Here is a 115,343-nt window from a genome sequence, read left to right as displayed (position 1 = left end):
ACTCTTTTACAGATTGTGCGATATTGTAGTGATTTGACATTAATGTTGTCACTTCTTTACCAAACAAATCATCCAGCTGGCGAAGGCGATCAGCGTTTAAATCAATTATTGTGACATCAGCCCCTAATCCGACCGCAATTTTAGCAGCGTTGGTTCCCGCTACTCCTCCTCCAATAATTGTTACTTTTCCTCTTTGTACGCCTGGCACTCCACTTAACAAAATCCCTTTGCCACCTTTGGTTTTTTCTAAAAATTGAGCTCCAATTTGAGAAGACATTCTTCCTGCAACTTCGCTCATCGGCGTTAACAGAGGCAAGCTTTTATTTGGAAGCTGTACCGTTTCATAAGCGATACCCACTACCTTTTTATCAATCAATGCTTTCGTTAACGCTTCTTCAGCTGCCAAATGTAAATACGTAAACAAAATAAGTCCTTCACGAAAATATCCGTATTCTTCTGAAATCGGTTCTTTTACTTTCATAACCATTTCAGCATCCCATGCTTCTTTTGCAGTATTTACAATAGAAGCTCCTGCATTTGTGTAATCTTCATCATGGAATCCAGAGCCTTCTCCTGCCTGTGTTTCAATATATACATCATGCCCACCGTTAACTAAAGCTGTAACACCAGCTGGAGTAATAGCCACGCGATTTTCATTATTTTTTACTTCTTTCGGCACTCCAATTTTCACCTTTATCCCTCTTTTCTTATATCAGTGATTAACTGAAAAAAGAACGCCACACCAAATCCTTTAGAAAACCGGATTTACTATGACGTTACCTTTCGATAGAGCTCAGCATAATCCTGCTTTTCTTAGTCTATATACAGTATATGCATGTAGTTATTCATATAGTTCGTTATCACTCTGTGCTTCTGGATTTTCAACTACAGAAGCCATAGCATCGCCAATAACGCCGCTTGAATAAGAATCCATTAGCTGTCTTGATGTCTCTTTTTCTCCTTCAAAATCATATTCATATACATGCTGCGGATGTTTTTTGTCTTTCATATGTCACTTCTCCTTTTTCACTCTATTTTCTTTACGAATGTGAACTTTATTTCATAATCCCTTACATGATCTTTTCTATTTTCTTCTTAATTGCTCTAGTTATACCATTTATCTCACATCAAAAAACGCCCGCAGAATTTTCTGCGGACGTTTTGAAAACTGTTTTATATTGAAGCTTTTTCATGCAATTCATCTTTAGCTAGCTGAATTGCTTTTTTCACTTGTTCAAACCCTGTTCCTCCCGCGCTATTGCGGCGATTAACAGCTGTTTTTGGACTTAATACATGGTAGATGTCTTCCTCAAATAAATCTGACGCTTCTTTATATTGCTCGAGCGGCAAATCCATTAGGTAGATATTTTTCTGAATACAAACGAGAACTAGTTTCCCAACCACTTCATGTGCTTCACGAAACGGCATACCTTTTGCAGCAAGATAGTCAGCTAACTCCGTTGCATTTGAAAAATCTTGTTTCGTAGCTTTTTCCATAACATTTGTTTTTACTGTCATTGTTTCAATCATGCCAGCAAAGATTGTTAAGCAGCCTTCAATCGTTGTAACCGTATCGAACATGCCTTCTTTATCTTCTTGCAAGTCTTTATTGTATGTTAAAGGCGTGCCTTTTAACACAGTCAACAAGCTAAATAAATGACCATATACTCGTCCTGTTTTACCACGAATTAACTCTGCCATATCAGGATTTTTCTTTTGAGGCATAATACTGCTGCCAGTTGCATACGTATCATCCATTTCAATAAATTGAAACTCTTGACTAGACCATAAAATTAACTCTTCACAAAAACGAGATAAATGCATCATTAAAATAGAACTGTTGCTTAAAAACTCTAAAATAAAGTCACGGTCGCTGACAGCATCCATACTGTTTTGATAAATTCCATTAAAGCCTAGAAGCTCCGCGCTGTAATGACGATCAATTGGAAATGTCGTACCAGCTAAAGCTCCTGCTCCTAAAGGAGATAAATCAATACGCTTTAGTGATTCCGCATAACGCTCAGCATCACGCTTAAACATTGAAACATAAGCCATTAGATGATGAGCAAAAGAAACCGGCTGCGCGCGCTGTAAATGTGTGTAGCCTGGAAAAATAGTTTCGACATGCTGATCTGCTTTTGTAAGCAGCACATCTTCTAGATTTTCGATCAGTCCTACAATTTGCTGAACATGCTTTTTTAAATATAAGTGCATATCTGTAGCAACTTGATCATTACGGCTTCGACCCGTATGAAGCTTACCTCCAACCGGACCAATTTCATCAATTAATAGCTTTTCTAAATTCAAATGAATATCTTCATATTGAGCAGAAAATGTTAATTCTTTCTTCTTAGCTTTTTCAAGCAGTGTTTGAAGGCCTTTTTTAATTTGTGACGCTTCATCTCCAGAAAGAATGCTGCATTTCTCAAGCATTGTTACATGTGCTAAACTGCCTTCAATATCTTCTTCTACAAGATACTGATCAAATGAAATGGACGCACCGAACTCGTCAATCCATTGTTCAGGGCGTTTCGTAAAACGCCCTCCCCAAAGTTTGGTCATACCGTTGTCACCTTCTTTTGATTTACCATGCTACTCACTTGTGTTGGAAGACCCCATAATGAGATAAAACCAACTGCTGCATTGTGATCAAATTCATCTTCTTTTGTATATGTTGCAAGTTTTTCATTGTATAAAGAATTAGGAGATTTACGTCCCTCTACGATAGCATGCCCTTTAAATAGTTTTACTCTCACTGTTCCGTTCACATATTGCTGCGTATCCTTTAGGAATGCAAGCAGGGAATTTGTTAATGGAGAGAACCATAAACCCTCATAGATAACTTCTGTTAATTTTTTCTCAATCACTGGTTTGAAGTGCGCGACTTCTTTCACTAATGTTAAATCTTCAAGCTCTTTGTGTGCTTTGATTAATGTCATAGCAGCTGGACACTCATATACTTCACGTGATTTGATTCCCACAAGACGGTTTTCTACATGATCAATACGTCCCACTCCGTGCTTACCTGCAATTTCATTCAATTCTAGAATTAACTGAGCTAGCGTATAAGATTGACCATTCAATGCTACTGGAACACCTTCAACGAATTCAATTTCTACTACATCGGCTGTGTCCGGAGTATTTTCAAGAGAAGCCGTTAGGTCATATGCTTCTTCAGGTGGAGCTGCCCAAGGATCTTCAAGAACGCCGCACTCGTTACTTCTTCCCCATAAGTTTTGGTCAATTGAAAATGGGCTGTCTAAGTTAATTGGAATTGGAATATTCTTTTCTTTTGCATACTCGATTTCTTCTTCACGAGACCATTTCCAGTCACGAACAGGAGCTAAAACTTCTAAGTGTGGATTTAATGCTTTAATTGATACTTCGAAACGCACTTGGTCATTTCCTTTTCCCGTACATCCATGTGCGACAGCTACTGCATTTTCTTGTTCTGCTACTTCTACAAGCTTTTTAGCGATTAGCGGTCTAGATAGTGCAGATACTAATGGATATTTTCCTTCATATAACGTGTGTGCTTGAAGTGCTGCTAATGCAAATGTATTAGCATATTCTTCTTTTGCATCAATCACATATGACGATACCGCTCCAACTGTTAAGGCTTTTTCTTTAACGAATTTTAAATCTTTTCCTTCGCCTACGTCTAAACAGCAAGCTACCACATCGTACCCTTTTTCTTGTAACCATTTAATTGCAACTGATGTATCTAAACCTCCGGAATATGCTAAAACAACTTTTGGATTACTCATCATCTATTCCTCCTACAAATTATATATATATTAATACAACCGTTTTAATTTTTATTCATTTAATCTACTATTACTTTAACAACTTTTTAATCTACTTTCAATAGTTATTCAAAAAAAAGTATATAAATTCACGTTTTTTTTAATTTAATAGGATAAAATCTTTTAAAATACTGTAAAAATAGACGTGAATGAATATTCCTGCCTTAAATGCATTGTATATTTATATGCATAAATCAAGTATAAATGATTTATTTTTCACTTAAAGTAGCTCTGGCTTTTGTCATTGTATAAAATGGAAGGGAAGAGGTGAAAAAATGGAGCGCTTTTTTACTTATGACAACAGACTCGGTATAAAAATTCCTGCTCTTGAAAGAGAATGGACATTCTATTCTGAAAAAGTTCAGCAGGATATCCTCCTAACATGGGAATCCATTCGAGGGCAAATTCCAGACAAAATTCAATCTGTAGAAAAGAGGATTAATCAAAAACAAGCGGCGTTAGAAGATGAGACTAATTTTATCCGCTCCTGTGAATTAAATAGCGAGATAGGAGAACTTGCTTCTATTATTAATGATTTGTGGATTTGGTATCGAACAAATGAGGAAATATCAAAAAAAGTTCACGGATAGACAAAAAAACGAGTCTCATGAAAAATTAATGAGACTCGTTTTTCTTATCCAGCAAATAACGGTATTGGTAAAAGCGCTTCGCATAATCTGTCACTTGTTTGGCCATTCGATAATTCATCCCTCCGCCAACCATCATACTCACAATTGGCAAACGATTATAAACTTTTCGCTTCGCAGCAAATATAGCTAGCGTTTTTCCAATTTGCACAACGATTTTTTGCAGCCACGTCTTATCTACAATTTGATCAACACCTTCATAAAAATACGGGTCAAATTCTTGGCTTAGCTCACTCTTTAATTGATGCCACCCCTCAGCCTGAAGGTGTCTAGGTAACGTTGCTGCATGAAAAACTTTTAGCGTTAGCATAAGCTCTGAAGGAGTCTGGATATGATAGCCGTAGCTCATTGCTGCCTGTTGCACCGCTTGAATATTCATGCATAAAACAGCGGGTATATCAATACCGACTAGCAGCGATTGGCCGGTTCCTGAAAGTGCTCCTTGACTCAGCGCATACAACCGCAGCTTGGCCATTTGCTGTTCGCATATATAAGAAAGCTGATCTACTTGAAGGGAATTCATTTCTGACAGATCTGTGATATCTTCTTTGAATACACGGGCGGTTTCAATAATTCGTTTTGTCGCTTGAGTTTGCATTTCCGTACCTTGAATTAATGCAGTTAACTGAAAGAGTCCCTCATCAATTTTATGTAAATAGGTCTCACGAACAGAAGCAGGAATTAAGTTAAGCCCTTTTTCTAACCATTCTTCGTACAATAACTCCATCTCAGTTGCTTCTACGCTCTGTAAGCTCTCTTCCCATTTATAGATTTCTTCTAAAAGCTGTTCTTCGCGATTCGTTAATATCATCATGTCACCCTTTCAAGAAATAAGTAGTTTTATTTTTATTATAACAAATAATGCATCCGTTACATTTTGCTTCCTATATTATTTCTTTCTTCTATACGTTGTAAACCTTCTTTCAACCGTCAGCTCCTTACGCTATATAAAAAAGCTGATTTCCTAACAAGGAAATCAGCTTTTCGTTAGTTTGCCTGACAATTTATGAGAATTCATGCATTGAAGAGGCACTTTATGAACTTAAATATTCGCTAAACGAGTAACGTCACGTGCAATCATAACTTCTTCGTCTGTAGGAATAACCATAACTTTAACTGGAGAATGAGGGTAGCTAATAAATGCTTCTTCTCCTTGTACACTATTTAAAGCTGGATCCCAATAAACGCCCATGAACTCTAAACCACGAAGAACGCGAGCACGTACAACATCACTGTTTTCTCCAATACCTGCTGTGAAGATGATTGCATCTACACCAGACATACGAGCAGCATAAGAACCGATATATTTATGAATACGGCTAGCAAATACTTCAAGTGCTGTTTCAGCGCGTTCATTGCCTTCAGCGCTTGCTTTGATTAGATCGCGTAGGTCACTAGAAATACCAGATACACCTAAAAGACCACTTTCTTTATTTAATACATTTAATACTTCGTCAGCAGTTTTTCCTGTTTTCTCCATAATAAATGGAATTAATGCAGGGTCAATGTTACCTGAACGAGTTCCCATTGCTACACCAGCTAATGGTGTGAAGCCCATTGATGTATCAATTGACTTTCCGCCTTCAATTGCAGCGATACTTGCACCGTTACCTAAGTGACAAGAGATTAAGCGTAATTGTTCAATTGGGCGTCCAAGAAGCTCAGCTGCACGCTCAGAAACATATTTATGAGATGTGCCGTGGAAACCGTATTTACGAACGCCATACTTTTCATAGTACTCGTACGGTAAGCTGTACAAGAATGATTTTTCTGGCATTGTTTGATGGAATGCTGTATCGAAGACTGCTACAGCTGGAACATTTGGAAGAATATCTTGGAACGCTTTAATTCCCACAATGTTTGCTGGGTTGTGAAGCGGTGCTAAATCAGATAAAGCTTCAATTTCCGCTAGTGTTTCATCTGTGATTAAAACAGAGTCAGCAAATTTCTCTCCGCCGTGTACGACACGGTGACCTACACCAGTGATTTCATCGTATGATTGAATGATGTTTTGAGAAAGTAACTTTTCAACTAAAATTTTAACTGCAACAGCATGGTCAGGGATTTCTGTAATATCCGTTTGTTTTTCACCATTTACCGAGATCGTGAAAACAGCGTTATCTAAACCAATTCGTTCTACTAAACCTTTTGTTAATACCGTCTCACTTGGCATTTCAAATAATTGAAACTTAAGTGAAGAACTGCCGGCGTTGATTGCCATGATTTTTGACATAAAAAAACAGCTCCTTCTTTATTATACGTGCATCATAAACATAACGAACAGAACATAAAAGTGTAATCTCTACAATATTCTATGCATTTCGACACGATTTCTATCCTTATTCATTTAATCATTCACGACAATAGATTTCAAGAGCTATACATCATGAAAACGCTACCGGCAAATATTCATTATTTTCGAAAAAGACTTACTTTTTATTAACGCGAAACCATTGGTCCATTTGAGCCATAATATCACTCATTGCTTCTCGATTACTGAACTTCGGCAAATTCACAAGCAGCGCGTTCTCAGGTGCCGTTACCCCTTCTCCTTGCTTTTGAAGAATGATAATACTCTTAGCAGCCTGCTCTTGTTTGAACATTGAAAGCGGCAGCTGAACGATTCCTTGAACGATTGCTTCCTCTTTTAGCAGCGGCTGTAATAAATGAGACTGTTCAGATTCGAACAAGTTATTTGGAATAAGAGCTACTACGTATCCTCCGTCTTTTACATGGCGCAAGCTTTGTTCAATGAATAAGTGATGAGCATAGGTATGACCTTCTTCAGCTCTTACTTTATAGTCTTTTGCCCCTTCATCGTTTGGATAATAACCAACCGGCAGGTCACAGACAACTAAATCAACAGGATCAATAAAAAGCGGCTGTAAGCTGTCTTGATTAAATAATTGAACGCCGTGCTTCTGTAAGTTTGCATTTACATATGTCAATTGAAGTAATAAATCATCCACATCTACACCGTATACATGTTCAATTGACGCAGCGTGTGTATTTAAAATGGTTGTTAATAAGTTTCCAGCTCCTACTGCTGGATCTAAAAGCGTATACTTATCTTTTCCTGCCATGAATTTTCCAACTAAGTAGCTAACAAATAGTCCTACAGCATCAGGGGTCATTTGGTGGTTAGGCTGAACTGCTTCTTTCATCCCTTTTAAAATAGCTAGCTGATATGCTTTTCGAATCGTTTCTTTTTCAAAATGATCAAGCGTGATTGAATCGTATTCTTTTTTTAAACGTTTTTTGGTTACCTCATCTAGCTCTTCTTGCAAAATAGTTCCTTGAAACAAGTTTTCTCCCGTTTCAGCTACTGCTTCTAAATATACGCAGTTTAGTTCTTTTCTTAAAATAATAGCTGTTTGATCAATTACACCAAATAGCTTTTCCATACTAGCTAATTGACTCATATTCTGCCTCCTGTGTAATGAAATGATATCTATATAAATGAGTAAACGTCCTATTTGGAACATCATATTTTATCATAAAAGCTTCTTAAAACACAAAGAAGGCGAAAAACATTGTTTTCCGCCTTCTGCCGAACGCCATAGACAATCTTACTTAGCTGCTTTAGCTGCTTCGATTGCTGCTTCGTAGTTCGGATGCTCAGTTACTTCTGGTAAGTACTCAACATACGTTACGTTGTCATTTGAGTCTACTACAAAGATTGAACGAGCCAATAAGCGTAATTCTTGAATAGCTACACCATATGCTTCGCCGAAAGATAAGTCGCGGTGGTCAGATAATGTTTGAACATTATCAATGCCATTAGCACCACACCAGCGCTTTTGAGCAAACGGTAAATCTACGCTCACTGTTAATACTTTTACGTTATCTAATTTAGCTGCTTCTTCGTTGAAGCGGCGAGTTTGCGCATCACAAACTCCAGTATCAATAGAAGGAACTACACTGATTAGGCGAACAGAACCCTTTGTACTGTCAAGCGTTACTTCTGATAAATCATTTGCTAAAACGGTAAAGTTTGGCGCCTTGTCTCCAACCTTTACTTGATTTCCTAATAATGTTACATCGTTACCTTTAAATTTAGTCACGAATAATTCCTCCTTTAAATAAGTATGTACACTGTTCATATTAGCTTGTCTGTCTCTATATTGCAATTAAATGACATACATACTATAACGCTATATGCTAGAAAACATGCCCAATAAAAAAAGGCTTTGCTTGCTTCTTTTATCGTTCAAAGAAGCAAGCAAAGCTTTATTTTATCCCTACAAATTAAAATCATTTGCACCGTCATGATGCTGATTTTGTTGATTATGATGATCCTGCTGATGGTTATTTCGCTTGAACATTTGCTGCACGCGTTCAATTGCTTGAGGTGCTGTATCTAAAATCTTTTCATATAAATGTGTACTTTCATTAAGGTGAAGCATTTTAATTCCGCTTCCACTCACAATTAAAAAGGCAATTGGCGTAATTGATACACCGCCACCGCTACCTCCGCCAAATGGATGACCTGATTCTTGCTGATGCTGCCCTGGAGAAGATGGCGCATGCCCTTCTACTCCAAACTCGCTTCCGCCCGCTGCAAAGCCAAAACCTACTTTTGAGACAGTTAAAATAACGCTGCCATCAGGTGTTTCTACGGGATCACCAATGATTGTATTAACATCAATCATTTCCTTTAAATTTTCCATAGCTGTCGACATTAAACTTTTAATTGGATGTTCTGCCATTAAGATAACCTCCTTATGTTTTCACAGAGTGTGTCTTGTTCTTATTTGACGACTTCCATCTTTTGCGACGCTTTTTGGACGTATGCCGCCAGTATCTCAAGGTCCGTAAACCTACTAGAATAGCTTGACCAACTCGAAAAGAAATTATGCACTCAAATACCGTTTCTGACCAAAGATGTTGAAATACAGGGGTAACGCTCATTACAGGCATATCTTTTAGTTTCATATAACGGCTGATTATACCAACTATGCCCCCCTTTGCAGACCATACAGCCCCGGTAAGTACGCCTGTTAACGCAGCATCACCTAAGCCGAAACGGCTGTGCCATTTAATATCCCTTACCGTCACTTTCTGTAAGAAACGACGAAAAATTTTATGAAAACCGACTACCTGTTCAAGGAATTGCTTCGCATTTTCTAACATGCTTAATCCGTCTTCTACAGAATAATCACTCCATGAATTCTCGTCTTCTTTTCCTTGATCACCCATTCCTTTCTTCTTTTCAACAAGCAAACGAGGAGAATCTTTTTTTACTTTCACTACCGGAATTTCATATGTATAGCGAATAAGACCAAACCAAGCCCTGAGTCTCACTCTGTAATAATCGTTATCTCGGACATGATGAAGCTCTACAAATAGCGTGATTTTTGTCCATACAATAAGTACAATAACAATTAAAAGTGCTAGCAATATCCATAAAAGCCATAGCACATCCTTCACTCCTTCTTAGCTTCACATTATCTCCAACACACAGAATATTAAACCTTATGAAAACAATAAAAAGAGGTTGAGACATAACGAAATGAATCCAATTTAAAGACGAACAAATAGTATACATGAGCTTAACCGCTTGCGACACCGCAGTTGATTTCCGTGCAAGGCTTCGCTTTCCCTCCAATCAACTGCAAGAAAGACCTACACACATGAAACCTACGTTTACCATAACCAAAAAAACGAACCACTAATCAAACACCTTGATCAATGGTTCGTTTTTCAATTTGTCTAAATACTTTTGCCCCAGCCTCTTTTTATTATCTGCTTATTGTACCTTCATGTATAACGGTTGTATCTGCATAGTAATCATGCGCTCCTTGCTTTTTAGGTAAAAAAGCAACTAACAAATAGCCAAGTAAAAAAACTGTTTTAGAAATATAACGTCCAATTCCTTCACGAAACAGCACAACAGGCCAAGTTAAAGTGGAGTCTTTCAGTGATACTACTTTAAGCCCAAACACCATCTTTCCAAGCGTTTGTCCAAAATACTTGGTCATTAAAACAAAATAACCATAAAAGATAATCACCGTCACAATCGTATAGGGAGAAAAAAATCCATCCCCTTGAGGAATATCTGCTAAATGGAAAATGGGTTTGATCAGCAGGGAGTTCAAGCTAGCTACTACAGCTAGATCCAAAAGATATGCCCAAAAGCGCATCCAAAAGCCTGCATAATGGAATTCACTACCTATTGGAGCACTTACCGCTGGCTCATGTTTTATAGTGTCGTTTGATTCGGTTGAATGAGATTGATTTTCCATGTTCCCACCTCTATTCTGCATATAAATACATCAAGCGCGGAGAGCTTGGCTGCGCAAATGTTTTTAACATTGCGGTAACTTGTTCATCTCCACCAATTACTTTTTGCATGCTCATTGAAAGCCAAGAAGGCAGTCCGAATCCTTGATTGTATTGAATTACTTGTGCACCTTTTAACTTGTAATCTTTCTCCATTCCTTTTACCGTATCTTCAAAATAGCCTAGTTGATCGACCAGCTTCAGCTCTTTAGCCTGACGTCCATCGTACACTCGTCCATCTGCAATAGAACGCACTTTTTCTTTAGAAAGGTGACGTCCTTCAGAGATAACATTGACGAAACCATCATACGAGTTGTCTACAAGTGTTTGCATAATTTCTTTTTCTTCTCCGGTCATTTCTCTTGTTGGAGACATAATATCTTTATGAGCCCCGCTTTTAATAACAACAGATTCTACTCCTAGTTTATCCGCCAGCTTGCCATAGTTAACGTTTTGCATAATTACACCTAGTGAACCTGTTAAAGTGTCAGGGATTGCATAGATTTTAGTAGCAGCTGTTGAAATGTAATAGCCTCCTGAAGCAGCCATTGATCCCATTGAAATATAAACTGGCTTTTTCGTGTCTTTCTTCAGCTCTTCAATTTTTTTATGTATTTCAGCACTTTCAACGACGCCCCCGCCCGGTGAATTCACCTTAATAATGACTCCTTTAACTGCCTTATCATTTTTTGCAGCCTCTAGCTGCTTTAAAAATGCTTGGTGGTTATAACCATTTTGAGACATAAGCGGAGAGGAACCGCTTCCTGTATCTTGAATCGTTCCATTGACCTCTAGTACTGCAATTTTCTTAGCTGCATTCCCTTTTTCGATAACTGTTTCTGATAGTTCACTGTCGTCTCCTCCAAATATGCCTGCCAGACCGTCATCTTTTTCTTCTTTGACTGAAAAACCAACATTAACAATCGCAGAGAAAATGAATAAGCAGGCCGCAATCAAAAGAGCAATCCACCTTTTTTTGTTCATGAAAATCCTCCTTTTTAGGTGTCAGAATTAAAAGATTATTCTTTTAATTTTTAAAGCAATAATGCTATAATTATTGTAACAAACTTTTTTTAAAAAGTTTACTTTATCGCTAATATTTTACATATCAGACAAACAAGGGGGAACTATCTATGCCAAATCGTCGCAACGTTTATTTCTTTCATCCAAAAAACCAGGAAACAAAGGCGCTCGTAAGTCCACTTATTGAACTTGCAAAACAATATGATTTTCATGTAGTAGACCATTTCGACAGCGCTAACATCATTGTAAGTATTGGCGGTGACGGAGCTTTCTTGCAGGCTGTCCGTCAATCTGGCTTTCGAGATGACTGCTTATATGCTGGTGTCACAACTTCAGATCAGCTAAGCTTTTACTGCGATTTTCATATTGATGAAACGGATAAAATGATTGAAGCTATTACAACAGAAAATATAGAAGTACGTCGATTTCCCGTTTTACAAACTCAAATTGATCAAGGAACTTCTTTTTATTGCTTAAATGAATGTTCCATTCGATCAGGTGTTATAAAAACATTCAGTCTAGATGTTTTTATTAACGAAAATCACTTTGAAACATTCCGTGGGGATGGGATGATTATTTCAACACCAACAGGCAGTACGGCTTATAATAAATCAGTAAATGGAGCCGTAGTTGATCCGTTAATTCCTTGTATGCAAGTCAGCGAATTGGCATCGTTAAATAATAATAACTATCGTACATTAGGATCTTCATTCATCCTAAGCGCTGAGCATACGCTCACTTTAAAACTATCCAATGACAACAACCACAATCCAATTATTGGAATAGATAACGAAGCATTAAATGCACGTCAAGTTGATCAAGTTCAAATTCGTTTAAGCGACCGTCAAATTAAAACGGTTAAGCTGAAAGATAACTCTTTCTGGCAACGAGTTAAGCGTACATTTCTATAACAAAAAGCGCCCTTGGGCGCTTTTTATTTTTGATATACAATTTCTCCATCAATAGCAGTCATCTGCACCCGTACCCCTGGAATATCATCTGCAGGTATCTCAAACAGATCTCTTTCTAATACGGTAAAATCAGCTACATAACCCTTTTGAACGTATCCTTTTTTATGCTCTTGATGAATGGCCTGCGCGCTTCCTAACGTAAACAGCTGAACAGCTTCAAATACAGTCAGTCGCTCAGAAGGTATGTAAACGACCGAGCTGTTTGGAGAAGTTTTTCTTGAAACCGCTGCATGAATCGTTAACATTGGATTGATAGGTTCAATAGGCGCATCCGATCCCCCTGCACACATAACGCCCTCGTCCAATAACGTTTTCCACGCATAGCAATAATCCAAATGCTCTTCTCCAATTTTTTCAATGACCCATGGAAAATCACTGGCTAAAAATCGAGGCTGAATATCCAATACAACAGGAAGATTTTTTACAAGATCAACTAAATCTTTTCGTAAAATCTGCGCATGGATGATACGATCTCTTTGCCCTGTTTGAGGAGGATATTGTTCGATGCTTTCCACTACGTATTGAAACGCTAAATCCCCAATCGCATGAATTGCAACGGTCATGCCCAATTCTCTCGCTTTCCTCACTAGCTGCTTTAATTCATCTAGTGATTGAATAGCTACACCTCTTGTAGAAGGGTCGCTTTTGTAAGGAAAGCTTAAAAGCGCAGATTGACTGCCGAGCGAACCATCAGCAAAAATCTTCATTGGCCCTATTTCAATAAAATCGGATGTGTCTTTCTTTTCTTCACAGTATGTATACATATCATCTACAGCTTCATGATGAACAAGTAAATGAGCACGAAACAGCTGCTTTTCTTTATGAATAACGTCTTGGAATGCTTGATATGTACGCAAAAAGCCTCCATAATAATTTAAATCTTCCGTATGTCCACCCGTTAATCCGTGCTGAACACAATCTTTAATGGCTACTGAAAGCGCTTGTCGAATGTATGCTTCTGATACTTTAGGAATATGAGCCGTTACTAATTCTTGCGCTTGATCAGCAAAAAAACCGGTAGGATTTCCAGCTTCATCCCTCTGGATAATACCTCCTTCCGGGTCACGTGTTTCAGCTGTAATCCCGGCTATTTTAAGAGCAGTCCCGTTTACTACTAATCCGTGACGACAGACTCGCTTCAACATAATAGGATGTTCAGTTGACAGCTGATCAAGATCTTGATACTGAATCAAAGAGGAATCTTCCCACTGATTTTCATCCCACCCTTCTCCAATTACCCATTCTCCTTTTGGCGTACTCTCTACTTTTTTCCGAACGAGCCTTAACACCTCTTCCCGAGAAGTAGCTTGAGACAAATCAAGCCGAAGAAGCTTTTCACCGTGACCAATTAAGTGAAGGTGGCTATCGACAAAGCCCGGATACATTGGGTGTCCTTTGAGGTGTACTTCTTTGTCAATCTCAGCACCCCATTTGATTCTTAGATCTTCTTCTGCGCCTATATCTTCAATGAATCCTTTTTCAACATATACGCTTTCTACATGCTCACCTTCTTTTAGCATCGTATATATTTTGCCGCCGTAAAATAAAGTCCCCATCGCCAACATCTCCTTTACTTTATAAAGCTTGATCTTGTCTCTATTATACGTGACAAAACAAACAAGACAAAAGAGTGAGGTTTCCCCCACTCTTTTTAGCCATCATTATTTAATTAATATGACTTATTTACCACCAAGTTGTTGCTCAGCCATTTGAACTAAGCGTTTAGTGATTTCTCCACCAACAGATCCGTTAGCGCGAGCTGTTGCTTCTGGTCCAAGATTTACACCGAATTCAGAAGCGATTTCGTATTTCATTTGGTCGATAGCAGCTGCTGAACCAGGAGCTACTAATTTGTTTGTGTTTGCCATGTGTTTTCACCTCCTTGTTGAATATAGATTGTGTCAAAACACATGGCTTCATACATGATCTCTTTTGGTAATTTTATGAAATTTTACTTTTAAAACAAATCTTCGACGTTCTCTGCCGTATTTGTAGCCGAAGAAGCAGTCATTTCAAGCGTTTCTACATTATTTACCGCTTCTTGAATTAATGTTTCAAAATCATAAAATTGTTCGTATCGATTGATTTTTTCACGCTTTGGCTTCGTTTTAGGTGAGCTTGGCGTAAAAATGGTACAGCAGTCTTCATACGGACGATTCGAAATTTCATGCGTATCAATCTTACGGGCAATTTCAACAATCTCCGTTTTATCCATTGTCACAAGCGGACGCAAAATTGGCGTATTCGTCACTTCATTAATCGCATACATGCTCTCAACAGTTTGGCTAGCTACTTGCCCTAAGCTGTCTCCAGTTACGATAGCTAACGATTCATTTTTTTCACGAATGAGGTCCGTAATTCGAAGCATCATACGACGTGTAGAAGTCATCGTATAATTCTCTGGAATTTGTTTTTGAATCGCTTGCTGCACAGCTGTAAACGGTACAATGTGCAGCTTTACTTTTTCGTGATAAGCCGTTAATTTTTGCGTTAAATCAATTACTTTTTGCTTAGAACGTTCACTTGTAAAAGGCGGACTATAAAAATGAACCGCTTCTATTTCTAAACCGCGCTTCATAGCTAAGTATCCTGCAACCGGGCTGTCGATTCCTCCAGAAAGCATGAGCATCGCTTTTCCACTCGTACCAACTGGAAGACCCCCTGCTCCGCGATAATCAAAACATGTAATATACGTTGCTTCACTTCTCACTTCTACTCGTACATTTACGCTTGGCTCTTTTACATTTACTTGTAGATGCTCTGTATTTCGTAGAATATGACTTCCTACTGCATAATTTAATTCGTTTGTATCAAGAGGAAATTGTTTGTACGCTCTTCGAGTAGATACTTTGAACGTTTTTCCTTCTATATCAAATTCTTTCATTGCTTCTAGCGCTGCTTCTTGAATGGCTTCAAGTTCATTTTCAACTTTTAATGCTAAACTAAAACTTTGAATACCAAAGATTTGCTGAAGACGTTCAATGATAGGCTCGTGATTTTCACCATTTAAGTGAATATACATGCGGTCTCTTGTGTATTTTACGTGAATGTTTTGGAATGCACTAAGAGCCGTTACAATATTTTTTCTTAGCTGCGCAACAAATTTTTTTCTATTTTGTCCTTTAGTGGAAATTTCTCCGTATCGAATTAAAATATGGTTATATATCATAGTTATTTACCTCATTACTTTCTTTAGATCTTCAATTACTGTGAAAATAGCATTTATAATGGGCGTTACTTCATTATAGTCATTTAATCCTGACAAGCTCAAACGAATGGACTGATCGGCTTCTTCGTAATTTTTACCGATAGCTAAAAGCGTTTTACTTGGCTTTTTTCGTTTTGATGAGCAGGCAGATGTAGTTGATACAAACACTCCTTTTTCTTCAAGAGCGTGAACAAAAACCTCACCTTTAATACCTTGCGCTGTAAAATTTATAATATGGGGAGCTGAATGCTCATTCGGCGTATTAATCGTGATTCTTTCGTGAGCAGAAAGTTTGTCCATCAGTTCTGCTTTTATTTTCTGCAATTTTTGCTGATTCTGAGCTGCATGTTCAAGTGTTAAACGAAGTGCTTTAGCAAATGCTACGATTCCCGGAACATTTTCCGTGCCTGATCGATGCTGCATTTCCTGAGAGCCTCCGCTAAGCAACGGATGAAGCTGAACTCCATTCCGTTTATATAAAATCCCCGTTCCTTTTAAGCCGTGAATTTTGTGTCCTGATAATGTGCATAAATCAATTTTATGATTTGCTAAAGAAAGCGGAACTTTTCCAATCCCCTGCACATGATCGACATGAAAAAGCACCTTCGAATAGTTCGTGAGCATCTGTCCAATTTCTTCAATTGGCTGAATGGTGCCAATTTCATTATTTACATGCATAACGGATACTAAAATGGTTTCATCCGTAATAGCTGATTCAATAGCCGCAGGTGACACAAATCCATTTGAATCTACCGGAACATACGTCACATGAAACCCTAGTGCTTCTAACTGCTTAAATGGTTCATGAACAGAATCATGTTCAATATTTGTCGTAATAATATGCTGACCTCGGCTTTTATATTGCATCGCTACGCCTTTAATAGCTAAATTATTCCCTTCCGTTCCTCCTGATGTAAAGATAATTTCATTTGACGATACGTGCAGCAATTCTGCTACTTGCTCACGTGAACGGCTCAACAAATTCTCCGCCTGTACGCCAAATTGATGGAGGGACGATGGATTGCCATAATAAGTTGTAGCTACTTTGGTAAAAGATTTTATGACTTCATTATAGGGTTTTGTTGTAGCGCTATTATCTAAATAAATCAAGGATGCGCGCCCCCTTCTTCATTTTTTCGGAACAACGTATTATCATACCACACCTTGGTATTTTTTTAAATTAGGCGTTCCTTTTATTATTGATAAAATATTTAGATTTTTTCAAAAAAACCTATATATGATTCCATAAATGTGGTAGTATGTATCACGTACTTTTAGTTTTTAAAAAGTCAGAAAATTTAATCATCAACATAAGAAACACTAGGAGGCATTATGAAAACCAAAGCACTCACTAACAAAGAAATACTCGCCATCGGTCTTATGCTGTTTGCTCTCTTTTTCGGAGCGGGAAATATGATTTTCCCTCCTTTGCTCGGACAGCAAGCCGGAACACACACTTGGAGTTCCATTATCGGTTTTCTCATTACAGGGGTAGGACTTCCGCTTATGGGGATAATCGCTGTTTCTAAAAGCAATGGAAACTTTACCGAAGTAGCTAAAAAAGTTCACCCTATTTTCGGGATTTCTTTTACTATATTGCTTTACTTAGCAATTGGCCCTTTTTTTGGTATACCCAGAACGGATACAGTAGCGTTTGAAATCGGTGTGACCCCATTTTTATCAGAAAATGCGGTTGCAAGCAAGATTCCTTTAATGGTCTATACCGTTATTTTCTTTGGACTAACACTTTATTTATCATTGAATCCAACTAAAATTGTTGATCGCATAGGAAAAATTCTAACTCCTTTACTGCTCGCAGTATTAGCTCTTTTAGCTATCAAAAGTTTAATGACACCTATGGGTTCTTTTCAAGAACCTCACGCCAAATATATAGCCTCTCCATTTACGGGCGGCTTTATTGATGGATATTTGACAATGGATACAATTGCAGCTCTCGTATTTGGCATCGTTGTTATCAACAGTATTAAGGAAAAAGGCGTAACGGACGAACGAACACTCGCTTCGGTATGTATCAAAGCCGGGTTGATTGCTGCTGCTGGGTTAGCTATCGTTTATCTTTCTCTCGCGTATGTCGGCGCTTCAAGCGTAGAAGCAATTGGTATGAAAGAAAATGGAGGAGCTATTTTAACAGCTGTAGCTACAACATTATTCGGTTCGTTTGGTACCATTATTTTAGGACTTGCTATTACATTTGCTTGTCTAACGACAGCCATCGGATTAACTTCTGCTTGCGCACGATTTTTCACGCAGCTGGTGCCAAGCATGTCATATAAAACATTTGTTGTCATTTTAATGCTGTTTAGTGCTGTTATCTCAAATGTAGGGCTTACTCAATTAATTTCTATTTCCATACCTATTTTGACCTTTGTATACCCTATTGCCATTACGCTAATTGCTTTATCATTAATTGAAAGAGCCATTTCGTTCGGTCGAGAAGTATATGTGACAGCCGTAATCATTAGCTCGATTCTGAGCATTTTTGACGGGTTAAAAGCAGCAGGAATTATCTTAACAAGCATAGACGATTTTTTCAAAAACTATTTGCCCCTTTATAGCCAAGGCCTTGGCTGGCTTATTCCAACAGTTGCTGCTGCCTTCATAGGCTATATTATTAGCATTGCAAGAGGTACACATCACACGGATAGTATACAAAGAAAAGCATCATAAAAAAGCTCGTGTCCAAAGGACACGAGCTTTTTAACTCTGTGAAGATACAATACGCTGTATACGATCAAGCGCACCAGGGTCCACTTGCTCAATAGCTGCAGATGCCTGTTTTAACGCTTCTTTGTATTCATAATGACGAAATGCTTCTTCTGCTTCTTCTAAAGACTGTGCAATCGAGTGATGAGTACTTCTATAACGGTTCCCGTATTGAATCACTCTTTCAACGAGTCGCGCTTCCTCTAACATTGCCTCTGTTTCATCAAATGTATCTTGAACAAAACCAACAGCATCTTCAAGTAAAGATTGAACAGCTTGAATATTAAGCGGTTTTTCTTTCAGCTTAGCGGTTACTTCATTTAAGATATGAACCGTTTTTTCAAGCTGCACTTTATATTCTTCAGGAACACCGGGAAGGTTGCTTTTTTGAATAAGGCGTCGTGCTTCAATCAACTGAGACTTCAGTTCTTCTATTTTGTCCTTAGCTGAGAGCTCATCTTTGCGAAGAGCTTGTAGCATATCGCTATAGGATTCCTGAGATTCTTTTAATTGATTAAGCTGTTTGGAAACGTCTTCGAGTTCTTCTTGGATCACACTGTAGGCTAAATTGTGCTCCGCTACCTTGTCCGAAATATTATAGTACAAGTTAGTTAATCGTTTTAGTTCGCGATCCATTTTGTAATATACGTCTAAATCGCGCTCTTTAAAATGATAGCTCTGCTGTACAAATAGCGTTTCTTCACGAAGTTCACGGTTTCGTTCTTGAAGCATACGAAGGAAGTTAGATACCGTATGAGATTCACGGTTCATTTTATGATAGGAGAAAACCTCATGCTCAAGTGAGTCATATAACTGCTCTAAGCGTTCGTTAACATCATCTAGTTTTGTAATCGCTTCTTCCACATATAATTCTTCAATATCTGCAATAATTTCAGCAGTTTCTTGTTTTAAAAGCTCTACCGTTTCTTCTACTTGCAGATGATCTAACACATATCCCTGCTCACTCATTTCGCGGAACCCGTCAAGCAGCTCATTGAATTGAACAGGAAGAGTGGTCTGACACTCAACTAACACTTTCGGAATTTGTTCTAAATACGAATCAATAGCTGTTAAATCAGTTTTTAATTGAAGAACAATCTCACGTGCTTGAAGATAGTTTCCGTTAATCGTCTCTTCCTCGTATTTTTTAAACTGCTCTTTAGATGTATTAATTGCGTATTCTAACGTTTTTTCAGCATTTCCATAGGAATACCGATGTGCGAGCAATTTTTTCTTCACATGGCGGTGAAGCTGATTTAATTCCTCAATATCATATCGATTATCTTGTTCGCTACCAATTAAATTTTGAAGTTCAGTAAGTATGTTTTCAATATCTATCTTGGTTTGTTCTAAGGCTTGATCAATATGTATAGATAACTGCTTCGCTTTTTTAAATCGGTATTTATCTGCTGCTTCTTCCGTTTCAAACAGTTCTTTATCAATTTTGGGGAGATTAGTTGATATAATTTCATCCCACTGCTCACGCCAACGTTCAAATAGCTCTTCAGTTTGACCTGTCATGTTCAATTCTTTTACTTTTGAAATTTCCTCTGCAACTGGCGTATTTGCTAATTCGACTTTGATCGTTTCCAGGCGATCAATTTCTTGATAAATCTTTTTACGTGAAAACATTCCGTACACAACTAATCCGATAATGAGTATGATTAGTGCTATAATGAATTCCATACTAAGCCCCCTTACAGTGCGTTCTACATGACAAGTTTCTTATTTATAAAAAGGGTGAATTTAATCCTTTAAATTTTTTTGCGTCAATGTTTTTATGATACCATGTAAAGCCCAACTTTTGAGCAAAAAATTAAATTTTTTTATACAAAATATTGGCATGGAGTCACTTTGTGTCGTTACAATGGAAAAAGAAGAAAAAAGGAGGCATTTTTTATGAAAGTTGACAAACATATTCATACTCCATTTTGCCCACACGGTTCGCCTGATTCATTGCAACAATATGTTGAACAGGCGATTTCCCTGAACTTTGGCGAGATTTCGTTTACAGAGCATGCTCCGTTACCAAAAAGCTTCATTGATCCGACGCCTGATCGAGACAGCGGAATGGCTCCTGACAAACTTGATCGCTACATTCAAAACGTACAGCAAGTAAAAAAAGAATTTGAGCGCGATATTCGTATTAATATCGGGTTGGAAGTTGACTTTATTGAAGGATTTGAACACGAAACAACAGAGTTCTTAAACGAATATGGTCCTTATCTCGATGACAGCATCCTTTCGGTTCACTTCTTAAAATATGAAGAAGAATATGACTGCCTGGATTTTAGCGCTGACGTATTTGCACATATTGTACAGAAATTCGGCAGCGTAAGCAAAGTATATGATAAGTATTACAACACGGTATTACGTTCTGTACAGGCCAATTTAGGCGTTTATAAGCCCAAGCGCATTGGTCATATGACACTCGTACATAAATTTCAAACTCGCTTTCCATATGAAGACACACTTTCCCCTATTATTTTATCAATACTCGATGAAATAAAAATGAAAGATCTGGCGTTGGATTATAATGGTGCAGGGTTGTTTAAACCTTTGTGCAAGGAAGCGTATCCATCTCCCTTTGTCGTAAAAGCAGCCCAACAGAAAAAAATCCCTCTCGTATATGGGTCAGACGCCCACTGTGCGAAGGATTTAGGCCAAGGCTATGGAGAGCTCCATTTAGGATAATTGAACGCGCAGTTTGTTTGTCCGTTCATATGGCAAACATACCGTTGTGTGCACCCATTGCTCAAGCTCAATCGCATATTGCTGAACAAAATACGGTTCGTGAGGCAATATATGAAGAACTTCACTTAGATACTGAGGATGAAGATAAGGCATAGAGAGCATTCCCTTAAGCTCAATAATTGTAAAGGAAACGTGCAGCTTTCGAAACTCCTTTTCTTTCATCCCTCTTTCAAGAATTGTTTTTAAGTAGTATTTTTCCTTGGTTAAATACGTAGTCATAACTTCTCGAATTAAAATCGTGTCAAGAGAGATTTCTCTATATACAAGACGGGCAATATGCCTATTTTCGTGCTGGTAATGTAAGATAGCTCGAATCATTACGATCATACTTTCTGTTGAAGACAGCTTTTTCATTTCTTGGAATGCTTGCTCCAGCACCCCAATATAACCTTCAAAATAAGAAATCACTAAACTTTCAAGTAATCCTTCTTTGCTATGAAAATAATATGAAATATTCGCTACGTTCACTTTCGCTTTTCCTGCAATCTCCCGCACCGACGTACCATCAAAACCTTTTACGTTAAAAAGAGAAACAGCCGCATCAATAATTTTCTCTTTCGTTTTTGACTGTACAGCCATCTATCTACACCTCATTTCGATTTATTTTTACAAAACACATATGATTGCAAAATTGTGTAGAAATCGTTACAGTATTTAAAAAGGATTTTAGTAGCCTCTCTACATAATTCGTGATAGGCTTTTTAGTTCCTGTAATCTTTTATCGACAAAGTAGCGTTAAAACTGACGTTTCCTGATAAAAATTCATTAAATCTTATGTTGAATGGAGGAGAATACATTGTTTAATGTCGAAAACTACAGCGGCTCAAAACAAAAAGATTATGAGTTAGTAATTAAGCAATTACGCGCCTTATTAGAAGGAGAAAGCAATACGATTGCTAATCTAGCAAATGCTTCAGCTCTGCTAAATCAATTTTTAAATGAAGTAAACTGGGTAGGTTTTTATTTAATGGAAGACGAGGAGTTAGTGCTTGGACCTTTCCAGGGACTGCCGGCTTGCGTTCGTATTCCACTTGGAAAAGGCGTATGCGGTACAGCAGCTCAAAATCAAAAAACAGAGCGAATTGAAGATGTTCACGCCTTCCCTGGCCACATTGCATGTGATGCCGCTTCTCAATCTGAAATCGTTGTACCAATTGTAAAAGACGGTCAGCTTTTAGGTGTTCTTGATATTGACAGTCCAATCAAAAATCGCTTTGATGAAATCGATCAACAGTATCTTGAAGAATTCGTCAAAGAACTCACTTCTTTTCTTTAAATATGAATAAGCAAAAAAAAACCGCTGCAAATCAGCGGTTTTTGCTTATTAAACAAACGTTTGATTAGCCATCACCACCATTTTCTTAGGTTCTTTCTTCTCTTTTCATACTTCAAATGAATATATCCTTTCTTTTACATTCTTTTAATCTTCAATCTTCCTTGACTTTATACGAGGAAACACCTATAATAATCGTTGTGTGAAATATTGCAGCTTATACAATCTTCTTTATGTTTTTTCATTTTGTTCCTCATTAAAAGGTTGTTTTACAGAAGTAGCAATTCTTTTAAAAAGATGGTGTATCGTGTAACTCTCTGCTGCTAGAGCGATGGTACATGAAAACAAAATGAGCATATCGCTAGAATGTGTCTGTTTTTGTTTTGCATAAAATAAAAACACAAACAAGGAGGAGTCATCATGGCTCGTTATACAGGTCCAAGTTGGAAAATCTCTCGTCGCTTAGGTCTTTCTCTAAGTGGTACAGGTAAAGAATTAGAAAAACGCCCTTACGCTCCAGGTCCACACGGCCCAGGTCAACGTAAGAAAATTTCTGAGTACGGTTTACAATTACAAGAAAAGCAAAAATTACGCCACATGTATGGTGTAACTGAGCGTCAATTCCGTAACTTATTCGTTGCTGCTGGTAAATTAACTGGTAAGCACGGTGAGAACTTCATGATTCTTTTAGAAGCTCGTCTTGATAACTTAGTATACCGTATGGGTCTTGCACGCACTCGTCGTCAAGCTCGTCAATTAGTTAACCACGGTCACGTTTTAGTTGACGGTAAACGCGTTGACATCCCATCTTACCGTGTACAACCTGGTCAAGTGATCGGTGTTCGCGAAAAATCTCGCAACCTTTCAATCGTGAAAGAAGCGCTTGAAGTTAACAACTTCGTACCAGACTACTTAACAGTAGACGCTGAGAAATTAGAAGGTACATTCACTCGCTTACCTGAGCGTTCTGAATTATCTGCTGAAATCAACGAAGCACTAATCGTAGAGTTCTACTCTCGTTAATAGTAAAAAGCCGTTCCCTATGGAGCGGCTTTTTTACTGTCTTTATACAAAAAAAGGCCTTTCGGCCTTTTTTTATGCGTATTGAATAAGCGTATATTTTTTCTTGCCTCGACGAATTACTGTAAATTGACCTTCAATACGGTCTTCTGCTCCTACTGTTTTTTGCAAATCTTGCTCACGCTCACCGTTTAAGTAAATCGCACCGTTTGAAATATCTTCACGCGCTTGACGTTTAGAAGGAGAGATTTTACTTTCTACAAGTAAATCGATTAAACCAATATCTTCACCTGTATGCGTGTAAGAAGGAACATCCTTGAATCCTTGCTTAATTTCTTCTGCTGTTAACTCTGAAATACTTCCGTTAAATAAAGCTTGCGAAATACGAATGGCTTGCTCAAGAGCTTCTTCACCGTGTACAAGCGTAGTCATCGCCGCTGCTAGTGCTTTTTGTGCTTCGCGTTTTTCAGGCGCTTCTTTTGCAGATGCTGCTAATTCATTAATTTCTTCATGTGATAAGAATGTAAAGTATTTTAAATATTTTATAACATCACGATCATCTGTATTAATCCAGAACTGGTAGAATTCATACGGACTTGTTTTTTCAGCGTCTAACCAAATTGCTCCGCCTTCTGTTTTACCGAACTTCGTGCCGTCTGCTTTTGTTACAAGCGGAACTGTTAATCCAAATGCTTTTGCATCTTCTTCTGATTTACGAATTAATTCTAAGCCAGCTGTAATATTTCCCCATTGGTCGCTGCCGCCAATTTGAAGCTTACAGTTATACGTTTGGTATAAGTTCAAGAAATCATATGATTGTAAAATCATGTAGCTGAATTCCGTAAATGAGATGCCTGATTCGATACGAGATTGAACAGAATCCTTTGCCATCATGTAGTTAATACCAAAGTTTTTACCGATATCTCGTAGGAATGTAATAACATCTAACGTGCCAATCCAGTCATAGTTATTCGCAATAACCGCTGCATTTTCACCTTCTTCAAAATCTAAGAAGCGTGAAAGCTGACCTTTAATACGCTCACTAAACATAGCAACCGTTTCTTTTTCATTTAACGTACGCTCTGCTTTTTTACCGCTTGGATCTCCAATAAGACCCGTACCTCCACCAACTAATGCAATCGGTTGGTGTCCAGCTTGTTGAAAGCGACGCAAAATTAAAACAGGAAGCATGTGGCCGATGTGAAGGCTGTCGGCTGTTGGATCGAATCCACAGTACAAACGAACAGACTCTTTACTCAAAAGTTCATTTAAACCTTTTTCATCCGTTTGTTGATTAATGAGCCCTCGAAACTCAAGATCTTGTAAAATATCCATGTTATATTCTCTCCTTTATCTAATTGCTCGTTACAATTTGTTGAACAACATAAAAAACGCCCCTTCTTAAAAAAGAAGGGACGAAAATATCGCGGTACCACCCTATTTGGAAATAAATTATTTCCCACTTAAATGATGTAACGGTCTACCCGTCTTTTGCTACTGTAAGTTCACAAAAGATGCTCAAGGACGTATTTCATATTTGTCTATGTACTGATTTTCAGCAACCATCAGCTCTCTTAAACAGGGAGACAAGTATTACTTCTTCCTATCACTGCAGTTTATTTTATTTAAAAGTTTACACCCCACAATTATGAATGATTTCATTTTAAAATTCAAGTCCAAAAAAAAGTTCAAACAGCTGGCTGTTTGAACTTTATAAAAATCACTTATTTTCCCTACAAAGATTGAAACGTTTACTCCTTAGTCTTCCATCGTCGACAAATCGCCCGTTGGCAAATCTAATTCCCACGCTTTTAAAACGCGACGCATAATTTTACCGCTTCGTGTTTTAGGTAGCTTATCTTTAAACTCGATTTCACGTGGAGCTGCATGAGCAGCTAACCCTTTTTTCACAAATTGACGAATATCTTCAATCAGTTCATCTGAAGATTCATACCCATCTCTAAGTGCGATAAACGCTTTAATAATTTCCCCACGCACAGGATCAGGCTTACCAATGACACCCGCTTCTGCTACAGCAGGGTGTTCAACAAGCTTACTTTCTACTTCAAATGGACCAACTCGTTCTCCTGCGGTCATAATAACGTCATCAATTCGGCCTTGGAACCAAAAATAACCGTCTTCATCCATATACGCGGAATCACCTGATACGTACCAGTCGCCTGGCATAAAGTATGACTCATACTTTTCCTTGTTGTTCCAAATTGCATGCATCATAGATGGCCAGCCTTTTTTAATTGCTAAGTTACCCATTCGATAAGGTGGAAGCTCTTGTCCTTGATCGTCAACGATTGCTGCTTGTACACCCGGAATAGGTTTTCCCATAGATCCTGGTTTAATTTTCATAGACGGGTAATTACAAATCGTCTGACCTCCAGTTTCAGTCATCCACCACGTGTCATGAATACGTTTTTGGAAAACCTTCATTCCCCAGCGTACCACTTCAGGATTTAATGGTTCTCCCACGCTTAATACATGTCTGAGGCTGCTTAAATCATAGCGTTTAACTAAGTCATCGCCAGCACCCATTAGCATACGAAATGCTGTAGGCGCACTGTACCAAACCGTTACGCCAAAATCTTCAAGTGCTTGATACCATGCATCTGGACTAAAGCGTCCTCCTACAATCACATTTGTTGCTCCAGCAAGCCAAGGACCAAAAATTCCGTAGGAAGTTCCCGTTACCCAACCCGGATCTGCTGTACACCAATACACATCGTCATCTTTTAAGTCGAGCACCCACTTAGCAGTTTGATAATGCTGAAGCATTGCATTATGAACGTGAAGCACCCCTTTTGGTTTTCCAGTTGAACCTGATGTATAATGAAGCAGCATACCATCTGTTCTATCTACCCACTCAATCTCCACCTCTTTATTCGCCGCTTCTAATCGCTTCAGAAAATCTAGTTGAATGCCTTCTTCTGCTACATTTTCCCCTACAAGGAGAATGTGTTTTAAAGCTGGCAAATCCTTCACCGGAACGCGGCTCAGCAGTTCAGGCGTTGTAATTAACACTTTTGCATCACTGTCTTGCAAACGATCTTTTACTGCACCTTCCATGAATGCTTCAAACAAAGGACCAACAATAGCGCCAAGCTTCACCGCGCCTAACAATGCAAAATAAAGTTCCGGAGAGCGAGGCATAAAGATAAACACACGATCTCCCTTCTCTACGTCTGCTTGTTTTAGCACGTTTGCGGCTTTGTTTGACCATTCTTTCATTTCTTTGAATGTATATTTTTCATTGCGCTGCGCATCTCGATAATAAAGCGCAACTTTATTTTTACGCGTAGAGTTTGCGTGCTTATCAATTGCTTCATAAGCTGCATTTAATTTACCTGTTTCATGCCATGAAAATTCCTTCTCCACTTGTGACCAGTCAAAGGTTTGATACGTTTTATCGTAGTCCTGTAAGTTGTATACCCCTTCAATTACAGGAAGCGCTTCCACCTTCATCACAAACTCCCCCTTATGTATAAAATTTACAAACCTATTATATAACAAAAATAGACTTTTCACAATTTTATAAAAATTATTTGTCGGAATTGGGATAATAGTCTCCCTTGTTATATGACAACCTTTGTTATATAAGTGTCGAATTAACAAGAATCTCTTTTAATTTCCTATTCTATGTTTTTGAAAAAACTCCTTTTCTTTTATTTAATTTTTTGAAAACGCTTTAATGTAGAGTTTTTTTTGTATTATAATACAGATAAGACTGCTTGAAGGTGGTGATTCATGTGAAACATTCCCAAACATACAATATGAAAGAACTAAAAACAGCGGTTGGAGCAATTGTTATTGAAGGACCTGTCTCCTCACAAACCTTGCAACAACTTGATTTTCATGAGCAACTAACGGCCTTTCGTCCACCTGAACAGCAAAAAGAAGCATTGATCGAGATTGCCAACTTGCCTGAAGGTAGAATCATTATTGCTCGTCATCATCATACAATCATTGGTTATGTCACCTTTTTATATCCCGATCCTCTAGAACGATGGTCGGAAGGAAATATGGAGAATTTAATCGAATTAGGAGCTATAGAGGTAGCTGCCCCGTTTCGCAGCTACGCTGTTGGCAAAAACTTGCTTATCGTATCTATGATGGATGATGCAATGGAAGATTATATTGTCATTACGACAGAATACTACTGGCATTGGGATTTAAAAGGAACAGGGCTAAATGTGTGGGATTACCGCAAAATTATGGAGAAAATGATGAATAAAGGCGGACTGACGTGGTTTGCCACAGATGATCCGGAGATTAGCTCCCACCCTGCTAATTGTTTGATGGTAAGAATCGGGAGCAGAGTCCCTCAAGAAAGCATACAAGAATTTGATAGCCTGCGCTTTCGAAATCGCTTTATGTATTGAGCTGACCTTTAAGAAAAGGAGCTGTGTCTGATGATTGTTGAAGAGATGATGAAAACCGATCTCGTTACCTTAACCCCCGACCATACGATTGCTGAAGCTATGAAACTTTTAGATACACATAAGATTAGACATATTCCTATCGTTAATGACCTTCATCACGTAGTTGGCATCATTTCTGATCGAGACGTAAGAGATGCAAGTCCATCTATTTTAGATAATACTTATACATCTGCTCTTCTATCCGAACCCGTGCGGATGATTATGAAAACAGAAGTCATTACAGCTCACCCTCTTGATTTTGTTGAAGAAATTGCAAGCATTTTTTATGAACACCAAATCGGTTGTATTCCCGTCACAAAAAACAAGCGGTTAGTAGGAGTTGTTACCGAAAGAGATCTACTACATACGTTTATTCAGCTTACCGGCACTAATAAGCCAGGTTCACAAATTGAAATAAAAGTAGAAAATAAGGCTGGCGTGCTCGCTGAAGTTACATCCCTCTTTGGTTCAAAGAGAACAAACATCTTAAGCGTACTTGTCTACCCTGATGTAGATGAACGATATAAAATCCTTGTGCTTCGCATTCAAGCTATTAATCCATTGATTAGTATAAATACATTAAAAGAAAACGGCTATGAGGTGCTATGGCCTAAATTACCGGAGATGACGTAATGACTAGTAATGCTGTATTTATTTATTCAGATGATATTCTTTCGTACAAATTCAGCAATAATCATCCGTTTAACCAGCTTCGTGTTCAACTAACATATGAACTGTTACGGGAATTTGGCGCTTTAGGCAATCAAGATATTGTATTACCGCGGATGGCATCTGATGAAGAACTTCAGCTTGTCCATGATACTAGCTATATTCAAGCGGTAAAATTAGCAGGAAGCGGCGAGCTTTCTGTTGAAAAAGCAGCAGATTTTGGTCTTGGAACAGAAGATACACCTATGTTTCCCAACATGCATGAAGCCAGTGCGTTTTTAGTTGGGGGTACACTTACGGCTGTAGATTATGTGATGACTGGAAAAGCTAAGCATGCTCTAAATTTAGGAGGAGGATTGCACCACGGCTTTCGAGGAAAAGCTTCCGGCTTCTGTATTTATAACGATAGCGCGGTAGCCATCAAATATATGCAGCAAAAGTACAACGCGCGCGTCCTCTATGTCGATACAGATGCTCACCATGGTGACGGCGTGCAATGGACATTTTATGACGATCCTTCCGTTTGTACTCTTTCCATTCATGAAACGGGACGCTACTTGTTTCCAGGCACGGGAAACGTTAACGAACGCGGGCACAGTGAAGGCTATGGTTATTCATTTAATGTGCCTGTTGATGCTTATACGGAAGATGAGTCTTGGCTCGACGTTTATAAGACCTCTTTAAAAGAAGTAGCTGCTTTTTTTAAACCAGATGTTATCTTGACACAAAATGGAGCCGATTCTCATTATTACGATCCGCTCACTCATTTATGCGGCACCACGAAAATATACCGTGAGATTCCTAAAATTGCTCATGAAATTGCCCATGAATACTGTCAGGGAAGATGGATTGCGGTTGGCGGAGGAGGTTATGATATTTGGCGGGTTGTTCCTCGGGCTTGGTCATTCATTTGGCTTGAAATGATTGAACGAAAGGCAGAAGGCATGCTTCCTCTATCATGGCTTGAAAAATGGACAAAAGTATCGCCTCACCCCATTTGCACGCAGTGGGATGATGAACCTAATATCTATCAGCCAATTCCAAGAAAACCAGAAATAACAGAAAAAAACGCTCAAACTCTTGAGCGCGCTCTTTATCCTATTCGTTCTCATACATCTCATTCTTAAAAAAAGGCTATACAAACGTATGGCCTTTTTCACTGTGCTTCGGGATCTGAAATAATAATTTCGACGCGTCTATTTTTTTGTAAATTGTCATTAGACGTGTTCGGAACAAGCGGCTTTGTATCTCCGTATCCAAGTGCTTCAAAGCGGTTAGCAGAAAGAGAAAAGTGGTTCGTTAAATAACGTATGACGCCGCTGGCACGCGCTGCCGATAGTTCCCAATTAGATGGATAACGATAGGTGTGAATAGGTCGATTATCGGTATGACCTTCTACTTTAATATCATTTGGAATAGTACTGAATAACCTTCCTAATTCATCCAGGAAAGGGGTGCCTTTCTTCAAAATGTCTGCCTGTCCTGTTTCAAACAGCACCTGTTCTTGTAAAATAAGCACAACTCCGCGTTCATCTCGCTTAGCAGTAATAACATTCTGAAGCTTATTTTCCTTCAGGTAATTTTGCACTTTCGCTAAAATGTTATCCAGCTTTTGAGACTGCTGGCTCTTTTCTACAGAAGCTAATGAGCCACCGCTTGTAAGCGAATTGACAACGGTCTGAAACTTTTGATTATCAACGCTAGACATTGAAAATAGTAAAATAAAAAAAACTAATATTAACGTCACCAAATCAGCAAATGTTACCATCCATTTTGGCGACTGTGCCGAATACCTTTTTCTTCTACGCTTCACGAACGTGTTCTCTCTTTTCTTCCAGCTTTCGTTTTTCAACAGGGGCAAATACTTTTAGCTTTGCTTGCACAAAGCGAGAATTTTGCCCCGCCTGCAAGCCGATGACACCTTCAATAATCACTTCTTTAACAAAAAGCTCATGCTCCGTTTTACCAGCTAATTTAGCTGCGATTGGCTGAAAAAACAAGTTTGAAAGCAGCGCCCCGTAGAAAGTCGTTAAAAGAGCAATTGCCATGTTAGGCCCAAGCGATGAAGGGGTATTAAGGCTTTTAAGCATTAGCACTAGCCCAACGAGCGTCCCAATCATTCCCCAAGCGGGGGCATAATCGCCTGCTTTTTCAAACATACTTCTACCTCTCGTATGTCTTTCTTCTACTGCAGCTATTTCAGCTTCAAGCAGCTCTCGAATCATTTCTGGTTCTACTCCATCAATGGCTAGCAAAATACCTTTTTTCACAAATGAATCATCGATTTGTTCAAGCTCTGCTTCTAGCGATAGAAGCCCTTCTCGACGCGCTTTTTCCGATAAATGTACAAATGTTCCTACAATTTCTTCTACGTTTATTTCTTTCGATTGAAACGCTTGTGTCCCTACTCTTCCCATATTTTTTAATTGTTTTAACGGAAAGCTCACGCACAGCGTACCAAAAACGCCTCCCAGTACAATTAAAATCGATGGCACATCAATAAAAGCTAAAAAACCGCTCATTCCTCCACTTGAAATAACCCCAAACACAACCATAGAGATACCAATTAGTATCCCTATAGGTGTGAGCATATCAATTTTTTTCATATTCTATCTCCCCGTGTCTGAACTTTGGATTCGTTCTTATTCATTCACAGGTATTATTTTGTTGATTGTCTGAACTCGATGCGGTGAGGAAGCTGTACAATGCTGCTGTCTACCGTTTCTTTGTTCATGTATTTCGTTAAGAGACGCATCGCTACTGCACCAATATCATACATTGGCTGTACAACAGATGTTAACTGAGGACGAACCATTGTTGAAAGTCTTGTGTTATCAAAACCGATAACTTCTAGATCGTTTGGTACATTCAACCCGCGATCTTGTGCCCCGTGAATAACGCCTAATGCCATTTCATCCGTTCCAACGAAAATAGCAGTTGGCTTTTCATCTTCTTCTAATAGTTTTTCAACTGCTTCAATACCTGAATCGTACGTGTAGTCTCCTTCTACAATATAAGAATCGCGTACAGGCAATCCGCTTTCAGTAAGAGCACGCTTGTACCCTTTTACTTTTTTCGCATGATTGATCGGTTCTTCTAGCGTACCTGAAACGAATGCAATATTTTTATGACCGCTGTCAATTAGTGATTGCACTGCATCAAAAGCTGCTTGTTCATAATCAATAGTTACAGATGGGATTTGGTTAGTTGATTCGATTGATGCTGCAAGTACAACTGGAACCGGTGATTTTTTTAACTCTTCTACGTGTTCTTCCGTTACATTCCCACTCATGAAGATGATTCCGTCTACTTGTTTACCAAGCATGTTATTTAAAAGATGAAGTTCTTTATCTTGATTTTGGTCGGAGTTACTTAAGATGATATTATACTTGTACATTGTTGCAATATCTTCGATTCCACGCGCTAACTCTGCATAGAAAATATTTGAAATATCAGGAATGATAACTCCTACTGTCGTTGTTTTCTTACTGGCTAATCCACGCGCTACTGCGTTCGGACGATAGCCTAGTCTTTCAATTGTTTCTAATACTTTTTTTCTAGTTGATGGTTTTACATTTGGATTTCCGTTTACCACACGAGAAACCGTTGCCATCGACACGCTTGCTTCCCTTGCTACATCATAAATTGTTACGTTCACAACAAACACTCCTTATCGAAAAACATTTCGTTTATTTTATCCTTATTTCATTTCTTGTATTTACGTATATAAATCCATCTTCCTTTATAGAATGGCTATTTCTAGCTCCTTCACTCTTACATACAGCTTAGATACCCTGTATGCATCTAAATCATTCCTGTTATGCCCTTATTATTACGTGTGCAAAGACAATTTTACCAGTTTATATGTAACAATGTAAAAGACGATGTATAGTAAGTAAATAAAAAAAGTGAATCGCGAATTTATATCATATGCACTCACAGAATGATAGCGAATATCTGTAACTACTATACGATACTATGTGCTTCACCGCAACGTATTTACCGCCTTTTTCCGACAAGTTTCACGAGAATTTCATAAATTCTTGTTTTTTGGATTTGCACTTATTCTTTCCTATTTTGACAAAAGTTATCGACTGTTTTCAAAATACGTGATAATTTCGCTTATCTTTATTATAACGAAAGGCAAACAAGCTTGAAACCATTAAGTGCCTCAAACTTGTCATAAAAGTATACGAATTTTTCTTTTTTACGTTTTTTTATAAATTTAAGTTACATATAGGTTTTAGCTGCTTCATAAATTCTGTAAATTGTGGAATATCCATTTGCTGAGCTGAGTCAGAAAGTGCTACCGCCGGATCTGGATGAACTTCTGCCATAATTCCATCCGCACCAATGGCAAGAGCCGCTTTAGCCGTTGGAACAAGCAAATCTCGTCTTCCTGTTGAATGCGTGACGTCGACTAAAACAGGTAAATGAGTTTCTTGTTTTAAAATGGGAACGGCTGAAATATCCAGCGTATTTCGCGTTGCTCGCTCATACGTACGAATTCCTCGTTCACACAAAATCAGCTGATCATTTCCTTTTGATACAATGTATTCAGCAGCATTAATAAACTCATCAATCGTAGCGGCTAAGCCCCGCTTTAATAAGACAGGCTTCTTCACCGCACCCGCTTCTTTTAACAGCTCAAAATTTTGCATATTACGAGCACCAATTTGAATCACATCTACGTATTCTACAGCCGTTTCAATATCAGCGGGGTCGACAATTTCACTAATAACGGCTAAATCATATTCGTCAGCTACTCTTTTTAAAATTTGCAGTCCTTCTAAGCCGAGGCCTTGAAAATCATAAGGAGATGTTCTTGGCTTGTAGGCTCCGCCTCTAAGCATCCGCACACCCTGCTGCTTTACGGCATTTGCTACGGCTGCTACTTGCTCATAGCTTTCAACGGAACAAGGTCCTGCTACAAAACGCTGAAGTCCGTCACCAATTGTTTCTCCTTTTACCGTAACGATTGTATTTTCCTGCTTCTTTTTACGGGATACAAGAAGTGCTTTACGATGATCATCTTCTTGAAGCTCTAAATGAGCTTTGAAAATCTCTTTGAAAATATGTTGAAGCGTAGATGTTTGAAACGGTCCTTCATTCTTGCTTAAAATCGCATCAAGCATTGCTCGTTCACGAACAGGGTCAAACCGTTTGGTTGACTGCATTCCTTTTAATTTTCCTATTTCTTGAACAAGCTCGCCTCGCTCATTAATAAGCTTTAACAGTTTCATATTTACTTCGTCAATTTGAGATCGCAAATGCTGAAGATCTGAATTCGTCATGTACGTCCACCCTTTCACTGATTTTAAAAAATCCGTTTAGCAGGGTTACTACATAAGATGATAGGTGATGGAGGATATATGTAAGGGGCTTCTCTGCTTTTATGTGCTAAACTACATCTATTGTACGAAAAAGTGGATGAAACCGCAATCAGCTTACAAAAAAAACCGAACGATTAATCGTTCGGATCTTCCTTCACCTAAACTGCTTTTGTACCAGCCTCTTTCAATTAATGAGCTACATTTTTCGCTAATTCTTCTTCGTTAATGTTCCAGTGAGAAGCGTGCCACTTCACTTTTCCATCTTCAAACAGAAGCGCTTGAGGTGATTCATGCTTCACTTCATACGTTTCAGCAATATAGTTGGATACGTCTCGTGAATCTTGCACATGAAGATAATAAGAAGGAATGTCTTCATGACTAGAAGCAAACGCTGAAAATGCCTCATGACCAGCTGCACTAATTGGACACGTCGTGCTGTGCTTTAAAAATAAAAAGCGATGGTTTTCCTTAATAACTTGTTCGAACTCTTCAACTGTTGAAATCTTTTTCATTTTTTTCACCCTTTCTGTACTTACTCTTAAGTTTACATGGTTTGACCGTTTCCATACAAAAAGAGTGCTCAGCTTTATGTATAATGCTAATGAATTTATTTATAAGGTGAAGTTATTTTCAGCATAGAAAGAAAAGAACTTGTTAAATTAAAATCCCTCTGATGAAACTAACATTTACTTGCCGTTCAACCTAAATTACATACAAAAAAAGCGTTCACCCTATAGGTTAAACGCTTTTGATTCTTTATTATGGTCGTGGCACTGTGCTTTCCACTTCATCTAATGCTTTTTGAGCTTCTGTTAGCTTCTGTTGAACGTCTTCGTTGCTTTGAGACTCCACTTCATCAGCAAGCACTTCTAAGCTCGTTGGAGGTAATGCTTCGTGTTCAGGATCTACTTTACGGAAGTTTTTCACTTTGTCCACTACTTGTGAAGATTGCTCAGATAATGTTTGTGATAAACCAGCTGTTTTTTCTTTAGCCGTTTGAGCAAACCCTTGTCCTTTTTCAACAGCGCTGTTTTTCGCTTGCTCTGTTTTTAAACGAACGTAAGCTGCCTGCTCATTTAAATCCGAACGGAACTCTTTACCTGATTTTGGAGCAAGTAATAATGCCGTTGCAGCTCCTACAACTCCTCCAATCACTGTTCCTACTAAAAAGCCTTTATTTGAAGTGTTGTTTGGTTTATTTGGTTTGTTTGACATATGCGTCTCCTCCTTTAAAGTTCATCCTTATGAAAATGAGCGTGAGCGTTGAACCGATTTTTCTTTTACTTCAACAGGTACAGGCTCCGCGTCAATTTTTTTCTGTTTTCTTAATTTTATACGTTCCCATACGTCTAATGCAACATTGCTCCATTGAACGACTTGAGCAACAGTTTCTTTATTTTCTTCTACTTTCTCTGAAACGCTTGATGATACGCTTTTAATCGACTTATTTAGGTCTTGGATTGAGTCACCTACGCCTTTAACAGAATCCACGACTGTGTTCAGCGCTTCGGATTTACGCTGAATATCTTCAGCTAACAGATTAGTCTTATGTAAAAGTGCAGTTGTTTCAGCTGTGATTCCTGTCATTTGCTTTTCTACACCGTCTAAAGTACCTGCCACTGAATTTAATGTGTGCTGAACGGATTTCAATGTTTTTGACACGGAAACCACCAGGTAAAAAATCGCAATGGCAACAATAGCAGCGCTTAAATAAAGAATAATAACCATCTGTGCAAGGCACCTCCTATTTTCATCTCTCTTGTTATAACTACTTTCCCAATTTTATAAACAATTAAACCTTCTATTCCCTATAGACTCTTTAACTTTACCATATTCTCTCTGCATTTATTCATAAAAAGGGAAGATTCCTACATTATTTCGCGATATATGAGTTATTTCCCTTCCTAAAGAAAAAAAGGATTTTAAAGCATAAAAACAAACAAAATAAGCTCAGTGGGGTACAATAGAAAGTGAATCATCAATCATTGTTATTTTAAGGAGGCACTATTTATGAAAGACCCTAGAATTGCAACATTAGCTAAAAATTTAATTAATTATTCTGTTCGCCTTCAAAAAGGAGAAAAAGTATTAATCGAAAACTTTGGACTTCAGCGCGAGCTTGTGACAGCACTTGTAGATGAAGCGTACAAGGCCGGTGGCTACCCGTTTGTACTGCTAAAAGATCATTCGGTAGACCGAGCTCTTTTAAACGGTGCACAAGAAGAGCAGTACAATATGATGGCAGACTTCGAAGCAAATGTGATGAAAGAAATGGATGCTTATATTGGCTTACGTTCTGGTTCAAACATTTTTGAACAATCAGATGTTCCGGCAGATAAAATGAAAATCCAAGGGAATACGATCGGTAAAAAAGTACATAGAGAAATTCGCGTTCCAAAAACAAAATGGGTCGTTCTTCGCTACCCAAACGATTCAATGGCGCAGCTTGCTAAAATGAGTACAGAAGCATTTGAAGATTTTTATTTTGATGTATGCAACTTAGACTATGGCAAAATGAGCAAAGCGATGGATGCTTTGGTTGAGCTCATGAACCGTACGGACAAAGTGCGTTTAACGGGTGAGAATACAGACTTAACGTTCTCTATTAAAGATATTCCTGCAGTGAAGTGTGCCGGAGAAATGAATATTCCGGACGGTGAAGTATACACGGCTCCTGTACGTGATTCTGTAAACGGAACAATTTCTTACAACACTCCTTCTAACTATCAAGGCTTTACGTTTGAGAATGTATCCTTAACATTTAAAAACGGTAAGATTGTTGAAGCAACCGCTAATGATACAGAACGCATCAACGGCATTTTTGATACAGATGAAGGCGCACGTTTTGTTGGCGAATTTGCGATTGGCGTAAATCCGTATATTCAACATCCAATGCAAGACATTTTATTTGATGAAAAAATTGACGGAAGCTTCCACTTCACTCCTGGCGAGTGCTACGAAGATGCGTATAACGGAAACAAGTCAAATATTCACTGGGATATGGTGATGATTCAGCGCCCAGAATACGGTGGCGGTGAGATTTATTTCGATGACGTGTTGATTCGTAAAGACGGGCTATTTGTCATTGAAGAATTAAAAGCGTTAAACCCTGAAAATTTAAAATGAGTTTTGAAATAAAAAAAAGGCACTCAGGAGAGTGCCTTTTTTTTATGATACGGTTTGCTGATATAGTTTTTCAAACTTTTGAATGTCTCCAGCACCCATAAATACTAATACAGCTTCATTATGGTCTTTTAACGATTCAATTGTTTCTTCATTAATTAATTCAGCTCCGCTGATTTTGCTTCGTAGATCTTCAATTGATAATTTACCTTGATGCTCACGGGCTGATCCAAAAATGTCACATAGATATACTTTATCAGCGTGCTGTAAGCTTGCTGCAAAGTCCTCTAAGAACGTTTGTGTACGCGTAAACGTATGCGGTTGGAAAACAGCCACAACTTCACGGTTTGGATACTTTTGACGAGCAGCTGAAATCGTTGCATTAATTTCCGTTGGATGGTGTGCATAATCATCGATTAGCACTTGTTTGCCAACGTTCTTTTCGCTGAAACGACGCTTTACACCTTGATATGTTTTAAAACGCTCTTGCAGCACAGCAACGTCAATTTCTTCATAATGACAAAGTGCAATAACGGAAAGTGCATTTAAGATGTTATGGTCGCCATACCCTGGAATCTCAAATGATGCGTGGAATGTATTTCGAACGAACACGTCAAATGTTGTGCCTGTTGTGCTTTTTACGATATTACGTGCTTGGAAATCATTTTCTTCGCCTAATCCGTAATAAAGAACAGGTACCTTCGCTTGAATTTGCTGCAGATGTTCATCGTCTCCACAGGCAATAATTCCTTTTTTGACTTGAAGTGCCATCTCTTGGAACGCGCTGAATACATCATCGATATTGGCAAAATAATCAGGGTGATCAAAATCAATATTCGTCATAATTGCATAGTCTGGCGTATAAGATAAGAAGTGGCGGCGATACTCACATGCCTCAAACGCAAAATACTTGCTGTCTTTTACACCTTTACCCGTACCGTCTCCAATTAAATATGAAGTAGGTTCAGCTCCTTGAATCACATGCGCTAACATACCCGTTGTGGATGTTTTTCCGTGTGCTCCTGTTACGGCTACACTCGTATACTGTTTCATAAAGTCACCTAAGAAACGGTGATAGCGTACAAGCTTGACTCCTTCTTTTGAAGCTGCTTCTGCAATTTCTTCATGCGTATCAGGAAAAGCATTTCCTGCAATTACAGTCATGCCGTCTTTAATATTATTTTTATCAAATGGTAAAACAGGAATTCCCTGCTGTTCTAGTGCTTTTTGCGTAAAAATTTCTTTTTCAATATCCGATCCTTGAACTTGAAAGCCCATATCGTTTAGGATTTGCGCAAGCGCACTCATTCCTGTTCCTTTAATACCTACAAAATGGTAAACTGTCATATAAAGAACCTCCAACATTCGTCTATCTGTAAGACAGTATATGACGGTTATCTAGAATTGCTCTTACAAACGTATATAAATGTCGTTTGATTGCTGATTTCACGATAACATTCGTACATTATATCACTTCTTATAACATAACTCCATGACTCCATTTCTACTCTCTTCCCTTGCGAAACGGCCTTTTATTTTGGCTTCATCACATAGTATATAGCCTGCTGTTTTAAAAACGATCGCCATGTCATTGCATTTTTTTTGTCATTATATTGGGTTACTAACTGTTCAATGCGTTGTTTATGTCCTAAAAAGAAAGAGTCAATTAACACGTCATATCCGATTGATTTTATTTTTCGAATCCAAATTACTTGTTGTTCCTCTAAATTTGCAAATCTTCCTCTTACATCTTTGATGATAACCTGCTCATTTGTCAATGGGGTATATCCTTTTAAGAAAAACGAATTAGGTACTTTAGACACAATAATTGGCTCTAGTACACTCGTCAAAAAAAAGGCTCCTTGAATTAAAAACGACTCTGTTTTCTGCTTCGCCTGATCAGCTAAAAACAGCTGCAGCAGGGTTTTCCCCTGAATGGTTACATATTCAAATGCAAACCACTGAAAAAATAATTGTTCATGGGAATCAGATAGAGCCGCCTCATGAGGCAAGTTTACTAACTCTTTAAATAGATGTGAAGCCCGCACTTTTTCTCGTATATTCGTATAGCGGTTCACAAAAAAGAAATATTGATTGTAAAAGTCGCAAATAGCATTATCAGACTGAAGCTGCTTTTGTTCACGAATTTCATTAAAGTTAATCAGTTCATGATTTTCTTCTGTCATTACTCTTCACTCGTACTCTAATTATTTTGGTTTGTCCTCTTTAAACGCCTTCAGCTCATATGTTTCAGCTGGTGAGAAATGATAGCAAACTATCACATGCTAAAAAAGCAAAACACACATTATCCTTACATATAGTAAATCATTTTACTAGTTCTGACAAACCTTTTCCTTTTTTTCCTGATGGATTTCTTCCAAAATCCCTACTCAAATTCTGTATAGACGAACTTAAAGCAGGAAAAAAAGAGGCGGCGGATACAGTGACAGAGCGTTAGCTCACATAAAGCTGTATCCTGCTGATTTTGCATAGCCTCTTTTTTTAACCTACATGCAGAAAAACAGCTTAAAATGTAGAAGTGGCTGTTTGACTTTCCATTTCCTGAAGCTCGTTTTCGGTAATGAGCACATCTCTCGGCTTGCTTCCTCTTGCTTCTGAAATAATTCCTTGCTGCTCCATCATATCAATTAGGCGCGCTGCGCGATTGTACCCCATTCTGAAGCGTCTTTGCAGACTGGAAGTAGATGCACCGCCTTGGTCTAGCACAAACTCGCATGCTTCATAGAAAAGCTCATCTTCTTCATTTGAAGCAAAGCTTTGCTGCTTTTTCAACAAATCTTCTTGATCAAATAAGTATGTTGGCTTCATTTGCTTTTTGACATGATCTACAACGCGATCAATTTCTTCATCTGAAACAAAGTTCCCTTGAATTCGAACGCTTTTAGAAGATCCGTTTTCAAGAAGCAGCATATCACCTTTACCTAATAGCTTCTCTGCTCCTCCTGTGTCGATAATTGTACGTGAATCAACTTGCGAAGAAACAGAAAATGCGATACGCGTTGGCACATTTGCTTTAATTAAGCCTGTAATAACATCTACGGAAGGACGCTGCGTTGCAAGCAATAAGTGAATGCCACACGCTCTTGCCTTTTGTGCAATACGGCAAATAGCTTCCTCTACTTCCCCTGGAGATACCATCATCAAGTCGGCAAGTTCATCAATAATAATAACTAGATACGGCAGCTCCCCGCTTTTTTCATTATGTTCTTTTACACGTTCGTTGTATTTTGTAATATCACGTACGCCCGCATGTGCAAACAGTTCGTAACGGCGCTCCATTTCCTCTACTGCCCACTTTAAAGCTGTAGTAGCTGCTTTCGCATCCGTGATAACCGGGCTGACTAAATGCGGAATGCCGTTGTAAGGAGCTAGCTCAACCATTTTAGGGTCAATTAACATAAGCTTGACTTCGTGTGGCGCAGCTTTATAAAGCAAGCTGACGATAATGGTATTAATACACACACTTTTACCAGACCCCGTCGCTCCAGCAATTAAACCGTGAGGCATTTTGTTCAAGTCAGTCACAACCGGCGTTCCTGAAATATCTAACCCTAACGCCACCGTTAAAGGAGAGTTATCTTTTCTAAAAGAAGGATGCCTCAAAATTTCGCGAATTAACACCGGCTTACTTTGACGATTTGGCACTTCAATTCCAATCGTATTTTTCCCTGGAATTGGCGCTTCAATTCGAATATCACGCGCGGCTAGGCTCAGTTTAATATCATCTGTTAAATTCGTAATTTTGTTCACTTTCACACCGGGCTCAGGATGTACTTCAAATCTGGTTACGGTAGGACCTTGCGTGACGTTTACGACCTTAGCTCGAACGTTAAAGTTTTTTAATGTCATATCCAAAAGCTCACGCTGCTCATCCGCCCATTGATTATCTTCTTCAATAGCAGCTGGAGGAATGTTAAGCAAGTTCATTCCAGGAAATGTATAAGGAGAAGAAGCTTTTACATTTACAGGTTCTTCAGATTTTAATGAAGCCTGCGGAACCGCTTCTTCGGTTTTTTCACCGTGAACTTCTTCTTGCCTACTTACTTCCGTTTTTTTTTGCAGAGCTTCTGCCTTCGGCGTTTGGTATGAACCTTGGGACGGCTGACTTTTTTCTCGAGCGCTGTTATCCATCTTTGTGCGGTCTTTTTTCAGCATCATTACGTTAAAAGGCACTAATCGCTTACCGCGAGCTCGTTCAGCATTCCCTGGCTGTTCTGCAGGTACAAGAGGTTCTACAGCTGACTCTTGCTGTACTTGTCCTTGTAACTCTTGACTTTCTTGCATCCTGCTCTCTTCCTCTTTTATCACTGAATTTTCAAGCTCTCGGTGCACAACAGCGGATACCGCTTCTGGTTGCCATTCATCAGCTGCGGGTTGCGATGGATGTAAACTTTCAGAATTCAGCTCATGTTCTGCTTCAACATGAACACTGTTTGTTGGCTCTTCTAGAATGACGTGACTTTCTTTTTCAGCGGCTGGAACTTCTTCTCTCTTTCTAGGCTTTAGTGCTTCTACTTCTTCTGCTTCTGCTTGTAAAAACGCTGGGCTTTCTTCCATCAACGTTTCTGCTTCTGCCTCTTCAGCTTCATTTCCGATCTCTTGTTGGAAAGAAACGGATGATTCAAACGGAGGCGTTTCCTTTGAAATTGGAGCCTCTTCAGCTACTGCTGTTTCTTCCGCCAAATCCCAGTCGGTAGCTTTCTCTTTTGCCACTAACGGTTCGACCGCATGTGATTCTTCAAAAGTTGGAACCTCTTCCTGTTCTTTTACGGCTACTGAAGAACTTGGCTTTTCTTCAGGAAATGATATCTTCTCTTTTTGATTTTCCTCATATTGCTTCCACTGAGCAAAACGCTGAGAAGACAGTTGCATCATTTCTTCCGTTTCTTGAATCTGGGCTTCTTCCGCTATAGGCTTAGAAACTGGTTTTCTTAACGGCTCTACAACAGACGTATTCATCGCTCGTCGGTAAATTTCATCTTCAAACGCTGCTTTTGATAACTGTGTACTCGGAAGCTCATATTCTACTACTTCCTCACTTCCGTTTTGTACAACATTAGAAGGCCGCTTATTAAACCCATAAACAGGTGAAGGGATTTCAGTCGGACGGAACGGACGTTTTCTTACTTGCGGAATCGCTTCTTTCTTTTCAGATACCGCTTTTAACGGCTGAGATACTGACTTAGGCTGCGTTAGCGCCGACTTGCGAACAGGCTCTTGATAAAACGGAGCCGGTGCCTTTTTTGCTACAGGCCTTGGTTCATTTTTAGGAGCTGCTGCCTTTTTTGCTTCTCCCGTATCATCAATTAAAGGGAAACGAAACGTTCCTTTTGGGTATTGATAAGCTACTTTTGTATGAACATCTTGCTGCTCTTCACTGTAATTCCGCTTTTGCGTTCTGGCCGAGTGTGGAACAGAAGGTTTTGGCGCTGCTTTCATCACTGGCTTTTGATGAACTGACTGCATTTGTTTAGGCTTAGTAGCCTTCTTTTTAGGAATTGTTTTTTCTCTATTTAAAGGGTATTCTTCCGTTGTATTTCCATGTTCGTCTACAACGATTTCTTTCACTTCGTATCCTAGTAAATAATCCATTACTTTTCGTACAAAACCCATTTTTATCACTCTTTCTATCAGACTATCTTACTTCGTTTAGCCTCTTATATCGCAGTGCTGCGACATCTACAAAAAGCTATCCATGCATCCTTTATTTACCTTTGGCCTCAAAGTATTCTCTGAGATGGATATATATACTATCTTTTCATTTATCATTCTATCACGTATGCTTGAACTCTTACTATAAAATCTACTATTTTGCTTCCCTTATTTATACAGTAAAATTCCTCTTTGCAAAAATATTTTTTCATGTTTAATTAGCACTCATAATTAAACGCGAAAAAAGCCACTAGTCTAGACTAGTGGCTTTTAATTTTATCAAACCTTTTTAAGAATTGACAATTGCTTTTCAGCAACTGTAACGCTTTGAAATATACGTGTAAAAAAACATCCTGCTTTTGCCCTATAAATTAGTATCACACTCTGCTTTTATGCTTGAAAAGGCTGACCTACTTCATATTTGTCTTCAAGTACTAAAATCCCTTTTTCTTGAGGAGCGTTCGGAAGCGCCAGCTCTTTAGCAGAGCAAATCATGCCTGAAGAAGGTACACCGCGCAGCTCTGCATCTTTAATGATCATACCGCTTGGCATAACCGCTCCTACTTTTGCTACGACGACTTTTTGACCTGCGTCTACATTTGGTGCTCCACATACAATTTGAAGTGTTTCTGTGCCAACATCTACTTTACAGATGTTTAGCTTATCTGCATTTGGATGCTTTTCTTTTTCTTGAACATATCCAACTACAAACTTAGGAGATAAATCCACTTCAAGTTTACCTTCAAAACCGCTTTCGCTAAGTACACGATTTACTTCTTCCACCATTTCTTCTGTTAATTCAAGAGAACCATTTCCCTCTACTTTTAACTTAGAAGAAGCATGAAAGATGTTATAGCCAGCCGTTGTATTTGATTTTTGATCAAAGATACGCACAACGTCGCTTTTTGTTTCAAACGTGCGATTTTCAATTGCAATATCTTCTAGCTTGACGATTAACGTATCGCCGATACCTTCTTTATTATAAAAAAGATTCATAATTAGTCCCGTCCTTTACTGCGATTTTTTCCTAGAATAAAAATAGGTTCTAGCTCACCGTTTTCGTATAAAAATGAAAGAGCTGTGATGGGTACACGTCCACTTGCAAAAAAGCTCATGGTCATTTGCGCAAGAATATCATAACCCGTTTCGTTTTGGATATCAGCTAGAATCAGCACATCTTGATGAGGTACTGCTACAGCCATTGTGCCCGAAACACTAGAAGCAAAATCTTGCAAAAATGCCTCGTTAAGAATTCGGCTTGCATCGTATCCATCGTTCTGATTTACAAAATAAAAGTCATTGCCTGCTACCGTATCTTTTTTATGTGAAATCGGCAAAGAGCGAAGATTAAATTTAGCCATTTCCCGCACTGCGGATAGATCTAAATTTTCCTTACGAATTAGTTTCTCATCTAATAGACGATATGTATTGCCTAAATCAAGCGCATAATAAATGCGTGTTTCAGCTGTATGTTCATCATAAATCAACGGCACGTCTTCATTCGATTTATCCGGAAAAGACGTTGAGCGAATAACTGGATAAATGCGCTTTTCTTTTCCCGTTACCTGCTGTTCATCGTTCATAACACGAAGAGCTTCTTTTATATAATATACCATTTCATCTAGAGCCGCTTCCTTTTTTTCTTCCCATTTTGCAATTAGCCCGGGTAAAGAAATGGTTACACCTTTTTTCGTTTCCTTATGTTCAACGCGAAGCGTATCTTTTTCACGGTCAAATAAAAATGACCAATCCGCACCCGTTAATCGCTCTTCAAGTAGCTTTCTCATCTTTTGACTATTCATTTTCGCCATATTTACGCCTCCTTTTCTCATTTTTATGTATGAAGACTGATAGCAATTTATCGCTATCAGTCTTCACTTGTTTTATGCATTTAAGCCGTTAATGAACTCTTCAATTTCTTCTTTTGTTTTACGGTCTTTGCTGACAAAACGTCCTGTTTCTTCTCCGTTGCTGTAACCAACAAAGCTTGGAATACCAAAGATGCTTAATTCTGCACAAAGATCGATAAAGTCGTCGCGATCCACATAGTGAAATGTATACTCGCTATGATTCGCCTCAATTTCTGGAAGCACAGGCTCGATTACTCGGCAATCTGGGCACCAGTCTGCTGAAAACATCATGATATGCTTTCCCTCTTTAATGACTTCTTTGTATTGTTCAATTGTTTGCATTTTTTCCATTTTTCTTTCCTCCACTTTTTCTTTTACTTTCGTATTTAAACGGCTAAAGCCCCATACATTTTTTAATCCTTCTACATCAAAACATAGTATATGAGTTGTTGCAACTATCATACACTGATGCTTTTCTATTATAAAGGGTTACAAAGGAATTTCCTATTGAACAGCTTGATTTGTCCTAAAATCTAGCTGTCCTTTTAGCATTAAAACAACCTGATAAAACATAGAAGTCCGATCTAAATTTCCATTGGTGAAAATGCCGATTGCTCCTTCTTTTTTTCGAATATTTTTTTGGTTTGTATACACTTCCATAGCTTCGGCTAATTCTTTTTTATCATGACGAAGCATGTCGGCTACCGCTTCAGGAAGCCGAATACGAGCTCCTCCACCTAAAATCGGTTCAAGGTCCTTAGAGGTAACAAGACTTCCCCAATTGCAAAGGAATAAGCCATGAGGTGTTTCCTGTACCCCTCCTTCAAGTCCAATGCCAATATCAGCACCTGTCTCTTTAACAGCAGCACGCGCGCGGTTAATCGCTCCTTGGATGGTTTCTTCATCAGAAAAAGGCTGTGGTGACACCCCGGACTGCACGTCTACCTCTACATATGTAAAAGTATCTCCAAATACTTTTTTTACTGCATTTACTTTTGTTGGGTTCTTCGTTCCGATTGCAATTTTCATTTTTTTCTCCTGTCATGATGAAACAAAGCAACCGCAAAAGCAGCTGCTTTGTTCTTCTTTATCCGTTTTGTTTAATCGTATCAAGCGTTGTTTGGTCTGTAGAGCGTACAAGTTTGACTAATAATTCTTTTGCAGCTGCATAGTCATCCACATGAATCATAGATGCATGGGTATGAATATAACGTGAACATACGCCGATCACTGCAGAAGGAACTCCGTTATTAGAAGTATGAACGCGCCCTGCATCCGTACCTCCTGGAGAAACGAAGTATTGATAAGGGATGCTGTTTGTCTCAGCTGTATCTAAGATAAATTCTCTCATTCCTCTATGTGTGACCATCGTACGGTCAAAAATACGAAGTAATACGCCTTTTCCTAATTGTCCAAATGCATTTTTATCGCCTGACGTATCGTTAGCAGGACTAGCATCTAGTGCATAAAACAAATCCGGTTTAATCATATTCGCAGCTGATTGAGCACCGCGAAGTCCTACTTCTTCTTGAACAGTAGCTCCAGAATATAAGATATTTGGCAATTTTTCATTTTTTACTTCTTTTAATAATTCAATCGCAAGTCCGCACCCATAGCGGTTATCCCATGCTTTTGCCAGTATTTTCTTTTCATTTGCCATTGGCGTAAACGGACAAATCGGTACCATTTGATCGCCAGGACGAATGCCCATTTCTGCTACTTCCTGCTTGCTATCTGCGCCCACATCAATCATCATATTTTTAATGGCCATTGGCTTGTTGCGCTGTGATTCGTCTAATAAATGGGGAGGGATAGAAGCAATTACGCCGGTGATAGGACCTTTTTTTGTCACAACATGGACGCGTTGAGCTAGAAGTACTTGACTCCACCATCCTCCTAGAGTTTGAAAACGAAGCATTCCTTTATCAGTTACAGACGTAACCATAAATCCTACTTCGTCCATATGTCCTGCTACCATTACTTTAGGACCTTTTTCTTCATTATAGCGAACGCCGAATAAACTTCCTAACCCATCTTGAATGACTTCATCTACAAGGGGTTCAATTTGCGAGCGCATAAATGAACGTACTTGATGTTCGTTTCCAGCGGCACCTGGTAACTCCGTTAATGTTTTAAATAGAGATAGCGTTTCATTGTTCATATATACTCTCCTTTATGTATCATTTTCTTTATTGTATCGAAAACCGGAAATAGTTGCTAGTTCCGTCCTTCTCTTCTATGACTCAACTTAACAAAGCATTCGACAATTTGATATAATGATGAAAACATATCCTTAAAAAGCAGGTGAATAACGTGAAATGGACTCAACTAATAGCAGGAGCTGCAGTCGGATTTGCAAGCGCTTATATTATTCAAAAAAGAACGTCGTCAATTTCCTCATCGGAAGCCCTTACGATTGTTAAAAGCGCTTTTAAACAAAATGGGGCAATCGACGGCTCATGGATTGAAACGACGACTAAGGTCATTCAAAAGCATGGTCTCTCTTTTTATGGTTATACAGGTGGAATTATCAGAACACGTGATGCAAAACAGGAACATTACGAGTTTTTCATTGATAAAAAAAGCGGTGCTATTATTGAATTGACGCTGAATACACCCGTTTAATTTCGTCAACTATTTCTCCTTTGTTATCCCATTTTACAGCTCGATAAAAAGCATCATGATAAAAACTTAGCCAAGCTTGATGCTCATAGGCATAAGCTAACCACTGCTGCTTTTGTTCAATCGAAGTCATTGGATAGTCATCATATGCCATTACCCATAAGACATTTTGATGTGCATGTGTTGGCAAAAGATCGCCCATGTGCACTAAGATGTCATTGTTTCCTTTTAATATAACTACAGCATGACCATCGCTGTGACCGCCGGTATGATGAACCGTTACTCCAGGCACAATTTCATCTTTGTCGCTAAATGTTATTACTTGATGCTGAATAAATTCCCAATTTTGTTTCCAATACGTATTTTTAGAACGTATATTAGGATTCCTCATTTCATTCCACTCGATGTCACTAACAAAAATTCTTGCATTTGGAAAAGCAGGGGAAAAGTTTCCGTTGATACATTTTGTTAAGCCTGACACATGATCAAAGTGGAGATGCGTCATAATGATATGAGTAATATCTTCGCACGTGAACCCTAACTTTTGTAAGTCTTCAGCAATAAATGATTCTTCCGTTACGCCAAAATGACGCTTTTTTTTCTCATCCAACATCCCATTTCCTATACCTGCATCAATTAACATGAGGTGTTTTTCAGTTTGAACGAGCAAAGGATCAGTCCTCATGGGAATTCGATTCCCGTCTGAAATGGGATATTTTTTTGTCCAAAGCTCTTTTGGAACAACACCAAACATTGCCCCTCCATCTAAATGATTATTCCCTCCACGAAGCCATGTAACTTTTAATTCGCCTATTGTTAGCGTTTCCATTTTACACCTCCATTATATTCCTTTTTATTTTATCACTATCCCCTTCTCTTTTTGAACAAAAAAAGACTGAGGAACTCAGTCTTTTTCATTCAGGTATTTTACTTCACAGCGGTAAATGCGGCTGCCTTTTTGTGAAAATTTCTCTTCATATTCCGTCATAACATTGCCTTCAAAATCGCTTTTATGCAAATCTAAGCTAATGTACTTGAGAAGAAGTCCATATTCTGAAAAGCTTGTCAATGAATACTCAAATAGCCCTTGATTATCTGTTTTAAAGTGAATTTCTCCACCATCAACCAGCAGATTTTCATACATACTTAAGAACGTTTTGTATGTTAAGCGGCGCTTGGCATGTCTCTTTTTTGGCCATGGATCAGAGAAATTGAGATAAACGCGACCCACATCATTTTTTGCAAAAAACTCACTAAGATGGTTAGCATCTACATTCAACAACTTTAAATTTGGAAGCTCTTCTTCAATCAATCGTTCTAGAGCACTTAAGATGACACTTTCATACATTTCAATTCCAATATAGTTGATATGCGGATTTTGTTTAGCCATCCCTACTAAAAATTGGCCTTTTCCTGTTCCTACTTCAATATGAAGAGGATGTTCATTTCCAAAAACTTCTTTCCAGTTTCCTTTATACTCCGCTGGATTTGGAACCACGTATTGGGGATTTTCAGCAATTTTATCTTTTGCCCAAGGTTTGTTTCGTAATCTCATGTTGCACCTCTTTAATTTATTTTGACGCATTGAAAATGTCGGTTATTCGAAACAACCGACATTTTCATGCATAATTGTGTTTAGATAGAAAAAAATAAGAGCATCATACGAGAAAGGATGATGCTTAATGCCTTTAAATGCCGAACACCAAATGAATATAGTAAAAGATATTTTATCTAATCATCAAAGTGATTGCTGCGGAACGGTTGCGGAATGTGAACAGGTTGAACGTTTAATTCAATCAATGTTAGCAAAAGGATATGCTAGCACAGACGTACAAGCAACACTACAAAACGTTTATAAATACACGCAAGATGCAAAAAGTGCTGCTCATTTAGACGAACATATTCAAACCAATCAACAAAATTTATCACAATGGGTCCAAGAACTATCTACCTTGTCATAACCTTTGCTACTGTGCTTGAATGTCGTTGACGAGCAACATCCGAAGATATTCAAGCCAGTAATTCATTTCAGAATGTTCATTTTTCGAACGATGCCATTCAATGAATAAAATGGTTTGACTTATCACATACCACTTCATTCTCTTTTTCAAGTTCTCAGTTAGTTCAACCCCATAATGATCAAGCCATTCTTCCCACTGAGATGGATTGATGTACCAATAAAGCAATAAACCTAAATCAATAGCAGGATCTGCAATCATCGCTCCGTCCCAATCGATTAAATATAGCTGCGTATTCTCTCCAAGCATCCAGTTATTGTGGTTCACATCACAGTGACATACCACATATTTATCTGTCTGAATGGACGGAAGCTCTGCTTGTAAATAGCTGATTCCCTGCTCTACAATACTCTCTTTTTGAAGTCGCTCGTCCACGTTCTCTAGAATATCGGCTAGCACGTCTTCGGGAAGAAGCGGTGTTTTCCCTAACCTTTTCAACATATCTAATAACTCGTTTGAATGATGAATTTTACTAAGCAATTCTGTCACTCGACTCGAATCCATATCTTTTGGTTTTAATTCTCGACCATCTAGCCAGTGCTGAGCTGTGATCACATCTCCATTTTCCATTCGTCTTGTCCACACGAGCTTCGGTACAATTCCTTCAGCTGACAATACTGCTAAAAAAGGTGATGAATTACGCTTTAAAAAAAGCTTTCGGTCTTGAAATTTTGCAAAATAAGCTTCTCCTGTCGCTCCGCCAGCAGGAGTAATTTCCCATTCGCTTCCTAATATATCTTCCAACCAATTCACCTTCAATTTCAACACACACATTTCGTTTAAAAATTTCACTCAATAAAGCAATCTATTAAGACATCATGACGTTATTTTCTTAGTAAATAAAAAAGACGGCTATTGAGGATATGTATCAATAGCCATCCTTTATAAATATTATCTCCATCACACTTTTTTCGTCAAGTGGTTGAAGACAATAATTACGTTTGAAATAAAATAAGAACGCTAAGCTTTGGAACATTTATAGCATTATCCTCTATAGTAGGATACCCATTTTTATATACTTTACAATGATCAAGTGCTATTTTCCATGGTCCTTCTGGCAAAACTACTTTTTCTTCCATTAGGCCTTGATTAAAAAACACAATAATATTCTTCCACGGACCGTAAGCCAATACGTTTGATAAGCAATAGCCAATAACGGATTGCGGCGTGTTTAGAAAAGAGACATGCTGCCTAATCGCTGAAGCATCCCCCAAGCGAAATGCATCGTGCTGTTTGCGAATACGAATCAGCTCTTGAACCCAATTCACATCAGAAGAAAATTCCCTTCTTCGATTCCAATCGAGTGCATTAATATCATCGGGTGAATTATAGCTGTTCTCTACGCCTTTTTTAGTGCGGTAAAACTCTTGACCACTATGAAGAAACGGTATGCCTTGTGAAAGAAGCACAATAGCAGTAGCAAGGCGATGACGACTTCTACGAGTGTCTTCGTCTTCTTCTCCGTTTGAATTCGTTAACTTATCCCACAGCGTATGATTATCATGTGATTCAACATAATTAATTGACTGTGCTGGATTTATAAATAAAGCGGGACTGTCTTCTTTATCCAGAATGCTACCCGCTATCACAGATTGCACTGCTTCTTTTTGATGAATATTCCCGCTGATAAAACCTTTTTCATACACATCGAACGTGCTTCCTTTTACAGAATCTCGAAAGCGGTCATTAAAATAGCCGATTTGAGGTGTTTGGCGGGCATTCGCCATCATTGCTTTTTGAGTGTGGGGAAGAGGCGTATTTAAATCCCAGCCTTCGCCAAACACCAAAATAGTAGAATCAATTTCATTTATTTTTTCCCGAATGATTTTCATCGTTTCTATATCTAAAATCCCCATGAGGTCAAAACGAAAACCATCAACATCGTACTCTTTTATCCAAAATAATACTGAATCGATAATAAACTTTTGCGCCATTTTCCGTTCAGAAGCAAAATCATTTCCTACTCCCGTCCCGTTCGAAGGCATCCCAAACTCATCATGTCGAAAATAATAGCCCGGAACAATTTTTTCAAAAGGTGATTCTTCTCGTACAAATACGTGATTATAAACTACATCTATAATAACACGGAATCCCTGTTGATGAAGCGTTGATATTAATTGCTTCACTTCAACAATACGAGTGGTGGGATTTGAAGGGTCAGCAGAGTAGCTTCCTTCCGGCACATTAAACAACAATGGATTATACCCCCAATTATAAGAAGCATGAGGATTTAATTCATCTACTCCGCCAAAGTCGTTAATAGGAAGAAATTCAAGATGGGTCACTCCTAGCTCTTTTAAATAATGGAGGCCTGTTGGTTTGCCTGGCTGACCGCTTGATTCAGTAACAGCTAGGTACGTACCTTTTTTTTCTATCCCGCTTGAAGGATGAATAGAAAAGTCTCGAACATGCATTTCGTAAATAACGGCATCCGTTGGCTGAAGGAAAGGCGGCTTTTCATGGGGATGAACATAGGCTGTATGAAGATTTATCAGAACTCCGTATTCACTATTTGCTGTAGCTGCAACGGCATAAGGGTCCACCGCTTCATTTGTCCGACCGTTTACATCTATTAAAAATCGATAATAATACCCTTCTTTATCTAAGGGAAGTTCCTTTTCCCATACGCCTTTTCTTTGACGAGTCATAACGTACAGTTCTTCTTCTCCGCTATTTGCATGTATTAATTTTAAAACCACTGCTGATGCAGTCGGGGCCCAGACTTTTATCATAATATGATCTGAATAAAAGGCTGCACCCAAATCATTTTGATTATAATAAAATCTTTCATCAAACTCTTTTGTTCGTATAACAGCCCCTACCTGCAACGGAACTTTCTCCCCGTGGTTATCACAGATAACGTACGAATGTCCAATTTCTATGCTCTCTTCAACCTTACCTTCATATTTGATAAAACCTTCTAATTCATGTACGTTTTCAATAGAGATGGTCTCATGCATTTGTGCACCTTTAATCACAAAAAAATCAATTTGACCTTCATGATAAGAAGTTGGAACTAAAACAGTAATACGATCTATTTGATCTAAATAAGCCTGAAACTTATTATCACCAGTCATCCTTTTCTCCTCCTTATGCCAATTACCTCTTTAGTAGCATTATATGTAGCAAACGCAAAAACGAAAGCACTTTCATAGCATGAATGTTCGGATTATTCACCTGCTTCGAATTCCCGGTCAAAATAAATACTCTGGCTGTGTTCGAGCAGTACCTGAGCTGCTTTCATCTGTTTAAACTTTAAAGGCGCTTTAGATTTCCTAAGTTCATAAAACCATTCTTCATACTTTCTAGCATCTACAAATTCAACCTGATAAGGCTCCGCAGCGTAGTCAATGTATCCATTTCTGCTTAGTAATATTTTCTTTACGCTATGTTCAATATCGTGAGTACGATAGATACTTCGGACAATTTGCTCCATTCGATTTAACCCAATTAACGGATTTAATATCTTTTTTTGATCTCTTCCTCTTAACTCTGTCCAAAAATTTTCTTTTGAATACTGAAAAACAGCACTTTTATATGTTTCTATTAAACAAATACAGAGGGTTTCCGTTGGAGTAACAATAATGATATCCCCTTCTACCGGAGCTTTATTAATCAGGAAAACTGGCTTGTACATCACGAGATACGTATCAGGAAAGCGCTGAATAAAATAACGGAGAGCTTCATCATGGTAATATTTACGATCTGCTTGCGAGAACTCAAATAAAGTGGATGTAGCCCATTTCATTTGAAGATCAAATACATTTTCTAAAAACAATATTTTCAAATCTTCCGCTGTTTGTGGAAGAGTTGTAAACCTCAATAGCTCTTGATTTTCCATGCTATCGCTAGAGAACGCTTCTTCCACTTCAAGCGTTTCTTTTTTCCTTGTAAACCGCTCTTTTGCTTTTTGCAAAAATGAACGTTGAGCTTTTGTTTCTTCTTTTACAGGAGGGCCATGTAATAGCCCTTGTTCAAACAATTGCTTTGCTTTCTTCCAATTATGTTTTTTTAAATGATTAAACTGAGACGTGTAGTGATAAACGTCTTTTTCATAACGGGAAATATAATCTTGCACCTTAATTAGCTGCGCCACGTTTACATCAATCCCCTAATTAAAATTCCTCTAACACTTGGTTCACCGATTGTTTCTCTATTATCATCGGCGTTTTCTTTCCTTTAATAAGAGTGATCTTTAAATAACCTCTCTCCATGCTTGTATGTTCATATGCTACTGTGACTGCAATGAAAAAGATAGTATTTTTTTATATTTAGGTTTGCTAGCAGGGTGAACTTCAAAAAGGGCAAATGAACTTACTTGAAACTGTTCTTCAACCGACGTTTGCTTTAACTGCTCTTCCGAAAGCCCGGCTTCCCCTCCCCACTTCTTTGCAATCGTAATATGAGGACGATAAGGACGTTTTTCGTATAAGCCGCTTAGGTCTCCCCATACAGCTTGTATATCCCTTTGTAGATTCACAAGCTTATCATTTGGCTTAAGGCTTACATAAAGCACTCTAGGCTTGTTATACGCACCGAACACATCGTACTGAACGGTCTGCAGTGAAAAACTTGAATGACGGGAGGCTACTTCTTTTAAGCGGTTAATCAGCTTTTCCTTTTTGTTATCTACAAATCCTAAGAATTGTAGTGTTATATGATAATCGTCAGGGTATGTCCATTGTTTAAAAGGAAAAGGTGTTAATTCTTTTGCCCAATTTTCTGCCTGATATGCAATGGAGACTGGCACGTTGATTCCAATAAAATAGTGTTGATCACTTTTCATCAAATCCCTCCTTTTCTTTTCATTATCTTTCCCCAATTTGTCATGTTCAAAAAGAGCTAGATTTATTTTAAAGGTTTTCTGGATCAAATAGAGAGGTTTTTCTGAAAATTTGTCATGTGCTTAAAAAATAAGAAATTGTGTTATCATAGAAATAATACAGAGAATTTTTATAAGAAAAGGATGAGAAAAATGAAAGTTGTTAACAATATGGCTGATTTGATTGGCGAGACACCTCTTGTTAAATTGAATCGTCTTCAACCAGCAGATGGAGCATCCGTTTACTTAAAACTAGAATTTTTTAATCCGAGCCGTAGTGTAAAAGACCGTGCTGCTTTTAATATGATCGTGGAAGCTGAAAAAGCAGGCTTGCTCAATGAAAATTCCACCATTATTGAACCAACGAGCGGAAATACAGGTATTGGCTTAGCTATGAATGCAGCAGCAAGAGGGTATCGTTCTATTTTAGTCATGCCCGATACGATGACTCAAGAACGAATTAACTTGTTAAAAGCATATGGTGCTGAAGTTGTTCTAACACCTGGCGATGAAAAAATGCCTGGCGCAATCCGTAAGGCAGAAGAGCTTACAAAAGAAATTCCAAATGCATTTATGCCCATGCAGTTTGAAAATAATGCAAACCCTGACGCACATCGAAAAACGACTGCTAAGGAAATTATTGAGGCAATGAACGATTTAGGAAAAGACCTATCTGCTTTTGTTGCTACTGCTGGAACAGGCGGAACGATCACGGGCACAGGTGAAGTCCTAAGAGAAAACTACCCAAATATGACCGTTCATGTTGTGGAACCAGCTGGGTCTCCTGTATTATCTGGAGGAAGACCTGGAAAGCACAAGCTTGTAGGAACAAGCCCTGGATTTATTCCTGATACGCTTAACATAGAGGTTTACGACGAAATTTTAAAAATTAAAGATGAACAAGCCTACGATATTACGCGACGCCTAGCTTCTGAAGAAGGGATTTTAGTCGGTCCTTCATCTGGCGCTGCGTGCTATGCTGCTATCGAGGTAGCCAAAAAATTATCTCCTGATCAAGTGGTCGTATGTATTGCTTGCGATACAGGTGAACGTTATTTATCAAGCGACCTATTCTCATATGAATAATAAAGAGGCTGGAACAAAAGGATTTTAGCCCAAATGAAAAACGAACCATGAATCAACATGTTTGATTCATGGTTCGTTTTTTTGTGATGGTGAATGTAGGTTCATCGGTTTCGTTACTTCTAGCAGTTGATTGGAGGGCAAGGCGAAGACTCCTGCGGGAAAAGCAGAACAGGTGAGACCCCGCAGGAGCCCAGGCGACGAGGAGACTCAGCGGCCGCCCGCGGAAAGCGAAGCCTTGCATGGAAATCAACTGCGGTGTCACAAACAGTCCAGCTCATGTATCCTAGTTATTCACCTTTAAATTGGATTCGTTTCGTTATGTCTCAACCTCTTTTTATTTAGCCAATTCGTAAATAGCCTGTGCATAAATAGCTGTTGCACGAAGCAAATCTTCAATTACCATGTACTCGTCTTTTTCGTGCGCTACTTCTTCACGGCCTGGGAAAAGAGGTCCAAATGCCACACCCGCTTCTAATGCTCTGGCATATGTTCCTCCTCCAATTGAAATAAGCGTAGGTTCTTCATTTGTTTGTTCTTGGTAAACCTTTTGAAGCGTTTGAATAAGCTCATGTTTTTGATCGACGTGATGTGGTTTAGAATCTGTAAAATGTTTGATAGTCATTTGATAAGATTCACTTTTTTCTTTAATCGTATCAATAATATCGTCAATATGAGCTGATACAGGATAGCGAATATTTAAGCCAAAGTGCCCCGCTTCTTCTTGATTGTAAGACATGATTCCCACATTTATCGTTAAATCACCCGTGACCTCATCTTTGCGATTTAAGCCCATTTTTTCTCCTAGTGCATCTTGGACTAAATACGCATTTGCATAACCTACAAACTGATTAGCTTGTTCATCAAGTTCTAATGTGTGTAAAAAGCGAAGAAGTGTAAGCCCAGCATTTTTCCCTTTATCAGGCACGCTTCCATGTGCTGAAACTCCTTCTAGAGTAAGTGTATACGCACCGCTCTTTTCGGTTATTGAACCTTTTAAAGACTTATCTTTTAAAAATTGATCATATTTATTTTTAATATCGGTTTCACTATGGAATTCAAGAACAGCTGTTGCAAGATCAGGAACCATATTGTAGCGTCGCCCAGAGACAAATGATGTAAGCTGGACGCTTCCCTTTGTTCCTTCAATGGGCTGCTGGCGAATTTCTACATCTGTAATGCCTTTTTCAGCATAAATGATAGGAAAATCCGCATCCGGCGCAAATCCCATCGTTGGCATCTCTTCATGATTGAAGTAGTGGTCCACACATCTCCAGTCACTTTCTTCATCCGTTCCAATAATCATTCGAACCCGCTTAGATAGAGGAAGCCCTAAATCTTTCACAATTTTCATCGCATAATAAGCAGCCATCGTCGGGCCCTTATCGTCGATTGCTCCTCTAGCAAAAATTTTCCCGTCTTTTATTTCACCGCCGTATGGATCAACCGACCACCCGTCTCCTTCAGGAACGACGTCTACGTGACACAAAATGCCAAGAAGGTCTTTTCCTTCTCCCGCTTCAATATGACCTGCATATCCGTCTACGTTCTTGACGGAAAACCCGTCATTTTTTCCTTTGTTTAAAAGAAAGTGAAGCGCTTGAGCAACTCCAGGTCCAAATGGCTCTTCTTTTTTTTCTGTGCTTGTCAAAACACTTTTAATTTGCAAAAAACGCTGCGTCTCAGCTAGAATTTCAGCTTCTCTTTTTTGCACTTCCTCTTTCCAATTAATTGCTGTCATCTGTGTGCCTCCTTTGCCTGCTTTTACAGATTGTATCTATCATTACTATTGGTAAATTTAACTTTATCATACCTTTATATAGAAAGAAATAATTGTCTCTTTCCTTTCATATCAAAGGTTTACAGAGTCAAAATTCCGGGAAATAATTTGTAGGCACAATCGATAAAAACGGATTCTATTTGTTTATTGTTTACATATACTATAAAAAATGTGCAAATAGAGGAAGGAGATGTTACGAAAGGATTACATATTTATATCATTTTTTGTAAATATTGTGTTAATTTGCGTTTTCTCTTTTATTTTTCTGTCGATTTTGTGTACAATAAGGATAAGGACTGAAATAGTGCTTGACATCTCAGAGTTATAAAGAAGTTGTGCCTTACGAAAAACGAATAAGGAAGTGGTTTTTTGAAACCTTCAACTAATCGAATGCTAACTCGTATCAAATCGGTCTATATGTTCATTTGTAAAAATGGAACAGTTACAACGCAAGAGCTCGTAGACGAATTTGGTATTACACCAAGAACCATTCAGCGTGACTTGAATGTGTTAGCATATAATGATTTAGTTCGCAGCCCAAGTCGCGGTACATGGACGACTACGCAAAAGAAGGTCAAGATGTCATCCTAGTAAGTTTATTTCAAGGGTAGTAAGTGATTTATATATAGAGATAAAATTCTACGCAGTAGAAAGTCAAGACTTGGACGAGTGCATAGTCCCCCGCTCCATTTGCACGTCAAGCAGAGTTGGTACTCGTTTAAGTGCTTTAACGTGAAATGTTTCACTTGTCGAATAAAGTGGACAAAAAAAGGAACCATTTTAGACTTAGGTTCCTTTTTCTTTCGCCTCTTCTTAGGCATTTGATTTTTGTAATAAAGCTAGTTCTTCTTCCGTTAACTCCCTGTACTCTCCTAAATCTAACGACTCGTCTAATAGCAAAGCTCCCATAGATAAACGTTTTAAATACGTTACTTTTTTTCCTCTTGCTTCAAACATACGCTTCACTTGATGAAATTTCCCTTCAACGATCGTTAATTCAATTTCTGATTCCACACCGCTTGTTAGTACCTTTAACTCTGCTGATTTTGTTACGTATCCATCATCAAGAGTGACACCCTGTCTAAATGCTTCAGCATCTTCTTCAGTCACCGGCGCATTAATTTTTGCAAAATACGTTTTAGGAACGTGCTTTTTAGGAGATAGCAGCTGATGTGCAAGCTGACCATCATTTGTCAGCAGCAAGAGCCCTTCTGTATCTTTGTCTAAACGCCCTACCGGAAATGGGTCATACACAGCATCGTCAATTTCCAATAAGTCCAAAACTGTTTCATGAAGAGAATCTTCCGTCGCTGATATGACACCTTGCGGCTTATGCAGCATAAAGTAAACAAATTCTCGGTAAGAAACGGCTTCGCCATGCACAGTTATTTCTTGTTCATCTGGATTAACATGTACCTTAGCATCTTTAACCGCTGTACCGTCTACCTTAACAGCTCCAGTCTTTAAAAGACCTTTAACTTCTTTTCGGCTTCCGTACCCAATGGTAGAAAGCAATTTATCCAAACGCATGTAATATCCTCCTTTTTTTGAAAAGAAGATGACTCTAACGAGTCATCTTCTTATGCACTGCGCTGTTTATTTCGGCGCAGTATCTTTCGTTCAATTGCACCTGTTACCCTCGCTCCCATTACTTTTTCAAGCAGGCTTGAACGATAGGTAATAATAAAGTAAATAAGGCCGCCTACTGCTGCTCCTATAATCGTAATAACCGTGGCAGAGAATCGTCCTGGGGTTGTAAACAGACCAATTACTACTGAAACAATTTTTACGCTGATTCCCATAATCGCAACAAAAATGAGAATGAGCACAGAGCGTTTTATAAACTCACTGTAGTTATATTTTGCGTGTTTTTGAATAAGCGCAAACATATAAACAAGAGATACGATATAGCCTAGTGCTGTCGCTAAAACTGAACCGATCTCGTGGAACATAAGAATAAATGGCACGTTCACGACAATTTTCACAATCAATCCAAATAATAGACTTAAAACAGCATATTTTTGTTTGTTGATCCCTTGTAAAATAGCTCCATTAACCGTGAAAAACGAGAACAATAAAGCTACGGGTGCATAATAAAGCAAGACATTTCCACCCGCATCCGATGCATCTGTTCCAAAGAAAAACGTATATGCTGGACCAGCTAAAGCCATTAACCCTACAGATGCTGGCAGCACAAGAAACATAATCGTTTGATATGTTTGATCAATTTGCTTTTGCAATACATTATAATCTTTATTCACAAATGAACGTGTAATCGTTGGTACAAGAGTCAAACCGAATGCAGTAGCTAATGAAACAGGAATCATCACAAGCTTTGGAACATAAGACTGAACAATTCCGTTCATGGACTCCGCTATTTCTTTTTGTCCAGCCGCTACCATCGCACGGTTAAATGTGAATTGATCCACATACTGATAAAGCGGAATAGCTAAGCTGACAAATACATAGGGCAATGAATACGTAAGCAGCTCTTTAAAAATGGATACGGTAGAAATACGCGTAGGCGTTACCGTCTGCTCGTTCACCATTTTATCGAGATGAGGCTTTCGTTTTTTCCAGTACCAAATTAATACGGCAAGTCCAGCAAGAGCTCCTACAAAAGCACCCATTGTAGCAAATCCAACGGCTAGCGCAAGACTCCCATGTACAACTTTGATGACGATATAAGTGGATGCTAATAAAAAGACAACCCGCACAAGTTGTTCAACTACTTGTGAAACAGCTGTGGGTCCCATAGACTGGTGACCTTGGAAAAATCCTCGCATTAAACTCATCATCGGTACTACAATTAACGCAACACTAACCATTCGCATAACCATTACTACATCTTCTAAGGAGTTATTTAAATCAGAACCTCCAAGTGTAATTCTAGACATAACAGGCGCTAACGAATATAAAAGTAAAAATGCAAGTATTCCTGTGACAAGCATTAATTTCATGCCGGCCCGATACATTCTTCTACTCGTATAATAATCACCGAGTGCATTATATTTTGATACAAATTTCGATACGGCCATTGGCATACCGGCTGTAGCAATACTTAAATAAATAGCATATTGGTTATATCCATAACCAAACAGTGCTCCCCCTACGGTTCCAACAAGGATCGCAAATGGAAATAAATAAATCATTCCCAGAATTCGGGATACATAAGTGCCAAGCGTTAGCACAAAGGTCCCTCTTAACAATTTTGAATCAGACATACGTTTGCCTCCGATACTTAATGTTACATACTGATAATAATGATAGAATTGAAAAGAAGCAAGTGAGAGTATACACTAAGAAAGGTCTTATACTCACTCACACTCGTCAACAAGCTAAAAAACAAAGACTATAGCCCATTTTATCCAATGTTGAGAGATTTGTCAGTGAACAAACTAAAATTTTTTAAGAATAGACAGGTTGGTGAAAGTATGATATATGATGTAGTCGTAATCGGAGGAGGACCTTCTGGTTTGATGGCATCGATTGCAGCTGGTGAGTCAGGTGCAAACGTATTATTAATTGATAAAGGCAATAAACTTGGACGAAAGCTTGCCATTTCTGGAGGGGGCCGCTGTAATGTAACAAACCGCCTTCCGATTGATGAACTTATTAAACACATTCCAGGAAACGGACGCTTTTTATACAGTGCGTTTTCTGTTTTTAATAACGAAGATATCATCTCCTATTTTGAAGGCCTTGGAATTAAATTAAAAGAAGAAGATCACGGGCGTATGTTTCCGGTTAGCAATAAAGCACAATCTGTTGTTGATGCATTAATTAGTGAACTTCACCGTCTTCGTGTAACAATTCGCACAAACACAGCCGTTAAACGCGTAAACTATGAAAACAACACCGTGAAAGAAGTTGTGCTTCAAGACGGAGAAGCAATCCAAACGAAAAGCGTTGTGATTGCAGTAGGCGGAAAATCAGTGCCTCATACGGGTTCGACAGGAGACGGTTATCAATGGGCAAAAGATGCAGGTCATAAAATTACTGAACTTTACCCAACAGAAGTTCCTATTACATCTAGCGAACACTTTATTAAAACAAAAACGCTTCAAGGTCTATCGCTTCGCAACGTAGGACTAAGCGTACTTAATAAAAAAGGCAAACCTGTCATCACTCATCAGATGGATATGATTTTCACTCATTTTGGCATCTCTGGCCCTGCCGCTCTTCGCTGCAGCCAATATGTTGTTAAAGAGTTAAAGAAACAAAAAAGCAACACTGTTCAAATGTCTCTTGATTTATTTCCTAGCCAAAACGAAGAAGAGATTTTTCAACAATTAGTCAAAACAACAAAAGAAGAGCCGAAAAAAGCGATTAAAAATGTTTTAAAAGGTTTTGTATCTGAACGCTATCTATTATTTTTACTCGAGCAAGCAGACATTGATAGCCAAGCGCTAGCGGGACAGCTTCAGCATGAAAAACTGAGAGAATTCTCGAGAATGTGCAAACGATTTGAATTTGCTGTAAACGGCACACTTTCTTTAGAGAAAGCATTCGTCACAGGAGGCGGAGTATCCGTTAAAGAAATTCACCCAAAAGAAATGTCTTCTAAATTTATGCAAGGCCTTTACTTCTGCGGGGAAATTCTTGATATCCACGGATATACTGGAGGATACAATATTACTTCTGCCCTTGTAACAGGCCGTTTGGCTGGCAGTAATGCAGGAGAATTTGCAACAAGCCTAGCATAATATGCTAGGCTTTATACATAACCATGGCTGAAAAACAGTACACCTGCTCATCACGATCAACATCCACTGTGACTTGGTACTTAATATCCACGACGTCTTCATCTTCTAATTTGCGTAAAAATCGGTTCACCGCAAACTCTAAATCTTTTTCATGCTCTTTATCAAACATTTTCACCTGTATCATAGCTTCTACCACCTTGTCCTATCAAATTTGTTTCAATCAGAATGGACTGCTTCTCTCAATGATGGCTTTCGTACTGATTTTCAACTTCTTCCTACCTCTATTTTTATGAAGACTTTTATAGATTTAGTCATCATTTGTTTTGCTACTATCATTTTAGTCGAATGGTAGAAGTTTCATTCCAAAAGAAAAAAGCGCCTGTCAAAGGCGCTTTTTCTTATTTATTAACCGTTTTTCCTTCCCACTCTAACATACCGCCAACCATATTTGTTACTTTATAACCTTGTTCTTGAAGGTAGTAACATACGTTTTCACTGCGGCGTCCAGAACGGCAAATGAAAATATATTCTTTTTCTTTATCGAAATAATCCACATTAGTTGGAATATCATTCATACGAATGTGTTTAGCAGTTGGAATCATTCCTTCTGCTACTTCCTCATCTTCGCGAACATCAACTAAATGAAGCTCTTCTCCATTTTCAACGCGTTTTTGAAGCTCTTCAGGCGTAATCACTTTTACTTCTTCCATCTTCGTCATTCCTCTCTATTCTTTCATTCAGCTTGCTATCGCTATTGTAGCAAATTCAAATACCTTTATGCCACTAAATAAGAAAAGCTTAAGCAGCAGCCTACCTAAGCTTTTCCAATCGTAGTTAAAGGTTTAACTAAGGGCCTGATGTCAACCCCGAAAGGGGGACATCAGACCCTTAGGTCTAGAACAGCCCCCCTGACTGCTCTTTAGTCAGGGGGGCTGTTCTACATCAATACTTAATTAGCTACGATGTTTACTAATTTACCAGGCACAGCAATCACTTTGCGTACTGTCTTACCTTCAATGAACTCTTGAACATCTTCATTAGCCATTGCAATATCTTGAAGCTCTTCACGAGATGCCTCAGCAGGTACGTTTAATTTTGCACGTACTTTACCGTTAATTTGAACGACAATTTCCACTTCATCATCTACAAGTTTCGCTTCATCAAACGCAGGCCAAGCTTCATATGAAATCGTATCTTCGTGGCCTAGTTTGCTCCATAATTCCTCAGTTGTATGAGGACAAATTGGTGCTAATAGCTTCACAAATCCTTCTACGTATTGCTTTGGCAGCACATCAACTTTGTATGCGTCGTTGATGAATACCATAAGTTGAGAGATACCTGTATTAAAACGAAGACCTTCGTAATCTTCCGTTACTTTTTTCACCGTTTGGTGATATACGCGTTCAAGTGTAGTATCATTGCTTTCTTGAACCTTGCTGCTTAATTCACCATTATCCTCGATAAGTAAACGCCATACACGATCTAAGAAACGGCGTGCACCATCAAGCCCTTTTGTTGACCAAGCAATGGATGCATCTAACGGTCCCATAAACATTTCGTAAAGGCGAAGCGTATCTGCACCGTGGCTTTCTACGATTTCGTCTGGGTTTACAACGTTACCTTTTGACTTACTCATTTTTTCATTGTTTTCTCCAAGAATCATACCTTGGTTAAACAGTTTTTGGAACGGCTCTTTTGTTGGAACTACGCCGATATCATATAAAAATTTATGCCAGAAACGAGCATACAATAGATGAAGAACAGCGTGTTCAGCTCCACCGATATAAATATCAACCGGCAACCATTCTTTTAATTTGTCTGCATCTGCTAATGCTTCGCTGTTCGTTGGATCAATGTAGCGTAAGTAGTACCAGCAGCTGCCTGCCCATTGAGGCATTGTATTTGTTTCGCGGCGCCCTTTTTTGCCCGTTTCCGGATCTACAACGTTCACCCAGTCATCAATGTTTGCTAATGGAGATTCACCTGTACCTGACGGCTTGATTTCAGTTGTTTTTGGTAAAACAAGCGGAAGCTGATCTTCAGGAACTGCAGTTGTTGTGCCATCTTCCCAGTGAATAACAGGAATCGGTTCACCCCAGTAGCGCTGACGGCTGAATAACCAGTCACGCAGACGGTATGTTACTTGTTTTTCACCTTTTTCATTTGCTTGAAGCCACTGAATCATATTTGAAATTGCTTCTTCTTTATCTAGACCATTTAAGAAGTCTGAATTAACGTGCTCGCCGTCGCCTGTATAAGCTTCTTTTGAAACGTCTCCACCCGCTACTACTTCTTTAATCGGCAGTTCAAATTTAACAGCAAACTCATAATCACGCTCATCATGAGCAGGAACAGCCATAATTGCACCTGTACCATAGCTCATTAGAACATAGTCAGCAATCCAAATTGGCATTCTCTCACCGTTTACAGGGTTAATTGCATAAGCACCTGTGAATACGCCCGTTTTGTCTTTAGCTAAGTCTGTACGCTCTAAATCGCTTTTGCTTTTAATTTGATCTAAATACGCTTCTACCGCTTCTTTTTGTTCGGCTGTCGTAATTTTATCCACAAACGGATGTTCAGGTGCTAAAACGGCATACGTTGCCCCAAACAGCGTATCAGGACGCGTTGTGAACACAGTAAATGTTTCGTCATATCCATCAATTGTGAAGTGAACGTGAGCTCCTTCAGAGCGGCCAATCCAGTTTCGCTGCATTTCTTTAATACTTTCTGGCCAATCAAGATCATCTAAATCTTCTAGTAAACGATCTGCATAAGCTGTGATTTTAAGCATCCACTGCTTCATTGGACGACGCTCAACCGGATGCCCACCGCGCTCACTTTTGCCATCTATAACTTCTTCGTTTGCAAGTACTGTTCCCAACGCAGGACACCAGTTAACAGCTACTTCATCCACATAAGCTAAGCCTTTTTTATATAACTGTAAGAAAATCCACTGCGTCCATTTGTAGTAGTTAGGATCAGTTGTATTAATTTCACGCTCCCAATCGTAAGAGAAACCTAACGATTTGATTTGACGACGGAAATTATTAATGTTAAGTTCAGTGAACTCAGCCGGATCGTTTCCTGTATCTAATGCATACTGCTCAGCAGGTAGTCCGAATGCATCCCATCCCATTGGATGAAGTACATTGTATCCTTGCATACGCTTCATACGAGATAAAATGTCCGTTGCTGTATAACCTTCTGGATGCCCAACGTGTAAACCCGCCCCAGATGGATAAGGGAACATATCTAATGCGTAAAACTTACGCTTTCCTTCATCTTCTGTTGTTCTAAATGTTTTATTTTCTTCCCAAACTTTTTGCCATTTTTGTTCGATCTTTTCATGATTAAAAGCCATACATAATCCTCCTTGTACGCTCCAGCTGTATTTAATTAAACTAAAAAACCCCTCATCCCTCAAACAAAGGGACGAGAGGTTGAATAAACTTCCCGCGGTACCACCCAAATTAGCACAATTATGTACTCACTCATTTTCCTTAACGCGGATAGACGGTAAATGTTACTTTACTTCACATTTACAACTCCAAGGTGAGTTCATGAACGCCCGTTTGCTGACTCGCACCACCCGTCAGCTCTCTTAGCTCGCTTCGTTCACTACTATTCCTTATCATAGTTTTTACATCATACTACCTTGTATTGTAAATAATATGTTCGCAAACTGCAAGTTGTTCAACGGATTTTGTAAAAGTTTCTACACTGCCTCACTGCTTTGTTGCTAAATCCCCTCTTTCATTCTTATATATGAACAACTTCTCCCAAAAACATACATACAACGCCAAACAAAGAGATTTAGACATAACTAAGTTAATCCTATCTAAAGCTGAATAAATAGGATATCTGGACTCCTTGCTACAAAACTGTTCATTTCCGTGCAAGGCTTCATCTTGCGCTCCAATCAACAGCTTAAAGCAACTAAACACATAAAAGCCGAGTTCACCATAATAATGAAAAGATCCGAACGATTTATCGTTCGGATCTTCCTTCAGCTAAAATACTTTTGTCCCCGCCTCTACTTTCTTTAACAGCTATTATTAAATACCAAATCCAAAAGAAAACAGGATAATCGCAAGTACGAGACCAACAAGCGGAACAATTACCGTCATCGCTGCAACTGATCCATACGCATCTTTATGAGTTTCTCCACAAATAGAATTAATTGTGGTGACGACATAACCATTATGAGGCAAGGAATCTAATACGCCAGAAGATATAGCTACTACACGGTGGAGAGCTTCTGGATTTACACCAGCATCTAGATAGTGAGGGGCTAAAATTGGCAAAGCAATTGCCTGACCTCCTGAAGCCGAACCTGTCATCCCCGCGATAACACTCACCGCAATAGCTCCCCCTATCAACGGACTGCCTGGAATATGCGTCATGGCATCTACAGCCACTCCAAACGCGGGAACAGCCTTAGCAACCCCTCCAAAACCTACGACAGCAGCTGTATTCCCAATTGCAATTAACGCTCCAAGCGTCCCTTCTGATGCTGCATTCCAAAATCCTTTAAAGTGTTTTCGGTTCACAATGTATGTGACAATGATACCGCTTAAAAGTGCGACAATCAACGCAGATTGCTGAAGCGGCTTATGAAGTGCAAAAGAAATAATGAGCACGACCACAAGCGGAAGCAAACTTAATAACGGATTAGGAAGAGACTGATTTTCCGTTACTGCTGGATCTTTCTCGCGTGATATAAAACGCTCTCCATTTTTAACTGCTTTTGAAATCAAGCGCTTTAACCACCAGTAGCCGAATACAGCCATCACTACCGCTACAACTAAACTAACTTCCCATCCTGCATACGGACTAGTCTTTAAATATTCAATTGGAATCCAGTTTTGGATTTCAGGCGATCCAGCCGAGGTCATCGTAAACGTAACGGAACCGAATGCTAAAGCAGCAGGGATAAACCGCCTCGGCAAATCAGCTTGTTTGAATAAGCTTAAAGCCATTGGATAGACAGAGAATGCTACTACAAACAGACTGACTCCTCCATATGTTAAGACCGCACAGGCAAGTACAATCGCCAACACTGCTCTTTTCATTCCTAGTTTACTGACAATCCAGCGAGAAACACTATCAGCGGCCCCGCTGTCTTCCATCACTTTTCCAAAAACGGCGCCCAATAGAAACATTAAATACCAAGAAGCAATAAATCCTGTGAAACCAGACATATAATTCCCAACAAAATTTGCTTCTCCTTCTTTCACCAGCTGTGGAAATAAAGGCATTCCGCTTGTTAACGCAACAACTAAAGCACTAAGCGGACCTGCTATAAATAAATTCATGCCTCTCATCGTTAATACAATGAGCAGCAATAATCCTCCAATTAATCCAATCATACTAAGCATATTCTAGCCCCCCAAGAAGTCATATAATTAGAAAACGCTTACATTTTTACAGGTATATACTCCTTTCTTTGCTTGTCACGACCCTTACTATATTATTAAAGGAATACTGAAGACATTCCTACGTTTATTGAACAGTCAAAAATAAAACCACCTCTATTTATTTAGAGATGGTTAGTGAACGCTGACGTTTTTCTTTTAATTTATAATCGTATATCCATGTTGTACACATGCTAAATAACAATAGTGCAATTAATAAATAGCACAGGGTAGACATATTAAACGCATCGAAAATAACGCCTCCAAAGAGAGGGCCAATCATTTTACCTGCAGTAGCCATACTGTTGACTACGCCTTGATAAAATCCTTCTTTTCCTGATGGAGCTAACTGACTTGCGACAGCTGGAATTGCTGGCCAAACAAACATTTCTCCAACTGTTAACACAATCATTGCTGTTAAGAACTGCGAAAATGTTGTGGCATTCACCACGATGATGAAAGAAGCCACAAAAATAACCGTTCCAATTAGAACCTGTACTTTTAATGTCTTTGCTACTTTTTGAATGATAGGCACAATCAAAGGCTGACCGACTACAATTAAAATGCCGTTAATCGTCCAAAGCAAACTGTAGCTAGAAAGAGGTATATTCAACTCACGCGTATGCGTAGCAATCGTTGTTTGCCACTGAACATACGCGACCCAGCATAATACGTATCCTGTACATAAAATAAGAAGGGCCGTCAGTTTCGTTTTGTGCTGAATACTACCGGCTTCATTAAGGACATTCGTTTGCCCAACTGTAACCGAAATATGACGGTATGAAAAAATAGCAATAAGAAGAAAAATAACGTATAAAATTGTATTAGCTAAGAAAATATACGTAAATGAATAGGATGCTACAACGCCCCCTACCGCTGCGCCAATAGCCACTCCTGCATTTTGAGCAACGTACATCGCATTAAATGCTTTTCTTCCGCCTTGTGGCCAGACTGAGCCCGCCATTGCATACATAGATGGAAACACAATACCAGATCCAAACCCTACAATAACCAAGAGAACAACGTATGTAGGCCAACCATGGAAAAACACCAGTCCCACTAATGCAACAAGGGTAATAATAATTCCTGATAAAATGGATTTATATCCTCCAATTTTGTCAAAAAGCGTTCCCCCTAGTAAATTACCCACTACGCTTGCAGCAGAGTTCAGCATAAGAACCACTCCTGCAACGGATAACGACTTTCCTAAATGTTCATTTATATAAATTGTATTGAGAGGCCATAAAAACGAAGCTCCCGTTACGTTTACAAGCATACCAATAATCAAAAACCAAAGTGACTTGGGCATTGATCTCCCCCCTATCTATTCGAATGCCAACGTACATTCTAGTCTTTTCTTAAAGGGTTCGCAATGCTTTTACATATAGACAATTTATTTGAAATTCGCTGACTATTTAAAAAGGTGATTTCACATGACAATATCATGCAAAATCACCTTTTTACCGCTTATTTTTGCTTCGAACGAACCGGCTGGGCACGCTTGCTGTTCCGTGCTTTTAATTCTTTTACAGGATCAAAATCTTTTCCTAGCTCAATATCATTGCTGTTGATCCCGTTTTTTGTTTTTTGTTCCGGGTTATTTTGATTTGAACGAGTTGCCATAAAATCCTCTCCTTAATGCTGAGTTGTAATCAATTTATTTTGCAGCTGCTGAACTTGCAGGCGCATGCGATATAGCTGCTCTCTTTGCTGTGCATTTGCACTGTGAGAAAACTCTTCAATTTCTTTATAAGCATTTTCTAATTTTTCCTGTGCTTTTGTATATTCAGTGTCATTGTAATGTTCTTGTTTCATGCCTTCCTGTAACTGACCTTGTCCAAAGCGAATAGCATCTTCACACTGCTGCATAAGTTGATCCACTGCTTGACGAGTTGTCATTGTCTATTCCTCCTATTCGTTCATTTCTGTCTTATTTTGCGCAACTTTACTCCCCTTTACGACAAGAAGAACCTGTTAAATATAAGCATCCTTAAATTTGTTTGGCACTTTTTCACGTTTTTGATACAATTTGTTGATGTATATTGCATGTAAAAAGGAGGTTGCTGATTTGAATCAGACAAACCCATTTCCGTATAAATCTGAAAACAAACGTTATCATACCTGGAATTACCACTTACGTAACCACTTTGGCCATAAGGTATTTAAAGTAGCCTTAGATGGAGGATTTGATTGTCCAAACAGAGACGGCACGGTAGCTCACGGCGGCTGTACGTTTTGCAGCGCTGCCGGTTCCGGAGATTTCGCTGGAAACAGAGCGGATGATCTTGTGACACAATTTAACGAAATCCGTGAAAAAATGCATCATAAATGGAAAGACGGAAAATACGTTGCTTACTTTCAAGCATTCACTAACACTCACGCTCCTGTTGAGGAGCTTCGTGAAAAATATGAAGCGGTCTTAAAGCTTCCCGGAGTTGTTGGGCTTTCTATCGCCACGCGCCCTGACTGTCTCCCCGACGATGTGGTGGAGTACTTGGCTGAATTAAATGAACGAACTTATCTATGGGTAGAACTTGGACTGCAAACTGTTCATGAACGAACTTCACTGCTTATCAACCGGGCACACGATCATCAATGCTATGTAGATGGTGTAGCAAAGCTTCGAAAACACGGTATTCGCGTTTGTTCTCACATCATTAATGGTTTGCCTTTAGAAACACCTGAGATGATGATGGAAACGGTACGGGAAGTAGCAAAATTAGACGTTCAAGGAATTAAGATTCATCTGCTTCATTTACTAAAAGGAACTCCTATGGTCAAACAGTATGAAAAGGGCCTTGTTGAATTTCTTTCATTTGAAGAATATGTAAAGCTTGTATGCGATCAGCTCGAAGTAATCCCTTCTGAGATGATTGTTCATCGTATTACCGGTGATGGACCGATAGACCTCATGATCGGACCGATGTGGAGCGTAAATAAGTGGAGCGTATTAAATGCCATTGATCAAGAGCTCGAACGTCGCCAAAGCTATCAAGGAAAATATTACGAAACAGAGTTGATGGAAAGATGAAAATAGAACGTATCCTGCCTTTTGCCCGCACGTTGCTCACTAATGCTGTGGCCGAAGGAGATGTCGCGATTGATGCTACAGCAGGAAATGGACATGATACATTGTTCTTAGCCAACTTAGTCGGAGATACAGGTCATGTATATGGATTTGACATTCAGCCCCAAGCCATTCAAGCAACTCAGCAGCGATTGACAGAACATCATGTAGAAAAACGAGTCACGCTTATCCAAGAAAGCCATAGCAATATAAGCATGCTTCCTACTTCTATTAATGGACGAGTGACGGGCGCTGTCTTTAATTTAGGTTATTTACCAGGTGGAGATAAAGACATCGTCACCACTTCTGAAACAACAATTTCTGCAATTGAGCAGTTACTTGATTTGCTAGCACCTGAAGGAGTGATTGTGCTCGTTATTTATCACGGACACGAACAAGGGAAACAAGAAAGAGACGATTTACTAACGTACGTCCAAAATCTAGATCAAAAAGATGTCCATGTTTTACAATACCGCTTCATGAATCAGCAAAACAATCCTCCGTTCATCATTGCTATTGAAAAAAGATAAGCCGCATATGGCTTATCTTTTTAACATTCGGTACAAGCGTCCGTTGATATAGAAAAAGTAGCTGAGTGCTCCCCCCGCTTTGATTAATCGACGTGCATTCACATGAACATGTTTTTGTGCCCTCACTTTTTGATCGGACAAATAAACGCCCAGGAGTCCCTTATAGATAAAGCAGTGAAAGTGATAATCCGGTAGTTTTTTAGCATATTCGTCCGCTTTTACAACAAAATGCAAAAAGCGGTCCATCATTTGCTGATAGTGAGGATAATAAAAACAAAAGTTCAAATCTCCTCCTGCTTTATCTTCTTCTTGGTCAATTAAATAATCGAGTAAAATATGTAAACCTTGAATATAAGGAAAATATCCCGCTTTTATTTTCTCCGTCATTTCTTTGGTCATCTCTTCTTGAAAACTGTAAGCGGCCAAACAAAAAATGCCTAACGTTGAACCAGAGCACGCTGAAAATTCATACCACTCCATTTCAGGAACACTGTGCCGGTGAGCATCAAACCAATTCTCTAATCGTGGAACTCTTTCCTTGATTTCAACATGCTTATGTATTTGCAAATCACAATAATAAGTAGCTAGTTCTAATAAATGTGAAGAGACGATATGGTAATTACAGGCTTTTCGCAAGGACTGCTGACAAGTCTGGACAAGTTCCGCTAAATATCCTCCATCGTCTTTATCCGTTCGAAAACGATAGTAATCCCCAAGAGGTGCATGAGGAGTCAACGCATCTGGCATCGATTCGTGTAAGGCTGCAAAATCTTTAGGATCGAGCGAATTGCTGCGGTCACATAAGTTATCTAAGTAATCGCTGATTGTTTGGTAGGCAACGATAAATTTTACGCATTCAATCATGTTTTCTTTCGCTAAAATCGATAGGATACCGCCTCCTTCACAATGAAAAGTTTTTGTATCGATACTTGCCAATGCTTGAGTGCGTAATTCTTTATTAGGAATCTCTTTTGCCCGTTCCCGCCAATGGTTAAGCTCATGATGAACGACGGGAAACACTTCTCGATAAATTTTTCTCATTAATGAAATAGGACGAGACGGAATCTTCATTTATTTTCACCTCAATTTCTGACAGCACTCATTAAATGTGAAGATCAACAAAGCTTTTCGCGTATGTAAAAACGTATTCTCTTTCAGGCTCATTAAAGATTTCGTGATACAGCTGAGACCATTCTTTGTAGATTTTTTCACTTAGCTCTATTTCATCAAACCACTGTCTAACAATCAGCTTTTCAATAATTTTATCTTCTCCGGCCTGCATCACAAGAAGCGGAACATCCGGCAAACGATCGATATCTTTAAAAGCTAAGTTAACAGCTTGAATCAATTCTCGGTACCATCTTACAGAAACTTTTGTAACGTACAGTGAGTCGTTTTCATCTTCATCTCGAACTTCTTGATTTCTTGTTGCTTTTTCAACAGTAAGACCCAAATCAAAAAGTTTGTTCGGCATGACTTTATTTAATCCTTTAGATAACATATCTAAGTAAGCTGGTACTTGCTCTTTTAATCCTAGACAAGGTGAGGAAAGAATCGCACCCCATATAGGAAGATTTTTTGTCTGCAGCGTACGAATAACCGCCAGTCCTCCCATACTATGTCCTAACAGGAAAATAGGCAAATCATATTTTTGCGCTTCACGTACCCATTCTTCCACTTCATATACATATTCATCAAAGGATAGGATATGTCCTCTTCTTCTCGTTGTTAAGCCTTGGCCAGGAAGGTCTCCCATGATTACGTGCATTCCAACCGAACGCCACATCTCAATCAGCCAGCGATAGCGCCCGTGATGCTCCGCTGCTCCATGGACCATGACAATAACGCCTTTTGGATTTACTGCTTCCCATTTATGCATTTGAGTTACTCCTTCTTCCTTTTTTTGTTTACCTGCTTTAAAAACCTTTGTACACTTACATTAGAAGATTTACTACTTTTTTTCAACTAATAAAGGGAGATGATTTGATGATTTATCCGTATAAAGAAAAAATGCCTAATATTGCACCCAGCTGCTTCCTCGCAGACTATGTCACGATTACTGGAGATGTCACCATTGGTGAAGAAAGCAGCATTTGGTTTAACACCGTTATTAGAGGAGATGTTTCGCCTACTATTATCGGGAAACGAGTAAATATACAAGATCAATCAACACTCCATCAAAGCCCAAATGCTCCTTTGCTTATTGAGGATGATGTGACAGTAGGACATCAAGTTATTTTACACAGCTCCATCATCCGCAAACGCGCGCTCATTGGCATGGGCTCTATTATTTTAGACGGTGCGGAAATTGGTGAAGGTGCTTTTATCGGTGCAGGAAGTTTAGTGCCTCCCGGTAAAAAAATACCACCTAATACTCTCGCACTCGGTCGACCTGCTAAAGTAATCCGCACTCTGACTGAGGAGGATTTAAAAGATATGCAGCGCATTCGTACAGAATATGTAGAAAAAGGGCAGTATTATAAGTCTATTAAGAAATCTGATTCTTCATTATAAAGGAAACGTTCCCTCAGAAAGTCATACTGAGGGAATTTTTTTAGTATCTCCACAAACTCTCTAATCATGTTCTATTCTCTCCACAATTGTAAAGAAATTTCCATATTAATTTACATCGTTTTAGTACTGCCTCCACAATTAAAGATTAAACTGAATAATAAAGACGTATTTATTAAAAAGGGAGCGACTCTATGAAAGCCAAGTTAATTCAGTATGTATACGATGCCGAATGCCGATTATTCAAAAGTGTAAATCAACATTTTGATCGAAAGCACTTAAATAGATTTTTACGTTTACTAACTCATGCCGGCGGAGCCACGTTTACCATTGTGATAGCGTGCTTGCTGCTATTTCTGCATCCTTCATCCGTCGCTTACGCCTGTGCCTTTTCTCTAGCCGTTAGCCATATTCCTGTTGCCATTGCTAAGAAGCTATATCCGAGACAACGGCCTTATATTCAACTAAAGCATACAAAAGTATTAGAAAATCCATTAAAAGATCATTCATTTCCATCGGGGCATACAACGGCTATTTTTTCGTTAGTTACCCCTCTGATGATTACTTACCCAGCCTTCGCTGCCGTTCTTTTGCCGCTTGCAGTAACGGTAGGCATTTCAAGAATTTATCTCGGTCTGCACTATCCGACGGATGTCATGGTAGGCCTGATACTCGGCATCTTTTCAGGTGCTGTTTCACTGAACATATTTTTAGTCTAATTGATAGGAGGAGTACTCATGAGAATTGCTTTATTTACAGATACATTTGCTCCGGAAGTTAACGGAGCTGCTAAAACACTTTATCAATTTACTCAGTATGTCAAATCAAAGCAAATTCCCATCCAGGTATTTGCTCCTGAATTTGCTCATAATCGGTCGTTTTCACCGTATGTTCACCGCTCGCCTAGCATGCCGTTTTTCCTTTATCCAAACAGCCGCTTTTCATTGCCAAACGTTCTAAAAATTAAAAAGCAGCTGCAGGAATTCAACCCTTCTCTTATTCATTTGGCCACTCCTTTTACAATGGGGCTTTGCGGCTCCTATTACGGAAAAAGATTAGGTATTCCTCTTGTCGGCTCTTATCATACCAATTTTGATGATTATTTATCTCACTATGAACTTGAAAAAATGCGTGTACCACTGCAAAAATATATGAAATGGTTTTATAAACCTGTACAAAAATTATTCGCTCCCTCCGAAGTGACCAAACAGCAGCTAGAAAAACAAGGGTTTCACAACGTAGCTATTTGGTCGCGAGGGGTAAATCACAAATTGTTCCATCCCCACTATGACCGCTTTGATATTCGTATTAAATATAATATAAAAAAACCCTACATCTTAACGTATGTAGGAAGGTTAGCTAAAGAAAAGAACGCTGATTTTTTACTAAAAATTGCCCGATCTTTACCTGATCATATCCGCCACCAAGTTCACTGGCTTATTGTGGGAGATGGTCCTTTAAAAGAACAAATGCAACAGCAAGCATCTGAGCATATGACATTTACAGGCTTTCTTGAAGGTAAGCAACTTGCTCATATCTATTCTTCATCTGATTTGTTTGTTTTCCCTTCAGAAACAGAAACGTTCGGAAATGTCGTACTGGAGTCTCTTGCTTCTGGAACTCCCGTGGTGGCAGCAAATGCAGGAGGAGTTAAACAGATGGTTCAGCACGGGCGAAACGGCTACCTTTGCAAACCTCACTCCTTAGAAGAATTCAGTTCGGCTATTACAGGTTTACTTGATGATTTGCACCAGCGGCTTCACTTTAGCCATGCAGCGAGACACTATGCTCTTACTCAATCATGGGACGCCATTTTTCAGCATTTGCTTTCAGAATATGAAGATGTCGTAGAAAAATCTGCTGAAGGTATTCAATGGGCATAAAAAAAATCTCCGTTTTCACGGAGATTTTTTTATTATTTAGCTAAAGCTTGAGTTTTTAATGCTTCAGCTTTGTCTGTGAACTCCCAAGGAAGCTCCACATCTGTACGACCAAAGTGACCGTAAGCTGCTGTTTGCTTATAAATTGGGCGACGTAAATCAAGCATTTTAATGATGCCTGCTGGACGTAGGTCAAAGTTTTTGCGTACTACATCTACTAGTACTTCTTCAGAAACTTTTCCTGTACCGAATGTATCAATTGAAATAGATACTGGCTGTGCAACACCAATTGCATATGCTAGTTGTACTTCACATTTATCAGCAAGATCAGCTGCTACAATGTTTTTCGCAACATAACGAGCTGCATAAGCTGCTGAACGGTCTACTTTTGTTGCGTCCTTACCAGAGAATGCACCGCCGCCGTGACGAGCATATCCGCCGTAAGTATCAACGATAATTTTACGACCAGTTAAACCAGCATCTCCTTGAGGGCCGCCGATTACGAAACGTCCTGTTGGGTTAATGAAATACTTTGTATTTTCATCAATTAACTCATTTGGAACAACTGGATTAATTACATATTCTTTTAAGTTACGTTGAATTTGCTCTAACGTTACTTCTGGGTGATGCTGAGTTGAAATAACAATTGTATCGATGCGAACAGGTTTGTTGTTTTCATCATATTCAACTGTTACTTGTGTTTTACCATCCGGGCGAAGGTAAGGAAGAATTTCTTCTTTACGTACTTCTGTTAGACGGCGAGCAAGTTTATGAGCTAATGAAATTGGAAGAGGCATTAATTCTTTTGTTTCGTTACATGCATAACCAAACATTAACCCTTGGTCTCCAGCTCCGATTGCTTCGATTTCTTCATCGGACATTTGACCTTCACGTGCTTCTAACGCTTGGTCTACACCAGCAGCGATATCAGCTGACTGCTCGTCGATAGATGTTAATACTGCACAAGTTTCAGCATCAAATCCGTATTTTGCACGAGTATAGCCAATTCCTTTAATTGTTTCACGAACTGTTTTAGGAATATCCACGTAAGTAGAAGTTGTAATTTCACCGCTTACTAAAACTAAACCAGTTGTTACGCTTGTTTCACAAGCAACACGAGCATTTGGATCCTTTGCTAGGATAGCATCAAGAATTGAGTCAGAAATTTGGTCACAAATTTTATCGGGATGTCCCTCTGTAACAGATTCTGACGTGAACAGACGACGTTGTGTTGACATCAGTTTTCCTCCTTATAAATACGATACATTGTGATACGGTACTCATTCCCTTATTTTCATTACACGTTAAAAAATATAAAAAAACCTTTCCTTGTATCGAGGAAAGGTATCAAATTCTACATAAGCCTTTCACTCTTATCGATCAAGGTTGTGCCCTTGCATCAGGTTAGCACCTTATCGTCTACACAAAAAAATGACGATGGTTGCTGGGTTTCACAGGGCCTGTCCCTCCACCAGCTCGGGATAAGAGAGTATCCGTTCAAGGACATATAATACATGAAAAAGCGCTTCACTGTCAACAACATTCAAATGGAAATCATCTCTTTATGTTTGAATCTGTTTTAATGTAACATACTCAAATTTAAAAATAGTATACCTTATTAAGAATGATCACGAAGTTTGGTTAACAAGACAGACCAAAAAAAGGCTTTCACTTGAAATAGCTTCACTTTTTTCGCTTCTAGCACATATACATGTGTCTAAAATAGGTATAACGTACATTTTTTTATAATACACAAACATTTTTAGTTAAATAGTATAGAATAATTAAATAAATGTGTTATACTAATTATAAATTTCAAACATTAATGAATAAATAATAGCTAAAAAAGGAAGGTAGTGCACATGAGTACTGTTGATATGTCTATCGAATTAAATGGTTTGCTTCAATTAAAAACAACAAAACACCAATTATCTGTTCCACAACTTGTTGAAAAAATTCTAGCTCGACGCGAAGGAACGCTGACTTCTACAGGTGCTGTGTCAGTCGAAACCGGAAAATATACAGGCCGCTCTCCTTTGGATAAATTTATTGTAAGCGATGCTGTATCTTCAAAAACGGTTGAATGGGGACCCGTCAATCAGCCAATTTCTGCTCAGCGATTCGATGCGCTATACAAAAAAGTCTTAACCCACTTAAAGAAGCAGGATGAACTTTTTGTTTTTAATGGATATGCTGGAGCTGATAAAAAGTATCAGTTACCAATTCAAGTAGTTAATGAATTTGCATGGCACAACCTATTCGCTCAGCAGTTATTCATTCGCCCTTCAGCTGAACAAAAAACAAATGATGATGTGAAGCCGTTTACAATTGTAGCAGCTCCAACGTTCAAAGCTGACCCTGAAACAGACGGGACGAATTCGGAAACCTTCATTATTCTTTCATTAGAGCGACGCATTGTGCTAATTGGAGGAACTGAATACGCTGGTGAAATGAAAAAATCCATTTTCTCAGTGATGAACTTCTTGCTTCCTCAAAACAATATTCTATCCATGCACTGTTCTGCTAACGTAGGAGAAGAAGGTGACGTTGCATTATTCTTTGGTTTATCTGGAACGGGTAAAACAACGCTTTCTGCTGATGCAAACCGTCGTTTAATCGGAGATGACGAGCACGGTTGGTCAAGCTCTGGTGTATTTAATATTGAAGGAGGCTGCTACGCGAAGTGCATTCAGCTTTCCGAAGAAAAAGAACCGCAAATTTTTAATGCAATTCGCTTCGGCGCAGTACTGGAAAATGTAGTGTTGAATCAAAATACGAAAGTAGCAGATTACAATGATAATAGTTTAACAGAGAATACTCGTGCCGCTTATTCAATTGACTCTATTGATAATACGGTATTGCCAAGCGTTGCTGGGCACCCTACAGCTATTGTCTTTTTAACTGCTGATGCCTTCGGCGTCTTACCTCCAATCAGCAAGCTTACAAAAGAACAAGCGATGTACCATTTTCTGAGCGGATACACTAGTAAGTTAGCTGGAACAGAGCGCGGCGTAACATCGCCACAGGCTACTTTCTCTACATGCTTTGGTGAGCCTTTCTTACCTCTTGCTCCAACAACTTATGCAGAAATGCTAGGAAAGAAAATCGATGAACATAACGTAAATGTCTACCTTGTAAACACTGGATGGACCGGCGGTGAATACGGCGTGGGTGAACGAATGAAGTTAAGTTACACTCGAGCTATGGTTCAAGCAGCTCTTGAAGGAGAACTAGCTAATACCGAAACAGTAACAGATGCTATTTTTGGTTTATCGATTCCAACTCATGTTCCGGGAGTTCCTGATGAAGTGCTTCAGCCTTCTAAAGCATGGAACGATGCAACAGCTTATAACCAAAAAGCAACTGAACTTGCCGCTAAATTCAAAGCGAACTTCAAGCGTTTTAATGATGTAGCATCGGACATTTCAACATTAGGCGGACCTAGAGTCTAATAAAAAACCGATCGTCTTATAGACGATCGGTTTTTTAGTTAGTCGAATGTAATTTTGTCAGTTCATATGTGACAATGGTTTTTTCCTGCTCCATTTCTACCTTACGCACAACAGCAGTTCCAATACATTCTCCATTTTTCGTTTTGTGAATGTTTAATGGAATATCCAACGGATACAAACGATATCCTTTTTTCTCAACTTGAAAAATGTTATCTGTTACACGCTTTTCGTTGCCTTTTGTCACAATCATTGTATTTAATTCTAGCGGCATCCCCATTTTCTCTCACTCCTCACTGTTATTCTACTTGTTTTTTCTATCGTAGCATATCTTTTATTGCGCTTTCATCCACTTCGTTAACTTCTTTACCGTTTCTCGGTTTTCTTTTGGTGGAAAAGCATGTGGAAAGTTTTCAAAATACCAGCTGGTAACTTTTTTATTGGACTTCTTTAGTTTAGATTCGAGCTGATAGGAATGATCAATTGAGACGTTTTTATCTTCTAAACCATGAATAAGCAAGACCGGCGGCTCGACGAGATGAGCACGATGCAAAGGTGTCCTCCATTCGTATCTTTCAGGATATTTAGAAGGAGTTCCTCCAATCACCCGCTTCATCATTCTTCTTAAATCTTCTCTTTCTTCATATGTCAGCACCATATCCGTGACGCCTCCCCATAGCACAAGAGAACGGCTGTCTTTTTTTTCAATGGCTGTGAGTAAAGCCATCACTCCCCCTCGTGAAAACCCAAAAATATGAATGCGGTCATGGTGGACGTTAGGGAGCTGTTTCAGTAAATCGTAAGCAGCAAAAGCATCGTAACGATCATCTCCTGCAAAATCTTCGTTTCCTTCGCCTCCTTGATTTCCCCTATAGAACGGAGCCATCACAATAAAACCTTGTGAAGCAAATTGAATGAGTCGAGCAGGGCGAACCGTTCCTACGTTCTTAATACCTCCTCTTAAGTATAAAAAGCCGTCATACATTCCTTTTTCTTTTGGCTCTGCAAGCATTCCTTTAATCTTAAGCCCTTGACATGCATATGTAATCACCCACAGCGTCACGCGAGGATTTGATGATGGGAAACGCTGTTTATGAAGAATTGTTCCATCTTTCATTTTTTTCCTCCATTCTTTATATAACTAGCCTACTTTCTTCCGCTAAGGTTTACTTTCAGTCGTTGACTACTACTTCTTTGATTTTCCACATAGTTATATAGGCACTCACCTTCTTCCACTTCTTTACATACATTATCATAAAATATTTTATTACTTTAAGGAGGTTTGCTTTATGAAACCAATTAAATGGCTTTTTTCTTTGCTTGCTATTATGATTTTACTCATTCCACTAATTAGCTGCAGCAAAACAACATCTGTACAAACGGTTCGTGTCGGCGAAGTAACTCGCTCTATCTTTTATGCTCCCCAGTACGTCGCTATTTCAAAAGGCTTTTTTGAAGAAGAAGGACTAAAGGTAGATTTAAAAACAACTTGGGGCGGAGATAAGACAATGACGTCACTTTTATCTGATGGCATCGACGTCGCCTTAGTCGGCTCGGAAACGTCAATCTACGTATATGCACAAGGGTCTAGTGATCCCGTCATCAACTTTGCACAGCTAACCCAAACCGACGGAACATTTCTAGTAGCACGTAAAAAGGTCGATCAATTTTCATGGGATCAGCTTAAAGGCAAAACGTTTCTTGGTCAACGCAAAGGCGGCATGCCGCAAATGGTAGGGGAATATGTGTTAAAACAGCATAATATTGATCCTAAAAAAGATGTAAAACTCGTTCAGAACATTGATTTTGCTAACGTTGCGAATGCTTTTGCTTCTGGTACTGGAGATTACGTTCAATTATTTGAGCCAACGGCTAGTATTTTAGAGAAACAAGGAAAAGGACATATCGTTGCTTCCTTCGGAAAAGAATCAGGAACAGTTCCTTATACAACATTTATGGCCAAAGAAAGCTATTTAAAAGATAACCCTGAAGCAGCAGCTAAATTTACTCGAGCTATTTACAAAGCACAAAAATGGGTGAATACACATAGCACAGATGAAATTGCTGAAGTGGTTGCACCGTATTTTGAAGATACACCTAAAGACACGCTAAAAACTGTTATTGACCGCTATAAATCGCAAAAATCCTTTGCAACTAACCCTTTATTAGATGAGAAAGAGTGGGATCATTTACAAACAATCATGGACGAATCTGGAGAACTTCCAAGACACATTGATCACAGCAAGCTAGTCAACACAAAATTCGCAAAAGATGCAATGAGGGAGTAATATGACAAAACTTCACATTCAAGATATTCAACATATGTACCTTACGACAAAGTCTGCTACCACTGCACTTGAACATATTAATTTGTCTATTGAAGAAGGAGAATTCGTTTCCTTTCTCGGCCCAAGCGGATGTGGAAAAACGACGCTTCTATCGATTATTGCAGGCTTGATTGAACCAACGTCCGGCTCTGTCACAATAGACGGTGAAAATATCGGAACATCAGTCCCCAACATCGGTTATATGCTTCAACAAGATTATTTGTTTCCGTGGAAAACCATTAAAGAAAATATTTTACTTGGGCTTGAAATTCGCGGACAGCTAACAGATAAAACAGAGAGTAAAGCACTTTCACTTCTAAAAGAAATTGGTTTACAGGACGTAGATGACCTATATCCACACCAGTTATCCGGAGGCATGAGACAACGCGTCGCTTTAGTCCGAACACTTGCCATTGACCCCGCTATTTTACTCTTGGATGAGCCTTTTTCAGCACTTGATTTTCAAACAAAACTCAAGCTTGAAGAACTTGTCTCCAAAACACTGATGACCTATCAAAAAACGGCCGTTTTGGTCACGCACGATATCGGCGAAGCCATTGCTATGAGCAGCCGAATCTTTTTATTCTCAGCCAAGCCGGGGAAGATCGCAAAAACATTTACGGTTCCTTCTATTTTACGAACCCTCTCTCCGTTTGAAGCACGACAGCATCCTGTCTATAACGATTTATTTATGGACATATGGAAGGAGCTTGATCAACTTGAAACCCACTAGCTCCCTAGATACTCTTCACGAAAGCTACCTTCGCAAGGTTCGGGGCGAAAAACGATTAGTACTGAGCGTGCAGATGGTCATTTTTTTAGCCTTTTTTAGCTTCTGGGAACTAGCTTCTCGTTTAAAGTGGATTGATCCTTTAATTTTCAGTTCCCCTACTAAAGTGTGGCATTTATTTTTAATTAAACTTGCCGACGGCTCGCTAGCAGAACATATTGGTTTTACATTATTTGAAACGGTTCTTGGCTTCATTTTAGGCACATTGCTAGGTATTTTACTTGCAACGGCCCTTTGGTATTCAACTAGGCTTGCAAACATATTAGACCCTTACCTCGTTATTTTAAACGCCATGCCTAAAGTAGCGCTGGGCCCTATTTTAATAGTAGCGATCGGTCCAGGATTTTTCTCAATTTTAACGATGGGAGCGATTATATCCGTTATTATTACATCCATCGTCGTTTACACAGCCTTTAAAGAAGTGGATCCAAACTATATTAAATTACTAAAAAGCTTCGGGGCAACGAAAACCCGCTGTTTTAAAGAAGCAATTCTTCCAGCTTCCATGCCTGCCATTATTTCCACATTTAAAGTAAACGTCGGTTTATCTTGGGTAGGCGTCATCGTAGGAGAATTTTTAGTTTCTTCAAAAGGGCTTGGATATATGATTATTTATGGTTTCCAAGTCTTCAACTTTACTCTTGTTCTTCTCAGCTTATTATTAATTGCCATTTTCGCTACGATTATGTACCAAGGCGTGGCTTATTTAGAAAAGAAATTGATCCGACGCTCATAAAAAATACCCCCGTACAAACGGGGGTATTTTCGTTGATATGATGCTTTTACAAAAATGTTCGCTTTACATATTTCATTACATATTGTAAAACATTATCTTTCATGATGAAGCTGTACGCATCATCTTGTTGAATGCCCGAAGGTAGTTCGTCAATCATTACGGGACCATCTGTTTCCATGTAGTCTTCTTTTTTAATTACATTTCCAATCGTAGCAAAATAAATGTTTTTAATAATAGTCTTTCCTTTACTTACTACTTTATATTGACCAATATAAGTTAAAGAAGAGACTTCTCCGCCTGTTTCTTCAAACACTTCTCGAACCGCTGCTTCTTCTGGTACTTCATTGCCTTCTAGTTTTCCTCCGGGAAATTCTAAACCTCGTTTTGAGTGATTCGTTAGCAACCATTGATTTTCATACCTGCATACGACCCAAACATGACGTGGAGTTTTCGAGAATGGATTTTTTTCAAATGATAAAAATACTTGATTATGATATGCATCCTTAAATGTGTACATGGTCGACTCAAACTCCATTTGATTTTTCCCTTATTTTATCATACATTACGGCCATACCTGATAAGAAAAGTATGCTCGTACTTTTTTTCTTTGCTTTTTACCCCTTATTCCGTTCTATCTGAAGATAAAATATTCATCTGTTTGATATGTGATTTTGTTTCATCGTCTCCCAGCTTATAAAGCATGGCATATATCTCAACTGTTGTTTTATCGTACATATCATTTTGAGAATCATGATGATATTCCAGATACGGAATATGTGATCGCCAAAAGCTTGACCAATCGCTTGAAGCGCGCTGATCTAAATAGATTCTCAGCTGCTCCACTTCTTCATCTGTTGCTTCAATCGCATAATTCCAATCTGAAGCAGTATTTGACTGATTGATTTCTCCTGAACTCAGAGATACATAATATTTTTTTGTCATGAAAGATATTCAGCTCCTTCTTTCTAGTGCCAACTTATCTTTCTTATGTGTATCTTATTCTTTTTTTATACACTCTACGATTTAAAGCGGTCTTTTAAAATCGCTATTGCTTTTTTTAACGGCTCTGGAATCGGAACCCCTACAATTCTTGCGTTTTCTGTAATTGAAATCATTTCGTTTAAAATATAGAACAAAATAGCTCCATCTCGAATAATATGACCGTTTTCCCAAAATACAGAATCGATAAAGTTTGCTACAGCAATCATGGCAAAAATAAAAATCTTTTTGGCAATTCCTTTAAAACCTACTTTGCTAGATAAACGTTTATTTATAAAAGCTGCAATTGTACCCGTCAAGTAATCCATTGCCACTAATGCTACTAAAGCCATTAGTAAATAGTCCCACTCTCCAAATAAAAAAAAAGCCAGTGAACCTAAACTTGAGATTATTAAGACAGAAAGCTTCTGCATATCCACTTTTTTCACCCTTTCAGCAGTCATAAGCAGTCATATCCCTACAGTATATGCCAGTGAAAAAAAAGTGTTCGTCCATCTTATCATAAAAAAAACCTGCGAGTACTCGCAGGTTTTACTTACTTGCCTAGGAATGATTTTAACATCCACGTATGTTTTTCTAAGCTTTGATGAATGGCTAACAGCATGTCTCCTGTTGTTTCGTCGCCCGCTTCACCGGCTGCATCCATTCCTTCTTTTAATTCAGCAGTTAGCGTATCAAAATCGCTTACTAAAGAAGCAACCATGTCTTTAGCCGCTTCGCTTCCATCCGCTTCTTTAATAGAAGAAAGTTCTAACGATTCTTTCATTGTTGCCACAGGTTTTCCTTCTAATGCTAAGAGGCGTTCTGCAAGGTCATCAATAATTGTAGCTGTTTCCGTATACAGCTCTTCAAACTTTTCATGAAGAGTGAAGAATTGTTCACCTTTCACGTACCAATGAAAATTATGAAGTTTTATGTACATTACACTAAAGTTTGCCACTTGTTTATTAACAATTTCATTTACATTTGCTGCCATGTTTTTCGCTCCTTTGTGAACTCTTTGTATAGTATAGTTGTACCCTTTTTTAGTTGATTAAAACATTTTTTTCATAAAAAGAGACATTTCCCTTTCTTTAATCATTTATCTTTTCCAAATAAAATAAGCAGCCCAGCGGACTGCTTATTTTTAGCCAAATACTTTTTCTAAATCTTCTTTGTCCTGTTCTAACCAGAACTTCATTAAGCGTTTTGCTCCTTCTAAATCGTGAAGTTTCGCTTGACCACACTGCTTTTCGTTTGCTGCTGGAATTTCAGTAATATTAATTGCATCTTTTAACGTATCGTCTAACAAGTCAATGATTTCACGTACAGTTGGCTCGCCGCTCACTACTAAGTAGTACCCAGTTTGACATCCCATAGGCGAAATATCAATAATATCAAAGTGATCGTATTTTTCTACATGAGTACGAATATTAAAAGCTAATAAATGCTCTAACGTATGAATAACGTCCGGCTTCATTGCTTGTTTGTTTGGTTGGCAAAAACGAATATCGAATTTATTTACAACGCCGTCGCTTCCCACTTTGTGAACACCGCAGTGTCTTACGTAAGGTGCTTTAACCGCATTATGATCTAGCTCAAAACTTTCTACTGATGGCATAATACCACTCCTTTTTTCTTCTTTCACCTATCATAACATGCAATTCCGATATATTTCATCCATTTAATAACCTTTATTTCTTTTAGTTGCTTTTTATTCCTTCTATCCCTTATAGTATGAGCAAACACGAAAGAAAGAACGTGATAATAAATGATTGCAAAGCTTTTGCTTTTACTTATAAAAGGATACCAAAAAGGAATTTCACCTTTTCTTCCGGCAAGGTGCCGGTTTTATCCTACTTGCTCCCAGTACGGAGTTGAATCCATTAAACGTTTTGGTGCCGTAAAGGGATCTTATTTGACTGTAAAACGCATTTTAAAATGCCACCCGTTCCATCCGGGTGGCATCGACGAAGTACCTGAGAAAAAATCACACTAAGCTTTAGTTGTTTTCGATTGCTTCATACCCATTTACAACAACATCTAGCTTTCCTGTATTTGGATCAATAACTAGTCCATGTACAGGAGTATCTTTTGAAAATAGAGGATGATTACGAATTGTCTCTACACTATGCTGAACAGTCTCTTCTACTGAATCGAAACCCGTTAACCATTGTTTCAAGTCCATAGAATATTCAATAGTATTAATCACTTCATCTGAGATGCCTTTTGCTCTTACTTTCTCTAAAAAAGGTTCCGCCTGAAGTTTACCTGCTCCGCAGTCATGGTGACCAATTACACATACCTCATCAGCTTGTAGCTCGTACACAGCTACTAAAATGCTTCGCATAATACTTCCAAATGGATGTGAAACAAGTGCTCCTGCATTTTTAACAATTTTCACGTCTCCGTTGCGCAGATTTAAAGCGTGCGGAAGCAATTCTACCAATCTTGTGTCCATACACGATAAAATAACCATTTTTTTATCAGGGAATTTGCTTGTTTCATAAAGTTCATACTTCTTTTCTTCTACAAATTTTTTGTTGAATTCTAAAACATCTTGTAATAAGCTCATTTGCTGTCTTCTCCTTCATAAAAAAATTCTTTCTTGTATTATAATACTTTTTCCTATAAGATGAAAAGTGCTAAATCGTAATAATTATTATTTAAACACAAGAAAGTAGGTTAAAACAGTGAAAAAAATTCCCGTTACCGTTTTAAGCGGATACCTTGGTTCAGGTAAAACAACGCTTTTGAACCATATTTTAAAAAATAAAGAAAAGTTGAAGGTCGCAGTCATTGTCAATGACATGAGCGAAGTAAATATTGATGCAGACTTAGTTAAACAAGGCGGATTTTCTCGAACAGAAGAAAAACTTGTTGAAATGCAAAATGGCTGTATTTGCTGTACGCTTCGGGATGATTTAATGAAAGAGATAGAACGCCTCGCTGACAATGATGATATTGATTATATTGTCATTGAATCTTCCGGAATCAGCGAACCTATCCCTGTTGCTCAAACATTTACTTATATTGATGAAGAGCTTGGCATTGATTTAACTCAGAAATGTTCATTAGATACGATGGTCACTGTAGTAGATGCTAATCGCTTTTGGGAAGACTTTTCATCAGGCGAAAGCTTATTAGACCGCAAAGAAGGAACGGATGAAAACGATAAAAGAGAAGTGGTTGATTTATTAATCGATCAAATTGAATTTGCAAACGTCATTTTATTAAACAAAGTTGATTTGTTAACAAAAGATGATGCAGATGAGCTGCAGGCTGTTCTTCACAAATTAAACTCAGAGGCCACTGTTATCCAAACAATTAATAGTGAGGTAAAACTTGAAGCCATACTTCATACCAACTTATTCGACTTTGAAAAAGCTAGTCAAGGAGCCGGGTGGATTAAAGAATTAAATGAAGAACACCATACGCCTGAAACAGAAGAGTTTGGTATTTCTTCTTTTGTATATAGAAGGAATCGTCCCCTTCATCCTGAACGCTTTATGAAATGGTTAGAGGACTGGCCGGTTGATATTGTACGTGCAAAAGGATTTTTCTGGCTTGCTTCACGTAACCATATGGCAGGACTTCTTTCTCAAGCAGGTACGTCCATTATGATTCAAGGAGCGGGTGAATGGGTCGCAACTTACACAGCAGAGGAAAGGGAACAAACCTTAAAGGAAGAACCTGAATTACGAGCAAAATGGGATGAACAATTTGGAGACCGTATTAACGAGCTTGTATTCATTGGTATTGATATGAACAAAGCTGAAATAATTGAAACTTTAGACCACTGTTTGCTGACAAATGAGGAAATGAATCAAGATTGGGCTACTTTCAAAGACCCCCTTCCTAAGTTTACAGTAAGTGCATAAATTTTTAGTTTTCAAATCGTAATAATTACGATATAATAACATAGGTCATAAATGGTTACGATACGAACGGAAGGAGCAACATAATGAAATTCAAACCACTTTTAATGGTGCTGGCATTAGGAATTGGAACAGCCCTTGCAGGGTGCAGTTCAAGCAGTGCAAATAACGCATCTGATAATAAAAATAAAAAATTAGAAGTTTACACAACAATTTACCCTTTACAGGATTTCACTGAAAAAATCGGTGGAAAATATGTAGAAGCTAAAAGCATTTTACCAACAGGTGTAGATGCTCACTCATTTGAACCTACCACAAAAACAATGGTCAAAATCGCAAACGCGGACGCATTCGTTTACTCAGGAATTGGGCTTGAAGGCTTTGCAGATAAAGCACAGTCTACGCTAAAGAATGAAGATGTCGCTTTAGTAGAAGCTGCAAAAGGAATTGAACTAGCAAAGAGCTCTGAAGATGAGCATGCCCACGAAGACGAACATGCCCATGAAGAAGAGCATCACCACGGAGATACAGACCCTCACGTTTGGCTTGATCCTGTTTTAGCTATTCAATTAGCAGAAAATATTAAAGACGAACTTATTGAATTAAAACCAGATAAAAAAGCAGAGTTTGAAAAGAACTTCCAATCGTTAAAGACTCAGCTTGAAGATGTGAACCAAGAGTTAAAAACAACGATTGGCGACGCACCTCATAAAGAAATTTTAGTATCACATGCAGCCTATGGCTACTGGGAAAAACGATACGGTTTAAAGCAAATTAGCGTAGCCGGTTTATCTCCTACAAATGAGCCGTCTCAAAAACAATTAGAAAACATCGTAAAACAAGCAAAAAAAGACCATATCAAATACTTTATCTTTGACCAAAATTTAAAGCCTAAAGTGTCTACGCTTGTAAAAAATGAAGTGGGAGCTCAAGCTTTAACACTTCATAACTTAGAGTCATTAACAAAAAACGATGTTAAAAATAAAGAAGATTATTTCTCCATTATGCAACACAACATTGATACGTTGAAAAAAGCATTATATTAATAAAAAAACTAGCCTCCCGGCTAGTTTTTTTATTGTAATTTATATTTTTGCTTAAAGCGTTCTACGCGGCCGCCTTTATCAGCAAATTTTTGTTTTCCTGTATAAAATGGATGTGTATCCGAACTAATTTCAACTTTTAAAAGCGGATATATGTTGCCATCTTCCCATTGGACGGTCTCATTTGATTGTTTTGTAGATCCTGATAAAAATGATGTTCCGCTATTTGTATCCATAAACACAACTTTACGATAGTCTGGATGAATATTTGTTTTCATTAAATATCTCTCCTTTAAAACAATATATACTTATTATAATCGTAATGATTACTATTTTCAAGTTATATGTTTTACCAATTCTGATGCATAAAGCGTGGTAAAAAGTGGACAATAAGGTTTATCAATACTTTACTGGAAAGGTTGAAAAATGAATGGATCATTTAGTTACTGCACGTTCAATGTTTGGTCTGAACATGGGAGTACATATCATTTTTGCCACTCTTGGCGTCGGCATTCCTCTCATGATTTTATTGGCTGAAATTCTTTACTACAAAACAAAAGATAAAGATTATGAACTTATGGCACAGCGCTGGACAAAAGGAGCTGCTGTCCTGCTTGGAGTCGCTATTCCTACGGGAACGATTGCTGGTGTGCAATTAGCGTTGCTTTGGCCGGGTTTTATGGAAATCGTAGGAAAAGTGATGGCTCTTCCTTTTCAAATTGAAATTTATGCTTTCTTTATTGAGGCTCTTTTTCTCTCTATTTACGTATACGCAGCGGACCGTATTTCTCGAAAAATGAGGATTATCAGTCTCATTTTAGTAGCAATAGGCGCTCTTGCCTCTGCCGTTTTAATTACAAACGTGCACGCATTTGAAGGAACACCTGCTGGCTTTCGAATTTTAAATGGCGAAATTGTAAGCGTAGATCCTTGGGCAGCTTTCTTTAATCCGAGTTTCTTTGTAACGTCCGGTCACGTAGCCGTTTCTGCTTATACAACCGGAGGCTTTGTCATTGCTTCAGTCGCTGCCTTTAAAATGCTTCGTGCGCGAAAACATAATCCAAGAGAATATAAATTTCATCATAAAGCATTGATGATGGGATTAGTAATCGGCGGGATTTTTTCTTTTGTAACAGCTTTGAATGGACATGAATCGATGCAAAAAGTATACGAATATCAACCCGAAAAACTTGCAGCAGCTGAAGGTCTATTTGAAACGCAAGATCATGCGCCATTAGCTTTAGGCGGATTTACAGATGAAAAAGAACAGCGAGTCAAGTATGGCATTGAGTTTCCATGGATGCTCAGCTTCTTGTCGGGTAATAGCTTTAATACAGTGATTACTGGACTCAATGACTTCCCTAGAGATTATTGGCCGCCGCTTTTTGTGCATACCTTGTTTAACGGTATGGTCATTATCGGATCGATTTTAATTTTAGTGGCGCTAGTGGGCGTTGTTTGGTACAAGTTTTTAAAGAAGAAAAGCTTCCCTAAAGTTTTCATGTGGGCATTTGTCGCAACGGGCCCTCTCGCGATCATGGGCATTGAATTCGGATGGATTTTCGCATGTACAGGCAGACAACCCTGGGTCATTTACCGCATCATGCGTACATCAGAAGCCGTTACTACTTCTGCTAATTTGCATATTTTATTTTTCTTGTTTTTGCTTGTTTATATCGTACTCGTGGCCGCAGTCGCCCTTGTACTGGTGTTTTATTTTAGACGAAATCCGCTTTCTAAAGAGCTTGCTGCGCAAGCAGATTAAAAAGGATGTGAGAATATGGGTGATTCATTACTAGCAATTACTGTAATATGGGGCTTCATTTTTATCTATGCTGTAATGGGAACGATGGACTTTGGAGCTGGTTTTTGGTCGATGGTCTATATTAACCGTACGAAAACAAATGCTACAGATGTAGCAAACAGATATCTATCGCCTACTTGGGAAGTAACCAATGTATTTATCGTTGCGATTGTTGTTGCGCTGTTTAGCTTTTTTCCGCGAGCTACATTTACGCTTGGAACAGTGCTACTAGTACCGGGGAGTATCATTTTACTTCTCTTATCTATTCGAAGCGGATTTTTAGTGTTTTCACACTATGCTGGCAGCTTCAAATATCGGAGAGCGTTGGTTTACGTATCTGGTATATCTGGCGTATTAATTCCCGCTTTTTTAATCTCCGTACTGCCCGTAAGTCAAGGTGGATTTATTGATGTAATTGACGGAACGCAGCGATTAAATTTAGCAAGAGTGTTTTCAAGTCCGCACGTCTATTCATTTATTGGTTTTGCCATTACTTCTTCCCTGTTTCTGTCGTCTCTTTTATTAGCAGACTACTCGAAGTCATCTGACGAAATGGAAGCTTATGCGGTCTATCGGCGCGATGCGCTCATTACAGGACCTCTTTCACTGCTAATGGCTATCTTTATTATGATTACAATGCAATCAGAAGCCAGCTGGTTATATGATAAAATGATGCAGTTTAAGCCTCTTCTTTACGGGTCTGTAGGTCTATTTGTAGTAGCTGGTATTGCTCTGCTGCTGCCTTCTCAAAAAGGAAAAGGAATGCCTCGTTTAGCCGTGGTATCAATCGTCCTTCAATATTTCTTAGCAAGTTACGTATACGGACGAAGTCATTTACCGTATGTCGTGTATCCAAACGTAACGATTGAGAATGGATTTACACATCCCGATGCGTTCCATTCGTTATTTATTGTGTATATTGTTGGCTTTGCGATTTTATTTCCTGGATTCTTTTATTTCTGGCGTCTATTTATGAAAGATAATAAAGAATACAGCAAAAAGAAGCCATATTAAAAACCCGGTCAGCACTTGACCGGGTTTTCTTATGAAGCAGCAGATTTTGCCACTACTTCAGCAAAGTCTTTAGCAAATACCTTACATTTTTCTACATCTTCTCCAAAGGGAGAAAGCTCGATTTTCAAACCAGGAACAGCTATATTTCCGTTGCGTCCCTTTATTTTTTCTTCAATTAAATCAACTGCTCCGCAAAAAACATCATATGATGAATCACCTGAACCAAATACAGCCATCTGCTTTTGACTGAGATCTATATCATCCATTTCATCATAAAGATCTAAAAAATCATCTGGCAGCTCTCCATCTCCCCACGTATAAGCTCCAAAGATAATAGATTCTGCCAATACAAGGTCCGAAGCAGCAATGTCATATACTTCTGCTCGTTTCACATGCAATCCATGCTTGACTAATTCTTCTTCGATCAAATCGGCTATCGCTTCTGTGTTGCCTGACATACTCGCATAAGCTAGTAAGATTTCCTTCATGTAAATGACGCTCCTTTACACCAGCAGTGTGGGCCGCACATCCCCTTCTTCATCACATTCTTGCTTAAGAGGACAGTTTTCACACTCACTGGATGCATAGTTCTTTTGAAAATGTTTTGGTTCCATTAACACACTTTTGACAATATGTAGTTGAAGTATGGCCTTTTCATAATCGCCTGTTGCAATATAATAAGTTGTTGTTTCTCCGGTTAATAATGAATAAAAACGAATTTGTTCAGGAACCTTTTGAAAAGCTTGTTTCGAAAAAACGATAATAAAGTCTTTCATTGCGTTCTTCACTTCTTCATGGTCATCTAGAATGAATTTTGTTACCGTATAAGACTTCTCTGTCCATGCAGCAAAATCAATGGTCAGAGAAAGGTTGCTTTGAATTTCTTCTACATAAACGCTGTATTTTTCAAACACAAAAAGTGGTAGCTCCACATGTGTTTTCTCGCCTAAAAACCTCAGTAAATAATCACTTACTTTAGCTAACACATCGTAATAGTGAATGGGTGATGAAAACATATTTGGCTTTAGGCGCCAATATTTTTCAATAAGCTGTAAAACATAGAGGTTTGAGCGATACTCAACTGGCTTGCTATAGTATGTTTTAATGATTTGATGGACGGTTACTTGAACATGCTGTTTCCAATCTATAGATGTCTTTTTCAAAAGAAGCTGCTGCTGATAAAATTTGTACGGACATCGAATAAATTGTTCGATGTGGTTATTGGAGAGTGTCTTTATATGCACTTTTATCGGTTCCATCTATGTCTCACCACCCTAATTGAAATTCATTCTCAATAATGATCAAAAATTAAATCATGAAATTTGCTCAATCACTTTACGAATAGCACTCCATGAATGTTTGACGAAATAAATTGGTTTTTGCTGTTTTTTTGCTTTCTCTTTAATGACTTTTGCCATATTGTGATTAATAAAATCCGTAATAACTAATACAAACCCAATATGTTCGGGAATTTCTCGCTTCACCATATTGCTTTTACGGCCATCTAAATGAATTACTTCATTAAACCCTTCTCCCGCTAGACGATCTGTAATATGCTTTAACCTGTCTCCTCCTACAACCATGACTGATGACATGTTTGTTCCCTCCCAATTAATTATTCATTTAATGATTTGACAACAACCTGTATTCTTTACTATATATACAGTTTAATTGAGAATGATTCTCTTTGTCAATGTTTAATTGATAAAAATTCTCAATTAAAATGAAAGTCTACCACCTTTCTTATAAGTTAGTTGAATTTTGACCATACTATAGCTATCACATACAAAGGAGGGTTAACGTTGGAACAAAACATTCTTTGTGAAGTAAATAACTGTCACTTTTGGAAAAATGGAAATCACTGCAGTGCAGAAGAAATTTACGTAGTAAGTCATAGCGGAAAACATGCAGCAAGCAGCTATGAAACAGACTGTAAAACGTTCAAGCCAACTGAAGCGTAACCCGCAAAAGGACAGCCTCTGGGTTGTCTTTTTTCTCTCTTCAAGATCATAAAAAAGGAGACTAGTATGAAGACTGAACAACTGATTCATTTTTTTAAAGAAGAAGCCATAAAAGCAAATGAACAAACCTTTCCAATCTATGTACAATCATTTACTCATTTATGGACATACAAATGGGGAACACTTGAAAACATTCCAGAAGAAATTGATGACTTAATTACCACACGTGCGTTAGAACTTGGACTTATTCACTTAAAAAAAGCTGACTAATCAATAAGGAAATTAGTCAGCTTTTGTGTTTATAAATCATCAAATCCATTTGCATCTGATGCTTTTGTATATTGTCGTGATTTCTGTTCAAAGAAATCGGTTTTCCCTAAATCTACCTCTTGATAAGCAATAATCCAACGAAGAGGATTTTCAATCGGTGCTTCTGGGAAAGCAGCTCGACCGAAGCCTAACTGATTACAGCGTTTATTCGCCATATATTCAATGTACTGCTGCAGTTCTTTCATCGTAATGCCGTCGAATTTTTCTCCAATAACAGATTCCGCCCATTCAATTTCAAGACGAGCTGCCTCTTGGAACGTTTCAACTACAAACGTTTCTAGCTCCTCCGTACGATAAGCTGGATTTTCATTTAGTACTTCCTTGAAAATCTTTTCAAATAACCCAACGTGAAGCTGTTCATCACGATTGATATAATTAATCATCGTAGATGTCGCCACCATCTTTTGATTTCTCGCAAGATTATAGAAGAACGCAAATCCGCTATAGAAGAAAAGTCCTTCTAAAATAACATCATATACCATAGACTTCAAAAAGTTTTCAACCGTTGCTTCTTCGCTAAATGCTTTATATCCGTTTGTAATAAAGTCATTTCGTGCGCGAAGCTTTTCGTCTGTACGCCAGTATTCAAATACTTCATCTTGTTTTCCTTTTGGTACAAGACTTGATAAAACATATGAATACGAATGATTATGAACCACTTCTTGCTGCGCTAAAATAATCATTAGAGCGTTAATCGAAGAATCGGTTACATAGTCAGCTACTTTGCTAGCATAATCTGATTGAATACTGTCCAGTAGCGCCAGCAGGCCAATAATTTTTAGAAAGCTCTCTTGTTCGTCAGCGGTTAACTGAGGGAACTGTTTAATATCTTGACCCATATTAATTTCAAACGGCGTCCAGAAATTAGCTAGCATACGCTTGTATTTAGGGAACGCCCATGAAAATCGGACGTCATCCCAGTTTAGAATATTGGAGCTCTTGCCGTTGATGATTCCTGTCGAACGGTTCGGAGCTGTTTCGTTCATTAATTCTCGTTTTAACATGCTTGTCATCAATTATTCACTCCTTTTAACTATGACAGCTTTCACATTCTTCAATGACTTCACTTGATGTTGAACGTACGTAATAGGTCGTTTTTAATTTTTCTTTCCATGCCGTCATATGAAGATCCAGCAGCTCTTTTGCTCGGATATCATTTTGTACATATAAATTGAATGAAATAGATTGATCAATATGACGCTGGCGCTTGGCGTTTTGCTTAATGCTCCAGTGCTGATCAATTAAATAAACGGACTTATAATACCAGTTTGTTGCTGGCGATAAATCTGGTGCCGTCACTGGGATTTTATAGTTTTTCTTTTCCTCTGAATAAAACTTACGGAAAATCGGATCAATACTTGCCGTAGAACCCGCGATAATAGATGTTGATGAATTAGGTGCTACAGCCATTAAATATCCATTTCTTATCCCATTGCTTTGAACTTCGCTACGCAGTTCACTCCACGCTTCGCTCGTGTATTCACGTGTTTCAAAATAAGCGCCTGACTCAAAATCTGAGCCTTTAAATAATGGATATGCGCCTTTTTCTTTAGCTAAGTTCATGCTTGCCTGCACGGTTAAGTAAGAAATTTGTTCATACAATTCATCGCAATATGCTACCGCTTCATCTGTCTCCCATGCTATTTTCTTTAAGGCAAGCAAATGGTTCCAGCCAAATGTGCCAAGCCCTACTGCGCGGTACTTTTGATTCGTTAGCTTTGCTTGAAGTACCGGCAAATCATTTAACTCAATAACATTATCAAGCATGCGTACTTGAATTGGAATTAAACGTTCAAGTACATCTTCAGTTACGGCTCTCGCTAAGTTAATAGAAGAAAGATTACATACAACAAAATCGCCCGGATTCTTTGTAATAATAATTTTTCCGTCTTCCGTAATTTCCTCTGTTACGACCGTTGTACTTTGGTTTTGCGTGATTTCTGTACATAAGTTACTGCAGTAAATCATGCCCGCGTGTCGGTTTTGATTAGCTCGGTTAACCGTATCACGATAGAACATATAAGGAGTTCCGGTTTCAAGCTGCGAAAGCATAATGCGCTTGAAGATCTCAATAGCAGGCACTGTTTCTCTTGAAAGCTGTTCATTGTTTACACACTCAGCGTAACGAGTGCGGAACGAACCGCTGCCTTCTTCTTCATCATAAAAATCTTCTAACGAGTAGCCCATCAGCGTACGAACTTCGTGAGGATCGAATAAGTGCCAGTCTTCACGTGCTTCTACTTTTTCCATAAACAAATCTGGCAAACATACGCCAGTGAATAAATCATGCGTGCGCTGGCGTTCATCACCATTGTTCAAACGCGCGTCTAAGAATGAAAAAATGTCTTTATGCCAAACATCTAAATATACAGCAATAGCTCCTTGTCGTTGACCTAGCTGATCGACACTTACAGCCGTATTATTTAGCTGTTTCATCCATGGAATTGTTCCTGATGATACGCCTTTAAAACCTTTTATATCACTTCCTCGGCTTCTAATATGACCGAGGTAGACACCAATTCCGCCTCCATTTTTACTAAGCGTGGCCAAATCTGTATTGCTATCATAAATACCGCGTAAGCTGTCATCAATCGTATCAATAAAGCAGCTAGATAGCTGTCCGTAGCTCTTTCCTGCGTTTGAGAGTGTTGGTGTGGCAACCGTCATATATAGACTAGAAAGCGCCCAGTACGCTTCTTTTACTAATGCTGTTCGATTTTCTTTCTTTTCTTGAGACATCAGCGTCATAGCAATGATAAGAAAACGTTCTTGCGGTAATTCGTATACACGCTTATCATGTGATGTCGCTAAATAGCGATCTGCTAATGTCAGCAATCCAATGTATGTAAATAAACGATCGCGTTCAGGAATAATGACTGAAGCAATTTCATTAATTTCTTCTTCTGTATATGTTTTTAATAGCTGTTTATTATAAATGCCGATTTTTGTTAGTTCTTGAATAAGCTGATAAAACGAACCGTACTTCTCTTTTTTATCATAACCTCGGTTGTCCGCTGCTTTTCGATATAGTTCGTTTAAGTAGACGTCTGCCGCCACGTACGTCCAATCTGGTTCTTCCATTGAAATACGCTCTAGGGCTGCCAAAATTAGTACGTTTGCAACCTTTTCGTCCGTCATATTTTCCTTTACTGTAACAGTTTGAATAACCTTTTCCTCATACAAAGAAAAATCAAGTTGCGTAAATTCTTTTTTTAAACGTTCAATATATGCAGTTAATTCATGTAGAATTGTAGGCTTTAATGTATTCACCATAAATATGGCTCCTCTCTTCACTTCAAAATAAAAAATCGCTCACCGTACCTCGGTGAGCGAATAGAACGAAGATAGAAGAAGACACTAAGTCTTTTCTCAATCCTCGCTCTACCCTCTCACCTCCCGAAGAAGATAAAACGACATAAAAAAGGCAGGTCTCCTGACTTATGCTTCTTTTTACTTTAAGGCCTTCCCATGATGTTTACTCACAGTGGATCTCCTTATTTCATCAGCATTCACAGTTGCGGGGACAGCTTTGGATTTTCACCAAATTCCCTTTTAAGTCTTTTTATCAGACACCTTTTTCACTGGAAAACACAAAATATAGTATTTTATTATTGTTTAACAAACAACATATTGTGTTATGTTATAAACACATTATATAGGACAACTTAGAAAACTATCAACCTATTTTCAAAAATAATTTTGTTTTTTACGATAAAATCCTTCGACTTTTTTCATCAAACTACTCCATCATAACATGTTTTGACACGCTTGATGGAACAATGTGCTCTTTTTAAAAAATTTGTCCTATTTTTCTACTAAACATTGCCAACATCAATAAAAAAACCGTTTTTCATAAAAAACGGTTTTTAATTATTTGTATTCTTTTTCAAATGCTGTGATTGTTTTGATAAACTTTTTATCAATATCGTATCCTATCCCCGGTTTTTCCTTCACCTTTATTACTCCGGCTTCTACCTCTACTTCGGGCTTAATAATATCTTTTTCCCAATAGCGAGACGACGCAGAAATGTCACCTGGTATCGTGAAAGAAGGCAGTGTGGCAAGGGCGATGTTATGAGCTCGTGAAATCCCGGCTTCTAACATTCCGCCAACCCAAAGCCTTACACCGTGTAGGGCGCATAAATCATGAATTTTTTTTGCTACAGACATTCCGCCAACTCGACCGATTTTCACATTGATAATCTTGCAGCTTTTTTGTTCGATTGCATGACGTGCATCTTCATAGCTCACAATACTTTCATCTAAGCAAATCGGCGTCTTCATTTGCTTTTGTAATAATCGATGATCAAGGATATCATCCGAACTTAACGGCTGTTCGATCATCATTAAATTCAATTCATCTAGTTTTTTCAATGAATCACTATCGCTTAACGTATAGGCTGAATTGGCATCAGCCATAAGAGGAATGCTTGGAAATTCATCTCGAATTTGTTTCAGTAGCTCATAGTCAGCGCCTGGCTTAATTTTCACTTTAAAGCGCTTATAACCATCTTTCATATAAGTCTTTATTTGTTCTTTCATGATGGAAATATCATTTAAGCCAACTACCACTCCAGCTTCTACAGCAGGCCTTATTCCGCCAATTACTTCAGCTAAGGGCTTATTTTGGCGCTTTGCATACAAATCCCATACAGCACAGTCCAAAGCTGCTTTAGCCATGTTGTTCCGCTTTAGAGGTTTGAATAACTTTTGAACATCCTCTGGTTTTTGAAGCTGCTGGTGAAGAAGCGAAGGAATTAAAAAATCGTCTAACATATGAAAACATGTCTGAATCGTTTCTTCCGTATACCAAGGAGATGAAAAAGCAACGACTTCTCCCCATCCTGTAAATCCTTTTTCATCTTCTACTTCAAGCAAAATCAATTCTCGATCCTGGACCGTACCATAGCTTGTTGAAAAAGGAGAAAGAAGCTTCATGTCAATTTTATAAAGATGTACTTTTTTGATAATCATCGATTAAATCCCTTTCTGTATGAACGATGATAGCTTCCGGCGTATGATTTTATTAGAGGCCGTTCGCGGCAGCTCCTCTACTCGAACGAAATACTTTGGAAGTTTGTACTTTGCTAAAAATTGTTGAATGTGTAAAGATAACTCTTCATCTGAAACGTCTTCGTTTATAACAATGCATGCTGCAGGAACTTGTCCCCATTTTCCATCGGCTACTCCCGTTACACCGGCCTCTTTAACAGCGGGATGCTTCAACAAAACATTTTCAATTTCAGCTGGATATACATTTTCTCCACCTGAAATAATAAGGTCCGAACGTCTGTCTAATACATATAGAAAACCTTCTTCATCCACTTTCCCGATATCTCCTGTATAGAACCAGCCTTGTTGAAGGGCTTTTTTAGTAGCTTCAGGTTTATTTAAATATCCTTTTGTAACATTTGGACCTTTAACAATGATTTCTCCTGCTTCACGTGTTTCATTTCCATTCTCATCTACAATTTTCATTGCACACGGAAATAATGGTTTACCTGCTGATCCCAGTTTTCGCAAACTATCTTCAGGTGAAAGCGTAACGAACTGTGAAGATGTTTCTGTCATTCCATAAGTTTGATAAACAGGAATTTCTTTATTCACACAAGCCTCTAAAATAGTAAGCGGTGCGGGTCCTCCTCCTAAAAGCATACAGCGAAATGTATTTGGGTATTTACGTTCAGCTAATTCATCCAGCATATTCGATAGCATGGAAGTGACAACCGAAATAATTGTTACTCCTTTGTTTTCAATGGCTTCATTCACCGCTCTTGCTTCAAATCGTTCTTCTAAAATGATTTTCATTCCGTAAAAGACGCTCCGCATTAAAATGGATAATCCGCTAATATGAAACAAAGGAACCGCTATAAGCCAGCAGTCTTTTTCATTTAATCCTAAATTAAGCGCTGAACCAATGGAACTCCACCAGTGATTTCCATATGTCTGCAGCACTCCTTTTGGATTACCTGTTGTTCCAGACGTATACATAATGGTGAACGTCTCCTCGAGATTCCACGTTTTCTGAAAATACGTTTCTGTTTCTGGAGAACTTTTTAAAGAAGATAAAGGAAGCTGAGTAATGGAACTTTGGAACTCTCTCGTTAAAAATGCTTCATCCGTAATAAGCAACGACACGTTTGCATCTGTTAGCTGATAATTGATTTCTTCATTTGTCAAACGCGTATTGACGAGCAGCACCCGAGCGCCAATATAAGAAACCGCATGTAAAATCTCAATAAACTCCACGCTGTTTTTCATGCATAAAGCAATGGTATCACCTTGCTTTACACCGTTAAACGAAAGCTGCTGCGCTACTTTTTGAACACGCTTATGAAGCTCTTGAAACGTAAGCGACTTTTGCAGTGTTTCTACCGCCACTCGGTTTGGCGTCAAATATGCTCTTTGCATAAGCCCATTAGGAATCGTTTGGCCACTCATAAATTTCTCTCCTTTTTATACTAATTAACTAAATCAAATTGAAAAAACAGCCTGATGATAATCACCAAGCTGTTTCAGCTGTTTAAGGGAAACGTGGGAACTGTTGGAAGTCTGGATTGCGTTTTTCCTTAAATGCATCGCGACCTTCTTTTGCCTCGTCCGTTGTGTAATAAAGAAGCGTTGCGTCACCCGCAAATTGCTGGATACCAGCTAAGCCGTCCGTATCAGCATTAAATGCTGCTTTTAAGAAACGAAGAGCGGTTGGACTTTTTTCTAACATCTCTTCACACCATTGAATTGTTTCAGCTTCAAGCTGTTCTAATGGAACGACCGTGTTTACTAATCCCATGTCTAGTGCTTCTTGAGCGTTGTACTGACGGCATAAGAACCAGATCTCACGCGCTTTCTTATGGCCTACGATGCGAGCTAAGTAACCAGAGCCATATCCTGCATCGAAGCTTCCAACTTTAGGACCTGTTTGTCCAAAGACTGCGTTATCCGCTGCAATTGTTAAGTCACATACAACGTGAAGAACGTGGCCTCCACCAATTGCATAGCCTGATACCATTGCAACAACCGGCTTTGGAATTACGCGAATTAAACGCTGTAAATCTAGAACGTTTAGACGTGGAATTTCATCTTCTCCTACATAGCCGCCGTGACCGCGAACTCTTTGGTCTCCGCCTGAGCAAAATGCTTTATCCCCAGCACCTGCTAATACAATTACTCCAACGCTTGCATCGTCACGAGCATAAGCAAATGCATCGATCAATTCCATTACTGTTTTTGGACGGAATGCATTGTGCACTTCCGGACGGTTAATCGTAATTTTAGCGATTCCGTTATATGTTTCGTATAAAATGTCTTCATATTGACGTACTGATGTCCATTCAACTGTCATCTTTATTTCCTCCTAATTATGTAGTAGCTAAGAACTCACTTACTATTCTACCAAAAATCTCGGGTTGTTCCACGTGAATTGCATGGCCTGTCCCTAAAATAATTTTAGAAGTAGCATTTGGTATTAATGTTTGCATTTCTTTGGAAATTAAACAAAACTTTTGATCTACTTCTCCTGTAATAAGCAAAACCGGCATCAACAGATCGTCCAGCTTCTCCCAAAGGGACGGCTGGACTCCTGTTCCCATTCCTTTCAAACTGTTGGAAAGGCCGATTTCTGTATGCGAAAGTCTTTCTTGACGCACCGCTTCTTGAACATAGCTAGGCAATTGCTTTTGAGAACGAAAAAGAGGGATTTCCTCCCAAAAGTTCACAAATTCTTCAATTCCATTTTTCACAATGCGGCTCGCCAGCTGCTCATCTTTTTCTTTTCTTAGCTTTTGTTCTTCTCGCGTTTTTAAACCAGGCGATGCGCTTTCTAATACCAACTTTTTCACAAGGTGTGGATATCGCTGAGCAAATGAGAGAGCAAGCCTTCCTCCCATCGAATATCCAATTACATTCACCTGTGATAGAGATAGCTGTTGAAGCAGCTCATGCAGTGCTTCAACAACTGCTTCCATTGAATATGGTTTGATTTCTTTCGGAGCTGCTGATTGCCCATGACCAATAATATCAACAGCAACCACTTGATAGTCTTTAACGAATTTCTTCATAAAGGTACGCCAGGTTTGAGAAGAACCGGTAAAGCCGTGAAGAAGCAGCAGCGGCTCTCCTTTTCCCTCGGTGTGCACATAGTAAGATACACCATTTAATTGATACATCATTGCTTATTCCTCACCGTTTGACAAATTTATTTCCTCGGAAACAAGTTTCCACAAACTGCGATGAGTCTCTACATTTTCTGTACGAGTTGTGCGAATCTCTACAACATGTAACCCGCCTTTTGTGAAAGCATGGTTCATTGCATGTCGAAATTCTTCCCAGCTGCTTGCTGAAGAAAATGTGCCATCATACAGACGAGTGGCATGCTCAAAATTCAATCCAGTTGGCGTACCGAATAAAAATTCAAAGTGCTTTTCTTGTTTTGACTGCGGTAAAAATGAAAAAATTCCTCCGCCGTCATTGTTAACTAGCACAACGGTTAAATTTAAATTATGCATCTTAGCTGCCAGCAGACCATTTAAATCGTGATAAAAAGATAGGTCACCAATAAATAAAACGGTGTGATCGTAAGCCGTGCTTACGCCTAGAGCAGACGAAACCACACCATCAATTCCATTTGCTCCTCGGTTTACAAAAAGCGGAATATCTTTCTCCGTATTTAAGAAGAAAGAATCAATATCTCGAACAGGCATTGAATTTCCAACAAACAAAGCCGTGCCTTCAGGTACTACATCCACAATTTCTTGAACTACTTGTCCTTCGAACCATTCCTGGCCAGAAGTTAATGTTTTGAGAGCTTGTGCAGTTTGAGCATTAATCTTTTTCCATAGACTCAGCCATGAAGTAGACTCCTCTTGATTCGCTGAAAGGCGCTTGATCAGTTCTTCACAAAATAATGTTTCATTGGCTTCAATCATCACTGTTGAACGCAAAGTAGGATCTCTCCAGCCTTTACCTTGGTCAACTACAAACATTTCTTTCGGCTCGTGTGCTTTTAAAAATTGCAATAGCGGTTTCGATACCGGCATCGCGCCAAAACGAATGACAACTTCGGGGTAAAAACGCTCATCAACCTTATCACTTTTTAAAAATGTATCATATGTCTCTATTACATTTTCTTTTGAATGCTTGCCGCTTCTTAATTGTGATAACGAATCTGCGAGCACCGGAAAGCTTAAAGCGTCAGCTAAACGGCATACGCTGTCTACTGCTTTTAAAGACATTTGATCTCCGCATATAATAAGTCCTTTTGTTGTTCCCTCTAGGCGCTTCGCAATTTCTTCGAATCCTTTTTCAGATAGAGATGCTTCTCCATGAATAGCAGCCACATATGATTTACCGCGTTTCCCCTGACTCCATAAATCTTCAATAGACAAATCTGGTACAATCGGTTCACGTAAAGGTACGTTAATGTGTACAGGACCGCTCGGTATAGCTTGAGCTGTATGAACAGCCCTTGAAGCTACTGTTCGAATATAACGATTCATATCTGCACTTTCTTCTGGTAAAGCTGTATCTACAAACCACTTCGCATACTGACCGAAAAGATGATTCTGATTAATTGCCTGCGGGGCACCTATATCCCTTAACTCGTGCGGCCGATCGGCTGTGATAACGACTAAAGGAATGCGTGAGTAGTGAGCTTCAATTACTGCAGGATAATAATTCGCTGCAGCTGTTCCAGATGTACATACAAGCGCCACTGGTTTTTTCTTTGCTTTTGCTATTCCTAGAGCAAAAAAGCCGGCAGAACGTTCATCAATGTTTAAGTGCACATGAATATCAGGGTGCTCAGCCATAAGCATCGCAATAGGCGTTGAACGTGACCCTGGACTGACCACTACTTCTTCAACATTTGCTTCTACTAATTCATCCACGAATGACGCAATATACGTTGTTAATGATTTAATGTGTTCCACGCATAATCCCTCCTAAAGCTGAAAGCATCGGGTTGAATTTAATTTTTGTTTCTTCATATTCACTTTCAGGCGTAGAATCTGCTACAATTCCACAGCCCGCAAATAAAACAGCTTCTTTTTGCTGAATAACAGCCGAGCGGATTCCTACTATAAATTCACCGTTTCCATTGATATCCATCCATCCTAAAGGAGCTGCGTACCACCCTCGGTCAAAGGATTCTAGCTTTCGAATAATAGGCAAGGCCTCCTGTTGAGGATATCCTCCTAACGCTGGTGTTGGATGGAGCTTTTGAATAAATGAAAATAGCGTCACATCTTCCTTTATACGCCCTTTCACAGGTGTATACAAATGTTGAATATGCTTTGTTTTATATAAACTTGGCTTACTTGGAATTTCTACTTCATAACAATAAGAATTCATCGCTTCTTTAATCATATGAACAACAACATCGTGCTCAATTAAGTTCTTAGGATCCTGAAGCAATTCCTCACCTAGTTCGTGATCTTCCTGCCTTGTCTTTCCTCTTGGAATCGAACCCGCTAAACAAGTGGAAAACACGTAATCTCCTTGTTTTTGTACTAGTCTTTCTGGGGAAGCGCCGATAAAATGCTGATGCTCTCCCTCTAAAATATATGTGTAGCTAGTTGGCTGTTCCTTTAACAGACGCTGAAGCACGTATTCAGTAGAAATATCTTCATTAAATTTTACTTTTAATTGGCGAGCAAGAACCACTTTCTCTATAACCTGTTGCTTAATTAAAGTAGTAGCTCTTTCAATATTTCCTTTAAATTTCTCTACCCCAATTTCTTCTTTTTCCAACAGCAAAGGTGAAATATGAGATTCCCCGTCGTACTCTTCACAAAGAACAAGTTTTTGGACCTCTTCGAAATAATTGATGTGCTCTTTTACAGAATCTTGTCCGTTAACCATCATATTAACGGTAAGATATCCTTCTTTATTTACCTGGGTATATAACACAGTTGGAATCATAAATTTTGAACTCGGGAAATCACTCCAATAGTTTTCTCGATACTGATTTGGGTCAAATGAAAATCCTCCAAATAAAAGAGGACCTGTCCCATCAGGGGAAATTTGGTTATTTTTATAAAAGTCTTCTTTTATAAAGCGCTTCCATTCATTTTCAATGTGGAAATAACGTTCTTTTGCCGCATTGATGCAAATAGTATGCGCATATCCTAATCCAACAAATGTATAATAACTGTTGGGATCTTTCCAAAAAAAGCGTTCTTTATAAAACTGGTCATGTCCGTTCGCATAAAAAATAAGGGGGTCAATAGGTCTTACTTTTTTCACTAAACTGACCAATTTTGGCTGATTTTCATTTTTTGCACACTCAATCGCATCTTTAATGTATTCTTGTACTAACTGTTCGGTCGTTGCAATCACACTACGTCCCCCCGTTCATCTTTTTTTCTTAAGTCTGTAACTAACTTATTATAAACTTTCAGTTCAAAAAAATCTAGCATCGCGATTCATGAGCAAAAATTAATTTCGCTTGTCTAAATTACGCCTTTTCAGTAAACCAATAAAAAAATCTTTATGATCTATTTAGTACTCTTTAGCCCTCAAGAACGTTATTTTTATCATACCCTTTTCTATAACCTTTACCTTTCTTTAATTTTCCACTCCATTTCTCTCTTAGCTTCATGAATACCCCAAATCCTCCTAATATGAATCGTGTTTTTTTGAATTTTTAACACATACTACAAAAGCACACTAAATTTTTAAGGGGGAGCTTCATGACACTTTCAAAACAAGAAATCAGTCAGTTAAAACAAAATTTACAGCAGCAGCAGGCTGATATTCAATCGCACTTTGATCAAAATGATCATTTTGGTCTAACTCGAAGCGACGCTCACGATGCTGTAGGAGAACTTTCAAGCTACGATAACCACCCTGGTGACACAGCCACAGAAACATACGAGCGTGAAAAAGACCTTGCACTAAATGAACATGCAAAACAAGAGCTACATGAAATAGAAGAAGCACTGCAGGCAATCGCTCACAGCACGTATGGAACATGCAAAGTATGTGGAGCAGATATCTCGTTTGAAAGACTTCAGGCTGTACCAACTACTTTATACTGTAGAGAACATAGCCCATCACAGGATATTCCAAAGCACAGACCTGTAGAAGAAAATGTTCTCCATCACCCATTTGGTCAATACGACTATGACGATACCGAGACGACAGGATACGACGCAGAAGATTCTTGGCAAGACGTTGCGCGTTACGGGACGTCTGAATCTCCTTCTGATTTTATAGAAGATACGTCTAACTATAGTGAAACCTATATTGAGGCGGATGAAGCTATTGGGTACGTTGAAGATTATGAAAACTTTGCCGCTACCGATTTATATGGACAGCCTCTTCCTATTTATCCTTCAAAAGAGCATGAGCGATATGAAAATGCACTGGATGAAGAAGGTACGATGACCATATTTGGAGATTTACCGGCCTATGAGAAAGATCCATACACTGAAAAGGAGTAGTTCTTCATACTACTCTTTTTTCTATTTTTAGTAGGAGCTATGGGAGATGACATCGAATGAATAGGAGATTAGAATTAATAATGGGGTGAACATAATGAATGCACATGAAATTGATTATAAATTGTATGGAGATGACATGCAGTTTGTTGAAATTGAATTAGATCCTTCAGAAAGTGTGATAGCAGAAGCTGGAGGAATGATGATGATGGAAGATGATATTGAGATGGAAACCATTTTTGGTGACGGTTCTTCCTCCAACAGCAGCGGACTTTTTAATAAACTAAAAGGTGCTGGGAAACGCGTATTAACTGGTGAAAGTTTATTTATGACGGTATATACAAATAACGGATATCACAAGCGAAAAGTATCTTTCGCTTCACCTTTTCCAGGTAAGATTATTCCTGTCGATTTAGAGCAGCTCGATCATAAAATTATTTGTCAAAAAAGCTCCTTTTTATGCGCTGCCAAAGGCGTATCCGTTGGTATTGACTTTCAAAAAAAACTAGGAACTGGCTTCTTTGGCGGTGAAGGTTTTATTATGCAAAAATTAGAAGGCAATGGCCTCGCATTTTTGCATGCAGGCGGCACCATTCATAAGAGACAGCTGCAGCTGGGTGAACGCCTTCGTGTGGATACTGGCTGTTTAGTGGCCATGACCCGTGATGTAAATTACAACATCGAATATGTAGGGAAAATTAAAACAGCTCTATTTGGAGGAGAAGGCATGTTTTTTGCTACTCTGTCAGGACCGGGAACAGTTTGGATTCAATCTCTTCCTTTTAGTCGACTAGCCGATCGCGTTTTATCAAGTGCAGTTTCACCAACGGGAGGTAAAGGTGAAGGCAGTATCCTTGGTTCTTTAGGTGATTTCTTAAACGGTGACAACAGATAAAATAAAAAAGGTGTAGTCGTTGACTACACCTTTTTTATTTATTGATTTAATAAATTTTTAGTGGAATGAATTCCCCAAATATCAGATGCATATTCCTCAATCGTTCGGTCACTAGAAAAAAAGCCGGAATGTGCAATGTTCGTCGCACTCATTTGAAGCCATTTATTTTCATTTCCATAAGCTTCGTTTACTTTTTGCTGTGCCGTAACGTATGAGTCAAAGTCACGGAGTACGTAGTATTCATCATTTTGCATTAATAATGAATCATATATAGGCTCGAATAAGTCATATGTGTCAGGTAAGAAGCCGTTTGTGAGCTGCTCGAGCACTTGTCGAATCCGCTTATCATGATGGTAATAATCATAGGCACGGTATCCTCCATTTTGCTGATAGCTCAATACTTCTTCGGCTTTTAACCCAAAAATAAAGACATTATCTTTTCCTACTGCCTCGCTAATTTCGACGTTCGCTCCGTCCATCGTACCAAGAGTTAACGCTCCGTTCATCATGAATTTCATATTTCCCGTTCCCGAAGCTTCTTTGCTGGCGGTTGAAATCTGTTCGCTGACATCCGCTGCAGGAAAGATATACTCAGCAAGTGACACTCGATAGTTTTCTAAAAAAACGACTTTTAAAAACGTTGATGTTTGTGGATCATGATTGACAACATCAGCTACAGAATTAATTAGCTTGATGACTTTTTTTGCATAATAATAGCCGGGAGAAGCTTTCGCACCAAAAATAAATGTACGAGGCACGATTTGAAAATTAGGGTCTTCTTTTAATCGATTGTACAAATACATAATGTGCAGTACATTTAAAAGCTGTCTTTTATAAGCATGAAGCCTTTTAACCTGTACATCAAAAATAGAATGTGAATCTATTTTAATTCCCGTTTGCTCTTGAATAATATCGGCAAGCAGCTTTTTACGCTGTTGTTTTACTGTTTTTAGTCCTTGTAAAAAGCTTAGATCTTCCACATACTCTTGGAGCTTTATAAGAGAATGCGGCTGTTTAATCCATTTATCTCCTATCACCTCGGTAATAAGAGAGGAAAGCTGCGGGTTAGCTTTTAACAACCAGCGCCGGTGGGTAATTCCATTCGTTTTATTGTTAAATTTAGCAGGATAAAACTGATAAAAATCTTTCATTTCTCGTTCTTTTAAAATATCAGTATGAATCTTTGCCACGCCGTTTACTTTATAACTTCCCACAATTGCTAAATGAGCCATCTTTACTAGCCCGTGCGCTAAAATAGCCATATTTTCAATTCGCTTCCAGTCTCCTGGATATGCTTCCCATAATTCTTTACAAAAGCGCTCATTAATTTCTTCAATAATCATATACACTCGTGGAAGCAAGGGTTGAAATAAATCAATCGGCCATTTCTCAAGGGCTTCAGAAAGAGTCGTATGGTTTGTGTATGAAATGGTATTGGACGTAATATGCCATGCATCTTCCCATTCCATTTTTTCTTCATCCAGTAAAATTCTCATTAGCTCAGGAATCGCAAGTACAGGATGCGTATCGTTAATATGAATGGCTACTTTTTCGTGAAAGTTTGTAAGTGTTTGATAGGTATTTCGATGTGCTCTGATAATACTTTGTAAGCTAGCTGACACAAGAAAATATTGCTGTTTCAACCTTAATATTTTACCATCTTCATGTGTATCATCCGGATATAAAAATTCTGATACAGCCTCTGTTTGACGCTTATACTCCATCACATCTTTATGTACTGGAAATGATGAAGGCTCCGCATTCCAAAGGCGAAGTGTATTCACTGTATCTGTTTTATACCCGATAACCGGGATGTCATAAGGAACAGCAGAGACGGGTTCTCCTTTTACATGACGAAAAGAGAATGTTCCGTCTTCCTGTACCATTTCAACTTCGCCCCAAAAGTTCACTTCGATTGCTTGATCTAATTTGCGTACTTCCCATGAATTCCCATGCCTTAACCATTGTTCTGGGAGCTCAATTTGAAAGCCGTTTACAATCTTTTGATCAAACAAACCGTGTTTATAGCGAATCCCATAACCGTGACCAGGAAGATTAAGTGAAGCAAGAGAATCTAAAAAACAAGCAGCAAGCCTGCCTAATCCCCCGTTTCCTAATCCTGCGTCTACTTCGATTTCCTCAATATTTTCAAGTGAAATATTCAGATCACTTAATCCTTCTTTTACAACTTCCCGAATTCCTAAGTTCAACAGATTTTGCCCCAACAGTCTGCCTAATAAAAATTCGATAGAAAGATAATACACTTGCTTTGTATGTGAAGACCTATGAATTTCATTGGTTGAAATCCAATCGCTGCTAATATACTCTCGCACCATATTTCCTAATGTATGATAGTGATCTTGAACAGTAGATTCTTTAAAGCTCTTTCCATATGTCATTTCCAGCTTTTTTAAAAAAGCCTCTTGAAAGCTTTTTTTATCAGAGAACAATCTGCTCACCCTTTCACGATGGAGTAGATGTCAAATTTGAATACAATTGATTATATTTAAATGCCGATTGCCCCCAGCTATAATCCTGACTCATAGCATCCATCATTAATTTTTTCCATACATCTTTCTGGTGATAAAATGAAACAGCTCTTTCTAACGTATGAAGCATGTCATGAGCATTATAATTCTTAAAAGAAAAGCCATTTCCCTCTCCGCTATATTCATTATAAGCTTTGACCGTGTCATTCAGGCCGCCCGTTTCACGCACGACTGGAATGGTTCCATACTTTAAGGCTATTAATTGTCCGAGTCCGCAAGGCTCAAAACGGGAAGGCATTAAAAATAAATCCGTACCGGCATAAACTTTATGAGCAAGTTCCTCATTAAAACCAATAATGGCTTTTACTTGTTGCGGGTACGTATCTTCCATCTCACGGAAAAACTGCTCAAACTCGTGTTCGCCAGTTCCTAAAATAACAATTTGGGCTCCTAAGTTAACCGTCTCATGGAAAACGTGCTTGACTAAATCCAATCCCTTCTGCTGGGTTAACCTTGTAACCATCGAAATGATTGGAACATCCTTATTTTCCTCTAATTCAAGATAGCGCTGGAGCTCTTTTTTATTTTTATATTTTCCTTCAATCTCTTCTACAGAATAAGGATAAGATATAAGCTGATCTGCGTCTGGGCTATAAGCTTCTTCATCGATTCCATTTACAATCCCAATTAAATCTTGATTTCGCTGACGCAATAATCCATCTAAACTTTCTCCGTAATAGGGCATTTGAATTTCATCTCGATATGTAGGACTTACCGTGGTAATTTTATCAGCTGATACAAGAGCCGCTTTCATAAAATTAATATTCCCATAAAACTCGAGCTGGCTTGTAGTAAAATAATAATCATTTAAATTTAATAGCTCATATAAATTGCTTTTAGGGAAAATTCCTTGGAATTGCAAGTTATGAATCGTAAAGACCGTCTGGATATGATCATACATATCATAATTAGCACGAAGTAAAAATGGAATCATAGCCGTATGCCAGTCGTGACAATGAATGATATCAGGCTCATTCTCTAAAAATGGGATAGCTTCAAGCACAGCTCTGCTGAAGAAAGCAAATCGTTCAGCGTCATCGTAGTGCCCATATAAGCTATCTCTTTTAAAATAATATTCATTATCAATGAAAATATATTTAACGCCATCCATCGTTAACGATTCAATCCCACAGTACTGTCTTCTCCACCCAACCTGCACATGAATAACTTTTTCAAGCACCATTTCATCTTGATAATGTTGAGGAATGGTTCCGTACTTTGGCATGACTACACATACGTTCGTTCCTAACTTTTTTAATTCTTTAGGCAGGGCACCTGCTACGTCTGCTAATCCTCCTGTTTTAATAAAAGGTACACATTCTGATACAGCAAATAATACATTCACGACTTCATCAACGCTCCTTGAGTTGTTCCTTTAGCAATGACTCTAGGTAGACCTGACTCACCTAGCAACGTTTCATTACTTCCTATTTTCACATCTTTGTCTAAAACAACATTTTCTAATACACTATTTTCTAAAATAACGCCTTTTTGCATCACAATGCTATTCTTAACGACCGTACCTTTTCCAATTTTAACGCCTCGGAAGATAATACTATTTTCCACATGTCCTTCAATCACGCACCCGTTTGCGATCATTGAGTTTTTCACAACCGCTTTTTTTGCGTAACGAGTAGGCGGTTCATCTTTTACTTTAGTGAAAACAGGACGTTCGTTGATAAATAACTGCTTCCAAACATCTGGAGATAAAATTTCCATACTTGTTTTATAGTAGGCATCTAAGCTAGAAATCTCAGCCGTATATCCGTGGTGTTCGTACTTTTCTACACGATGAGATTGTGCCATATATCGAACCATTTCTTTAATCGTATAAAAATCATGCGATTCATTTTGCAAAATATTAACTAGAATAGATTTATTAATAATATACATATTAAGCGATTTATCACCCTGCTTCATTTCAGTAATATCTGCATTTGAAGCAATATGACGCTGCAGCACGTGCTCAAAGTCAACTGTACATATCGTATAACTATTAGCAATTAATACGTATTCCTGCTTACTTCTTAAGAAATAATCAATATGATAACGGAACTGCGTGAATAGTGATGGACTCTCTAAGTGTAAATCACTTGTCATAGGAGGGAAGATAAACAATCCATCTCGCTTCCGATCCAAATCCCATTCTTTTCCTGAACCTATATGATCCATCAATGCGCGATAGCGATCACGAGGAAAAATGGCAACGCTCGAAATTCCAGAGTTCACCATATTAGAAAGCGTAAAATCGATTAATCGATAGCGCCCTGCAAAAGGAATGGCAGCAATCGATCTATAAAAGGTTAAAGGCTGCAGCGCTGTTGTATTTGTACAAGCATCAATAATACCAAGCATTTGATTATTCAATGTCGTTCATCCTCTCTGTTCGTTAAATGCATTTAGCAACTGATTCAATCAATTCTTGAGTAACAAGAATTACTTCTTCGCTTCCTTTGGTCGGTCGAATGATAGTACCGTCTGGAACTTCAATGTCCGATGGAACAATTGCGTTTTCAATATATACGTTAGAGCCTATCTTTGCAGTAGGCATGACAACCGTTTTCTTAACTTCAGAACCTGAACCGATTTGTACACCTGGAAATAACACGGACTGCTCTACGTTTCCTTCGACAACGCACCCTTCATTTACTAATGACTCCACCACGCAGGCGTTTGGCGCAATATATTGAGGAGGCTGATTAGGGTTAACAGAGTATACTTTCCATGAAGAGTCAAATAAATTAAGCTCGTCTTTATCACATAACAAATCCATATTCGCTTCCCATAAGCTTTTTACAGTTCCTACATCTTTCCAATAACCTTGGAATGGATATGCAATTAGCTTTTTCTTTTCATCTAGTAAAAGCGGAATAACATCTTTACCAAAATCATGGCTTGAGTATGGATTGCGTGCATCCATTTCTAAATATTCTTTTAAAATACTCCATTTAAAAATATAAATCCCCATAGAAGCTAGATTATTTTTAGGACGCTGTGGCTTTTCATCGAACTCCATTACATCTAGGTCACTATTTGTATTTAAAATACCAAAACGGCTCGCTTCTTCCCAAGGTACTTCAATAACAGAAATCGTTACATCTGCTTCTTTGTTTATATGATAATCAAGCATATTTTCATAGTTCATTTTATAAATGTGATCACCTGATAGAATCAGTACGTACTCAGGATCATATTGTGTCAAATAGTTTAAATTTTCATAAATAGCGCTAGCCGTGCCTTTATACCACTTTACTCCATCTGACTCCGCGTATGGAGGCAATACTGTGACGCCACCATTCCGTCGGTCCAAATCCCAAGCGCTTCCAATTCCAATGTATGAATTGAGAACTAGCGGTTGATATTGTGTTAATACACCCACTGTTTCAATACCTGAATTTGTACAATTACTTAAAGCAAAATCAATAATTCGATACTTACCACCAAATGGTACAGCTGGCTTTGCTAGATTTTTTGTAAGCGAACTTAGCCGACTACCTTTTCCTCCTGCCAATAACATCGCTACGCATTTCTTTTTTAACATGTTGTTTTCTCTCCCCTCGTTTTCTCTTTGCTCGTAGTATACTAATGCCAAACGGCGGAATATTCATTTCAATGCAAAAAGGTTGACCGTGAAACGATTCATCCACTGATTTTAATGCCTTTTTATTTACAATGCCTGAACCGCCGTACACTTCGTCATCACTGTTAATAACTTCAATGTACTCTGTCTCAACTGGAACTCCAACTTTGTAAGAATGATATGGATGCTCAGAAAAATTGCTAACAACTATAAAAATCTCCTGATTTTCTTTCGACTTGCGAATAAAGGAGAAAATTTGTTGATGATGATTGTTAACATCAATCCATTCAAATCCATCTGGATTATGGTCTAATTCATATAAAGGCTTGCTTCTTTTATAAATCTTGATGAGATCCTTCATATATCCGTTAAGATTGCGATGCATGTCAAAGTCATAAAGCATCCAGTCTAACTCTTCTAAATCTTTCCACTCATCAAATTGGCCAAACTCTCCGCCCATAAATAAAAGCTTTTTTCCAGGGTGTGCAAAGAAATATCCATATAGCAGTCGAAGCTGTGCAAACTTGCGCCAGTAATCACCTGGCATCTTATTAAGCAATGATTTTTTCCCATGTACGACTTCATCATGAGAAAGCGGCAAAATAAAGTTTTCGTTAAACGCATACATTAGTGAAAAGGTCATTTTATCGTGAAGATAGGGACGTCTTTCCACTCCAGCTTCCATGTACGTTAAAACGTCATTCATCCATCCCATGTTCCACTTATAATTAAAGCCTAAACCGCCCTCATACGTAGGTGCTGTAACAAGGGGCCAATCCGTTGAATCTTCTGCCATCATTAATATCGTTTCATCAGATTTAAAAACAGCTTCATTCAATTTTTTTAAGAAGCTGACAGCTCCATCATTTACTGCTTTTCCAGAAGAATTTTGCCAATAAAGCATATTAGCTACAGCATCTACTCGAAATCCATCTATGTGGAAGTACTCCAACCAAAACAAAGCGTTCGAAATGAGAAAACTTTGTACTTCAGGCTTGCCTAAATCGAAATTAGCTGTTCCCCAAACATAGTTTTCACGGTCGGGTTCTTTTTTGTATTCATAAGTAGGTTCTCCATCGAACATATACAGACCATGTTCATCCTTACAAAAATGCCCGGGTACCCAGTCTAAAAGAACGCCTATATTATTTTGATGACACTCATCTATAAAGTTCATCAAATCTTTAGGTGTACCGTATCGACTGGTAGCAGAATAGTATCCAGTTCCTTGATATCCCCAGGATCGGTCGAGCGGATGCTCAATGACTGGTAATAACTCAATATGTGTAAAACCTTGTTCAGCAATATAAGGAATAAGCTCCTGTGCTAATTCACTGTATGTATAAAGGCTGCCATCTTCATGAGTCCTCCAAGACCCTGCATGCAGCTCGTAAATACACAGTGGTCTTTCATATATATTTTGCTGTTTTTTCTTTCTACGCCAATATTGGTCGTTCCATTTGTACCCATCCAATGAGTAAACAATAGACGCAGTGTTTGGACGCACTTCACTGAAGAAAGCGTATGGATCTGCTTTTAATTTTTTTTGATTGCTTTGTGTGATGATTTCATATTTATAAATAGTCCCTTGTTCTAATTCAGGGATAAATGTCATCCAAATACCTTCTTCATTAACTTTAACCATTGAATGTTGAAAACCGTTCCATTTATTAAAATCACCTACAACGCTTACACCCTTTGCATGAGGTGCCCACACGCAAAATCGTACGCCTTCAATTCCTTCTACCGTTACCTGATGCGCACCGAAAATAGAGTAACTGCGAAATAAGTTTCCTTCGTGATACAAATGAACATCAAATTCAGTAGGCTGAACCGCTAGATTCACTTTTGCCACCCCTTTAACTTCAAACATAATATACGCACATAATATACGCTTCTTACCACTCATTCCCTTTTATAGTAAAAACATAAACCTTTTCTACAAATATAATAGAATAAATGTTCTTTAAAATTACTCTTTATTCCATACTCTTCATACTTTATTACTTTATGAATAATTCCATATGATATAGGGAAAATCCTGCTTAAAACTTACTTTTTATTCTGAAAATTCATAGTAATTATTCCTAACTATTATTCCTGTTTACTTAATCTTTAAAAAAGCGCAAATAAAAAAAGGTTTGCATATATGCAAACCTTTTTAAGATGACCCGTACGGGATTCGAACCCGTGTTACCGCCGTGAAAGGGCGGTGTCTTAACCGCTTGACCAACGGGCCATATTTAAATTTAAAACGACTGGCGGAGAAGGAGGGATTTGAACCCTCGCGCCGCTTACACGACCTACACCCTTAGCAGGGGCGCCTCTTCAGCCACTTGAGTACTTCTCC

Annotated in this window: 113 protein-coding genes, 2 tRNA genes, 2 riboswitches and 2 other annotated features (1 of these 119 running past the window's edge); of the genes, 34 read left to right on the top strand and 81 right to left on the bottom strand. The window is 38.5% G+C overall.

Annotated features, from left to right (window positions below; translation table 11 throughout):
* The 4 genes from ald to AC1VNJ_RS00560 all read right to left on the bottom strand — a co-directional run.
* Positions 1-691 carry the 5' portion of an alanine dehydrogenase gene (ald, locus tag AC1VNJ_RS00575; protein WP_014458028.1) on the bottom strand. It extends 431 nt beyond the left edge of the window, so the window shows 691 of its 1,122 coding nt (coding positions 1-691); it begins with the start codon at positions 689-691; its stop codon lies beyond the left edge, outside the window.
* A gap of 150 nt (positions 692-841) precedes the next feature.
* Entirely contained in the window at positions 842-1,009 is a 168-nt protein-coding gene (locus AC1VNJ_RS00570; RefSeq protein WP_013059463.1) for a hypothetical protein, read from the bottom strand.
* A gap of 164 nt (positions 1,010-1,173) precedes the next feature.
* On the bottom strand, positions 1,174-2,562 hold the full coding sequence (argH, locus tag AC1VNJ_RS00565; protein ID WP_482640236.1) for an argininosuccinate lyase: 1,389 nt from the start codon (positions 2,560-2,562) through the stop codon (positions 1,174-1,176).
* The gene (locus tag AC1VNJ_RS00560; protein WP_033579611.1) at positions 2,559-3,767 is read right to left on the bottom strand and encodes an argininosuccinate synthase; all 1,209 of its coding nucleotides are present in this window, start codon (positions 3,765-3,767) and stop codon (positions 2,559-2,561) included. Before AC1VNJ_RS00560 ends, argH begins: the two co-directional genes overlap by 4 nt.
* Before the next feature lie 314 nt (positions 3,768-4,081).
* Between AC1VNJ_RS00560 and AC1VNJ_RS00555 the strand changes: the two genes are divergently transcribed.
* Positions 4,082-4,396, top strand: a complete 315-nt coding sequence (locus AC1VNJ_RS00555; RefSeq protein WP_028411794.1) for a hypothetical protein — start codon at positions 4,082-4,084, stop codon at positions 4,394-4,396.
* 25 nt (positions 4,397-4,421) lie between these two features.
* On the opposite strand, the gene AC1VNJ_RS00550 is transcribed toward AC1VNJ_RS00555, so the two are convergent.
* The 8 genes from AC1VNJ_RS00550 to sppA all read right to left on the bottom strand — a co-directional run bounded on the left by AC1VNJ_RS00550 (position 4,422) and on the right by sppA (position 11,719).
* Positions 4,422-5,264: an EcsC family protein gene (locus AC1VNJ_RS00550; protein WP_028411795.1), complete on the bottom strand. Its 843-nt coding sequence runs from the start codon at positions 5,262-5,264 to the stop codon at positions 4,422-4,424.
* 231 nt (positions 5,265-5,495) lie between these two features.
* On the bottom strand, positions 5,496-6,686 hold the full coding sequence (locus tag AC1VNJ_RS00545) for an acetate kinase (RefSeq protein WP_013059468.1): 1,191 nt from the start codon (positions 6,684-6,686) through the stop codon (positions 5,496-5,498).
* A 196-nt stretch (positions 6,687-6,882) separates the two neighbouring features.
* Entirely contained in the window at positions 6,883-7,875 is a 993-nt protein-coding gene (locus AC1VNJ_RS00540) for a class I SAM-dependent methyltransferase (RefSeq protein ID WP_033579609.1), read from the bottom strand.
* A 147-nt stretch (positions 7,876-8,022) separates the two neighbouring features.
* On the bottom strand, positions 8,023-8,556 hold the full coding sequence (gene tpx / locus AC1VNJ_RS00535) for a thiol peroxidase (RefSeq protein ID WP_045291207.1): 534 nt from the start codon (positions 8,554-8,556) through the stop codon (positions 8,023-8,025).
* Positions 8,557-8,694: 138 nt separating this feature from the next.
* On the bottom strand, positions 8,695-9,162 hold the full coding sequence (gene ytfJ, locus AC1VNJ_RS00530; RefSeq protein ID WP_028411798.1) for a GerW family sporulation protein: 468 nt from the start codon (positions 9,160-9,162) through the stop codon (positions 8,695-8,697).
* Positions 9,163-9,175: 13 nt separating this feature from the next.
* Positions 9,176-9,874: a DUF2953 domain-containing protein gene (locus AC1VNJ_RS00525; protein ID WP_028411799.1), complete on the bottom strand. Its 699-nt coding sequence runs from the start codon at positions 9,872-9,874 to the stop codon at positions 9,176-9,178.
* Positions 9,875-10,194: 320 nt separating this feature from the next.
* Complete coding sequence (locus tag AC1VNJ_RS00520) at positions 10,195-10,698, bottom strand: RDD family protein (protein WP_033579607.1); 504 nt, start codon at positions 10,696-10,698, stop codon at positions 10,195-10,197.
* Between the two features lie 10 nt (positions 10,699-10,708).
* Positions 10,709-11,719 carry a signal peptide peptidase SppA gene (gene sppA / locus AC1VNJ_RS00515; RefSeq protein ID WP_482640235.1) on the bottom strand — a complete coding sequence of 337 codons (1,011 nt, stop codon included), beginning with the start codon at positions 11,717-11,719 and terminating at the stop codon, positions 10,709-10,711.
* Between the two features lie 149 nt (positions 11,720-11,868).
* Here sppA and AC1VNJ_RS00510 point away from each other — a divergent pair, with 149 nt between their 5' ends.
* Positions 11,869-12,669, top strand: a complete 801-nt coding sequence (locus AC1VNJ_RS00510; RefSeq protein WP_028411802.1) for an NAD kinase — start codon at positions 11,869-11,871, stop codon at positions 12,667-12,669.
* Between the two features lie 23 nt (positions 12,670-12,692).
* On the opposite strand, the gene AC1VNJ_RS00505 is transcribed toward AC1VNJ_RS00510, so the two are convergent.
* The 4 genes from AC1VNJ_RS00505 to AC1VNJ_RS00490 all read right to left on the bottom strand — a co-directional run bounded on the left by AC1VNJ_RS00505 (position 12,693) and on the right by AC1VNJ_RS00490 (position 17,047).
* Positions 12,693-14,285 carry an amidohydrolase gene (locus tag AC1VNJ_RS00505; RefSeq protein WP_482640234.1) on the bottom strand — a complete coding sequence of 531 codons (1,593 nt, stop codon included), beginning with the start codon at positions 14,283-14,285 and terminating at the stop codon, positions 12,693-12,695.
* Between the two features lie 123 nt (positions 14,286-14,408).
* The gene (locus AC1VNJ_RS00500) at positions 14,409-14,597 is read right to left on the bottom strand and encodes an alpha/beta-type small acid-soluble spore protein (RefSeq protein ID WP_013059477.1); all 189 of its coding nucleotides are present in this window, start codon (positions 14,595-14,597) and stop codon (positions 14,409-14,411) included.
* 89 nt (positions 14,598-14,686) lie between these two features.
* A complete protein-coding gene (thiI, locus tag AC1VNJ_RS00495; protein ID WP_028411805.1) occupies positions 14,687-15,898 on the bottom strand; it encodes a tRNA uracil 4-sulfurtransferase ThiI in 1,212 nt (403 codons plus the stop codon).
* A 6-nt stretch (positions 15,899-15,904) separates the two neighbouring features.
* The gene (locus AC1VNJ_RS00490; protein ID WP_482640233.1) at positions 15,905-17,047 is read right to left on the bottom strand and encodes a cysteine desulfurase family protein; all 1,143 of its coding nucleotides are present in this window, start codon (positions 17,045-17,047) and stop codon (positions 15,905-15,907) included.
* Positions 17,048-17,269: 222 nt separating this feature from the next.
* On the opposite strand from AC1VNJ_RS00490, the gene brnQ reads away from it, so the two are divergent.
* Complete coding sequence (gene brnQ, locus AC1VNJ_RS00485) at positions 17,270-18,625, top strand: branched-chain amino acid transport system II carrier protein (protein ID WP_033579604.1); 1,356 nt, start codon at positions 17,270-17,272, stop codon at positions 18,623-18,625.
* Between the two features lie 30 nt (positions 18,626-18,655).
* Here the strand turns inward: brnQ and ezrA are convergent, their stop codons facing one another.
* Entirely contained in the window at positions 18,656-20,347 is a 1,692-nt protein-coding gene (ezrA, locus tag AC1VNJ_RS00480; protein ID WP_013059480.1) for a septation ring formation regulator EzrA, read from the bottom strand.
* Positions 20,348-20,560: 213 nt separating this feature from the next.
* Here ezrA and hisJ point away from each other — a divergent pair, with 213 nt between their 5' ends.
* Positions 20,561-21,355 carry a histidinol-phosphatase HisJ gene (gene hisJ, locus AC1VNJ_RS00475; protein ID WP_098627520.1) on the top strand — a complete coding sequence of 265 codons (795 nt, stop codon included), beginning with the start codon at positions 20,561-20,563 and terminating at the stop codon, positions 21,353-21,355.
* On the opposite strand, the gene refZ is transcribed toward hisJ, so the two are convergent.
* Positions 21,347-21,994, bottom strand: coding sequence for a forespore capture DNA-binding protein RefZ (gene refZ / locus AC1VNJ_RS00470; RefSeq protein ID WP_013059482.1), 648 nt, complete (start codon positions 21,992-21,994; stop codon positions 21,347-21,349). The genes hisJ and refZ overlap by 9 nt on opposite strands.
* Positions 21,995-22,211: 217 nt before the next feature.
* Here refZ and AC1VNJ_RS00465 point away from each other — a divergent pair, with 217 nt between their 5' ends.
* Together AC1VNJ_RS00465 and rpsD are read left to right on the top strand one after the other, a co-directional pair.
* Positions 22,212-22,691, top strand: coding sequence for a GAF domain-containing protein (locus tag AC1VNJ_RS00465; RefSeq protein ID WP_482640232.1), 480 nt, complete (start codon positions 22,212-22,214; stop codon positions 22,689-22,691).
* Positions 22,692-23,108: 417 nt separating this feature from the next.
* Positions 23,109-23,711, top strand: a complete 603-nt coding sequence (rpsD, locus tag AC1VNJ_RS00460) for a 30S ribosomal protein S4 (protein ID WP_013059485.1) — start codon at positions 23,109-23,111, stop codon at positions 23,709-23,711.
* A gap of 72 nt (positions 23,712-23,783) precedes the next feature.
* Here rpsD and tyrS read toward each other — a convergent pair whose 3' ends face one another.
* Positions 23,784-25,043 (bottom strand): tyrosine--tRNA ligase, encoded by a 1,260-nt coding sequence (tyrS, locus tag AC1VNJ_RS00455; RefSeq protein ID WP_028411808.1) that lies wholly within the window; start codon positions 25,041-25,043, stop codon positions 23,784-23,786.
* Positions 25,044-25,116: 73 nt separating this feature from the next.
* Positions 25,117-25,327: a binding site (T-box leader), on the bottom strand.
* A gap of 139 nt (positions 25,328-25,466) precedes the next feature.
* The gene (acsA, locus tag AC1VNJ_RS00450) at positions 25,467-27,182 is read right to left on the bottom strand and encodes an acetate--CoA ligase (protein WP_028411809.1); all 1,716 of its coding nucleotides are present in this window, start codon (positions 27,180-27,182) and stop codon (positions 25,467-25,469) included.
* 284 nt (positions 27,183-27,466) lie between these two features.
* On the opposite strand from acsA, the gene AC1VNJ_RS00445 reads away from it, so the two are divergent.
* From AC1VNJ_RS00445 to AC1VNJ_RS00435, 3 genes are read left to right on the top strand one after another with little or no spacing between them, the layout of a single operon-like run.
* Positions 27,467-28,099 (top strand): hypothetical protein, encoded by a 633-nt coding sequence (locus tag AC1VNJ_RS00445; RefSeq protein ID WP_028411810.1) that lies wholly within the window; start codon positions 27,467-27,469, stop codon positions 28,097-28,099.
* A 30-nt stretch (positions 28,100-28,129) separates the two neighbouring features.
* Entirely contained in the window at positions 28,130-28,771 is a 642-nt protein-coding gene (locus tag AC1VNJ_RS00440) for an acetoin utilization AcuB family protein (RefSeq protein WP_028411811.1), read from the top strand.
* Positions 28,771-29,934, top strand: a complete 1,164-nt coding sequence (locus AC1VNJ_RS00435; protein ID WP_028411812.1) for an acetoin utilization protein AcuC — start codon at positions 28,771-28,773, stop codon at positions 29,932-29,934. The genes AC1VNJ_RS00440 and AC1VNJ_RS00435 overlap by 1 nt, the downstream gene beginning before the upstream one ends.
* 29 nt (positions 29,935-29,963) lie before the next feature.
* Here AC1VNJ_RS00435 and motS read toward each other — a convergent pair whose 3' ends face one another.
* From motS to AC1VNJ_RS00400, 7 genes are all read right to left on the bottom strand, one after another.
* Complete coding sequence (gene motS, locus AC1VNJ_RS00430) at positions 29,964-30,620, bottom strand: flagellar motor protein MotS (RefSeq protein ID WP_028411813.1); 657 nt, start codon at positions 30,618-30,620, stop codon at positions 29,964-29,966.
* Complete coding sequence (motP, locus tag AC1VNJ_RS00425; RefSeq protein WP_482640231.1) at positions 30,610-31,413, bottom strand: flagellar motor protein MotP; 804 nt, start codon at positions 31,411-31,413, stop codon at positions 30,610-30,612. Before motP ends, motS begins: the two co-directional genes overlap by 11 nt.
* 53 nt (positions 31,414-31,466) lie before the next feature.
* Positions 31,467-32,465 carry a catabolite control protein A gene (ccpA, locus tag AC1VNJ_RS00420; RefSeq protein ID WP_013059493.1) on the bottom strand — a complete coding sequence of 333 codons (999 nt, stop codon included), beginning with the start codon at positions 32,463-32,465 and terminating at the stop codon, positions 31,467-31,469.
* Between the two features lie 559 nt (positions 32,466-33,024).
* A complete protein-coding gene (locus tag AC1VNJ_RS00415) occupies positions 33,025-34,101 on the bottom strand; it encodes a bifunctional 3-deoxy-7-phosphoheptulonate synthase/chorismate mutase (RefSeq protein ID WP_482640230.1) in 1,077 nt (358 codons plus the stop codon).
* A 227-nt stretch (positions 34,102-34,328) separates the two neighbouring features.
* Positions 34,329-34,652, bottom strand: coding sequence for a bacillithiol system redox-active protein YtxJ (gene ytxJ, locus AC1VNJ_RS00410; RefSeq protein WP_028411816.1), 324 nt, complete (start codon positions 34,650-34,652; stop codon positions 34,329-34,331).
* 247 nt (positions 34,653-34,899) lie between these two features.
* Positions 34,900-35,355 carry a YtxH domain-containing protein gene (locus AC1VNJ_RS00405; RefSeq protein ID WP_013059496.1) on the bottom strand — a complete coding sequence of 152 codons (456 nt, stop codon included), beginning with the start codon at positions 35,353-35,355 and terminating at the stop codon, positions 34,900-34,902.
* A gap of 27 nt (positions 35,356-35,382) precedes the next feature.
* The gene (locus AC1VNJ_RS00400; RefSeq protein ID WP_034271445.1) at positions 35,383-35,868 is read right to left on the bottom strand and encodes a DUF948 domain-containing protein; all 486 of its coding nucleotides are present in this window, start codon (positions 35,866-35,868) and stop codon (positions 35,383-35,385) included.
* A gap of 282 nt (positions 35,869-36,150) precedes the next feature.
* Between AC1VNJ_RS00400 and AC1VNJ_RS00395 the strand changes: the two genes are divergently transcribed.
* Entirely contained in the window at positions 36,151-37,266 is a 1,116-nt protein-coding gene (locus AC1VNJ_RS00395) for an aminopeptidase (RefSeq protein ID WP_028411818.1), read from the top strand.
* 42 nt (positions 37,267-37,308) lie between these two features.
* Here AC1VNJ_RS00395 and murC read toward each other — a convergent pair whose 3' ends face one another.
* From murC to AC1VNJ_RS00355, 8 genes are all read right to left on the bottom strand, one after another.
* Positions 37,309-38,610, bottom strand: a complete 1,302-nt coding sequence (gene murC, locus AC1VNJ_RS00390; protein ID WP_013059499.1) for a UDP-N-acetylmuramate--L-alanine ligase — start codon at positions 38,608-38,610, stop codon at positions 37,309-37,311.
* Between the two features lie 185 nt (positions 38,611-38,795).
* On the bottom strand, positions 38,796-39,449 hold the full coding sequence (locus AC1VNJ_RS00385) for a hypothetical protein (RefSeq protein ID WP_028411819.1): 654 nt from the start codon (positions 39,447-39,449) through the stop codon (positions 38,796-38,798).
* 340 nt (positions 39,450-39,789) lie between these two features.
* Complete coding sequence (locus AC1VNJ_RS00380) at positions 39,790-42,897, bottom strand: DNA translocase FtsK (RefSeq protein WP_047749731.1); 3,108 nt, start codon at positions 42,895-42,897, stop codon at positions 39,790-39,792.
* A gap of 429 nt (positions 42,898-43,326) precedes the next feature.
* Entirely contained in the window at positions 43,327-43,932 is a 606-nt protein-coding gene (ytpR, locus tag AC1VNJ_RS00375) for a YtpR family tRNA-binding protein (RefSeq protein ID WP_028411821.1), read from the bottom strand.
* A 2-nt stretch (positions 43,933-43,934) separates the two neighbouring features.
* Positions 43,935-44,747, bottom strand: a complete 813-nt coding sequence (locus AC1VNJ_RS00370; protein ID WP_080754456.1) for a DUF1444 domain-containing protein — start codon at positions 44,745-44,747, stop codon at positions 43,935-43,937.
* A 72-nt stretch (positions 44,748-44,819) separates the two neighbouring features.
* Positions 44,820-45,137 (bottom strand): thioredoxin family protein, encoded by a 318-nt coding sequence (locus AC1VNJ_RS00365; protein WP_028411823.1) that lies wholly within the window; start codon positions 45,135-45,137, stop codon positions 44,820-44,822.
* A 153-nt stretch (positions 45,138-45,290) separates the two neighbouring features.
* Complete coding sequence (locus tag AC1VNJ_RS00360; protein ID WP_033579598.1) at positions 45,291-45,815, bottom strand: DUF84 family protein; 525 nt, start codon at positions 45,813-45,815, stop codon at positions 45,291-45,293.
* Between the two features lie 58 nt (positions 45,816-45,873).
* A complete protein-coding gene (locus tag AC1VNJ_RS00355) occupies positions 45,874-46,947 on the bottom strand; it encodes a M42 family metallopeptidase (protein WP_482640229.1) in 1,074 nt (357 codons plus the stop codon).
* Between the two features lie 152 nt (positions 46,948-47,099).
* On the opposite strand from AC1VNJ_RS00355, the gene AC1VNJ_RS00350 reads away from it, so the two are divergent.
* Complete coding sequence (locus AC1VNJ_RS00350) at positions 47,100-47,411, top strand: PepSY domain-containing protein (protein WP_028411825.1); 312 nt, start codon at positions 47,100-47,102, stop codon at positions 47,409-47,411.
* Here AC1VNJ_RS00350 and AC1VNJ_RS00345 read toward each other — a convergent pair.
* Positions 47,380-48,237, bottom strand: coding sequence for a YtnP family quorum-quenching lactonase (locus AC1VNJ_RS00345; protein WP_482640228.1), 858 nt, complete (start codon positions 48,235-48,237; stop codon positions 47,380-47,382). The two genes, AC1VNJ_RS00350 and AC1VNJ_RS00345, sit on opposite strands and share 32 nt — an antisense overlap.
* A 75-nt stretch (positions 48,238-48,312) precedes the next feature.
* Positions 48,313-48,963: a tRNA (guanosine(46)-N7)-methyltransferase TrmB gene (trmB, locus tag AC1VNJ_RS00340; RefSeq protein ID WP_482640227.1), complete on the bottom strand. Its 651-nt coding sequence runs from the start codon at positions 48,961-48,963 to the stop codon at positions 48,313-48,315.
* Between the two features lie 127 nt (positions 48,964-49,090).
* On the opposite strand from trmB, the gene AC1VNJ_RS00335 reads away from it, so the two are divergent.
* Complete coding sequence (locus AC1VNJ_RS00335) at positions 49,091-49,369, top strand: YtzH-like family protein (protein ID WP_028411828.1); 279 nt, start codon at positions 49,091-49,093, stop codon at positions 49,367-49,369.
* Positions 49,370-49,375: 6 nt separating this feature from the next.
* Here AC1VNJ_RS00335 and AC1VNJ_RS00330 read toward each other — a convergent pair whose 3' ends face one another.
* The 4 genes from AC1VNJ_RS00330 to thpR all read right to left on the bottom strand — a co-directional run bounded on the left by AC1VNJ_RS00330 (position 49,376) and on the right by thpR (position 54,212).
* Complete coding sequence (locus AC1VNJ_RS00330; protein WP_482640226.1) at positions 49,376-50,170, bottom strand: phosphotransferase family protein; 795 nt, start codon at positions 50,168-50,170, stop codon at positions 49,376-49,378.
* Positions 50,171-50,361: 191 nt separating this feature from the next.
* Positions 50,362-52,503, bottom strand: a complete 2,142-nt coding sequence (pulA, locus tag AC1VNJ_RS00325; RefSeq protein ID WP_367030750.1) for a type I pullulanase — start codon at positions 52,501-52,503, stop codon at positions 50,362-50,364.
* Positions 52,504-52,595: 92 nt separating this feature from the next.
* Positions 52,596-53,522, bottom strand: a complete 927-nt coding sequence (locus AC1VNJ_RS00320; RefSeq protein WP_482640225.1) for a hypothetical protein — start codon at positions 53,520-53,522, stop codon at positions 52,596-52,598.
* Between the two features lie 135 nt (positions 53,523-53,657).
* A complete protein-coding gene (thpR, locus tag AC1VNJ_RS00315; protein ID WP_028411832.1) occupies positions 53,658-54,212 on the bottom strand; it encodes an RNA 2',3'-cyclic phosphodiesterase in 555 nt (184 codons plus the stop codon).
* A gap of 189 nt (positions 54,213-54,401) precedes the next feature.
* Between thpR and cysK the strand changes: the two genes are divergently transcribed.
* A complete protein-coding gene (gene cysK, locus AC1VNJ_RS00310; RefSeq protein WP_033579594.1) occupies positions 54,402-55,334 on the top strand; it encodes a cysteine synthase A in 933 nt (310 codons plus the stop codon).
* Between the two features lie 126 nt (positions 55,335-55,460).
* Positions 55,461-55,676, top strand: coding sequence for a hypothetical protein (locus AC1VNJ_RS00305; protein ID WP_047749728.1), 216 nt, complete (start codon positions 55,461-55,463; stop codon positions 55,674-55,676).
* Here the strand turns inward: AC1VNJ_RS00305 and pepV are convergent.
* On the bottom strand, positions 55,669-57,072 hold the full coding sequence (gene pepV, locus AC1VNJ_RS00300; protein WP_028411834.1) for a dipeptidase PepV: 1,404 nt from the start codon (positions 57,070-57,072) through the stop codon (positions 55,669-55,671). The genes AC1VNJ_RS00305 and pepV overlap by 8 nt on opposite strands.
* Positions 57,073-57,480: 408 nt before the next feature.
* Here pepV and AC1VNJ_RS00295 point away from each other — a divergent pair, with 408 nt between their 5' ends.
* A complete protein-coding gene (locus AC1VNJ_RS00295; RefSeq protein WP_013059517.1) occupies positions 57,481-57,702 on the top strand; it encodes a DeoR family transcriptional regulator in 222 nt (73 codons plus the stop codon).
* A gap of 222 nt (positions 57,703-57,924) precedes the next feature.
* Here the strand turns inward: AC1VNJ_RS00295 and AC1VNJ_RS00290 are convergent, their stop codons facing one another.
* Together AC1VNJ_RS00290 and AC1VNJ_RS00285 are read right to left on the bottom strand one after the other, a co-directional pair.
* Positions 57,925-58,641 carry a pseudouridine synthase gene (locus tag AC1VNJ_RS00290; protein ID WP_028411835.1) on the bottom strand — a complete coding sequence of 239 codons (717 nt, stop codon included), beginning with the start codon at positions 58,639-58,641 and terminating at the stop codon, positions 57,925-57,927.
* 50 nt (positions 58,642-58,691) lie between these two features.
* Positions 58,692-60,335 carry a putative polysaccharide biosynthesis protein gene (locus AC1VNJ_RS00285; protein ID WP_028411836.1) on the bottom strand — a complete coding sequence of 548 codons (1,644 nt, stop codon included), beginning with the start codon at positions 60,333-60,335 and terminating at the stop codon, positions 58,692-58,694.
* A gap of 210 nt (positions 60,336-60,545) precedes the next feature.
* Between AC1VNJ_RS00285 and AC1VNJ_RS00280 the strand changes: the two genes are divergently transcribed.
* On the top strand, positions 60,546-61,817 hold the full coding sequence (locus AC1VNJ_RS00280) for a BaiN/RdsA family NAD(P)/FAD-dependent oxidoreductase (protein WP_028411837.1): 1,272 nt from the start codon (positions 60,546-60,548) through the stop codon (positions 61,815-61,817).
* 4 nt (positions 61,818-61,821) lie between these two features.
* Here AC1VNJ_RS00280 and AC1VNJ_RS00275 read toward each other — a convergent pair whose 3' ends face one another.
* The 7 genes from AC1VNJ_RS00275 to AC1VNJ_RS00245 form a co-directional block, all read right to left on the bottom strand.
* Positions 61,822-62,001: a sporulation protein Cse60 gene (locus tag AC1VNJ_RS00275; RefSeq protein ID WP_013059521.1), complete on the bottom strand. Its 180-nt coding sequence runs from the start codon at positions 61,999-62,001 to the stop codon at positions 61,822-61,824.
* Positions 62,002-62,215: 214 nt separating this feature from the next.
* Positions 62,216-62,527, bottom strand: a complete 312-nt coding sequence (locus AC1VNJ_RS00270; RefSeq protein ID WP_028411838.1) for a rhodanese-like domain-containing protein — start codon at positions 62,525-62,527, stop codon at positions 62,216-62,218.
* A 239-nt stretch (positions 62,528-62,766) separates the two neighbouring features.
* Complete coding sequence (leuS, locus tag AC1VNJ_RS00265; RefSeq protein WP_028411839.1) at positions 62,767-65,181, bottom strand: leucine--tRNA ligase; 2,415 nt, start codon at positions 65,179-65,181, stop codon at positions 62,767-62,769.
* A gap of 64 nt (positions 65,182-65,245) precedes the next feature.
* Positions 65,246-65,464 (bottom strand) — a binding site (T-box leader).
* Positions 65,465-65,875: 411 nt separating this feature from the next.
* Positions 65,876-67,198 carry a GntP family permease gene (locus tag AC1VNJ_RS00260; protein WP_028411840.1) on the bottom strand — a complete coding sequence of 441 codons (1,323 nt, stop codon included), beginning with the start codon at positions 67,196-67,198 and terminating at the stop codon, positions 65,876-65,878.
* Positions 67,199-67,355: 157 nt separating this feature from the next.
* Entirely contained in the window at positions 67,356-68,543 is a 1,188-nt protein-coding gene (locus AC1VNJ_RS00255) for an MDR family MFS transporter (RefSeq protein WP_028411841.1), read from the bottom strand.
* A 158-nt stretch (positions 68,544-68,701) separates the two neighbouring features.
* Entirely contained in the window at positions 68,702-68,857 is a 156-nt protein-coding gene (locus AC1VNJ_RS00250) for a hypothetical protein (protein WP_013059527.1), read from the bottom strand.
* A 12-nt stretch (positions 68,858-68,869) separates the two neighbouring features.
* Positions 68,870-69,133, bottom strand: a complete 264-nt coding sequence (locus tag AC1VNJ_RS00245) for a YtzC family protein (RefSeq protein WP_013059528.1) — start codon at positions 69,131-69,133, stop codon at positions 68,870-68,872.
* 169 nt (positions 69,134-69,302) lie between these two features.
* On the opposite strand from AC1VNJ_RS00245, the gene mnmL reads away from it, so the two are divergent.
* Both mnmL and mnmM read left to right on the top strand, forming a co-directional pair.
* Positions 69,303-70,265 (top strand): tRNA modification radical SAM protein MnmL/YtqA, encoded by a 963-nt coding sequence (gene mnmL, locus AC1VNJ_RS00240; protein ID WP_028411842.1) that lies wholly within the window; start codon positions 69,303-69,305, stop codon positions 70,263-70,265.
* Positions 70,262-70,831, top strand: coding sequence for a tRNA 5-(aminomethyl)-2-thiouridylate-methyltransferase MnmM (gene mnmM, locus AC1VNJ_RS00235; RefSeq protein WP_028411843.1), 570 nt, complete (start codon positions 70,262-70,264; stop codon positions 70,829-70,831). Before mnmL ends, mnmM begins: the two co-directional genes overlap by 4 nt.
* 12 nt (positions 70,832-70,843) lie before the next feature.
* On the opposite strand, the gene AC1VNJ_RS00230 is transcribed toward mnmM, so the two are convergent.
* Together AC1VNJ_RS00230 and AC1VNJ_RS00225 are read right to left on the bottom strand one after the other, a co-directional pair.
* Positions 70,844-71,902, bottom strand: a complete 1,059-nt coding sequence (locus tag AC1VNJ_RS00230; protein ID WP_028411844.1) for a tetraprenyl-beta-curcumene synthase family protein — start codon at positions 71,900-71,902, stop codon at positions 70,844-70,846.
* 31 nt (positions 71,903-71,933) lie between these two features.
* Entirely contained in the window at positions 71,934-72,710 is a 777-nt protein-coding gene (locus tag AC1VNJ_RS00225) for an alpha/beta fold hydrolase (protein WP_013059532.1), read from the bottom strand.
* A gap of 107 nt (positions 72,711-72,817) precedes the next feature.
* Here AC1VNJ_RS00225 and AC1VNJ_RS00220 point away from each other — a divergent pair, with 107 nt between their 5' ends.
* The 3 genes from AC1VNJ_RS00220 to AC1VNJ_RS00210 all read left to right on the top strand — a co-directional run bounded on the left by AC1VNJ_RS00220 (position 72,818) and on the right by AC1VNJ_RS00210 (position 75,225).
* Positions 72,818-73,345, top strand: coding sequence for a gamma carbonic anhydrase (locus AC1VNJ_RS00220; RefSeq protein ID WP_028411845.1), 528 nt, complete (start codon positions 72,818-72,820; stop codon positions 73,343-73,345).
* 191 nt (positions 73,346-73,536) lie between these two features.
* A complete protein-coding gene (locus AC1VNJ_RS00215) occupies positions 73,537-74,061 on the top strand; it encodes a phosphatase PAP2 family protein (protein ID WP_028411846.1) in 525 nt (174 codons plus the stop codon).
* An 18-nt stretch (positions 74,062-74,079) separates the two neighbouring features.
* Complete coding sequence (locus tag AC1VNJ_RS00210; RefSeq protein ID WP_482640224.1) at positions 74,080-75,225, top strand: glycosyltransferase family 4 protein; 1,146 nt, start codon at positions 74,080-74,082, stop codon at positions 75,223-75,225.
* Between the two features lie 32 nt (positions 75,226-75,257).
* Here the strand turns inward: AC1VNJ_RS00210 and metK are convergent, their stop codons facing one another.
* A complete protein-coding gene (metK, locus tag AC1VNJ_RS00205; RefSeq protein WP_013059536.1) occupies positions 75,258-76,460 on the bottom strand; it encodes a methionine adenosyltransferase in 1,203 nt (400 codons plus the stop codon).
* Between the two features lie 132 nt (positions 76,461-76,592).
* Positions 76,593-76,710: riboswitch (SAM riboswitch) on the bottom strand.
* 374 nt (positions 76,711-77,084) lie between these two features.
* Here metK and pckA point away from each other — a divergent pair.
* Positions 77,085-78,674, top strand: a complete 1,590-nt coding sequence (pckA, locus tag AC1VNJ_RS00200) for a phosphoenolpyruvate carboxykinase (ATP) (protein WP_028411848.1) — start codon at positions 77,085-77,087, stop codon at positions 78,672-78,674.
* A 34-nt stretch (positions 78,675-78,708) separates the two neighbouring features.
* On the opposite strand, the gene AC1VNJ_RS00195 is transcribed toward pckA, so the two are convergent.
* Together AC1VNJ_RS00195 and AC1VNJ_RS00190 are read right to left on the bottom strand one after the other, a co-directional pair.
* Positions 78,709-78,951, bottom strand: a complete 243-nt coding sequence (locus tag AC1VNJ_RS00195; protein WP_028411849.1) for a DUF2584 domain-containing protein — start codon at positions 78,949-78,951, stop codon at positions 78,709-78,711.
* Positions 78,952-79,005: 54 nt separating this feature from the next.
* A complete protein-coding gene (locus AC1VNJ_RS00190) occupies positions 79,006-79,788 on the bottom strand; it encodes an alpha/beta hydrolase family protein (RefSeq protein ID WP_028411850.1) in 783 nt (260 codons plus the stop codon).
* Between the two features lie 172 nt (positions 79,789-79,960).
* Between AC1VNJ_RS00190 and AC1VNJ_RS00185 the strand changes: the two genes are divergently transcribed.
* The 3 genes from AC1VNJ_RS00185 to AC1VNJ_RS00175 all read left to right on the top strand — a co-directional run bounded on the left by AC1VNJ_RS00185 (position 79,961) and on the right by AC1VNJ_RS00175 (position 82,524).
* The gene (locus AC1VNJ_RS00185) at positions 79,961-80,959 is read left to right on the top strand and encodes an ABC transporter substrate-binding protein (protein WP_028411851.1); all 999 of its coding nucleotides are present in this window, start codon (positions 79,961-79,963) and stop codon (positions 80,957-80,959) included.
* Between the two features lies 1 nt (position 80,960).
* Positions 80,961-81,731: an ABC transporter ATP-binding protein gene (locus AC1VNJ_RS00180; RefSeq protein WP_028411852.1), complete on the top strand. Its 771-nt coding sequence runs from the start codon at positions 80,961-80,963 to the stop codon at positions 81,729-81,731.
* Positions 81,732-81,804: 73 nt separating this feature from the next.
* Positions 81,805-82,524 carry an ABC transporter permease gene (locus tag AC1VNJ_RS00175; protein ID WP_223269001.1) on the top strand — a complete coding sequence of 240 codons (720 nt, stop codon included), beginning with the start codon at positions 81,805-81,807 and terminating at the stop codon, positions 82,522-82,524.
* Between the two features lie 46 nt (positions 82,525-82,570).
* On the opposite strand, the gene ytkD is transcribed toward AC1VNJ_RS00175, so the two are convergent.
* The 5 genes from ytkD to AC1VNJ_RS00150 all read right to left on the bottom strand — a co-directional run bounded on the left by ytkD (position 82,571) and on the right by AC1VNJ_RS00150 (position 85,123).
* The gene (gene ytkD, locus AC1VNJ_RS00170) at positions 82,571-83,041 is read right to left on the bottom strand and encodes an RNA deprotection pyrophosphohydrolase (protein WP_013059543.1); all 471 of its coding nucleotides are present in this window, start codon (positions 83,039-83,041) and stop codon (positions 82,571-82,573) included.
* Between the two features lie 104 nt (positions 83,042-83,145).
* Entirely contained in the window at positions 83,146-83,466 is a 321-nt protein-coding gene (locus tag AC1VNJ_RS00165) for a hypothetical protein (protein WP_028411854.1), read from the bottom strand.
* Positions 83,467-83,540: 74 nt separating this feature from the next.
* Entirely contained in the window at positions 83,541-83,966 is a 426-nt protein-coding gene (locus AC1VNJ_RS00160) for a phage holin family protein (protein WP_014457957.1), read from the bottom strand.
* A 92-nt stretch (positions 83,967-84,058) separates the two neighbouring features.
* Positions 84,059-84,499: a Dps family protein gene (locus AC1VNJ_RS00155; protein ID WP_482640223.1), complete on the bottom strand. Its 441-nt coding sequence runs from the start codon at positions 84,497-84,499 to the stop codon at positions 84,059-84,061.
* A gap of 150 nt (positions 84,500-84,649) precedes the next feature.
* Positions 84,650-85,123: an S-ribosylhomocysteine lyase gene (locus AC1VNJ_RS00150; protein ID WP_013059547.1), complete on the bottom strand. Its 474-nt coding sequence runs from the start codon at positions 85,121-85,123 to the stop codon at positions 84,650-84,652.
* 150 nt (positions 85,124-85,273) lie between these two features.
* Between AC1VNJ_RS00150 and yidD the strand changes: the two genes are divergently transcribed.
* Positions 85,274-85,501 carry a membrane protein insertion efficiency factor YidD gene (yidD, locus tag AC1VNJ_RS00145; RefSeq protein WP_013059548.1) on the top strand — a complete coding sequence of 76 codons (228 nt, stop codon included), beginning with the start codon at positions 85,274-85,276 and terminating at the stop codon, positions 85,499-85,501.
* Between the two features lie 3 nt (positions 85,502-85,504).
* Here the strand turns inward: yidD and AC1VNJ_RS00140 are convergent, their stop codons facing one another.
* Complete coding sequence (locus tag AC1VNJ_RS00140; protein ID WP_014457956.1) at positions 85,505-86,077, bottom strand: beta-class carbonic anhydrase; 573 nt, start codon at positions 86,075-86,077, stop codon at positions 85,505-85,507.
* A 118-nt stretch (positions 86,078-86,195) separates the two neighbouring features.
* Between AC1VNJ_RS00140 and AC1VNJ_RS00135 the strand changes: the two genes are divergently transcribed.
* Together AC1VNJ_RS00135 and AC1VNJ_RS00130 are read left to right on the top strand one after the other, a co-directional pair.
* A complete protein-coding gene (locus tag AC1VNJ_RS00135; RefSeq protein ID WP_482640222.1) occupies positions 86,196-87,383 on the top strand; it encodes a GTP-binding protein in 1,188 nt (395 codons plus the stop codon).
* An 83-nt stretch (positions 87,384-87,466) separates the two neighbouring features.
* Complete coding sequence (locus tag AC1VNJ_RS00130; protein WP_482640221.1) at positions 87,467-88,426, top strand: metal ABC transporter substrate-binding protein; 960 nt, start codon at positions 87,467-87,469, stop codon at positions 88,424-88,426.
* A 29-nt stretch (positions 88,427-88,455) separates the two neighbouring features.
* On the opposite strand, the gene AC1VNJ_RS00125 is transcribed toward AC1VNJ_RS00130, so the two are convergent.
* Positions 88,456-88,701, bottom strand: a complete 246-nt coding sequence (locus AC1VNJ_RS00125) for a type B 50S ribosomal protein L31 (RefSeq protein WP_482640220.1) — start codon at positions 88,699-88,701, stop codon at positions 88,456-88,458.
* 152 nt (positions 88,702-88,853) lie between these two features.
* Between AC1VNJ_RS00125 and AC1VNJ_RS00120 the strand changes: the two genes are divergently transcribed.
* Together AC1VNJ_RS00120 and AC1VNJ_RS00115 are read left to right on the top strand one after the other, a co-directional pair.
* Entirely contained in the window at positions 88,854-90,188 is a 1,335-nt protein-coding gene (locus tag AC1VNJ_RS00120) for a cytochrome ubiquinol oxidase subunit I (protein WP_028411859.1), read from the top strand.
* 15 nt (positions 90,189-90,203) lie between these two features.
* Entirely contained in the window at positions 90,204-91,241 is a 1,038-nt protein-coding gene (locus AC1VNJ_RS00115; protein WP_482640219.1) for a cytochrome d ubiquinol oxidase subunit II, read from the top strand.
* Between the two features lie 29 nt (positions 91,242-91,270).
* Here the strand turns inward: AC1VNJ_RS00115 and AC1VNJ_RS00110 are convergent, their stop codons facing one another.
* Genes AC1VNJ_RS00110 through AC1VNJ_RS00100 form a run of 3 tightly spaced genes read right to left on the bottom strand, consistent with a single transcriptional unit; the run spans position 91,271 to position 92,836 of the window.
* Positions 91,271-91,729, bottom strand: coding sequence for a flavodoxin (locus AC1VNJ_RS00110; RefSeq protein ID WP_028411861.1), 459 nt, complete (start codon positions 91,727-91,729; stop codon positions 91,271-91,273).
* 15 nt (positions 91,730-91,744) lie between these two features.
* On the bottom strand, positions 91,745-92,500 hold the full coding sequence (locus AC1VNJ_RS00105; RefSeq protein WP_223546271.1) for a hypothetical protein: 756 nt from the start codon (positions 92,498-92,500) through the stop codon (positions 91,745-91,747).
* A 54-nt stretch (positions 92,501-92,554) separates the two neighbouring features.
* A complete protein-coding gene (locus tag AC1VNJ_RS00100; RefSeq protein ID WP_028411863.1) occupies positions 92,555-92,836 on the bottom strand; it encodes a DUF2325 domain-containing protein in 282 nt (93 codons plus the stop codon).
* A gap of 207 nt (positions 92,837-93,043) precedes the next feature.
* On the opposite strand from AC1VNJ_RS00100, the gene AC1VNJ_RS00095 reads away from it, so the two are divergent.
* On the top strand, positions 93,044-93,202 hold the full coding sequence (locus AC1VNJ_RS00095; protein ID WP_013059558.1) for a DUF1540 domain-containing protein: 159 nt from the start codon (positions 93,044-93,046) through the stop codon (positions 93,200-93,202).
* 66 nt (positions 93,203-93,268) lie between these two features.
* Positions 93,269-93,472 (top strand): hypothetical protein, encoded by a 204-nt coding sequence (locus AC1VNJ_RS00090; RefSeq protein ID WP_013059559.1) that lies wholly within the window; start codon positions 93,269-93,271, stop codon positions 93,470-93,472.
* A 29-nt stretch (positions 93,473-93,501) separates the two neighbouring features.
* Here the strand turns inward: AC1VNJ_RS00090 and AC1VNJ_RS00085 are convergent, their stop codons facing one another.
* From AC1VNJ_RS00085 to AC1VNJ_RS00050, 8 genes are all read right to left on the bottom strand, one after another.
* Positions 93,502-94,545, bottom strand: a complete 1,044-nt coding sequence (locus AC1VNJ_RS00085; RefSeq protein WP_013059560.1) for a ribonucleotide-diphosphate reductase subunit beta — start codon at positions 94,543-94,545, stop codon at positions 93,502-93,504.
* A gap of 16 nt (positions 94,546-94,561) precedes the next feature.
* Complete coding sequence (locus tag AC1VNJ_RS00080) at positions 94,562-96,805, bottom strand: ribonucleoside-diphosphate reductase subunit alpha (protein ID WP_028411864.1); 2,244 nt, start codon at positions 96,803-96,805, stop codon at positions 94,562-94,564.
* A gap of 133 nt (positions 96,806-96,938) precedes the next feature.
* Positions 96,939-97,124: riboswitch (cobalamin riboswitch) on the bottom strand.
* A 278-nt stretch (positions 97,125-97,402) separates the two neighbouring features.
* Positions 97,403-98,506, bottom strand: a complete 1,104-nt coding sequence (menC, locus tag AC1VNJ_RS00075) for an o-succinylbenzoate synthase (protein ID WP_028411865.1) — start codon at positions 98,504-98,506, stop codon at positions 97,403-97,405.
* 3 nt (positions 98,507-98,509) lie between these two features.
* Positions 98,510-99,973, bottom strand: a complete 1,464-nt coding sequence (locus tag AC1VNJ_RS00070; RefSeq protein WP_482640218.1) for an o-succinylbenzoate--CoA ligase — start codon at positions 99,971-99,973, stop codon at positions 98,510-98,512.
* A gap of 82 nt (positions 99,974-100,055) precedes the next feature.
* Positions 100,056-100,874 (bottom strand): 1,4-dihydroxy-2-naphthoyl-CoA synthase, encoded by an 819-nt coding sequence (gene menB, locus AC1VNJ_RS00065; protein ID WP_013085280.1) that lies wholly within the window; start codon positions 100,872-100,874, stop codon positions 100,056-100,058.
* A gap of 16 nt (positions 100,875-100,890) precedes the next feature.
* The gene (gene menH, locus AC1VNJ_RS00060) at positions 100,891-101,700 is read right to left on the bottom strand and encodes a 2-succinyl-6-hydroxy-2,4-cyclohexadiene-1-carboxylate synthase (RefSeq protein WP_482640217.1); all 810 of its coding nucleotides are present in this window, start codon (positions 101,698-101,700) and stop codon (positions 100,891-100,893) included.
* Positions 101,701-101,703: 3 nt separating this feature from the next.
* Positions 101,704-103,458, bottom strand: a complete 1,755-nt coding sequence (gene menD / locus AC1VNJ_RS00055) for a 2-succinyl-5-enolpyruvyl-6-hydroxy-3-cyclohexene-1-carboxylic-acid synthase (protein ID WP_482640216.1) — start codon at positions 103,456-103,458, stop codon at positions 101,704-101,706.
* Positions 103,445-104,866: an isochorismate synthase gene (locus AC1VNJ_RS00050; RefSeq protein WP_482640215.1), complete on the bottom strand. Its 1,422-nt coding sequence runs from the start codon at positions 104,864-104,866 to the stop codon at positions 103,445-103,447. Before AC1VNJ_RS00050 ends, menD begins: the two co-directional genes overlap by 14 nt.
* A gap of 353 nt (positions 104,867-105,219) precedes the next feature.
* Here AC1VNJ_RS00050 and AC1VNJ_RS00045 point away from each other — a divergent pair, with 353 nt between their 5' ends.
* Both AC1VNJ_RS00045 and AC1VNJ_RS00040 read left to right on the top strand, forming a co-directional pair.
* On the top strand, positions 105,220-105,972 hold the full coding sequence (locus AC1VNJ_RS00045; protein WP_013059568.1) for a TraR/DksA C4-type zinc finger protein: 753 nt from the start codon (positions 105,220-105,222) through the stop codon (positions 105,970-105,972).
* 94 nt (positions 105,973-106,066) lie between these two features.
* Entirely contained in the window at positions 106,067-106,864 is a 798-nt protein-coding gene (locus AC1VNJ_RS00040) for a TIGR00266 family protein (protein WP_482640214.1), read from the top strand.
* A 38-nt stretch (positions 106,865-106,902) separates the two neighbouring features.
* Here the strand turns inward: AC1VNJ_RS00040 and AC1VNJ_RS00035 are convergent, their stop codons facing one another.
* The 7 genes from AC1VNJ_RS00035 to AC1VNJ_RS00005 form a co-directional block, all read right to left on the bottom strand.
* On the bottom strand, positions 106,903-109,314 hold the full coding sequence (locus AC1VNJ_RS00035; protein ID WP_482640213.1) for a glycogen/starch/alpha-glucan phosphorylase: 2,412 nt from the start codon (positions 109,312-109,314) through the stop codon (positions 106,903-106,905).
* A 13-nt stretch (positions 109,315-109,327) separates the two neighbouring features.
* Complete coding sequence (gene glgA / locus AC1VNJ_RS00030; protein WP_033579578.1) at positions 109,328-110,758, bottom strand: glycogen synthase GlgA; 1,431 nt, start codon at positions 110,756-110,758, stop codon at positions 109,328-109,330.
* On the bottom strand, positions 110,755-111,780 hold the full coding sequence (locus AC1VNJ_RS00025; protein WP_025750736.1) for a glucose-1-phosphate adenylyltransferase family protein: 1,026 nt from the start codon (positions 111,778-111,780) through the stop codon (positions 110,755-110,757). The genes glgA and AC1VNJ_RS00025 overlap by 4 nt, the downstream gene beginning before the upstream one ends.
* A gap of 22 nt (positions 111,781-111,802) precedes the next feature.
* A complete protein-coding gene (locus AC1VNJ_RS00020) occupies positions 111,803-112,954 on the bottom strand; it encodes a glucose-1-phosphate adenylyltransferase (protein WP_016765788.1) in 1,152 nt (383 codons plus the stop codon).
* Positions 112,905-114,866: a 1,4-alpha-glucan branching enzyme gene (glgB, locus tag AC1VNJ_RS00015; protein WP_432517731.1), complete on the bottom strand. Its 1,962-nt coding sequence runs from the start codon at positions 114,864-114,866 to the stop codon at positions 112,905-112,907. The genes AC1VNJ_RS00020 and glgB overlap by 50 nt, the downstream gene beginning before the upstream one ends.
* A 294-nt stretch (positions 114,867-115,160) precedes the next feature.
* Positions 115,161-115,232 (bottom strand) — tRNA-Glu (locus AC1VNJ_RS00010).
* Between the two features lie 20 nt (positions 115,233-115,252).
* Positions 115,253-115,343, bottom strand: a tRNA-Ser gene (locus tag AC1VNJ_RS00005).

The sequence above is a fragment of the Priestia sp. 3CA3 genome, from assembly GCF_056836725.1.
The sequence above is the reverse complement of the archived record's forward strand: the minus strand, read 5'-3'. Positions and strand labels throughout refer to the sequence as shown.

Coding starts and splice junctions, on each gene's coding strand:
- AC1VNJ_RS00540 (WP_033579609.1), bottom strand. CDS start 7,875: ATGAGTCAATTAGCTAGTATGGAAAAGCTATTTGGTGTAATTGATCAA.
- AC1VNJ_RS00415 (WP_482640230.1), bottom strand. CDS start 34,101: ATGACGAATTCAGATCTTCAGCATTTGCGATCTCAAATTGACGAAGTA.
- thpR (WP_028411832.1), bottom strand. CDS start 54,212: ATGAAAAGTGATCAACACTATTTTATTGGAATCAACGTGCCAGTCTCC.
- AC1VNJ_RS00020 (WP_016765788.1), bottom strand. CDS start 112,954: ATGTTAAAAAAGAAATGCGTAGCGATGTTATTGGCAGGAGGAAAAGGT.
- AC1VNJ_RS00195 (WP_028411849.1), bottom strand. CDS start 78,951: ATGGGGATGCCGCTAGAATTAAATACAATGATTGTGACAAAAGGCAAC.
- leuS (WP_028411839.1), bottom strand. CDS start 65,181: ATGGCTTTTAATCATGAAAAGATCGAACAAAAATGGCAAAAAGTTTGG.
- yidD (WP_013059548.1), top strand. CDS start 85,274: ATGATTGCAAAGCTTTTGCTTTTACTTATAAAAGGATACCAAAAAGGA.
- AC1VNJ_RS00270 (WP_028411838.1), bottom strand. CDS start 62,527: ATGGAAGAAGTAAAAGTGATTACGCCTGAAGAGCTTCAAAAACGCGTT.
- AC1VNJ_RS00105 (WP_223546271.1), bottom strand. CDS start 92,500: ATGGAACCGATAAAAGTGCATATAAAGACACTCTCCAATAACCACATC.
- AC1VNJ_RS00155 (WP_482640223.1), bottom strand. CDS start 84,499: ATGGCAGCAAATGTAAATGAAATTGTTAATAAACAAGTGGCAAACTTT.
- AC1VNJ_RS00180 (WP_028411852.1), top strand. CDS start 80,961: ATGACAAAACTTCACATTCAAGATATTCAACATATGTACCTTACGACA.
- argH (WP_482640236.1), bottom strand. CDS start 2,562: ATGACCAAACTTTGGGGAGGGCGTTTTACGAAACGCCCTGAACAATGG.
- acsA (WP_028411809.1), bottom strand. CDS start 27,182: ATGAAGGTGGAAGCGCTTCCTGTAATTGAAGGGGTATACAACTTACAG.
- AC1VNJ_RS00190 (WP_028411850.1), bottom strand. CDS start 79,788: ATGAAAGATGGAACAATTCTTCATAAACAGCGTTTCCCATCATCAAAT.
- pulA (WP_367030750.1), bottom strand. CDS start 52,503: ATGACTGGTGATAATAAGTTTCAGGCTTATTTAGATCAAATAGATCGT.
- AC1VNJ_RS00355 (WP_482640229.1), bottom strand. CDS start 46,947: ATGAACAATGAAACGCTATCTCTATTTAAAACATTAACGGAGTTACCA.
- AC1VNJ_RS00505 (WP_482640234.1), bottom strand. CDS start 14,285: ATGGGGACTTTATTTTACGGCGGCAAAATATATACGATGCTAAAAGAA.
- tpx (WP_045291207.1), bottom strand. CDS start 8,556: ATGAACAGTGTACATACTTATTTAAAGGAGGAATTATTCGTGACTAAA.
- metK (WP_013059536.1), bottom strand. CDS start 76,460: ATGTCAACACAACGTCGTCTGTTCACGTCAGAATCTGTTACAGAGGGA.
- AC1VNJ_RS00115 (WP_482640219.1), top strand. CDS start 90,204: ATGGGTGATTCATTACTAGCAATTACTGTAATATGGGGCTTCATTTTT.
- AC1VNJ_RS00370 (WP_080754456.1), bottom strand. CDS start 44,747: ATGGCGAAAATGAATAGTCAAAAGATGAGAAAGCTACTTGAAGAGCGA.
- AC1VNJ_RS00040 (WP_482640214.1), top strand. CDS start 106,067: ATGAATGCACATGAAATTGATTATAAATTGTATGGAGATGACATGCAG.
- menC (WP_028411865.1), bottom strand. CDS start 98,506: ATGATTATCAAAAAAGTACATCTTTATAAAATTGACATGAAGCTTCTT.
- AC1VNJ_RS00555 (WP_028411794.1), top strand. CDS start 4,082: ATGGAGCGCTTTTTTACTTATGACAACAGACTCGGTATAAAAATTCCT.
- AC1VNJ_RS00365 (WP_028411823.1), bottom strand. CDS start 45,137: ATGGAAAAAATGCAAACAATTGAACAATACAAAGAAGTCATTAAAGAG.
- AC1VNJ_RS00385 (WP_028411819.1), bottom strand. CDS start 39,449: ATGACAGAAGAAAATCATGAACTGATTAACTTTAATGAAATTCGTGAA.
- AC1VNJ_RS00175 (WP_223269001.1), top strand. CDS start 81,805: ATGGTCATTTTTTTAGCCTTTTTTAGCTTCTGGGAACTAGCTTCTCGT.
- AC1VNJ_RS00140 (WP_014457956.1), bottom strand. CDS start 86,077: ATGAGCTTATTACAAGATGTTTTAGAATTCAACAAAAAATTTGTAGAA.
- AC1VNJ_RS00100 (WP_028411863.1), bottom strand. CDS start 92,836: ATGTCATCAGTCATGGTTGTAGGAGGAGACAGGTTAAAGCATATTACA.
- AC1VNJ_RS00500 (WP_013059477.1), bottom strand. CDS start 14,597: ATGGCAAACACAAACAAATTAGTAGCTCCTGGTTCAGCAGCTGCTATC.
- cysK (WP_033579594.1), top strand. CDS start 54,402: ATGAAAGTTGTTAACAATATGGCTGATTTGATTGGCGAGACACCTCTT.
- AC1VNJ_RS00210 (WP_482640224.1), top strand. CDS start 74,080: ATGAGAATTGCTTTATTTACAGATACATTTGCTCCGGAAGTTAACGGA.
- AC1VNJ_RS00045 (WP_013059568.1), top strand. CDS start 105,220: ATGACACTTTCAAAACAAGAAATCAGTCAGTTAAAACAAAATTTACAG.
- glgB (WP_432517731.1), bottom strand. CDS start 114,866: ATGTTTGAAGTTAAAGGGGTGGCAAAAGTGAATCTAGCGGTTCAGCCT.
- AC1VNJ_RS00070 (WP_482640218.1), bottom strand. CDS start 99,973: ATGAGTGGCCAAACGATTCCTAATGGGCTTATGCAAAGAGCATATTTG.
- thiI (WP_028411805.1), bottom strand. CDS start 15,898: ATGATATATAACCATATTTTAATTCGATACGGAGAAATTTCCACTAAA.
- AC1VNJ_RS00435 (WP_028411812.1), top strand. CDS start 28,771: ATGACTAGTAATGCTGTATTTATTTATTCAGATGATATTCTTTCGTAC.
- AC1VNJ_RS00275 (WP_013059521.1), bottom strand. CDS start 62,001: ATGATACAGGTGAAAATGTTTGATAAAGAGCATGAAAAAGATTTAGAG.
- AC1VNJ_RS00395 (WP_028411818.1), top strand. CDS start 36,151: ATGAAAGACCCTAGAATTGCAACATTAGCTAAAAATTTAATTAATTAT.
- pckA (WP_028411848.1), top strand. CDS start 77,085: ATGAGTACTGTTGATATGTCTATCGAATTAAATGGTTTGCTTCAATTA.
- AC1VNJ_RS00260 (WP_028411840.1), bottom strand. CDS start 67,198: ATGCTTAGTATGATTGGATTAATTGGAGGATTATTGCTGCTCATTGTA.
- AC1VNJ_RS00110 (WP_028411861.1), bottom strand. CDS start 91,729: ATGAAGGAAATCTTACTAGCTTATGCGAGTATGTCAGGCAACACAGAA.
- AC1VNJ_RS00085 (WP_013059560.1), bottom strand. CDS start 94,545: ATGACAAGCATGTTAAAACGAGAATTAATGAACGAAACAGCTCCGAAC.
- brnQ (WP_033579604.1), top strand. CDS start 17,270: ATGAAAACCAAAGCACTCACTAACAAAGAAATACTCGCCATCGGTCTT.
- AC1VNJ_RS00120 (WP_028411859.1), top strand. CDS start 88,854: ATGGATCATTTAGTTACTGCACGTTCAATGTTTGGTCTGAACATGGGA.
- tyrS (WP_028411808.1), bottom strand. CDS start 25,043: ATGGATATTTTACAAGATCTTGAGTTTCGAGGGCTCATTAATCAACAA.
- AC1VNJ_RS00215 (WP_028411846.1), top strand. CDS start 73,537: ATGAAAGCCAAGTTAATTCAGTATGTATACGATGCCGAATGCCGATTA.
- AC1VNJ_RS00230 (WP_028411844.1), bottom strand. CDS start 71,902: ATGAAGATTCCGTCTCGTCCTATTTCATTAATGAGAAAAATTTATCGA.
- ytkD (WP_013059543.1), bottom strand. CDS start 83,041: ATGTACACATTTAAGGATGCATATCATAATCAAGTATTTTTATCATTT.
- ytfJ (WP_028411798.1), bottom strand. CDS start 9,162: ATGGCAGAACATCCAATTAAAAGTTTAATGTCGACAGCTATGGAAAAT.
- sppA (WP_482640235.1), bottom strand. CDS start 11,719: ATGAACAAAAAAAGGTGGATTGCTCTTTTGATTGCGGCCTGCTTATTC.
- AC1VNJ_RS00520 (WP_033579607.1), bottom strand. CDS start 10,698: ATGGAAAATCAATCTCATTCAACCGAATCAAACGACACTATAAAACAT.
- pepV (WP_028411834.1), bottom strand. CDS start 57,072: ATGACAGCAATTAATTGGAAAGAGGAAGTGCAAAAAAGAGAAGCTGAA.
- AC1VNJ_RS00400 (WP_034271445.1), bottom strand. CDS start 35,868: ATGGTTATTATTCTTTATTTAAGCGCTGCTATTGTTGCCATTGCGATT.
- trmB (WP_482640227.1), bottom strand. CDS start 48,963: ATGAGATTACGAAACAAACCTTGGGCAAAAGATAAAATTGCTGAAAAT.
- AC1VNJ_RS00090 (WP_013059559.1), top strand. CDS start 93,269: ATGAAGACTGAACAACTGATTCATTTTTTTAAAGAAGAAGCCATAAAA.
- AC1VNJ_RS00405 (WP_013059496.1), bottom strand. CDS start 35,355: ATGTCAAACAAACCAAATAAACCAAACAACACTTCAAATAAAGGCTTT.
- AC1VNJ_RS00185 (WP_028411851.1), top strand. CDS start 79,961: ATGAAACCAATTAAATGGCTTTTTTCTTTGCTTGCTATTATGATTTTA.
- AC1VNJ_RS00125 (WP_482640220.1), bottom strand. CDS start 88,701: ATGAAAACAAATATTCATCCAGACTATCGTAAAGTTGTGTTTATGGAT.
- AC1VNJ_RS00280 (WP_028411837.1), top strand. CDS start 60,546: ATGATATATGATGTAGTCGTAATCGGAGGAGGACCTTCTGGTTTGATG.
- mnmM (WP_028411843.1), top strand. CDS start 70,262: ATGAAAATAGAACGTATCCTGCCTTTTGCCCGCACGTTGCTCACTAAT.
- AC1VNJ_RS00150 (WP_013059547.1), bottom strand. CDS start 85,123: ATGCCATCAGTAGAAAGTTTTGAGCTAGATCATAATGCGGTTAAAGCA.
- AC1VNJ_RS00080 (WP_028411864.1), bottom strand. CDS start 96,805: ATGGTGAATACATTAAAGCCTACAATTCTACATGAATTAACTGCATAT.
- menH (WP_482640217.1), bottom strand. CDS start 101,700: ATGATGTATCAATTAAATGGTGTATCTTACTATGTGCACACCGAGGGA.
- rpsD (WP_013059485.1), top strand. CDS start 23,109: ATGGCTCGTTATACAGGTCCAAGTTGGAAAATCTCTCGTCGCTTAGGT.
- AC1VNJ_RS00290 (WP_028411835.1), bottom strand. CDS start 58,641: ATGCGTTTGGATAAATTGCTTTCTACCATTGGGTACGGAAGCCGAAAA.
- AC1VNJ_RS00165 (WP_028411854.1), bottom strand. CDS start 83,466: ATGACAAAAAAATATTATGTATCTCTGAGTTCAGGAGAAATCAATCAG.
- AC1VNJ_RS00255 (WP_028411841.1), bottom strand. CDS start 68,543: ATGCCCAAGTCACTTTGGTTTTTGATTATTGGTATGCTTGTAAACGTA.
- AC1VNJ_RS00220 (WP_028411845.1), top strand. CDS start 72,818: ATGATTTATCCGTATAAAGAAAAAATGCCTAATATTGCACCCAGCTGC.
- menB (WP_013085280.1), bottom strand. CDS start 100,874: ATGACAGTTGAATGGACATCAGTACGTCAATATGAAGACATTTTATAC.
- motP (WP_482640231.1), bottom strand. CDS start 31,413: ATGAAAAAAATTGATATGCTCACACCTATAGGGATACTAATTGGTATC.
- AC1VNJ_RS00160 (WP_014457957.1), bottom strand. CDS start 83,966: ATGACTGCTGAAAGGGTGAAAAAAGTGGATATGCAGAAGCTTTCTGTC.
- hisJ (WP_098627520.1), top strand. CDS start 20,561: ATGAAAGTTGACAAACATATTCATACTCCATTTTGCCCACACGGTTCG.
- AC1VNJ_RS00245 (WP_013059528.1), bottom strand. CDS start 69,133: ATGACAACTCGTCAAGCAGTGGATCAACTTATGCAGCAGTGTGAAGAT.
- murC (WP_013059499.1), bottom strand. CDS start 38,610: ATGACAGTTTACCATTTTGTAGGTATTAAAGGAACAGGAATGAGTGCG.
- AC1VNJ_RS00510 (WP_028411802.1), top strand. CDS start 11,869: ATGCCAAATCGTCGCAACGTTTATTTCTTTCATCCAAAAAACCAGGAA.
- ytpR (WP_028411821.1), bottom strand. CDS start 43,932: ATGAATCTTTTTTATAATAAAGAAGGTATCGGCGATACGTTAATCGTC.
- AC1VNJ_RS00360 (WP_033579598.1), bottom strand. CDS start 45,815: ATGAAAATTGCAATCGGAACGAAGAACCCAACAAAAGTAAATGCAGTA.
- AC1VNJ_RS00345 (WP_482640228.1), bottom strand. CDS start 48,237: ATGGAAACGCTAACAATAGGCGAATTAAAAGTTACATGGCTTCGTGGA.
- AC1VNJ_RS00545 (WP_013059468.1), bottom strand. CDS start 6,686: ATGTCAAAAATCATGGCAATCAACGCCGGCAGTTCTTCACTTAAGTTT.
- AC1VNJ_RS00335 (WP_028411828.1), top strand. CDS start 49,091: ATGCCTTTAAATGCCGAACACCAAATGAATATAGTAAAAGATATTTTA.
- refZ (WP_013059482.1), bottom strand. CDS start 21,994: ATGGCTGTACAGTCAAAAACGAAAGAGAAAATTATTGATGCGGCTGTT.
- AC1VNJ_RS00285 (WP_028411836.1), bottom strand. CDS start 60,335: ATGTCTGATTCAAAATTGTTAAGAGGGACCTTTGTGCTAACGCTTGGC.
- AC1VNJ_RS00130 (WP_482640221.1), top strand. CDS start 87,467: ATGAAATTCAAACCACTTTTAATGGTGCTGGCATTAGGAATTGGAACA.
- AC1VNJ_RS00570 (WP_013059463.1), bottom strand. CDS start 1,009: ATGAAAGACAAAAAACATCCGCAGCATGTATATGAATATGATTTTGAA.
- AC1VNJ_RS00250 (WP_013059527.1), bottom strand. CDS start 68,857: ATGGCAACTCGTTCAAATCAAAATAACCCGGAACAAAAAACAAAAAAC.
- AC1VNJ_RS00560 (WP_033579611.1), bottom strand. CDS start 3,767: ATGAGTAATCCAAAAGTTGTTTTAGCATATTCCGGAGGTTTAGATACA.
- ezrA (WP_013059480.1), bottom strand. CDS start 20,347: ATGGAATTCATTATAGCACTAATCATACTCATTATCGGATTAGTTGTG.
- AC1VNJ_RS00550 (WP_028411795.1), bottom strand. CDS start 5,264: ATGATATTAACGAATCGCGAAGAACAGCTTTTAGAAGAAATCTATAAA.
- AC1VNJ_RS00380 (WP_047749731.1), bottom strand. CDS start 42,897: ATGGGTTTTGTACGAAAAGTAATGGATTATTTACTAGGATACGAAGTG.
- AC1VNJ_RS00440 (WP_028411811.1), top strand. CDS start 28,130: ATGATTGTTGAAGAGATGATGAAAACCGATCTCGTTACCTTAACCCCC.
- AC1VNJ_RS00225 (WP_013059532.1), bottom strand. CDS start 72,710: ATGCATAAATGGGAAGCAGTAAATCCAAAAGGCGTTATTGTCATGGTC.
- ytxJ (WP_028411816.1), bottom strand. CDS start 34,652: ATGAAAAAGATTTCAACAGTTGAAGAGTTCGAACAAGTTATTAAGGAA.